General features: G+C 61.2%; 111 protein-coding genes and 1 pseudogene (1 of these 112 only partly in view). 50 read left to right on the forward strand and 62 right to left on the reverse strand.

Annotated elements, in window-relative coordinates; all coding sequences use genetic code 11:
- On the forward strand, window positions 1-1316 hold a 1316-nt coding region (locus tag ASC97_RS30560), incomplete at both ends, for an efflux transporter outer membrane subunit (protein ID WP_156390508.1).
- 168 nt (window positions 1317-1484) lie between these two features.
- On the opposite strand, the gene ASC97_RS30565 is transcribed toward ASC97_RS30560, so the two are convergent.
- A complete protein-coding gene (locus ASC97_RS30565) occupies window positions 1485-1883 on the reverse strand; it encodes a VOC family protein (RefSeq protein WP_057472093.1) in 399 nt (132 codons plus the stop codon).
- Window positions 1884-2116: 233 nt separating this feature from the next.
- Between ASC97_RS30565 and ASC97_RS30570 the strand changes: the two genes are divergently transcribed.
- Window positions 2117-2341: a hypothetical protein gene (locus ASC97_RS30570; protein ID WP_057472094.1), complete on the forward strand. Its 225-nt coding sequence runs from the start codon at window positions 2117-2119 to the stop codon at window positions 2339-2341.
- Here the strand turns inward: ASC97_RS30570 and ASC97_RS30580 are convergent.
- From ASC97_RS30580 to ASC97_RS30590, 3 genes are all read right to left on the reverse strand, one after another.
- On the reverse strand, window positions 2338-3192 hold the full coding sequence (locus ASC97_RS30580; RefSeq protein ID WP_082530235.1) for an aspartyl/asparaginyl beta-hydroxylase domain-containing protein: 855 nt from the start codon (window positions 3190-3192) through the stop codon (window positions 2338-2340). The two genes, ASC97_RS30570 and ASC97_RS30580, sit on opposite strands and share 4 nt — an antisense overlap.
- 181 nt (window positions 3193-3373) lie before the next feature.
- Window positions 3374-3715, reverse strand: coding sequence for an SMR family transporter (locus ASC97_RS30585; protein WP_057472096.1), 342 nt, complete (start codon window positions 3713-3715; stop codon window positions 3374-3376).
- A gap of 27 nt (window positions 3716-3742) precedes the next feature.
- Window positions 3743-4306: a TetR/AcrR family transcriptional regulator gene (locus tag ASC97_RS30590; protein WP_057472097.1), complete on the reverse strand. Its 564-nt coding sequence runs from the start codon at window positions 4304-4306 to the stop codon at window positions 3743-3745.
- A gap of 156 nt (window positions 4307-4462) precedes the next feature.
- Here ASC97_RS30590 and ASC97_RS30595 point away from each other — a divergent pair, with 156 nt between their 5' ends.
- Together ASC97_RS30595 and ASC97_RS30600 are read left to right on the forward strand one after the other, a co-directional pair.
- A complete protein-coding gene (locus ASC97_RS30595) occupies window positions 4463-4852 on the forward strand; it encodes a group II truncated hemoglobin (protein ID WP_057472098.1) in 390 nt (129 codons plus the stop codon).
- 8 nt (window positions 4853-4860) lie between these two features.
- Window positions 4861-5232 (forward strand): DUF423 domain-containing protein, encoded by a 372-nt coding sequence (locus tag ASC97_RS30600; RefSeq protein WP_057472099.1) that lies wholly within the window; start codon window positions 4861-4863, stop codon window positions 5230-5232.
- A 70-nt stretch (window positions 5233-5302) separates the two neighbouring features.
- On the opposite strand, the gene ASC97_RS30605 is transcribed toward ASC97_RS30600, so the two are convergent.
- From ASC97_RS30605 to ASC97_RS30625, 5 genes and pseudogenes are all read right to left on the reverse strand, one after another.
- A complete protein-coding gene (locus tag ASC97_RS30605) occupies window positions 5303-5617 on the reverse strand; it encodes an antibiotic biosynthesis monooxygenase family protein (protein WP_057472100.1) in 315 nt (104 codons plus the stop codon).
- Window positions 5618-5627: 10 nt separating this feature from the next.
- Window positions 5628-5897 carry a hypothetical protein gene (locus ASC97_RS30610; RefSeq protein WP_057472101.1) on the reverse strand — a complete coding sequence of 90 codons (270 nt, stop codon included), beginning with the start codon at window positions 5895-5897 and terminating at the stop codon, window positions 5628-5630.
- Window positions 5894-6301, reverse strand: coding sequence for a DUF2325 domain-containing protein (locus ASC97_RS30615; RefSeq protein WP_037062364.1), 408 nt, complete (start codon window positions 6299-6301; stop codon window positions 5894-5896). The genes ASC97_RS30610 and ASC97_RS30615 overlap by 4 nt, the downstream gene beginning before the upstream one ends.
- A gap of 113 nt (window positions 6302-6414) precedes the next feature.
- Window positions 6415-7676 (reverse strand): annotated as a pseudogene (locus tag ASC97_RS30620) (cell envelope integrity protein TolA).
- A gap of 61 nt (window positions 7677-7737) precedes the next feature.
- Complete coding sequence (locus tag ASC97_RS30625) at window positions 7738-8172, reverse strand: hypothetical protein (RefSeq protein WP_057472102.1); 435 nt, start codon at window positions 8170-8172, stop codon at window positions 7738-7740.
- 141 nt (window positions 8173-8313) lie between these two features.
- On the opposite strand from ASC97_RS30625, the gene hemP reads away from it, so the two are divergent.
- From hemP to ASC97_RS30660, 7 genes are all read left to right on the forward strand, one after another.
- Window positions 8314-8496, forward strand: coding sequence for a hemin uptake protein HemP (gene hemP / locus ASC97_RS30630; protein WP_057472103.1), 183 nt, complete (start codon window positions 8314-8316; stop codon window positions 8494-8496).
- 11 nt (window positions 8497-8507) lie between these two features.
- On the forward strand, window positions 8508-9560 hold the full coding sequence (locus tag ASC97_RS30635) for a hemin-degrading factor (RefSeq protein ID WP_057472104.1): 1053 nt from the start codon (window positions 8508-8510) through the stop codon (window positions 9558-9560).
- A gap of 9 nt (window positions 9561-9569) precedes the next feature.
- Window positions 9570-10493, forward strand: a complete 924-nt coding sequence (locus tag ASC97_RS30640; RefSeq protein ID WP_057472105.1) for a heme/hemin ABC transporter substrate-binding protein — start codon at window positions 9570-9572, stop codon at window positions 10491-10493.
- A gap of 20 nt (window positions 10494-10513) precedes the next feature.
- Window positions 10514-11608: a FecCD family ABC transporter permease gene (locus tag ASC97_RS30645; protein WP_113000942.1), complete on the forward strand. Its 1095-nt coding sequence runs from the start codon at window positions 10514-10516 to the stop codon at window positions 11606-11608.
- A 10-nt stretch (window positions 11609-11618) separates the two neighbouring features.
- Window positions 11619-12410: a heme ABC transporter ATP-binding protein gene (locus tag ASC97_RS30650; RefSeq protein WP_057472107.1), complete on the forward strand. Its 792-nt coding sequence runs from the start codon at window positions 11619-11621 to the stop codon at window positions 12408-12410.
- 142 nt (window positions 12411-12552) lie between these two features.
- Window positions 12553-12903, forward strand: coding sequence for a DUF883 family protein (locus tag ASC97_RS30655; RefSeq protein WP_057472108.1), 351 nt, complete (start codon window positions 12553-12555; stop codon window positions 12901-12903).
- Window positions 12904-12911: 8 nt separating this feature from the next.
- The gene (locus tag ASC97_RS30660) at window positions 12912-13313 is read left to right on the forward strand and encodes a hypothetical protein (RefSeq protein WP_057472109.1); all 402 of its coding nucleotides are present in this window, start codon (window positions 12912-12914) and stop codon (window positions 13311-13313) included.
- 72 nt (window positions 13314-13385) lie between these two features.
- Here ASC97_RS30660 and ASC97_RS30665 read toward each other — a convergent pair whose 3' ends face one another.
- Complete coding sequence (locus ASC97_RS30665; RefSeq protein ID WP_057472110.1) at window positions 13386-13940, reverse strand: RNA polymerase sigma factor; 555 nt, start codon at window positions 13938-13940, stop codon at window positions 13386-13388.
- Window positions 13941-13949: 9 nt separating this feature from the next.
- Entirely contained in the window at window positions 13950-14111 is a 162-nt protein-coding gene (locus tag ASC97_RS30670) for a NepR family anti-sigma factor (protein ID WP_443216797.1), read from the reverse strand.
- Between the two features lie 264 nt (window positions 14112-14375).
- Here ASC97_RS30670 and ASC97_RS30675 point away from each other — a divergent pair, with 264 nt between their 5' ends.
- The 4 genes from ASC97_RS30675 (at window position 14376) to preA (ending at window position 19480) form a co-directional block, all read left to right on the forward strand.
- Window positions 14376-15170 carry a response regulator gene (locus ASC97_RS30675; RefSeq protein WP_057472111.1) on the forward strand — a complete coding sequence of 265 codons (795 nt, stop codon included), beginning with the start codon at window positions 14376-14378 and terminating at the stop codon, window positions 15168-15170.
- Window positions 15171-15368: 198 nt separating this feature from the next.
- Window positions 15369-16385 (forward strand): sensor histidine kinase, encoded by a 1017-nt coding sequence (locus tag ASC97_RS30680; protein ID WP_057472112.1) that lies wholly within the window; start codon window positions 15369-15371, stop codon window positions 16383-16385.
- 404 nt (window positions 16386-16789) lie between these two features.
- Window positions 16790-18151, forward strand: coding sequence for an NAD(P)-dependent oxidoreductase (locus tag ASC97_RS30685; protein ID WP_057472113.1), 1362 nt, complete (start codon window positions 16790-16792; stop codon window positions 18149-18151).
- A 15-nt stretch (window positions 18152-18166) separates the two neighbouring features.
- Window positions 18167-19480: an NAD-dependent dihydropyrimidine dehydrogenase subunit PreA gene (preA, locus tag ASC97_RS30690; RefSeq protein WP_057472114.1), complete on the forward strand. Its 1314-nt coding sequence runs from the start codon at window positions 18167-18169 to the stop codon at window positions 19478-19480.
- A 100-nt stretch (window positions 19481-19580) separates the two neighbouring features.
- Here preA and ftrA read toward each other — a convergent pair whose 3' ends face one another.
- Window positions 19581-20579 carry a transcriptional regulator FtrA gene (ftrA, locus tag ASC97_RS30695; RefSeq protein ID WP_057472115.1) on the reverse strand — a complete coding sequence of 333 codons (999 nt, stop codon included), beginning with the start codon at window positions 20577-20579 and terminating at the stop codon, window positions 19581-19583.
- A gap of 70 nt (window positions 20580-20649) precedes the next feature.
- Here ftrA and ASC97_RS30700 point away from each other — a divergent pair, with 70 nt between their 5' ends.
- The 3 genes from ASC97_RS30700 (at window position 20650) to ASC97_RS30710 (ending at window position 24354) form a co-directional block, all read left to right on the forward strand.
- On the forward strand, window positions 20650-21060 hold the full coding sequence (locus ASC97_RS30700) for a rhodanese-like domain-containing protein (protein ID WP_057472261.1): 411 nt from the start codon (window positions 20650-20652) through the stop codon (window positions 21058-21060).
- 184 nt (window positions 21061-21244) lie between these two features.
- Complete coding sequence (locus ASC97_RS30705) at window positions 21245-21781, forward strand: biliverdin-producing heme oxygenase (protein ID WP_057472116.1); 537 nt, start codon at window positions 21245-21247, stop codon at window positions 21779-21781.
- Window positions 21778-24354, forward strand: coding sequence for an HWE histidine kinase domain-containing protein (locus ASC97_RS30710; RefSeq protein WP_057472117.1), 2577 nt, complete (start codon window positions 21778-21780; stop codon window positions 24352-24354). Before ASC97_RS30705 ends, ASC97_RS30710 begins: the two co-directional genes overlap by 4 nt.
- Here the strand turns inward: ASC97_RS30710 and ASC97_RS30715 are convergent.
- The gene (locus ASC97_RS30715; RefSeq protein WP_057472118.1) at window positions 24349-25005 is read right to left on the reverse strand and encodes a TetR family transcriptional regulator C-terminal domain-containing protein; all 657 of its coding nucleotides are present in this window, start codon (window positions 25003-25005) and stop codon (window positions 24349-24351) included. The genes ASC97_RS30710 and ASC97_RS30715 overlap by 6 nt on opposite strands.
- 303 nt (window positions 25006-25308) lie before the next feature.
- Here ASC97_RS30715 and ASC97_RS30720 point away from each other — a divergent pair, with 303 nt between their 5' ends.
- Both ASC97_RS30720 and hydA read left to right on the forward strand, forming a co-directional pair.
- Window positions 25309-26562, forward strand: a complete 1254-nt coding sequence (locus ASC97_RS30720; protein WP_057472119.1) for a Zn-dependent hydrolase — start codon at window positions 25309-25311, stop codon at window positions 26560-26562.
- Between the two features lie 74 nt (window positions 26563-26636).
- Complete coding sequence (gene hydA / locus ASC97_RS30725) at window positions 26637-28091, forward strand: dihydropyrimidinase (protein WP_057472262.1); 1455 nt, start codon at window positions 26637-26639, stop codon at window positions 28089-28091.
- A gap of 9 nt (window positions 28092-28100) precedes the next feature.
- On the opposite strand, the gene ASC97_RS30730 is transcribed toward hydA, so the two are convergent.
- Window positions 28101-28514, reverse strand: a complete 414-nt coding sequence (locus ASC97_RS30730) for a cupin domain-containing protein (protein ID WP_057472120.1) — start codon at window positions 28512-28514, stop codon at window positions 28101-28103.
- Between the two features lie 95 nt (window positions 28515-28609).
- On the opposite strand from ASC97_RS30730, the gene ASC97_RS30735 reads away from it, so the two are divergent.
- The 7 genes from ASC97_RS30735 to ASC97_RS30765 all read left to right on the forward strand — a co-directional run bounded on the left by ASC97_RS30735 (window position 28610) and on the right by ASC97_RS30765 (window position 38353).
- Window positions 28610-29398, forward strand: a complete 789-nt coding sequence (locus tag ASC97_RS30735) for an ABC transporter ATP-binding protein (RefSeq protein ID WP_057472121.1) — start codon at window positions 28610-28612, stop codon at window positions 29396-29398.
- A 180-nt stretch (window positions 29399-29578) separates the two neighbouring features.
- On the forward strand, window positions 29579-30463 hold the full coding sequence (locus ASC97_RS30740; RefSeq protein WP_057472122.1) for an ABC transporter permease: 885 nt from the start codon (window positions 29579-29581) through the stop codon (window positions 30461-30463).
- Window positions 30460-31587 (forward strand): ABC transporter permease, encoded by a 1128-nt coding sequence (locus ASC97_RS30745; protein WP_057472123.1) that lies wholly within the window; start codon window positions 30460-30462, stop codon window positions 31585-31587. Before ASC97_RS30740 ends, ASC97_RS30745 begins: the two co-directional genes overlap by 4 nt.
- Window positions 31588-31643: 56 nt before the next feature.
- Window positions 31644-32615, forward strand: a complete 972-nt coding sequence (locus tag ASC97_RS30750) for an ABC transporter substrate-binding protein (protein WP_057472124.1) — start codon at window positions 31644-31646, stop codon at window positions 32613-32615.
- Between the two features lie 406 nt (window positions 32616-33021).
- Entirely contained in the window at window positions 33022-34212 is a 1191-nt protein-coding gene (locus tag ASC97_RS30755; RefSeq protein WP_057472125.1) for an efflux RND transporter periplasmic adaptor subunit, read from the forward strand.
- Between the two features lie 11 nt (window positions 34213-34223).
- The gene (locus tag ASC97_RS30760) at window positions 34224-37520 is read left to right on the forward strand and encodes an efflux RND transporter permease subunit (protein ID WP_057472126.1); all 3297 of its coding nucleotides are present in this window, start codon (window positions 34224-34226) and stop codon (window positions 37518-37520) included.
- 149 nt (window positions 37521-37669) lie between these two features.
- On the forward strand, window positions 37670-38353 hold the full coding sequence (locus ASC97_RS30765) for a Crp/Fnr family transcriptional regulator (protein WP_057472127.1): 684 nt from the start codon (window positions 37670-37672) through the stop codon (window positions 38351-38353).
- 13 nt (window positions 38354-38366) lie between these two features.
- Here ASC97_RS30765 and ASC97_RS30770 read toward each other — a convergent pair whose 3' ends face one another.
- The 21 genes from ASC97_RS30770 to urtA all read right to left on the reverse strand — a co-directional run bounded on the left by ASC97_RS30770 (window position 38367) and on the right by urtA (window position 57536).
- Window positions 38367-38972: a histidine phosphatase family protein gene (locus ASC97_RS30770; protein WP_057472128.1), complete on the reverse strand. Its 606-nt coding sequence runs from the start codon at window positions 38970-38972 to the stop codon at window positions 38367-38369.
- On the reverse strand, window positions 38972-40069 hold the full coding sequence (locus tag ASC97_RS30775; RefSeq protein ID WP_057472129.1) for an ABC transporter ATP-binding protein: 1098 nt from the start codon (window positions 40067-40069) through the stop codon (window positions 38972-38974). The genes ASC97_RS30770 and ASC97_RS30775 overlap by 1 nt, the downstream gene beginning before the upstream one ends.
- On the reverse strand, window positions 40066-41811 hold the full coding sequence (locus ASC97_RS30780; RefSeq protein ID WP_057472130.1) for an ABC transporter permease: 1746 nt from the start codon (window positions 41809-41811) through the stop codon (window positions 40066-40068). The genes ASC97_RS30775 and ASC97_RS30780 overlap by 4 nt, the downstream gene beginning before the upstream one ends.
- 54 nt (window positions 41812-41865) lie before the next feature.
- Window positions 41866-42987 carry an extracellular solute-binding protein gene (locus ASC97_RS30785; RefSeq protein ID WP_057472131.1) on the reverse strand — a complete coding sequence of 374 codons (1122 nt, stop codon included), beginning with the start codon at window positions 42985-42987 and terminating at the stop codon, window positions 41866-41868.
- A gap of 29 nt (window positions 42988-43016) precedes the next feature.
- Window positions 43017-43853 carry a MurR/RpiR family transcriptional regulator gene (locus ASC97_RS30790; protein WP_082530237.1) on the reverse strand — a complete coding sequence of 279 codons (837 nt, stop codon included), beginning with the start codon at window positions 43851-43853 and terminating at the stop codon, window positions 43017-43019.
- A gap of 120 nt (window positions 43854-43973) precedes the next feature.
- Window positions 43974-44585 (reverse strand): urease accessory protein UreG, encoded by a 612-nt coding sequence (gene ureG, locus ASC97_RS30795; protein WP_057472132.1) that lies wholly within the window; start codon window positions 44583-44585, stop codon window positions 43974-43976.
- Window positions 44586-44691: 106 nt separating this feature from the next.
- Window positions 44692-45363 (reverse strand): urease accessory protein UreF, encoded by a 672-nt coding sequence (locus ASC97_RS30800; RefSeq protein WP_057472133.1) that lies wholly within the window; start codon window positions 45361-45363, stop codon window positions 44692-44694.
- Between the two features lie 6 nt (window positions 45364-45369).
- Window positions 45370-45855, reverse strand: coding sequence for an urease accessory protein UreE (gene ureE / locus ASC97_RS30805; protein ID WP_057472134.1), 486 nt, complete (start codon window positions 45853-45855; stop codon window positions 45370-45372).
- 79 nt (window positions 45856-45934) lie between these two features.
- Window positions 45935-46792 (reverse strand): GGDEF domain-containing protein, encoded by an 858-nt coding sequence (locus tag ASC97_RS30810; RefSeq protein WP_057472135.1) that lies wholly within the window; start codon window positions 46790-46792, stop codon window positions 45935-45937.
- 342 nt (window positions 46793-47134) lie between these two features.
- Complete coding sequence (gene ureC / locus ASC97_RS30815) at window positions 47135-48844, reverse strand: urease subunit alpha (RefSeq protein WP_057472136.1); 1710 nt, start codon at window positions 48842-48844, stop codon at window positions 47135-47137.
- Window positions 48845-48847: 3 nt separating this feature from the next.
- On the reverse strand, window positions 48848-49471 hold the full coding sequence (locus ASC97_RS30820) for a hypothetical protein (RefSeq protein WP_057472264.1): 624 nt from the start codon (window positions 49469-49471) through the stop codon (window positions 48848-48850).
- 16 nt (window positions 49472-49487) lie between these two features.
- On the reverse strand, window positions 49488-49898 hold the full coding sequence (locus ASC97_RS30825) for a lysozyme inhibitor LprI family protein (RefSeq protein WP_057472137.1): 411 nt from the start codon (window positions 49896-49898) through the stop codon (window positions 49488-49490).
- A gap of 21 nt (window positions 49899-49919) precedes the next feature.
- Window positions 49920-50225 carry an urease subunit beta gene (locus ASC97_RS30830; protein WP_057472138.1) on the reverse strand — a complete coding sequence of 102 codons (306 nt, stop codon included), beginning with the start codon at window positions 50223-50225 and terminating at the stop codon, window positions 49920-49922.
- A gap of 10 nt (window positions 50226-50235) precedes the next feature.
- Window positions 50236-50490, reverse strand: coding sequence for a DUF1272 domain-containing protein (locus tag ASC97_RS30835; protein WP_057472139.1), 255 nt, complete (start codon window positions 50488-50490; stop codon window positions 50236-50238).
- A gap of 7 nt (window positions 50491-50497) precedes the next feature.
- Window positions 50498-50800, reverse strand: coding sequence for an urease subunit gamma (locus ASC97_RS30840; RefSeq protein ID WP_057472140.1), 303 nt, complete (start codon window positions 50798-50800; stop codon window positions 50498-50500).
- 20 nt (window positions 50801-50820) lie between these two features.
- On the reverse strand, window positions 50821-51642 hold the full coding sequence (locus ASC97_RS30845) for an urease accessory protein UreD (RefSeq protein ID WP_057472141.1): 822 nt from the start codon (window positions 51640-51642) through the stop codon (window positions 50821-50823).
- A 168-nt stretch (window positions 51643-51810) separates the two neighbouring features.
- Window positions 51811-52506, reverse strand: coding sequence for an urea ABC transporter ATP-binding subunit UrtE (urtE, locus tag ASC97_RS30850; protein WP_057472142.1), 696 nt, complete (start codon window positions 52504-52506; stop codon window positions 51811-51813).
- 1 nt (window position 52507) lies between these two features.
- A complete protein-coding gene (urtD, locus tag ASC97_RS30855; RefSeq protein ID WP_057472143.1) occupies window positions 52508-53263 on the reverse strand; it encodes an urea ABC transporter ATP-binding protein UrtD in 756 nt (251 codons plus the stop codon).
- Window positions 53264-53268: 5 nt separating this feature from the next.
- Window positions 53269-54432 (reverse strand): urea ABC transporter permease subunit UrtC, encoded by a 1164-nt coding sequence (urtC, locus tag ASC97_RS30860; RefSeq protein WP_057472144.1) that lies wholly within the window; start codon window positions 54430-54432, stop codon window positions 53269-53271.
- A complete protein-coding gene (gene urtB, locus ASC97_RS30865; RefSeq protein ID WP_057472145.1) occupies window positions 54429-56045 on the reverse strand; it encodes an urea ABC transporter permease subunit UrtB in 1617 nt (538 codons plus the stop codon). Before urtB ends, urtC begins: the two co-directional genes overlap by 4 nt.
- A gap of 198 nt (window positions 56046-56243) precedes the next feature.
- Entirely contained in the window at window positions 56244-57536 is a 1293-nt protein-coding gene (gene urtA / locus ASC97_RS30870; RefSeq protein WP_057472146.1) for an urea ABC transporter substrate-binding protein, read from the reverse strand.
- Window positions 57537-57753: 217 nt separating this feature from the next.
- Between urtA and ASC97_RS30875 the strand changes: the two genes are divergently transcribed.
- The 4 genes from ASC97_RS30875 (at window position 57754) to ASC97_RS30890 (ending at window position 63858) form a co-directional block, all read left to right on the forward strand.
- Window positions 57754-61140: a hybrid sensor histidine kinase/response regulator gene (locus ASC97_RS30875; RefSeq protein WP_057472147.1), complete on the forward strand. Its 3387-nt coding sequence runs from the start codon at window positions 57754-57756 to the stop codon at window positions 61138-61140.
- Entirely contained in the window at window positions 61133-62044 is a 912-nt protein-coding gene (locus ASC97_RS30880) for a response regulator transcription factor (protein ID WP_057472148.1), read from the forward strand. Before ASC97_RS30875 ends, ASC97_RS30880 begins: the two co-directional genes overlap by 8 nt.
- 60 nt (window positions 62045-62104) lie before the next feature.
- On the forward strand, window positions 62105-62560 hold the full coding sequence (locus ASC97_RS30885) for a GNAT family N-acetyltransferase (RefSeq protein WP_057472149.1): 456 nt from the start codon (window positions 62105-62107) through the stop codon (window positions 62558-62560).
- A gap of 104 nt (window positions 62561-62664) precedes the next feature.
- Entirely contained in the window at window positions 62665-63858 is a 1194-nt protein-coding gene (locus ASC97_RS30890) for an acyltransferase family protein (protein WP_057472150.1), read from the forward strand.
- Window positions 63859-63879: 21 nt separating this feature from the next.
- Here the strand turns inward: ASC97_RS30890 and ASC97_RS30895 are convergent, their stop codons facing one another.
- From ASC97_RS30895 to ASC97_RS30925, 7 genes are all read right to left on the reverse strand, one after another.
- Window positions 63880-64851: a 2-hydroxyacid dehydrogenase gene (locus ASC97_RS30895; protein ID WP_057472151.1), complete on the reverse strand. Its 972-nt coding sequence runs from the start codon at window positions 64849-64851 to the stop codon at window positions 63880-63882.
- 137 nt (window positions 64852-64988) lie between these two features.
- Window positions 64989-66113 (reverse strand): branched-chain amino acid ABC transporter substrate-binding protein, encoded by a 1125-nt coding sequence (locus ASC97_RS30900; protein ID WP_057472152.1) that lies wholly within the window; start codon window positions 66111-66113, stop codon window positions 64989-64991.
- Between the two features lie 117 nt (window positions 66114-66230).
- Complete coding sequence (locus ASC97_RS30905; protein ID WP_057472153.1) at window positions 66231-66584, reverse strand: DUF6867 family protein; 354 nt, start codon at window positions 66582-66584, stop codon at window positions 66231-66233.
- A gap of 24 nt (window positions 66585-66608) precedes the next feature.
- Entirely contained in the window at window positions 66609-67337 is a 729-nt protein-coding gene (locus ASC97_RS30910; RefSeq protein WP_057472154.1) for an ABC transporter ATP-binding protein, read from the reverse strand.
- A complete protein-coding gene (locus ASC97_RS30915; RefSeq protein WP_443216794.1) occupies window positions 67337-68191 on the reverse strand; it encodes an ABC transporter ATP-binding protein in 855 nt (284 codons plus the stop codon). Before ASC97_RS30915 ends, ASC97_RS30910 begins: the two co-directional genes overlap by 1 nt.
- Window positions 68192-68211: 20 nt before the next feature.
- A complete protein-coding gene (gene livM, locus ASC97_RS30920; protein ID WP_057472156.1) occupies window positions 68212-69603 on the reverse strand; it encodes a high-affinity branched-chain amino acid ABC transporter permease LivM in 1392 nt (463 codons plus the stop codon).
- A 4-nt stretch (window positions 69604-69607) separates the two neighbouring features.
- Window positions 69608-70510, reverse strand: coding sequence for a branched-chain amino acid ABC transporter permease (locus tag ASC97_RS30925; RefSeq protein WP_057472157.1), 903 nt, complete (start codon window positions 70508-70510; stop codon window positions 69608-69610).
- 391 nt (window positions 70511-70901) lie between these two features.
- Here ASC97_RS30925 and cysQ point away from each other — a divergent pair, with 391 nt between their 5' ends.
- Together cysQ and ASC97_RS30935 are read left to right on the forward strand one after the other, a co-directional pair.
- Window positions 70902-71696: a 3'(2'),5'-bisphosphate nucleotidase CysQ gene (gene cysQ / locus ASC97_RS30930; protein WP_057472158.1), complete on the forward strand. Its 795-nt coding sequence runs from the start codon at window positions 70902-70904 to the stop codon at window positions 71694-71696.
- A 125-nt stretch (window positions 71697-71821) separates the two neighbouring features.
- Entirely contained in the window at window positions 71822-72859 is a 1038-nt protein-coding gene (locus ASC97_RS30935) for a DUF2793 domain-containing protein (RefSeq protein ID WP_057472159.1), read from the forward strand.
- Between the two features lie 4 nt (window positions 72860-72863).
- Here the strand turns inward: ASC97_RS30935 and ASC97_RS30940 are convergent, their stop codons facing one another.
- Window positions 72864-73604, reverse strand: coding sequence for a helix-turn-helix transcriptional regulator (locus ASC97_RS30940; RefSeq protein WP_057472160.1), 741 nt, complete (start codon window positions 73602-73604; stop codon window positions 72864-72866).
- Between the two features lie 404 nt (window positions 73605-74008).
- Between ASC97_RS30940 and sciP the strand changes: the two genes are divergently transcribed.
- Window positions 74009-74284 (forward strand): CtrA inhibitor SciP, encoded by a 276-nt coding sequence (sciP, locus tag ASC97_RS30945; RefSeq protein WP_007533628.1) that lies wholly within the window; start codon window positions 74009-74011, stop codon window positions 74282-74284.
- 326 nt (window positions 74285-74610) lie between these two features.
- Window positions 74611-74892 carry a GNAT family N-acetyltransferase gene (locus ASC97_RS30950; protein ID WP_057472161.1) on the forward strand — a complete coding sequence of 94 codons (282 nt, stop codon included), beginning with the start codon at window positions 74611-74613 and terminating at the stop codon, window positions 74890-74892.
- Between the two features lie 111 nt (window positions 74893-75003).
- On the opposite strand, the gene ASC97_RS30955 is transcribed toward ASC97_RS30950, so the two are convergent.
- Window positions 75004-75354 carry a hypothetical protein gene (locus ASC97_RS30955; RefSeq protein WP_057472162.1) on the reverse strand — a complete coding sequence of 117 codons (351 nt, stop codon included), beginning with the start codon at window positions 75352-75354 and terminating at the stop codon, window positions 75004-75006.
- Window positions 75355-75794: 440 nt separating this feature from the next.
- On the opposite strand from ASC97_RS30955, the gene ctrA reads away from it, so the two are divergent.
- Complete coding sequence (gene ctrA, locus ASC97_RS30960) at window positions 75795-76496, forward strand: response regulator transcription factor CtrA (protein ID WP_003542362.1); 702 nt, start codon at window positions 75795-75797, stop codon at window positions 76494-76496.
- Window positions 76497-76626: 130 nt separating this feature from the next.
- Here ctrA and ASC97_RS30965 read toward each other — a convergent pair whose 3' ends face one another.
- Together ASC97_RS30965 and chpT are read right to left on the reverse strand one after the other, a co-directional pair.
- Window positions 76627-76989, reverse strand: a complete 363-nt coding sequence (locus tag ASC97_RS30965; RefSeq protein ID WP_057472265.1) for a response regulator — start codon at window positions 76987-76989, stop codon at window positions 76627-76629.
- Between the two features lie 108 nt (window positions 76990-77097).
- On the reverse strand, window positions 77098-77748 hold the full coding sequence (gene chpT, locus ASC97_RS30970; RefSeq protein ID WP_200959573.1) for a histidine phosphotransferase ChpT: 651 nt from the start codon (window positions 77746-77748) through the stop codon (window positions 77098-77100).
- 187 nt (window positions 77749-77935) lie between these two features.
- Between chpT and ASC97_RS30975 the strand changes: the two genes are divergently transcribed.
- Entirely contained in the window at window positions 77936-78532 is a 597-nt protein-coding gene (locus ASC97_RS30975) for a DUF1134 domain-containing protein (protein WP_057472164.1), read from the forward strand.
- A 118-nt stretch (window positions 78533-78650) separates the two neighbouring features.
- Window positions 78651-79811 carry a hypothetical protein gene (locus tag ASC97_RS30980; protein ID WP_057472165.1) on the forward strand — a complete coding sequence of 387 codons (1161 nt, stop codon included), beginning with the start codon at window positions 78651-78653 and terminating at the stop codon, window positions 79809-79811.
- Between the two features lies 1 nt (window position 79812).
- Here the strand turns inward: ASC97_RS30980 and ASC97_RS30985 are convergent, their stop codons facing one another.
- Complete coding sequence (locus ASC97_RS30985; RefSeq protein ID WP_057472166.1) at window positions 79813-80634, reverse strand: TrmH family RNA methyltransferase; 822 nt, start codon at window positions 80632-80634, stop codon at window positions 79813-79815.
- A 5-nt stretch (window positions 80635-80639) separates the two neighbouring features.
- On the reverse strand, window positions 80640-81029 hold the full coding sequence (locus ASC97_RS30990; protein ID WP_057472167.1) for a hypothetical protein: 390 nt from the start codon (window positions 81027-81029) through the stop codon (window positions 80640-80642).
- A 44-nt stretch (window positions 81030-81073) separates the two neighbouring features.
- Between ASC97_RS30990 and ASC97_RS30995 the strand changes: the two genes are divergently transcribed.
- From ASC97_RS30995 to ASC97_RS31005, 3 genes are all read left to right on the forward strand, one after another.
- Window positions 81074-82099, forward strand: a complete 1026-nt coding sequence (locus tag ASC97_RS30995) for an RluA family pseudouridine synthase (RefSeq protein ID WP_057472168.1) — start codon at window positions 81074-81076, stop codon at window positions 82097-82099.
- Window positions 82100-82269: 170 nt separating this feature from the next.
- Window positions 82270-83178, forward strand: coding sequence for an RNA polymerase sigma factor RpoH (gene rpoH, locus ASC97_RS31000; RefSeq protein ID WP_057472169.1), 909 nt, complete (start codon window positions 82270-82272; stop codon window positions 83176-83178).
- 386 nt (window positions 83179-83564) lie between these two features.
- The gene (locus ASC97_RS31005) at window positions 83565-84203 is read left to right on the forward strand and encodes an arginase family protein (RefSeq protein WP_244481626.1); all 639 of its coding nucleotides are present in this window, start codon (window positions 83565-83567) and stop codon (window positions 84201-84203) included.
- Between the two features lie 84 nt (window positions 84204-84287).
- Here the strand turns inward: ASC97_RS31005 and ASC97_RS31010 are convergent, their stop codons facing one another.
- A complete protein-coding gene (locus ASC97_RS31010; protein ID WP_057472171.1) occupies window positions 84288-86702 on the reverse strand; it encodes a hypothetical protein in 2415 nt (804 codons plus the stop codon).
- 60 nt (window positions 86703-86762) lie between these two features.
- Complete coding sequence (locus tag ASC97_RS31015) at window positions 86763-88058, reverse strand: adenylosuccinate synthase (protein ID WP_057472172.1); 1296 nt, start codon at window positions 88056-88058, stop codon at window positions 86763-86765.
- A gap of 198 nt (window positions 88059-88256) precedes the next feature.
- Here ASC97_RS31015 and ASC97_RS31020 point away from each other — a divergent pair, with 198 nt between their 5' ends.
- The gene (locus tag ASC97_RS31020) at window positions 88257-89174 is read left to right on the forward strand and encodes a DMT family transporter (protein ID WP_057472173.1); all 918 of its coding nucleotides are present in this window, start codon (window positions 88257-88259) and stop codon (window positions 89172-89174) included.
- Here the strand turns inward: ASC97_RS31020 and ASC97_RS31025 are convergent.
- The 4 genes from ASC97_RS31025 to ung all read right to left on the reverse strand — a co-directional run bounded on the left by ASC97_RS31025 (window position 89171) and on the right by ung (window position 92820).
- Complete coding sequence (locus ASC97_RS31025) at window positions 89171-90016, reverse strand: GNAT family N-acetyltransferase (RefSeq protein WP_057472174.1); 846 nt, start codon at window positions 90014-90016, stop codon at window positions 89171-89173. The genes ASC97_RS31020 and ASC97_RS31025 overlap by 4 nt on opposite strands.
- A gap of 406 nt (window positions 90017-90422) precedes the next feature.
- Window positions 90423-91031: an alpha/beta hydrolase gene (locus ASC97_RS31030; protein ID WP_057472175.1), complete on the reverse strand. Its 609-nt coding sequence runs from the start codon at window positions 91029-91031 to the stop codon at window positions 90423-90425.
- A 15-nt stretch (window positions 91032-91046) separates the two neighbouring features.
- A complete protein-coding gene (locus ASC97_RS31035) occupies window positions 91047-91979 on the reverse strand; it encodes a VOC family protein (protein WP_057472176.1) in 933 nt (310 codons plus the stop codon).
- Between the two features lie 139 nt (window positions 91980-92118).
- Window positions 92119-92820, reverse strand: a complete 702-nt coding sequence (gene ung, locus ASC97_RS31040; RefSeq protein WP_057472177.1) for a uracil-DNA glycosylase — start codon at window positions 92818-92820, stop codon at window positions 92119-92121.
- 162 nt (window positions 92821-92982) lie between these two features.
- On the opposite strand from ung, the gene ASC97_RS31045 reads away from it, so the two are divergent.
- From ASC97_RS31045 to ASC97_RS31055, 3 genes are all read left to right on the forward strand, one after another.
- The gene (locus tag ASC97_RS31045; protein WP_057472178.1) at window positions 92983-94419 is read left to right on the forward strand and encodes a phosphomannomutase; all 1437 of its coding nucleotides are present in this window, start codon (window positions 92983-92985) and stop codon (window positions 94417-94419) included.
- Between the two features lie 22 nt (window positions 94420-94441).
- Window positions 94442-95869, forward strand: a complete 1428-nt coding sequence (locus ASC97_RS31050; RefSeq protein ID WP_057472179.1) for a mannose-1-phosphate guanylyltransferase/mannose-6-phosphate isomerase — start codon at window positions 94442-94444, stop codon at window positions 95867-95869.
- Between the two features lie 93 nt (window positions 95870-95962).
- Complete coding sequence (locus ASC97_RS31055; protein ID WP_057472180.1) at window positions 95963-97276, forward strand: UDP-glucose dehydrogenase family protein; 1314 nt, start codon at window positions 95963-95965, stop codon at window positions 97274-97276.
- Window positions 97277-97304: 28 nt separating this feature from the next.
- Here the strand turns inward: ASC97_RS31055 and ASC97_RS31060 are convergent, their stop codons facing one another.
- From ASC97_RS31060 to denD, 3 genes are all read right to left on the reverse strand, one after another.
- Window positions 97305-99065, reverse strand: a complete 1761-nt coding sequence (locus ASC97_RS31060; protein ID WP_057472181.1) for a putative bifunctional diguanylate cyclase/phosphodiesterase — start codon at window positions 99063-99065, stop codon at window positions 97305-97307.
- A 189-nt stretch (window positions 99066-99254) separates the two neighbouring features.
- A complete protein-coding gene (locus ASC97_RS31065; protein WP_057472182.1) occupies window positions 99255-100151 on the reverse strand; it encodes an NAD(P)-dependent oxidoreductase in 897 nt (298 codons plus the stop codon).
- Window positions 100151-101134, reverse strand: a complete 984-nt coding sequence (gene denD / locus ASC97_RS31070; RefSeq protein WP_057472183.1) for a D-erythronate dehydrogenase — start codon at window positions 101132-101134, stop codon at window positions 100151-100153. Before denD ends, ASC97_RS31065 begins: the two co-directional genes overlap by 1 nt.
- 223 nt (window positions 101135-101357) lie before the next feature.
- On the opposite strand from denD, the gene ASC97_RS31075 reads away from it, so the two are divergent.
- Window positions 101358-101762, forward strand: coding sequence for a VOC family protein (locus tag ASC97_RS31075; RefSeq protein ID WP_057472184.1), 405 nt, complete (start codon window positions 101358-101360; stop codon window positions 101760-101762).
- 96 nt (window positions 101763-101858) lie between these two features.
- Here the strand turns inward: ASC97_RS31075 and ASC97_RS31080 are convergent, their stop codons facing one another.
- The 3 genes from ASC97_RS31080 to ASC97_RS31090 form a co-directional block, all read right to left on the reverse strand.
- Entirely contained in the window at window positions 101859-105059 is a 3201-nt protein-coding gene (locus ASC97_RS31080) for an efflux RND transporter permease subunit (RefSeq protein ID WP_057472185.1), read from the reverse strand.
- Window positions 105060-105278: 219 nt separating this feature from the next.
- Window positions 105279-106469, reverse strand: coding sequence for an efflux RND transporter periplasmic adaptor subunit (locus tag ASC97_RS31085; RefSeq protein WP_057472186.1), 1191 nt, complete (start codon window positions 106467-106469; stop codon window positions 105279-105281).
- Between the two features lie 36 nt (window positions 106470-106505).
- Window positions 106506-107327, reverse strand: coding sequence for an alpha/beta hydrolase fold domain-containing protein (locus ASC97_RS31090; RefSeq protein ID WP_057472187.1), 822 nt, complete (start codon window positions 107325-107327; stop codon window positions 106506-106508).
- 167 nt (window positions 107328-107494) lie between these two features.
- Between ASC97_RS31090 and ASC97_RS31095 the strand changes: the two genes are divergently transcribed.
- A complete protein-coding gene (locus ASC97_RS31095) occupies window positions 107495-108406 on the forward strand; it encodes a LysR family transcriptional regulator (protein WP_057472188.1) in 912 nt (303 codons plus the stop codon).
- A 315-nt stretch (window positions 108407-108721) separates the two neighbouring features.
- Here the strand turns inward: ASC97_RS31095 and ASC97_RS31100 are convergent, their stop codons facing one another.
- Window positions 108722-109624, reverse strand: coding sequence for an SDR family oxidoreductase (locus ASC97_RS31100; protein WP_057472189.1), 903 nt, complete (start codon window positions 109622-109624; stop codon window positions 108722-108724).
- 65 nt (window positions 109625-109689) lie between these two features.
- Window positions 109690-110430, reverse strand: coding sequence for an SDR family oxidoreductase (locus ASC97_RS31105; protein ID WP_057472190.1), 741 nt, complete (start codon window positions 110428-110430; stop codon window positions 109690-109692).
- 123 nt (window positions 110431-110553) lie between these two features.
- On the opposite strand from ASC97_RS31105, the gene ASC97_RS31110 reads away from it, so the two are divergent.
- From ASC97_RS31110 to ASC97_RS31120, 3 genes are all read left to right on the forward strand, one after another.
- Complete coding sequence (locus ASC97_RS31110) at window positions 110554-111444, forward strand: LysR family transcriptional regulator (RefSeq protein WP_057472191.1); 891 nt, start codon at window positions 110554-110556, stop codon at window positions 111442-111444.
- A gap of 51 nt (window positions 111445-111495) precedes the next feature.
- A complete protein-coding gene (locus ASC97_RS31115) occupies window positions 111496-111810 on the forward strand; it encodes a hypothetical protein (protein ID WP_057472192.1) in 315 nt (104 codons plus the stop codon).
- Between the two features lie 85 nt (window positions 111811-111895).
- Window positions 111896-112329 carry the 5' portion of a DNA-3-methyladenine glycosylase gene (locus ASC97_RS31120; RefSeq protein WP_057472193.1) on the forward strand. The gene runs 160 nt beyond the window's last position, so 434 of the gene's 594 nt are visible here — the first part of the coding sequence; its start codon is at window positions 111896-111898; its stop codon lies off the right edge, out of view.

Below are 112329 nucleotides of genomic sequence, written 5' to 3' on the forward strand. Positions count from 1 at the left end.
GCGTCTTTGCGGTGCGTTCGTCGGTGAAGTCGGCGACGTTTCGACGGTTGCCTGGTGGACGGCCTATCGCGATCCGCGGCTGAACTCGCTGGTGGGTGAAGGCCTGAGCGAGAACCTGACGATCCAGCAGGCGCTGGAACGCATCAACGCCGCCTCGTCCAACGTGACGGTGGCCGGTGCCGGTGCGCTGCCGAGCCTGTTGGTCGGTGCCAACCAGACGGTCAGCGGCAGCATGGGCGGTCTGCGCACCTCCGTCGGCGCCACCAACACCAGCGGCTCCAACGCCAACGTCTCCTGGCTGCTCGACCTCTTCGGCCAGTACCGCCGTTCCAAGGAAAGCGCCCAGGCCTCGCTCGATGCGGCCTATGCCACCGCCGATGTCGCCAAGCTGGCCTAYATCCAGGATCTGACCAACTCCTACATCGACCTGCGCTTCTTCCAGGAGCGCGTGGCGCTGTCGAAGGCCAACCTCAAGTCGCGCCAGGAAACCTTCGAGCTCACCAAGTTCCAGCTCGACGCCGGCGCCGCCTCGCGCCTCGACGTCGTCCAGGCCGAAGGTCTGGTGCAGTCGACCCAGGCCGAAATCCCCAACCTCGAGACCAGCGTCCGCGTCTCGGCCCACCACATCGCCACCCTGCTCGGCCGGCCGGCCGGCTCGATGGTCAACGAGCTGCTGAGAGGCTCGACCCAGCCGATCTTCCGCGGCGGCATCACCTCCGGCATTCCCGCCGACCTGATCCGCAACCGTCCCGACATCCGCGTCGCCGAGCGCAACCTGGCCGCAGCCACCGCCAATATCGGCGTCGCCATCTCGCAGCTCTACCCGACGATCACCCTGTCGGGCGCCATCTCGCCGTCCTACGTCAAGGCGGCCGGCATCAGCGGCGGCGGCCTGACCAGCTGGTCGTTCGGCCCGACGCTGACGCTGCCGATCTTCGACGGCGGCCGCCTGCGTGCCAATGTCGACATCTCCAAGTCCGATGCCAAGACCCAGTATCTGGCCTGGAAGCAGACCGTGCTGCAGGCCGTCGAAGAGGTCGAGAACGCGCTGTCGGCGGTCCGCCGCGACGCCCTGACGGTGAATGCGCTGCGCGCCCAGGTCAAGACCACCCAGGAAACGCTCGAACTGTCGACCGCCAGCTACAAGGACGGCGCCTCCTCGCTGCTCGACGTGCTCGACGCACAGCGTCAGGTCTCGCTCGCCCAGGCAAGCCTGGCAGCATCCGTCCAGCAGATGGCCAAGGACTTCGTCTCCCTCAACGTCGCCATCGGCGGCGGATACAATCCGGACGGAAGACAGACCGTCGCACCGCCAANACAAGGGAGCGACCCTGCTGATCGCCCTGTCGCTCACGGCGCGCTCGCCCAGGCAAGCCTGGCAGCATCCGTCCAGCAGATGGCCAAGGACTTCGTCTCCCTCAACGTCGCCATCGGCGGCGGATACAATCCGGACGGAAGACAGACCGTCGCACCGCCAACGACGGCTACTCGGGAGAATTGAAGACGGCTTCGATGTGGTGGCCATCGGGGTCTACGACGAATGCGGCGAAGTAATTCGGTCCGTAGTGAGCCCGGAGGCCCGGCTGTCCGTTGTCAATGCCGCCGTGAGCGACGGCAGCCTCGTGAAAGTCGACGACGGCTCGCCGACTTGCCGAGGCGAAGGCGAGATGAAAACCCGGACCGGGCGGGCGCTGTCCTTCCGGACAGAACTTGATCGCAAGTTTGTCACCGCCGCCGGGGCTTCCGTAGCCGATAGCCTGATCGATCTCTCCGGGCCTTATGTCTTCCCAAACACGCACATATCCGAGCGGAGCAAGAGCGGCGTCATAAAATGCCGCCGAGCGCTCGATGTTCGAGACACCAAAAGAGATGTGATGAAGCATGCCTGCCCTCCGTTCCTGCGCGGTCGCGGGGTATCGCCATATAGAAATTATTAAGAAATCTGCCATACATTAGAACGGCTGGAAGTACTAAAATAGTGCATATGCGGCCGCCGTTTCTTTTCGAGGCAACAGCGGCGGTCGCATCTTCACCCCGCCTTGCACATTTACCTTACCGGCTAACCAATACATTAGCATTACCTTGAAAAGGTACGTCGTTATGGCAAGCTTTTGCCATGACAAACATCCGCTCTCCAAGATTTAACGCCGAAGATATGGCCCGGTCGCGGGAATGCGAAAGCGTCTGCGCTGGGGCGCTTACCGATGTTGTCCGCCGCGCTGTAGCGGCGGGATGGCGTGAAGAGGAAATTGCTCTTCACCTGGCAGATGCAGCAGAAAACTACGTGATCTACCTGGCGACAAAACCGAAGTGCCGGCTGAAGGCGGCCAACAACAACTAGTCCTTTTGCGCCTGCGGACGATTTCTGAACGCTTCGGCCTGCGCGTAGAATTTCTTTTCCCACGCCTTGTGGTTATCGAGCCCCTCGCGAATGAACGGCGTAAAAACCGCGAGATTCATCAGCGCCCAGTTGACGAAGCGCGCCGGAAATCTGAGCGGCTTGACGAAGTCCACGAAGAGCACGACGCGCGTCTTTTCGCTATGGTTCCAGGCCTCGTGCTCGTAGGCATCGTCGAAAATCAACGCCTTGCCCTCCTGCCAGTGGCAGATCTGATCCTTGACGCGGATGGCGAGCTTGTTTGCGGGCTCCGGTACGATCATGCCGAGGTGCAGGCGAAGAACGCCGTTGTAGGGACCGCGATGCGCAGGCAGGTGCTTGCCGGGCTCGAAGATCGAGAACATTGCCGTTTTCAGCCCGGGGATAGCCTGTATGGCCTGCCAGGTCTCGGGGCACGCCGCAATGTTCTGCTCCGATTTCACGCCGAAGCCCACGAGGAAGAAAGTCTTCCAGCCGCTGTCCGTGGAGATCGTCTTCACGTCGGTGGAAATGTCCTGGAAGGTCGGCAGCTCGCTCTGACGCACCAGAACGCGGTCCAGCTCGCTGCGAATCTCCGGCCATGCCTTCTCGACCTCTGCCGCCCAGGGGAAGGTTGCCGTGTCATAGACAGGTGGATTTCCGAGGATCGCATATTTGAAATTGAGCCTCTCGGCCCAGGCGACGATGCCCATGAAAAACCGCGTCACCGCGCTCGGGCGATCCATCGGCGCAATGCCGCTGGTCCCGAAAGATTGACCTTCGGGTTTAGGGTCGGAGGTATCGGGGAGAGTCGTATCAGCAGTGCCGTCCGTCATAGGTCTTCCAATATGCGATGCAAACCATCGAATTCACTCAGGATATGGACATTGCAGGCTGTTTCGCAAGTCAGGCCGGTATGAGATGAGGTCAAATGTCGCAATCGGTGCCCGTCTTTCCCGAATGCCTGCCGGAATGCCTGCAGGAACCGGAGCGGCTTAAGGCCAGACAACGGCAAAATCAATGTGAGAGAGATTTCGAGAAGAGGTTGACCACGAGTACGCCGGCAATGATCAGTCCCAGCCCGACGATCGCGGGCGTGTCAAGGCGCTGCTTGAAATAGACGAGACCCACCGCTGATATCAGCACGATCCCGAGAGCGCTCCAGATAGCATAGGCAATCCCGACGGGGATGACCTTCAGCGTCAGCGACAGGCAATAGAAGGCCGCTGCATAGCAGACGACGAGAAGAACGGTCGGCCCGACGCGCGTGAATTGCTGCGAAAGCTGCAGCGCCGTGGTGCCGATCACCTCAAGGACGATCGCGACGAACAGCAACGCATAGACGGCAATCGGAGCCATGGCCGGAATCCTCTGCTTTATCTTGGTTTAGTTGCCGGCCAGGTCGAGAAGCCGCGCAATGAGACTACGGCGTTCCGCGGGTTCGATATCGTGGCTTTCGAGCATGTCGGCGAGCCAGAGCCCGTCTGCTGCAAAGCGAACGATCTGTGCGTCCACCGACGAGTCGGTACCGACATACTCCTCGGCGCGTGTTTGAACCCAGTCGCGCCAGCGCTGGCGAAGGCGCGGCTCGACGAGCAGAGCGATCGTCACCTGTGCCCAGTGGGCAGCCTCTCCCGGGCTGTCCTTCAGGTCCACCACCGCCCGCAGATACGCGCGGGTGAAGCGGCAGTGCGGGACCGGATCATCACGCATCCGCGCGTCGAGATCGGCATCGAACCGTTCAAGCAGGCTCTCGAACAGAGCGTCCAGCAGCGCGTTCTTCGTCGGAAAATGGTGCAGCAATCCACCCTTGCTCACCCCCGATGCGCCGGAGACCGCATCGAGCGTGACGGCGGTCATGCCCTGCTCCATCGTGAGGCGCGCGGCAACCTCCAGCAATTGCTGGCGTACGAGAGCGGGTTGCTTGCGGCGATGGTGCGCTAATGACATACCACCTAAAGATACCGTCCGGACGGTTTTGTCAAGATAAATTGGATGGCACGGACGCCGGGCGAGTGGCGCAAATGCCGCGCAGGCGACCAACGGTTGCTGTTGCGATCCCCATCGCGGCGGTGCATTAAGGGATGGATTTCAGAGGACTGGGTTGTGAGCGAAGAAGTCATCACGCTTTATCAGGCGATCGGCGGCGACGAGACCGTACGCGCGCTGTCGCGCCGCTTCTACGCGTTGATGGACACGCTGCCGGAGGCAAAGCATGTCCGTGCGGTGCATCCGCCGACGCTCGAAGGCAGCGAAGAAAAATTCTATGAGTATCTGACCGGCTATCTCGGCGGTCCGCCGCTTTACACCGACAAGCGCGGCCATCCACGCCTGAGGAGCCGGCATTTCGTTGCCGGGATCGGCCCCGTCGAACGCGACGAGTGGCTGCTGTGCTTCCAAAGGGCATTGGACGAAACCGTCGCCAATGCAAAGCTGCGCGACATCATCTGGCCACCGATCGAGCGGCTTGCCCACCACATGCAGAACAAGGAATAGAACCGGCCATGAGCTTCAACCGACGTTTCGTGCCGCTGTTTTATGCCTTTGCAGGCCTCTTCGGCTTTGCCGGCGTCGCGCTGGCCGCCGCTGCGGCACATGGTGGTGGAGACGCCCACCTCGTCGCTTCGGCTTCGACGATGTGCCTGGTACACGCGCCTGCCCTGCTGGCGCTTGCAATCGGCGCCGAGAGGCTGAAAACGGCCGGGATCGCCGGCTTGCTCATCGGGATCGGCACGCTGTTGTTTTCGGGCGATCTGGTGATGTCCCGCTACGCCGGCCTCGGCCTGTTTCCGATGGCTGCGCCGACCGGCGGCTTTGCGATGATGTTCGGCTGGCTGGCCGTGGCGATCGGCGCATTCTTCCGCGCGCGCACCTGACGCTTAGCCAATCGGGACGCGCCCGAAGCGTGGTAAGTTGCCAGCTCGATCCGGTCGGGATTGCCCTCGGCTAGATACCATCCACGACAGTGTAACCTTCGAAGACGGGCGGGCCCATATACATGGTCTTGCGATCGCCCGCATTGCGATGGGCAGCACGGAAGCTCTCGGACTTGGTCCAGTTCAGGAAATCCTCTTCGCTCTGCCAGACGGTATGCGAGGAAAACAGGGTGTATCCCTCTTCGGCATTGGCCTTGCCACGCAGCAACCGGAATTCCGCAAACCCCGGAACCTCCGACAGGCTGGAGTCGCGATTGCGCCAAACGGCTTCGAAATCGGCCTCGGAGCCTGCGGCGACCTTGAAACGGTTCATCGCAATATACATCGAACGATCCTTACGCCTTGCGTTTGCTGCTGGCGCCGACCGGCGCGAAAGCCACGACATTATTGCCGTTCGCGGCCTCCAGTCCAAGCGGCTTTTCAGGCTGCTCACCCGGCATTCTCGCGTCCCAGACCGGAAAGTCGGCAACGTTGGCATAGTGCTCGCGTTGCTCGGCATGCTTCATCAGCAGATCGTAGAGCTCCGGCACAAGGCCGTCACCGTTCTGTGCGGCCAGCTTGTGCAGGCCGATCATCGTGAACCCGTCAGGGCGCTTTTCACTCATTGGGCGTTGTCTCGTTCGTTCATCGTGTTCAGCGCCCTCTCGAGGCTCGACTTGCTGCCGTTCCTGAGCGGAATGAAGGTCTTGCCGAACTTCTTGCAGCCGGTCTTCACGCGCAGGCAGGCATCATGGCTGATACAGTCGATAGGGCAGAAAACGCAGTCGACCGACGGAAGCACGGTATCGATGCGCGACACCGCCTCGCGCAGCCCGCCGTCGTGATGGATAAGCTCAGCCCCGAAGCTGCTTGCGATCTGGCGAAGATGCGCTACCTGGCAATCCCGGCCGCCTACGTAGAGGAAGCTGCGTCCATCGAGTTTGGACCGCCCCGAAGCCTCCTGAACCGTCTGCACATCCGCGCTGACGCGGATTTCCCGGTTCGAACCCTTCTTCGCCTTGCGAGCCATTGACCACCCGTTCGCTGGTTTATCGTCACACGATTCCTGCGTGTGCAAGCGGCACCTTATTAAACCTGATTTTTATAGTAAAGTATAAAGTTGATTATTTTTATCATATTTTATTATCGCCCGGTGACCTGCACCTCCTGCGTGAAGGTCCAGACCGGCTTGCCCCACTCCACGGGAAGCGGCGGGAACGGCGCAGCCCGGCGAACACCGTCGACAACAGCCTGATCGAGTTCAGGAATGCCGGAGCTCCGGGCGATCGACAAACCGCTGATACCACCGGTGGAGCCTATCGTCAGGCGGATGCGGACATTCATCGAGGCGCTCATGCGCTTGTATTCGGAAGGCACTTTCACGGAGCGACGGATGCGCGACTGCACCTTGCCGGGGTAGTTGGCGACGGCAGCGCTGCCTGCGCCTCCGCGGCTGCCGGCGCTGCGCGAGTTTTGATCCGAAGCGGCTGCTTCGTTGCCGTCAGCCGAGCCCCGCTTGCTGTCATGGTTGTTTTCGCCCTGCGACCCCGAGATGATCTTGGCCTTCTTCGGCGGCTGCTTCTTCTCGACCGGCGTCGGCTTAGGAATAGGCTTCTCCGCCACCGGCTTGGGATCCGGCTCCTGGGTTTTGTCGGGCTCAGGCGCGATTTCGGCTGTCTCGGTCGGTTGAACAGGCGCAATCTCGGCAGGTGGCGCCAGCGCAACAGGAGGCACCTCCGGGGGGATTTCGGCCGGCACTTCGGTCGCCATGGGCTGAACCACCGCGGTTTCCGCCGGTGCTTGCGATGTCAGGATCTCCGGTTCCACCGCCGTGACATTTTCGGGCGAAACGCGCGTCACCTCTTGCGTAGGCGGAACAGCCTCAGCCTGGACCGTCTGCGGCGTCACGCTCTCGGCCGCGATCTCTTCCGGCTGCGGTTCATCCGCCACCTCGCCGGCAGCTGCTTGATCCGCATCGGAATCACCGAGAATGATCACGCTGACGACCTCGCCGGCTTCTTCCACCGGCGCCTGCGGCGTGACGACGAAGCCGACGAGCACGGCCACGAGAAGGGCAGCGTGAAAAATGAGGGAACCGACGCAGGCAAGTGCGACGCCCCGCTTGCCGACGGCGGAATCTGTCGACTGCATCTCGACGTTTTCGTCCATCGCCGGAACAGTTGCCTGGCCGCTGCTGGCAGTGCGCGGATCCTGCGGAAACGAATCGATCTGCGACAGTCGGGTATAGTGAACCACGGACTCTGCGGCGGGCTGGCGAGGCGCATTGCGAAGATCCGACAGTTATGACCCGGATGCATTCCCGGGCTGTTGTCGTTGACGCCAATATCGGCGACCGTCTCGTCAATGAGACTCTGTCTCGATTTGGCTCTTGCTGAAATCACCATCTGCATTTGCCTCGGCCGGTTGAAAACTGCAGCCAATCGGGGATCGTCCCCGGCGCGTCGCTCACCCCTCGAAGGGGACGGAAACCTGGGAACGGGTTACGAGGCCTTTCATGCACTCGCCTGCGGCAGGGCCGTCGCATACCGGCGTATCGTTGATCAGAACGCGCGTGACGCTGTCACAGGTGACGTTCGGCATGTCGAACTGCCGCACGCGCTTCTTGCCCTGTGGCAGATCTCGGAAGTCGAGAACGGTGATGCGGTCGACGGCGTTCTTGTCGTTGAAGAAAGCAAGCTCGAAGGAGATCTTGTTGATCGGCGTGGCCAGCTTGTTGAGCGCCACAAACGTCATCATGCAACCCTTCTGCGAGGGCGCGAGACCGTTGAGTTCTACATCGAGGCTCGATGCCGGCGTCGTGTCCTGGGCAAAGGCCTGGGTGAAACCGGCGATAGCGACGAAAGCACCCGCCAAAAGTGCTGCAACCCTCGTAACCGCCATCTCGCTTCTCCAACAATTCTCTAAAACTTGACTGATCAACTCCGCTATTGCGTGTTTAAAAAATGATGACTATGAAAGTCAAGATAAATGTAGCCAACGGGCATTTGCCCGCATGCATCGAGCGGAACAAGCCAACCGAAAATGATGGTCGAGAAGCCGGAAACATTGGAGCAAGCGCTGCCGAAGCGGAAGACTTCGGCCGAAATTCGGGTTCTGGAGAGCGCCGAGCTTTTCCGCGGCTCCAACGAAATCGCGATTCGTCACGATGGGGCCGTTTATCGCCTGAAGATCACCCGGCAGCGCAAGCTCATACTGAATAAATAAGGGGTTAGAACATGACTGAGAACACCAAGCCGGCTCCGGCCGAGATTCGCGCGTTTCGCGTCGAGAACCCGAAGATGCGCGAGCGCGATATCGCAGCTCAGCTGAAGATTTCCGAGGCAGCGCTGGTCGCAGCCGAGGTCGGCATCAGCGCGACCCGCATCGACGGCAGCGCCCTGAAGCTCCTGGAGCGCGTCGCCGAACTCGGCGAAGTCATGGCGCTTTCGCGCAACGAGAGCGCCGTCCACGAAAAGATCGGCGTCTACGAGAATATCAACGCTGGCCCGCACGCTGCCATCGTTCTCGGCGACAACATCGACCTGCGAATCTTCCCGGGCCGCTGGGCTCATGGCTTTGCAGTGTCCAAGAAGGACGGCGAGCAGGAGCGGCTCAGCCTGCAGTATTTCGACAAGGCCGGTGATGCCGTCCACAAGATCCACCTGCGCCCGACATCGAATGTCGAAGCCTACCACGCTATCGTCCGGGACCTGAAGCTCGACGACCAGTCGCAGGAATTCGTCGCCGAGCAGGCAACAAAGGCGAACGACGAAAACGGCGACGTCAGCCGCGACGAACTGCGCGATCACTGGAGCAGGCTGACCGACACCCACGAATTCTTCGGCATGCTGCGCAAGCTGAAGATCGGCCGCCAGGCTGCCGTTCGCACCGTAGGCGACGACTACGCCTGGAAGCTCGACAACGGCGCCGCAGCCGAGATGATGCACGCATCGGTCAAGGCCGGCCTGCCGATCATGTGTTTCGTCGCCAACAACGGCATCGTGCAGATCCATTCCGGCCCGATCTTCAACGTGCAGCCGATGGGTCCGTGGATCAACGTTCTCGACGAGACCTTCCACCTGCATCTGCGCCAGGATCACATTGCCGAAACATGGGCCGTGCGCAAGCCGACCAAGGACGGTCACGTCACCTCGCTCGAAGCCTATGACGCCAACGGCGAAATGATCATCCAATTCTTCGGCAAACGAAAGGAAGGCTTCGACGAACGCACCGATTGGCGCGACATCGTCGAAAACCTGCCGCGCGCAGCGGCCAGCGTTGCCGCCTAGGGTAAGGAAATGACGATGCGCAAGCATACAAGCCAGACACGGCTCTGGCCAACGGTCGCGCGGAGCCTGCTGGCTCTGCCTCTCGCTGCCTCCCTGTTCAGTGTCGCCGGCAACGCCTTCCCGCCAGCGGCTCAAGCCGCTGACAAAGTCGATACCGCTCGCGTCGTGTCGGTCGGCGGCGACGTCACGGAGATCATCTACGCACTTGGCGAGGAAAGCCATCTCATTGCCCGCGATACCACGAGCATGTTTCCCGAGGCCGCGATGAAGCTGCCTGACGTAGGCTACATGCGCGCGCTTTCGCCCGAGGGAATTCTAGCAATGAATCCGACGGCGATCATTGCCGTCGAGGGTTCCGGCCCGCCGGAAGCCCTGACGGTCCTGAAGAGCGCAAGCGTTCCATTCGAGACCGTACCGAATGCCTATACGCATGACGGTATTCTTGCGAAGATCGAAAAAGTCGGCGCGTTGCTCGGCGTCGAGGACAAGGCAGCGGCCTTGAAGGCAAAGGTTCGAGCCGATCTCGATGCCGCGATCGCCGATGCGGAGAAACGCCCCGAAAGCGAGCGCAAGCGGATCCTGTTCATCCTGAGCATGCAGGGCGGCAAGGTTATGGTTTCCGGAACAGGCACCGCGGCCGATGGCATGATCAGGCTTTCCGGTTCCGTCAACGCGGCTGGCGATTTCCCCGGTTACAAGCCGCTGACGGATGAGGCGATCATCGAGGCCAAGCCGGACGTGATCTTGATGATGAACCGCGGCGACGGCGCGTCGACCAAGAACGACGACCTGATGAAACAGCCGGCGCTTGCCTTGACGCCCGCCGTTCAGAACAAGGCGATCGTCCGCATGGACGGTCTCCATCTGCTCGGCTTCGGCCCTCGTACCGCAAGCGCCGTACGCGAGCTGAACGCGGCGATCTACGGGGGCTGAACGTGGCTCTGCAGGACGTCATGGAACGAGAACGCGCAAGGTTATCGCCGGCAAGGCTTCGCGAGCGGCATATGGCGGGTGACCGCCGGCCGCTGGCGTTGCTGACGATTGCGCTGCTCGCGCTCGGCTCCGTCCTGTCGCTGCTTTTCTCGGTCACGACAGGCGCATCCGATGCATCCTTCCTCGACGTCATTGCCAACGTCGCCGGATCGGCCGATGCGCTGAATGTCCGGGACCGTGTCATCATTTTCGATATCCGCATGCCTCGCGCCATTCTCGGCTTTCTCGTCGGCGGCTCGCTGGCCGTGTCAGGCGCCGTCATGCAAGGTCTCTTCCGAAATCCCCTGGCCGATCCGGGTCTCGTCGGCGTTTCCTCTGGTGCCGGCTTTGGCGCGGTCGTCATGATCGTGCTTGGCGGCACGATCGCGGCACCTCTCTTTGCGCTGCTCGGCATCTACGCTCTCCCGATCGCGGCCTTTGGCGGCGGTCTGCTGACCACGCTCCTTCTCTATCGCATCGCCACCAGCAACGGCCAGACATCGGTTGCGACCATGCTGCTCGCCGGCATTGCACTTGGCTCTCTCGCCGGCGCTCTGACCGGTCTGCTGGTCTACATGGCCAACGATCAGCAGCTCCGCGACCTGACGTTCTGGGGCATGGGTTCGCTTGCCGGGGCCACATGGTCAAAGATCGCGGCGGCCGCTCCGATCATTCTGCTGTCGTTCGCCGTCACCCCGTTCATAGCCCGCGGCCTCAACGCACTCACCCTCGGCGAGGCCGCCGCCTTTCACATGGGTATACCGGTACAGCGGCTGAAAAACATTGCGATCGTCAGCGTTGCGGCTGCGACGGGCGCTTCGGTGGCTGTCAGTGGCGGCATCGGCTTCGTCGGTATCGTCGTACCCCACGTGCTGCGGATGGCAATCGGCCCGGATCATCGGTTCCTGCTGCCGTCGTCCGCCCTCCTCGGCGGCTCGCTGCTTATCTTCGCCGACGTACTTGCACGCACGGTCGTCGCACCCGCGGAGCTGCCGATCGGCATCATCACCGCGGCGGTCGGCGGCCCCTTCTTCCTGTGGATTCTGTTGCGCCAGCGCGGCCGCCTTGCCCTTTGAGTGACATGCAATGATCGAAGTATCCGGCGTTTCAGTCCGTCTGTCGGGCAAGACCATCGTGCAGGATGTCGGCTTCACCGCCGAATCCGGGCGGATGACTGCCATTGCGGGGCCGAACGGCTCCGGCAAGACCACCGTGATGAAGGCAGTGTCCGGCGAGCTTTCCTATGAAGGCGGCATCTTGATCAACGGGCACCACGTGAAGTCGCTTCAGCCCTGGCAACTGGCGGCGGTCCGGGGCGTGCTGCCTCAGGCAAGCGTCATCTCCTTCCCTTTCACCGTCCGCGAAGTCGTGCGCATGGGACTGACATCAGGTCTCAACCGCAATCCCGCGAAGGCGGAACAGTCTGCTGCAAAAGCCCTAGCGTCGGTTGATCTCAGCGGGTACGAGGGGCGCTTCTATCAGCAGCTTTCGGGCGGCGAACAGCAGCGCGTGCAGCTTGCCCGCGTTCTCTGCCAGATCGCGGAGCCGACCACCGAAGGAAAACCGAACTGGCTCCTGCTCGACGAGCCGGTGTCCAGCCTCGACATCAGCCACCAGCTGACCATCATGCGTCTCGCACGCTCGTTCTGCGACAACGGCGGCGGCGTCATCGCCGTAATGCACGATCTGAACCTGACGGCACTCTTCGCTGATCGGATCCTTCTGATGCAGTCCGGGCGGCTGGCGGCCTTCGGGACCATCCACGAGGTCCTGACGGACGATACGATGCAATCCGTGTTCGGTTGTCCGCTTCGCATCAACGCTCTGCCCGCTGACGGCACGCCGTTCGTCCTGGCTCACAGCGCCATGCAAGGCTGAGCAGCGCGGAACTTTTGACCACCGAGGGCGTTAAGCCTTTGATTTGGGTCATTGCCGGGCAATATTCCCCATGCAAGCTTGAGTAGTGATCCTGTGTTGAACCAGGCGACGCGGAGCGGCGTCGTAACAATGGAGAAAACCTGTGGCTTCTTCCTTCCTTCACTCCGTTCGCAGCCGCCGCAACGGCAGCGATACGCTTCACGATATCGAATCGACGATCGAAGAGCAGATTGCGTCGCTACGAGACGAAATCGCCGCGTTGACCCGGGTTGCCGGGAAGAGCTCACGCCGTCAGGGTGAAAAAATACGCGATCAGGCATCGGCGGGCTATGATGAACTGTTGGGCCGAAGCGAGGACTTGCTGCGGGAACTGCAGGACGGATATCTTCGTGGCGCCAACGAGGTGCGTGACACCGTGCGCAGACATCCGATCGCAACCGTAGGCGCGGCCGCGGCCTTCGGGCTCGTCCTCGCCCTCCTTGCCCGCCGTTAGGAGTCTCGATGCTGTTCCCGATCCTCAGCCTCCTGGTAGGCACGAGTGTCCACCGTACCGTTGCGCGGACCAAGCGCAACGGTATTTTCATTGCCATAGCCGTCCTCTTCATACTGACCGCCTATGCCTTGGCGGTCGTGGCGGGCGCTATCTGGCTCGCCGGCATCTATGGCCCCATCGGCGCAGCACTTTTTCTGGCCGCCTGCGCCCTGCTGATCGCCATTATCGTCCTGATCGCAATGACGTTTATCAATGCCCGGGAGGCCCGACGCGCCAGGGAGAGGCGGCAGGCAGTCGAATCTCTTGCCGCCGCCGGCATCGGTCTCGTTCGTGCACAGCCATTGCTCACCGCAGGGATTATCGTCGCGCTGGTTGCCTCCAGTTTGCTTGGATCAAAGAGCAGCGACTGACCCAGCAGTCCCCCAACATAAAAGCCGGCGCCCTCGGGCACCGGCTTTTCCTTTTGCTCTCCTTCCCGATGGTCAGAAGGCGAACGCCTTCGACGTTAGCGGCGAGGATGTCGCGTCCGGTCCGAAATCGGCTTCACCGGAAATCTGGAGCAATTCCTGCAACCGCTGGCGGGCGCGGTTGACGCGGCTCTTGATCGTTCCGACTGCACAGCCGCAAATCTCCGCCGCCTCCTCATAGGAAAAGCCCGATGCGCCAACGAGGATGATCGCCTCGCGTTGATCCGGCGGCAATTGCTCCAGGGCCTTCTTGAAATCCTGAAGATCGAGCGCGCCGTACTGGGACGGGTGCGTCGCCATGGATTCGGTGAAGAGGCCGTCGCTGTCCTGTATCTCGCGCCCGGCCTTGCGCATCTGGCTATAGAGTTCGTTGCGCAGGATTGTGAAGAGCCATGCCTTCATGTTCGTGCCCATCTCGAAGTGATCCTGCTTGGCCCAGGCCTTCATGATGGTATCCTGCACAAGATCATCGGCACGGTCGTGTCGACCGATCAGCGAGATTGCGAAGGCTCGCAAACTCGGCAGGGCCGCAAGAAGCTCGCGCTTGAAGCTTGGTTGCTGCTTTTCCATCGGTCCACCCTACTTGACGACTTTGGCCGAAGCCATCAGCTCGGCCTGATCAAGTTTTTCCAGCAGATCGAGAAAGCGATCGGGGATCGCTTCTTCCTGAACGGCGGCATAGAGAGATCTCAAACGCACCCCGATCTGGCTGTTGGGATCCAAGACATCGCTCGCGCGCATCTCCCGATGGCCGTCCAATTCTTCATTCTTGCGGCTTGTCATTAACTTTTCACTTCTTGCCTGTTGTCATTGGGTGCACCACCGGACTGATAAAACACACATTGTCGCTTACCGATCGTCACGGCCCGCCCTTCATTTGCGTCGACTATCGCCAACAGAATGCGCCTGAGAAAAAAAAGTTCCTGAAATCTAGGAACTTTTTTGCTGCATGCCGCGTTCAAATGCCACTGGAGCCGTTACCGGCCCTGCATACGGGAGCTATCAATGACACTTTCTACTCGAATTGCGCCGCACCTTCCTTACCTGCGCCGCTATTCCCGGGCTCTGACCGGCACACAGACCTCTGGCGACGCCTATGTCGCGGCAGTTTTGGAAGCCATCATTGCGGACATTTCCATTTTCCCGGATACGGCAGATGACCGTGTCGCACTCTACAAACTGTTCACCACATTGTTTGGTTCCGCCACGGTTCAGATTCCAGAACCGTCTTCTCCCTATGCTTGGGAGCAGCGGGCCACGATCAATCTCGGCAAGGTTTCCCCACGCGCCCGCCAGGCCTTCATTCTCGCATCCGTCGAGAATTTCCGGGTCGGAGAGATCGCGGAAATTCTCGCCGCGGACGAACTGGAAGTCACCAAGCTTCTCGACAGCGCATCGCGCGAAATCTCCCGCCAGGTCGCAACGGATATCATGATCATCGAGGACGAGCCGCTGATCGCCATGGATATCGAGCAGATGGTGGAAAGCCTCGGTCATCGCGTTACCGGCATCGCTCGCACGCATGCGGAAGCCGTTGCCCTCTACAACAAGACGAAGCCGAGCATGGTTCTGGCCGACATTCAGCTCGCCGACGGCAGCTCCGGCATTGACGCCGTCAACGACATCCTGAAAACCTCGAGCGTGCCGGTGATCTTCATTACGGCCTTCCCGGAGCGCCTGTTGACGGGCGAACGGCCGGAACCGACCTTCCTCGTCACCAAGCCGTTCAACCCCGATATGGTGAAGGCTCTGATCAGCCAGGCGCTCTTCTTCAACGAAACCACCAAAGCAGCAGCTTGACGCATTCGCACATACGGAACAAAGCGCAATGGAGAGCGTTCCAGTCAATCTGGAGCGCTCCCCGCAATGTTAAGATATTATCCAGCGCTTGCGCCTAGATAGAAACGATCAGCGGGCTTTGCTGCAAGCGGATGTGCTCATCCTCCTGCGGCGTCAAAAGGATCGAAGGAAGGCGGCTGGGTGAATAGGACTGGACCATTGGCCGGCACGACCTTCGCATTGGAAGGCAAAGAGCTGTTGATGGAACGCGCGCTCGCCAGCGCCGGAATTTCGGTTGTCTATCAGGACCCCGATCTCGCCATCGTCTATACCGAAAACCTGCCCCCCCACTTTCAGACGTTCTCGGTTCCAGGCGGCAGCGATGCCGACATGTTCGGCGAGACCCATGGACGAAACCTCGAGACCCTGAAGCAGGCAGTTCTCGAAAGCGGCAGTCCGGCGAGCACCGAGGTCGACATCTCGATCGACGGCGAAATGCGCCACTACGAGATAAAGGTCCAGCGCATTGGCCTCGGCCACCAAGAAGGCCTGCTGTCTGTCATCACGGAGATCACGGAGGCACGGCACCGCGAGAAGGTGTTGAAATCCTTGCTGCGGGAATTGTCGCACCGCTCCAAGAACCTGCTTGCCATCATCCAGGGGATCGCCACCCAGACCGCCCGCAACACGCTTTCGCTCGACAGCTTCCTCGTAAAATTTCGGGGGCGGTTGCAGTCTCTCTCGAACTCCCAGGATCTCATCACGGACTCCAGTTGGCGCGGTGCCTTCCTGTTCGAGCTTACGCAGAAGCAATTCGCCCCCTACTGGCCCGACACCGTCGGACCGCTGCCCGTCACCGGCTTGAACGTGCATCTGACGCCGAACGCCGCTGTGCACGTGGGTCTTGCCTTGCATGAGCTGATTGTAAACTCCGCCACGTTCGGCGCCATCTCCGGTGGCGCTCCTTCGATAACGCTGGATTGTCAGGAAACGGTTCTGTCCGACCGCAAGGCAATTCGTGTTTCGTGGCTCGAAATGCTGCCGAACGGGAACGCCACACACGAATTCATCGAGAACAGCTTCGGCAGGATCGTGCTGGAGCGTGTCGTGCCCTCCTCGGTCAACGGCAAGGCCGACCTCCGGCTGCCCCCGGGCCGCATCGAATACCATTTGCTGATCCCGGACTCCGAGTTCGAAATCCTGAAGCGCGCGCCCCAGCAGGTCGGCGTCCGCTGATCCCGCAAAAGAAAACAGCCAGTGCGAGGGCGGCGCACCGGCTGTCTTCACTCACCGGGAGGGGACCGTGAGTGCGGATCCGAACGGTGTTTTGGGGGCGCGCATTTTGGGTCGATGCGATCACCGTTCGGATATCGCCATAACGGCTCGACACCCGAATGGTTCCGGCACCCGGTCAAAAAGTTGCGCTTTTTTTGAATCTTTTTCTCACAAGCCCCGCAACACCCGCTGATCGCAGTGACCTGCTCCATTCGACGTCAGCAGGCGGACTAAAAAATGCTTTTGTAACAACAAGATACGCTTCCACTCATAGAAACAACGGCCTAAAATTTTACCGTTTGATAAATTTTTTGACCTGAGTTACGCTTCCTTCCTGGCCGTTTACCAATAATGAGGGAACTTCAATGGAACGCCTGGAAACTGGGATCCGTGCCGGCAGGCTTTCGTCCGCCGAATACGAGGATAATTTCTCCGATCTGCATCCGCGCCTCGACAAGCACGAGGCGCTGGTCGCCGCAGACCGCTGTTACTTCTGTTATGACGCGCCATGCATGACGGCCTGTCCCACCTCGATCGATATCCCCCTGTTCATAAGGCAGATATCGACGGGAAATCCGCTCGGATCCGCCAAGACCATTTTCGACCAGAACATTCTGGGCGGTATGTGCGCCCGCGTCTGTCCCACCGAAGATCTGTGCGAGCAGGCATGCGTGCGCAACACGGCCGAAGAGCGTCCCGTCGAGATCGGCCGCCTGCAGCGCTACGCGACCGATGCGGCAATGCAGGCAGGCAGACAGTTCTATAGTCGGGCCGCCTCGACGGCAAAAAAGATCGCAGTCGTAGGCGCTGGTCCGGCCGGCCTTGCTGCAGCACACCGCCTTGCGGTGAAGGGCCATGACGTCGTCATCTACGACGCGAAACCGAAGTCGGGCGGCCTTAACGAATACGGCATCGCCACCTACAAGTCCGTGGACGACTTCGCGCAGAAGGAAGTCGAATATGTTCTCTCGATCGGCGGCATTGAAGTAAAACACGAGCAGCTGCTCGGCCGCGACTTCTCGCTCTCAGACCTGCAGTCCGAATACGACGCCGTCTTCCTCGGTATCGGTCTTGCCGGCGTCAACGCTTTGCGTGTGGAGGGCGAAAGACTGCCGGGCGTAGAGGACGCGGTCGATTTCATTGCCGCCCTTCGCCAGGCGGGAAACAAGGCAAGCATTCCGGTCGGACGCCGCGTGGTCGTTCTCGGCGGCGGCATGACAGCGATCGACGCCGCCGTACAGGCAAAGCTTCTTGGCGCCGACGAGGTGACGATCTGTTATCGCCGCGGCAAGGAGCACATGAACGCCTCTGAATTCGAGCAGGATCTGGCGACGTCGAAGGGCGTCATCATCCGCCACTGGCTGGCCCCTAAATCGGTCCTCTCGCAAGACGGCAAGGTGGCTGCGATCGAGGTCGAATATACGAGGCTGGTCGATGGCCGCCTGACGACGACCGGGGAAACCGGCGTGATCGCCGCAGACCAGGTCTTCAAGGCGATTGGTCAGACGTTCGAAGCCTCCGGCCTCGGAGCGTTGCGCATGGAGTCCGGCCGCATCGCCATCGATGGCGAGGGCCGCACTTCGCTGGAAGGCATATGGGCCGGCGGTGACTGCGTCTTCGGCGGCGATGACCTTACCGTCTCCGCGGTTGCGCAAGGTCGCGATGCCGCCGAATCCATCAACCGCGTGCTTGCTGCCGGTGCGCAGCCGGCCGCAGCCGTCGCGTGAAGAGGAGAATGAACAATGGCTGATCTCCGCAACGACTTCGTCGGCATCAAGTCTCCGAACCCCTTCTGGCTGGCATCCGCGCCGCCGACCGACAAGGCCTACAATGTCGAGCGTGCCTTCAAGGCGGGCTGGGGCGGCGTCGTCTGGAAGACGCTGGGCGAAGAAGGTCCGCCGGTCGTCAACGTCAACGGCCCGCGCTACGGCGCGATCTGGGGCGCCGACCGCCGCCTGCTGGGCTTGAACAACATCGAGCTGATCACCGACCGCGACCTCTATACCAACCTGCGCGAAATGAAGCAGGTGAAGATGAACTGGCCGGACCGCGCCCTCATTGCTTCCATCATGGTGCCCTGTGAGGAAAATGCCTGGAAGGCGATCCTGCCGCTGGTCGAAGAGACCGGCGCCGACGGCATCGAGCTCAACTTCGGCTGTCCTCACGGCATGTCCGAACGCGGCATGGGCGCTGCCGTCGGACAGGTGCCGGAATACATCGAAATGGTCGTGCGCTGGTGCAAGCAATATACGCGCATGCCCGTCATCACCAAGCTGACGCCCAACATCACTGATGTCCGCAAGCCCGCACGCGCCGCCAAGGCGGGCGGCACAGATGCGGTCTCGCTGATCAACACGATCAATTCGATCACCTCTGTCAACCTCGACACGTTCGCGCCTGAGCCCTCGATCGACGGTCGCGGCAGCCATGGCGGCTATTGTGGCCCGGCGGTCAAGCCGATCGCTTTGAACATGGTGGCAGAGATCGCCCGCGATCCGGAGACCTATGGGCTGCCGATTTCGGGTATCGGCGGCATCACCACATGGCGCGACGCAGCCGAGTTCCTGGTGCTCGGCGCAGGCAATGTACAGGTCTGCACCGCCGCCATGACCTACGGCTTCAAGATCGTCCAGGAGATGATCACTGGCCTCTCCGGCTGGATGGATGCCAAGGGCCATCGCAACCTCGACGACATCACGGGCCGCGCAGTCGCGAACGTGTCGGACTGGCAGTACCTCAACCTCAACTACATCGCCAAGGCGACGATCGATCAGGACGCCTGCATCAAGTGCGGTCGCTGCCACATCGCCTGCGAGGATACCTCGCACCAGGCGATTACCCAGTTCGTCAATGGTGTCAGGCACTTCGAGGTGATGGAAGAGGAGTGCGTCGGCTGCAATCTCTGCGTCAACGTCTGTCCGGTCGAGAACTGCATCACCATGGAGCAGCTGCCTGCCGGCGACCTCGACAGGCGCACCGGCAAGATCGTCGACGCCAATTACGCAAACTGGACGACTCACCCGAACAATCCGATGGCCAAGCAGGCCGCGGAATAAGCCGTACACCGGTGCTGCGGGACGGTCTCGCAGCACTGCCCCACCCACCAACACGCGTTATTCACGGCGCCGACGCGCCGTGGCTCCTTCTCAAACATGATCAGCCACCTACGAACGTCTTGCGGTAAGCCCCCGGGCTCGTACCCAGGCGCTTGCGGAAATGATGGCGCATTGTCGCCAGCGTCCCGAAACCGCTGGCCGCGGCGATATCGTCAAGCGATATCGCCAGGTCGTTCTCCAGAAGCCCGCGTGCGTGGCGAAGCCGTTCCTTCAGCAACCATTCGCCGACGCTTGTGCCCGTCGTTGCCTCGAACCGGCGCTGGAAGGTGCGCATGCTCATCCCCGCCCTCTCGGCGAGCAGACTGATCGGCTGGTCCTCGTCCAGCCTTTCCCGCATCCACTCGAGCAAGTACCCGAGCCGTGCGCCCTCGCGCTCCTGCGGCACGGGAGCGCTGATGAACTGCGCCTGCCCGCCCTCGCGATGCGGCGGGACCACCAGCCGGCGGGCAACGCTGTTGGCGGCCTCCGTTCCGAAATCTCCGCGCACCACATGAAGACAGAGATCGATCCCGGCAGCGCTGCCAGCCGCCGTCAGGATACTGCCCTCGTCCATGTAGAGCACACTGGCATCGAGACTGACGTCGGGATAGCGCTGTGCGATCGACGATACGTAGCGCCAATGCGTCGTCGCGCGGCGCCCCTTCAGCAGTCCGGAAGCGGCAAGGACGGCAACACCCGAGCAGAGCGACATGATACGCGCACCGCGTTCATGAGCGGCCTGCAGCGCGCAAGCCAGGGTATCCGGCACCGGCGCGTCGATGGCACGCCAACCGGGAACGACGATCAGGTCGGCCTGGTCGAGAATATCGAGGCCGCTGTCGACCGTCACCGTCAGTCCGCCGGCGGCCCGAAGCGGCCCGGGCTCTATCCCGCAGACCGCAAAGCGATACCAATCCGCGCCCATCTCCGGACGCGGGAGCCCGAAGACCTCATAGGCAATGCCGAATTCGAAGGTGCATAGCCCATCGTAGGCGAGCACTGCGACCACGGGACCGGACAGCGAAGCGGTGTTTGGCACGATATTTACGCCAATCGTCATTATGGCCAATTTCCATCTGGCGTATCATCTTGCATCCTCCACGGCAATTCAAACCGTGAAAGGAAATGCCATGCCAAGTGCCGTCGCCGAAATCCCTGCCGCCTCCCCGGAGGCCACCGCCGCACACTACGCCCGCAAGCTCGCCTTCGAAACCGATTGCTGGGATGTCCACGCATCGTTGTCAGCCGCTCAGGCCGACTTCGTCTTGCTGGACGTACGCTCGCCGACGATGTTTGCCGCCTCGCACATCCCCGGGGCGGTCAACCTGCCGCACGGCAAGATGACCGCCCACCGAATGTCGCAATGGCCGGTGGACACCCTGTTCGTCGTCTATTGCGCCGGCCCGCATTGCAACGGCACCGACAAGGCAGCCCTTCGCCTTGCCAGGCTCGGGCTCTCGGTCAAGGTGATGATCGGTGGAATGACCGGTTGGGCCGACGAGGGTTTTGCATTCGGCGCCGAGGCGACCGCCGCTGCATGATCCAGTCTGCGGCGGACCGTCCGCGTCGGCAAACGCTCGGACCGCCGCCCAAAGTGCCATCCCGATTGAATTTTCGGCCGTCAGCGCGCAAGTTTCTTGACCTTTGCGGTGGAAATGCGAATTTCCTGCCTCATATTTGAAATCCTGCCAGGACTTCGATAGCCGGGATTGGAAATTCAACAGCATGCCACTTCGCAGCGCGCTTCGCGCCCACACCAGCGATTGTCACGCAGCGGTAGACGACATCTTTGGGCGCTTCGATCTGGCCGATCCGATCGCCTATCGCGCGTTTCTTTCGGCGCACGCCAGGATCATTCCCGCAATGGAGATTCGCCTCGAAGAGGCGGGCATAGGATCGCTGTTGCAGGATTGGCCGGCCCGCAGACGCCGTCATCTGCTTTTTGCCGATCTTGCGGACCTTGGTGCGCGCACGCCCCCACCGTTGCCGGCGCCGCCGTTCGAAGGCAGGGCGGCCCTTTGGGGCGCGGCCTATGTTCTCGAGGGTTCGAAGCTGGGGGGTGCCATGCTGGCCAAAAGAGTGCCCGCATCCTTGCCGTCCCGCTACCTGACGCCGCCTGGCCCCAAGGGCGGAGCCAGAAGCTTCATGGAGGCTCTGGATAGCGCAGACACCGAGGAGCCCCGGGCGATCGAAGCTGCCCGGATTGTCTTCGGGCTTTTCCGCAACGCAGCGGAGCTTCAGCTGGAGCTCGCCGTCTCGTGACCGACAAGATTGAAAGGGTCGATCTGACCAACTGCGATCGCGAGCCGATCCATAGGCTGGGGGCCATTCAACCCTTTGGTTTCCTGCTGGTCGTCTCCTCGGACTGGCTGGTCGCGCGCGCCTCCGCCAACCTTGAACAATTCGTTGGCGTATCCCACCGGGAGATCATCGGTCGGCCGGTCTCGCAGATCATCCATTCGAAGACCATGCATGCACTCCGCAACCGTCTGAGCATCATGCGGGGTCCCGATATGGTCGAGAGGCTATTCGGTGTGGCCCTGTCGGAAGACGGGCCGCTTTTCGACATTGCGCTTCATATGAGCGACGATCAGGTCGTCATCGAGGCGGAGCCGTCGCAGGACGGGAGCCAGGGCGGTTCCACCGCGTCGATCCGAAGCATGATGGCGAGGCTCGATCAGGCCGGGACGCTGGAAGCCTTCTTCCGGGAGGGAGCAAGGCAGGCCCGTGCGCTGACAGGCTTCGACCGGGTGATGGTCTACCGGTTTGACGACAGCGGCGCCGGCGAAGTCGTGGCGGAAGCAGCACGCTCCGGTATCGGTTCGTTCCTGGGGCTTCACTATCCGGCCTCGGATATCCCGGTGCAGGCCCGCGCGCTCTACACGCGCAACCTGTTCCGGATCATAGCTGACGTCGATGCCGTCAATGTGCAGGTATTGCCCGACCTCGATGCGCATGGCCGCCCGATCGACCTCTCGATGTCGATCCTGCGGTCGGTATCGCCGATCCATATCGAGTACCTGAAGAACATGGGGGTCGGCGCATCGCTTTCCATTTCGATTGTCATCGATGGGAAGCTATGGGGTCTGTTTGCCTGCCATCACTATTCGCCGCGCCTTCCCTCGAGCGAACGCCGCACCGTCTCGGAACTGTTCGGCCAGATGTTTGCGTCTCGCCTGGAGAGCCGCGAACGGCGGTTGGCACTGGACTTCGAAACGAAGGCCCGGCAGATCGCCGATCGCCTCCTGACCTCCGTCGCGGACAATGCCAGCCTGCTGGACGATCCTTCCTGGCTGATCGAAGCGCTGTCCGATGCAATTCCCGCGGATGGCATCGGGGTCTGGATCGACGGCCGCTCAGCCTTGAGCGGCCTGGCGCCGTCGCAGGAGCAATTTTCGGAGCTCGTCCGGATTTTGAACCGGAATGCGGCCGGTCGCATCTTTGCAACCGACAACATATCGCAGTCCGCGCCCGACGTGTTGCCGAGCGGTACCGTGGCCGGTCTCATCGCAATTCCCATATCCCGGTCGCCGCGCGACTATGTGGTCCTGTTCCGCCAGGAAATCGTCCGCAGCGTCCGCTGGGCGGGCGATCCGCACAAGCCGGTGGAATACGGCCCGAACGGTCCTCGCCTCACACCGCGCAAGAGCTTCGAGACATGGTCGGAACTCGTTCGCGATCGCTCCCATCCATTCTCCGTGGCCGAGCGAGGCGTCGCCGAAACGATCCGCGTGACGCTGATCGAAGTCGTGTTGCGCTTGACCGACAAGGCGAATGCCGCGCGCCAGCAGGCGAATGAGCGGCAGCAACTGCTGATTGCAGAACTGAACCATCGCGTCCGCAACATTCTGAGCCTGATCAGCGGGCTGATCCGCCAGTCGCGCGGCACGACGGACAGCGCGTCCGATTTTATCGGCCATCTGGAAGGTCGCATCCAAGCCCTTGCGCGCGCCCACGACCAGATCACGCGCGATCACTGGGCACCAGCGCCGCTCCGCGCCCTGCTTCAGGCCGAAGTCGCGGCCAATTTCGGCAAGAACCCGACACGCATTGCCATCTCCGGCCCGGAAGTGCTGCTCGCGCCGCAGGCATTCTCGATCGCCGCACTGGTGTTTCACGAACTCGTCACGAATAGCGCAAAGTACGGCAGCCTCGGCGACGACGGCGGCGCCGTCACCGTCGCCTGGCGGAAGGACGAGGAGGGAAATCTCCTCGTCGACTGGCATGAAAGCGGCGGGCCGCCAGTTTCGCAACCGACGCGGCAGGGATTCGGCACGACGATCATCCGCAGATCGATCCCGTATGAGCTTGGCGGAAAGGCGGAGGTTGACTACGACAGACAAGGCTTGCGGGCGCATTTCTGTATCCCCGCAAAGTTTTCGACCTTTGTCGAGGGCGAGGTTTCCACGATTTCCAAGAGACTCCCACAAGCGGCCGGGGACGCAGCCGAACCTGTCCAAGACAAGCCGCTGAACGGTCTCGACCTCCTCCTGCTCGAAGACAATCTGATTATTGCCATGGATGGCGAAGACATCTTTCTTCAGTTGGGCGCACGCAGCGTCACGCTTGCCCCCAATGTGGCGCAGGCGCTGGAGGCTATCGACAGCCACAACTTCGATCTCGGTGTGCTCGATGTCCATCTCGGCGAGGAGACCAGTGTTTCGGTCGCCGAAAAGCTGGCGGCCAATGGAATACCGGTGATTGTCGCCACCGGCTACGGCCAGGAAGTCTCGCAAGCATACGGGACTTTCGCCGCCAACGTGCTGCAGAAGCCCTATACGATCGAAAGCGTCGCAAACGCTCTCAGCCGAATGCTGCCGACCCTCACATCATGAGGTCGGCTGAGAGGGCCTGATCGTCAGGCCGTCGATGAAAAGCTGTTCGAGAAAGCGCGCCGCATCCTCGAACCGTCCTTCGCCCGCCTGTCCCTGCCCGAGGACGGCACGCACCTGGACATCGAAATCCGCGTAATGCTGCGTCGTCGACCAGATCGAGAAGATCAGGTGATAGGGATCGCATTTCGCGATCTTCCCGGCCCTGGCCCAGGCCCGGATGACCTCGGCCTTCTCGTCCACGAGTTGCTTGAGCGGCCCCTTGAGTTCGTCTTCGATATGCGGTGCGCCCTGCAGCACTTCGTTGGCGAAGAGCCGGCTTTCCCGCGGAAAATCGCGCGCCATCTCCAGCTTGCGCCTGATATAGCTGCGGATCTCGCTTTCCGGATTTCCCTCGGCATCGAAGGCGCGCAGCGGCTCCAGCCAGGTGAAAAGCACACGGTCGATCAACGCCCGGTGCATGGCCTCCTTTGTCCGGAAATAATAGAGCAGATTGGGCTTCGACATGCCCGCCACCTCGGCGATCTGGTCGATAGTCGAGCCGCGAAAGCCGCTGACGGAAAACACATCGAGCGCGGCTTCCAGGATTTGCTCTTCCTTCTCTCCCTGAATGCGCGTACGCCGCTGCGTCCTCGCTGCTCTCGGAATTGCCATGTCGCGCTTATTTTCCCTTCAAATTCAACCGCTTCACATAAACTCAAGCAAATTCGACCGACTGCTTAAAAAATAGTCATTTGCTCGCAATTTTGTCTGTATTTTTCCTGATTTTCGTCTTGAGCGTGGCGATGGAAGTTGTAATGTTTACCAATCGGTCAAATTATCTGTCAGATGCAAAACAAAGGCAACTGACGATTTTCCGGCGCTAAACAAAACAAACAAGAGCGCCAGACATTGACCGCGGGAACGAGCGGGCATGCCCTTGCATGGCTGCGAAAAAACAGGTGGGGAATAACGGATATGGTGGCAGCACCAGGCGAGAACATGCGCATCAACGGGGACCGTCTCTGGGACAGCCTCATGGACATGGCAAAGATCGGCCCAGGCATAGCAGGCGGCAACAACCGCCAGACGCTGACCGATGCAGATGCGGAAGGGCGCAGCCTTTTCAAGAGCTGGTGCGAGGCTGCGGGCTTATCGATGGGGGTCGACAAGATCGGCACGATGTTCGCGACGCGGCCCGGAACCGATCCGGACGCGCTGCCCGTCTACGTCGGCTCGCATCTGGATACGCAGCCGACCGGCGGCAAGTACGACGGCGTGCTTGGCGTGCTCGGCGCGCTTGAAGTCGTGCGAACGATGAACGACCTCGGCATCAAGACCAAGCATCCGATCGTCGTCACCAACTGGACCAACGAGGAAGGCGCGCGGTTCGCTCCCGCCATGCTCGCCTCCGGCGTCTTCGCCGGCGTTCACTCGCTGGAATACGCCTATGACCGCAGGGATCCAGAGGGCAAGACCTTCGGCGAGGAGCTGAAGCGCATCGGCTGGGTCGGCGACGAGGAGGTCGGCGCGCGCAAGATGCACGCCTACTTCGAGTACCATATCGAACAGGGCCCGATCCTGGAGGCCGAGGAAAGGCAGATCGGTGTCGTCACCCACTGTCAGGGCCTCTGGTGGCTCGAATTCACGCTGACCGGCAGGGAAGCCCATACGGGTTCAACGCCCATGAACCTCCGCGTCAATGCCGGCTTGGCAATGTCCCGCATCGTCGAAATGGTTCAGGACGTCGCCATGGAAAACCAGCCCGGCGCCGTCGGCGGCGTTGGCCAGGTGTTCTTTTCGCCGAATTCCCGCAACGTGCTTCCGGGCAAGGTCGTCTTCACCGTCGACATCCGCTCGCCTGACAAGGCCAAGCTCGACCGCATGCGCGCGAAGATCGAAGCCGAAGCACCCAGGATTACCGACGCCCTCGGCGTCGGCTGTTCGATCGAGCCGATCGGTCACTTCGAGCCCGTGACATTCGACCCGAAGCTCGTCACGGCCGTTCGCAGCGCCGCAGAGCGGCTCGGTTACAGCCACATGAATATCATCTCCGGCGCCGGCCACGACGCCTGCTGGGCAGCCAAGGTCGCGCCCGCGACGATGGTCATGTGCCCCTGCGTCGGTGGCCTTTCGCACAACGAGGCTGAGGAGATCTCCAAGGAATGGGCCACGGCGGGAGCCGATGTCCTGTTCCACGCGGTCATCGAGACGGCGGAAGTTGTTGTTTGACGGAAGGCGGGATCAATCCCGCCTTCTCTATTTCTGGCGGACGCAGAGCCGCGGCAAAACTCGAGGGAACGATCATGAGCACAGTCATCAAGGGTGGAACAATCGTAACTGCCGACCTGACTTATAAGGCGGACGTGAAGATCGAGGGCGGCAAGATCGTCGAGATCGGCCCGAACCTCTCCGGAAACGAGACGCTCGATGCGTCGGGCTGTTACATCATGCCGGGCGGCATCGATCCACACACCCACCTCGAAATGCCTTTCATGGGCACCTATTCCTCGGACGACTTCGAGAGCGGCACGCGCGCGGCACTGGCCGGCGGCACGACGATGGTGGTCGACTTCGCGCTTCCCTCGCCCGGCCAGTCGCTGCTGGAAGCACTGACGATGTGGGACAACAAATCGACCCGCGCCAACTGCGACTATTCCTTCCACATGGCGATCACCTGGTGGAGCGAGCAGGTCTTCAACGAGATGAAGACCGTTGTTCAGGAAAAAGGCATCAACACCTTCAAGCATTTCATGGCCTACAAGGGCGCGCTGATGGTCAACGACGACGAGATGTTCGCCTCGTTCCAGCGCTGCGCCGAGCTCGGCGCCCTGCCACTGGTCCACGCCGAAAACGGCGACGTCGTTGCCTCCCTGTCAGCTAAACTTCTGGCCGAGGGCAACAACGGCCCGGAGGCCCACGCCTATTCCCGTCCGGCCGAGGTGGAGGGCGAAGCCACCAACCGCGCCATCATGATCGCCGACATGGCGGGCTGCCCGGTCTATATCGTCCATACCTCCTGCGAACAGGCGCATGAAGCGATCCGCCGCGCCCGCCAGAAGGGCATCCGCGCCTACGGCGAGCCGCTGATCCAGCATCTGACGCTCGATGAAAGCGAATACTTCGACAAGGATTGGGACCACGCCGCCCGCCGCGTCATGTCCCCTCCCTTCCGCAACAAGCAGCACCAGGACTCGCTCTGGGCGGGCCTCGCCTCCGGCTCGCTGCAGGTCGTCGCCACCGACCACTGCGCCTTTACGACAGACCAGAAACGCTATGGCGTCGGCGATTTCACCAAGATCCCGAACGGCACCGGCGGCCTTCAGGACCGCATGCCGATGCTCTGGACCCATGGCGTCAACACCGGACGCCTGACGATGAACGAGTTCGTCGCGGTCACCTCAACCAACATCGCCAAGATCCTCAATATCTATCCCCGCAAGGGTGCGATCCTGGTCGGTGCCGATGCCGACCTCGTCGTCTGGGATCCGAAACGTTCGAAGACCATCTCGGCCAAGACACAGCAGTCGGCGATCGATTACAACGTCTTCGAAGGCAAAGAGGTTACCGGTCTGCCGCGCTACACGCTGACGCGCGGAGTGGTCGCCATCGAGGAGGACACGATAAAGACGCGCGAAGGTCATGGCGAGTTCGTCAGGCGGGAGCCGGTCACTGCCGTCAGCAAGGCGTTGTCGACCTGGAAGGAAATCACCGCGCCGCGCAAGGTCGAGCGTTCGGGCATTCCGGCGAGCGGGGTCTGACCGGTGGCTTCAGCCCTGCACCACCGCGTCCAATTCCGGAAGCAGCACGACGCTCTCCTGCTCGTTCGGGTCTGTTCGGGCGATAATCGCCGTGCAGGGCGTGCTGCTGAGATTGGCCGGCAAATGCGGCACGCCTGCGGGTATGTAAAACAGCTCGCCGGCGTGAACGATGACGTGATGCTCGAGCTTGTCGCCGTACCAGGTGTGTGCCTCGCCGGAGAGCATGTAGATCGCCGTTTCGTGCGCCTCGTGCAGATGCGCCTTGGCGCGCACGCCGGGCGGGATCGTCAGGAGGTGCATGCAGATGCCCTTGGCGCCGACCGTCTCGGCAGCGATGCCTTGGAAGTAACTCAGCCCCTGTTTGCCGTCATAGGCGTGGCTCGGGCGGACAATATGACAGGTAGGCTTTGATGTCGCGTCCATCCTCATCCTCCATGGAGCTTGCCGGTTCATCGAAAACCGGTACTCATACTATCACTCAAACCGCCTCGGCGCGGGGAAAACAGGATCCATCAGCATTGACGCAAGCTGCCTCCGTCGTATCCGCCAAGGATCTCTGTCTCACCTATCAGGCCGACGATGCGCCGGTGCATGCGCTGAGCAACGTCAACCTCGATGTGCGCAAGGGCGACTTCGTCTCCTTCATCGGCCCCTCCGGCTGCGGCAAGACGACGTTTCTGCGGGTCATCGCCGATCTTGAGAGGAAGACCTCCGGCGACATCACCGTCAACGGCATGACGCCGGAGGAAGCCCGTAAGGCGCGCGCCTACGGCTATGTCTTCCAGGCGCCCGCTCTCTATCCCTGGCGGACGATCGAAAAGAACATCGCCCTGCCGCTGGAAATCATGAGCTATCCCTCCGCCGACAGGAAAAAGCGGATTGCCGCGGCTCTCGAACTGGTGAACCTCTCCGGCTTCGAAAAGAAATTCCCCTGGCAGCTCTCCGGCGGCATGCAGCAGCGCGCGTCGATCGCCCGCGCCCTGGCCTTCGACGCCGACCTGCTCCTGATGGACGAGCCCTTCGGCGCCCTCGACGAGATCGTCCGCGACCACCTCAACGAAGAGCTCCTGAAGCTCTGGGCGCGCACCGACAAGACGATCTGCTTCGTCACGCACTCGATCCCGGAAGCCGTCTACCTCTCGACCAAGATCGTGGTCATGTCGCCCCGTCCGGGCCGCGTCACCGATATCATCGACTCCACCCTTCCGAAGGAACGCCCCTTGGGCATCCGCGAGACGCCCGAATTCCTCGAAATCGCCCACCGCGTCCGCGAGGGTCTGAGAGCGGGGCACAGCTATGAGCACTAGGTTCGCCAGTCTTCCCGTCTCCCTTGCGGGGAGAAGGTGGCCCGAAGGGTCGGATGAGGGGGCCTTCGCTGCACCCGCGTCCGTCGCTTATCGCTCCGGCCGTTCGCTCCGTTCGTTGCTCACCACCTCATCCGCCCTACGGGCACCTTCTCCCCGCCGGGGAGAAGAGGAGTGCGCCGCATGAAACCGGACACTCTCAAGGACAAGGTCGTCCCCGTCGTCTCGATCCTCTGCATGCTGGTTGTCATCTGGTATATCGCCGCTGTCCTGATGAACGCGTCCTTCCAGCGCGACATGAACGCCCGCGCCAACCAGACGCCGGGAACCGTGGAGTTCATCGAGCAGACTCTCTCGCAGCCCAAGCCGTTGCTCCCTGCCCCGCACCAGGTGGCGCAGAACGTGTTCGAGAACACCTTCCTGCGCAAGCTCTCGAGCAACCGCAGTCTCGTCTACCACAGCGGCGTCACCCTCTCCTCCACGGTCCTCGGCTTCAGCTTCGGCACGCTGCTCGGCATCCTGATTGCCGTCGGCATCGTGCACATCAAGGCGCTCGACCGTAGCCTCATGCCGTGGATCATCACCTCGCAGACCATTCCGATCCTGGCGATTGCCCCGATGGTGATCGTCGTCCTCGGCGCGATCAACATTACCGGCCTCATACCGAAGGCCCTGATCTCGACCTATCTGTCCTTCTTCCCCGTCACAGTGGGCATGGTGAAGGGCCTCCGTTCGCCCGAGGTGATGTTCCTCGACCTGATGCGCACCTATAACGCATCCGCGGCGCAGACCTTCTGGAAGCTGCGCGTGCCGGCCTCCGTTCCCTACCTCTTCACGTCGATGAAGGTTGCGATTGCCGCGAGCCTCGTCGGCGCCATCGTCGGCGAACTGCCGACTGGCGCGGTCGCCGGCATCGGCTCCAAGCTTCTGGCCGGCTCCTACTACAGCCAGACCATCGACATTTGGGCAGCCCTCGTCGCCGGCTCGGTTCTTGCAGCGCTGCTGATTGCTGTCGTCGGGCTGGTTGCCAAAATTGTCGACAAGTCGATGGGCGGGAGACCGGCATGAGGCACATGGATTTTTCCTGGCAGGGGGCGCTTGCCCTTCTCCTCACCGTGTTGGCGCTGGCGACATTGCCGATCCTTGGCGCGGGTGCTCCGCAACCCGTCTCGGAGACGACGGTGGCATTGACGATCGCCTTGATCGTCGCGACGGCGCTTGTCTCTTTCGCCCCGCTCCCGAAGCCTTACGTGGCCGCGACCCTGTTCGTGGGCGCGCATTGGGCAGCCTGGATGCTGCTGTCCGGCATCGCCGGCAACGAGGGGCTCGCGACGAAATCCTTCTTCTGCCTGATGGCCGCCTGCTGGTTGCTGGCCTGGCGCTGCGTCACCGAGCTTTCGGAGATGAAACCCGCGTCAAGCTCCGAGCGGTCGATCTTGCGGCTCCTCATCCCCGCCATCTTCGGCGCATGGATCCTTATCATCTGGGAATCGCTCACCCGGGGTGCCGGCATTCCGTTCGTCCTGTTGCCGCCGCCGAGTGCCATCGGCGCACGCATTGTCGGATCGCTCCCGACTCTGGGAGAGGACGTCAGGCAGACGATCTTCAAGGCCGTGCTCGCCGGCTACGTCATCGGCTGCGCCAGCGGCTTCGTCGTCGCCGTCCTCGCCGACCGCGTCGCCTTCCTGCGCCGGGGCCTGCTTCCGATCGGCAACATGGTTTCCGCGCTGCCGATGATCGGCGTCGCGCCGATCATGGTCATGTGGTTCGGCTTCGACTGGCAGTCGAAGGCAGCGGTCGTTGTCATTATGACGTTCTTCCCGATGCTGGTGAACACCGTCGCCGGCCTCGCGGCATCCGGCACGATGGAGCGCGACCTGATGCAGACCTACGCCTCCAACTATTGGCAGACACTGCTGAAGCTCCGCCTTCCCGCAGCAATGCCCTTCATTTTCAATGCATTGAAGATCAACTCGACGCTGGCGCTGATCGGTGCCATCGTCGCGGAGTTCTTTGGTACGCCGATCGTCGGCATGGGTTTCCGAATTTCCACCGAGATCGGACGCATGAATGTCGACATGGTCTGGGCGGAAATCGCCGTTGCGGCGCTTGCCGGCTCGATCTTCTACGGCGTCGTCGCCCTGGCGGAACGGGCGGTGACTTTCTGGCATCCGTCTATCCGTGGTGGCTAGGCGTCGCTTTATTCCCGCGAATGGGATTGAGGCATAACTTCAGAGGGAACAAGAAAATGAAAAAACTGATTGTTGCAATGATGGCAAGCGCAATGTCGCTTGCGGCAGCCAATGCGATGGCTGCAGACAAAGTGACGCTGCAGCTGAAATGGGTCACCCAGTCACAATTCGCCGGCTACTACGTCGCCAAGGACAAGGGCTACTACGAAGAAGAAGGCCTCGACGTCGACATCAAGCCGGGCGGCCCCGATATCGCTCCCGAACAGGTGATTGCAGGCGGCGGCGCCGACGTGATCGTCGACTGGATGGGTGGCGCGTTGGTGGCGCGCGAAAAAGGCGTTCCGCTCGTCAATATCGCCCAGCCCTATCAGAAGTCCGGCATGGAACTGATCTGCCGCAAGGACGGCCCGATCAAGACCGAAGCCGATTTCAAGGGCCACACGCTCGGCGTCTGGTTCTTCGGCAACGAGTATCCGTTCTTCGCCTGGATGAACAAGCTCGGCCTCAAGACCGAAGGTGGCGCTGATGGCGTGACCGTGCTGAAGCAAAGCTTCGACGTGCAGCCGCTCCTGCAGAAGCAGGCCGACTGCATCTCCGTCATGACCTACAACGAATACTGGCAGGCGATCGATGCCGGCTTCAAGCCTGAAGAACTGACGGTCTTCAACTATACCGCCATGGGCAACGATCTTCTCGAAGACGGCCTCTACGCATCGGAAGAAAAGCTCAAGGACCCGGCCTTCAAGGAAAAGATGGCCAAGTTCGTCAAGGCTTCGATGAAGGGGTGGAAGTACGCTGTCGAGAACCCGGACGAAGCGGCTGGGATCGTCGTCGACGCCGGCGGCCAGGACGAGAACCATCAGAAACGCATGATGGGCGAAGTCGCCAAGTTGATCGGTGACGGCACCGGCAAGCTGGATACGACCCTCTACGATCGCACGGCCAAGGCCCTCCTTGACCAGAAGATCATCAGCAAGGAGCCGACCGGCGCCTGGACGCACGACATCACCGACGCAGCTGCCAAGTAGCCTGCATCGGCTTAAAAAGAGAACGCGCGGAGCTGATCCGCGCGTTTTTCTTTGGCAAAAGAGAAAAATTTCAAGCCCGGGTGTCGCAACACGAGGGGCTCGGACGTCTTTATGACATACGAACCTGATCAACTATCGTAATGCTTGCATAACCTGCCAGTGATTGATTTGCATGCCGATGGTAATTAATGTGAATCTCAGGAGGAATTATTTTCTGCCGGACTTGCGCGATGGACAAAACGATACCACGTACAATCCGATTTTGCCGGACGAGGGACTTCTCAATTATGAGACGGCAAAAGACGCAAAAATAATTCTGAGAATACAAATACTGAAACGGGCCTTTTCGCGAGCTGAGGACAACGCGCGAGTTTGGCTGACCTTGTCAAGGACTGGACGAAGACGCATGGCACGCACGCCGCTCAACATTCTACGCGCCTCCACTGTGCTCCTGGTTGCTTTGGCGGCTTCGGCCGTATTTGCCCAGGAATCACCGGTCGCCAAACCGCAGCAGAATCTGCCCGCTATCGTGGTAACGAAAGCATCCAACCGCACGCTGGTGGACCGCGTCATCGCGACGGGAACGGTAAAGCCGGTCGAGGAGATATACATCCAGCCTCAGGTCGAGGGCCTGTCGATTCGCGCGCTGAACGCCGATGTCGGCGACAAGGTCCGCTCGGGCAGCGCGCTGGCCACGCTCAACGATGACGCTCTCCTGCTCCAGAAGAGCCAGCTGCAGGCCACCAAGGCCAAGAACGAGGCAAGCCTGGCGCAGCTGCGCTCCCAGCTGATCGAAGCGCAGGCCAATGCCGAACAGGCACGGCAGCAGCAGGCCCGCGCCCAGGAGATGGGCAAGAAAGGCACCGTTTCCACGGCGACGGTCGAGCAGGCCGATGCCGCTGCAGCATCCGCAAACGCCCGCGTATCGTCCGCCGAACAGGCAATCCAGGTCGCAATAGCCGATATCAAGGTCACCGACAGCCAGATCGCCGACGCCGACCTCAAGCTTGCAAGGACGGATGTCAAAACACCGGTCGATGGCACGGTTTCCGCCAAGAGCGCCAAGGTTGGCGCCATTGCGTCGGGCACCGGCGAACCGCTCTTCACCATCATCCGCGACGACAAGATCGAACTCGTTGCAGAGGTCGGAGAGACCGACATCGTCAAGATCGAGCCCGGCCAGAAGGCGACGCTATCGCTTTCGGGCAGCCGCGAAAAGCTGTCGGGCTCGGTTCGCCTCGTTTCGCCGACGGTCGATCCTCTGACGCGCCTTGGTCTCGTCCATATCCTCATCGACGACAGCAGCAAGGCGCGCGCCGGCATGTACGGCAGTGCCGAGATCATCGTGCGCACGGCTGAGAACGTCGCACTGCCGCTTTCGGCCGTGCTGACGGGCAATGACGGTTCCTCTGCCCGCAAGGTCGAGGGCAACGTCGTAAAATTCGTCAAGGTCGAGACAGGCATCCAGGATGGCGCCTATGTCGAGATCACCAAAGGACTGACCTCTGGCGAGGAAGTCGTTGCCAAGGCGGGCGCCTACGTCCGCGACGGCGACCGCATCACGCCGGTTCGTGAACAGCCCCCGGCTTCCAACTAAGAGACGGCCCGATGAACTTTTCAGCCTGGTCAATCCGAAATCCCATCGCGCCGCTTCTGGCCTTTGCCCTGCTGCTTTTCGTAGGCATTCAGGCCTTCAACAAGCTGCCGATCACGCGATTCCCGAACATCGACGTTCCGCTCGTCTCGGTCGTGGTGACGCAGAGCGGCGCATCTCCGGCCGAACTCGAAATGCAGGTGACGAAGGAGATCGAAGACGCCGTCGCCAGCATCACCGGCATCGACGAAATCCAGTCGACGGTCACCGACGGCCAGTCGCAGACCGTCATCATGTTCCGCATGGAAGTACCGACGGAACAGGCCGTGCAGGACACCAAGGACGCGATCGACCGTATCCGCGGCGATCTGCCGGCCAATGTCGACGAGCCGATCGTTTCCAAGATCGACGTCGAAGGCCAGGCGATCCAGACCTTCGCGGTCTCATCGCCCGATATGACGCTCGAGGAGCTTTCCTGGTTCGTTGACGACACCGTCAAGCGCGCGCTGCAGGGTCAGACCGGTATCGGTCGCGTCGACCGCTACGGCGGCGCCGACCGCGAGGTGCGCATCGAGCTCAACCCCGACAAGCTCAACGCCTACGGCATCACCGCCGCAAGCGTGAACCAGCAGCTTCGCGGCACCAACGTCGACCTCGGCTCCGGCCGCGGCCAGGTCGCCGGCAGCGAGCAGGCGATCCGCGTGCTCGGCGACGCCCGCAATGTTGCGGAACTGGCCAATACGACGATCGCGCTGCCGAACGGCCGCTTCGTCAAGGTCTCCGACCTCGGCGCCATCAAGGACACCTACGAGGAGCCGAAATCCTTCTCGCGCTTCAACGATACGCCTGTGGTCACCTTCGGCGTATTCCGCTCGAAGGGTGCCAGCGAGGTCAGCGTCGCGGAAACCGTATCGAAGAGCCTCGAAAAGGTGCGGGCCGAGAACCCGAACGTGAACATCGAGCTGATCGATGACTCGGTCTATTTCACCTACGGCAACTACGAAGCAGCCATGCATACGCTGCTCGAGGGCGCCCTGCTCGCCATCGTCGTCGTGTTCCTGTTCCTGCGGAACTGGCGCGCGACGCTGATCTCGGCCGTCGCGTTGCCGCTGTCTGCGATCCCGACGTTCTGGATCATGGATCTGATGGGCTTCTCGCTGAACCTCGTCAGCTTCCTGGCATTGACGCTGGCGACCGGTATTCTCGTCGATGACGCGATCGTCGAGATCGAGAACATTGCCCGCCATATCAAGATGGGCAAGACACCCTACCGCGCCGCCATCGAGGCCGCCGACGAAATCGGTCTCGCGGTTATCGCCACGACGTTCACGATCATCGCCGTCTTCGTGCCGGTGTCGTTCATGCCGGGCATTCCCGGCCAGTACTTCATCCAGTTCGGCCTGACGGTGGCCTTCTCCGTCTTCTTCTCGCTGATGGTCGCCCGCCTCATCACACCGATGATGGCAGCGTATCTCATGAGTCCGGAAGACGGCATCGAGGATCACCACGACAATGACGGCTGGTTCTTCCGCGGCTACACGCGGCTCGTGCGCGCCACGACCAGCCGCTGGTGGACCCGCTACGCTACACTGATTGCTGCAATCGGCTTCCTTATCGGCTCGATGGCGCTGCTTGCGCAGGTGCCGGGCAGCTTCCTGCCGCCAGAAGACGCGTCCCGCATCGTCCTCTCGGTCGAACTGCCGCCGAACGCGACACTCGACGACACCGAGGCGACCACCGACGAAGTCTTCAAGAACGTCGAGGGAATCAATGGCGTCGAAAGCGTCTTCGTGCTCGGCGGCGCATCGCCGAAGGGCGATCTCGAACTGCGGCGTGCAACGGTAACGCTGGCCCTGCAGAAGCTCGATCAGTCTCTTGTAAAGAAGCTTGTGAACGATTTCCTCGGATCGATCCCGGTCATTGGCCCACACCTCCCCAAGGTCGAGGTTCACGGTCGTGTCCGCCCGCAATGGGATATCGAGAAGGAAGTCTTTGCCAAGCTCCGCCACATCCCCGACGTCCGCATCCTGAAGCTCAACGACCGCGGCGAGCGTGACCTTTCGTTCAACTTCCTCTCCAAGAACGAGAAGGATCTGAGCAATGCCGTCGGCATTCTGGAAGGGAAGCTGCGTGCCGACCCGTCGCTGGCAAACGTCAGCGCCGATGGTGCACTGCCCCGTCCGGAACTGCAGGTTCGCCCGCGCAAGGATCAGGCTGCCCGCCTCGGAATCACGCCGCAGCAGATCTCGGAGACCATCCGGGTCGCTACGATCGGCGATATCGACGCAGCGCTTGCCAAGATCAACCTCGACGATCGCCAGATCCCGATCCGCGTGCAGGCTTCGCTCGACATGCGGCGCGATCTTGCCGCTCTCCGGGCGCTGAAGATCCAGACGGCCAGCGGAGGAACCGTTCCGCTCGCGACCGTCGCGGATATCGATTATTCGGAAGGCGTAAGCTCGATCAAGCGCAACAACCGAAACCGTGTCGTCTCGATCGGCTCCGATTTGCCTCAGGGCGTCGCGCTCGACACGGCATCGGCCCGCTTCCGCGATATCGTCAAGGACGCCAACATTCCGCCCACGGTCCAGCTTGTCGAAAGCGGCGACACCAAGGTGCAGAAGGAAATGCAGCAGAGCTTCGTCAATGCCATGTTGATGGGTCTGATGCTGGTGCTGACCGTGCTGGTCCTGCTCTTCAAGGACGTGATCCAGCCCTTCACCATCCTCTTCTCGCTGCCGCTTGCAATCGGTGGCGTGGCCGTCGGCCTGCTGGTCACGAACAACCCGCTCTCGATGCCGGTGCTGATCGGCATCCTCATGCTGATGGGCATCGTCACGAAGAACGCGATCCTGCTTGTCGATTTCGCCATCGAAATGCGCCATCGCGGCATGCAGCGCGTCGAAGCCATGGTGGAGGCTGGGCGCAAGCGTGCCCGCCCGATCATCATGACCTCGATCGCAATGTCGGCGGGTATGCTGCCGTCGGCGCTCGGCGTCGGCGAAGGCGGCTCGTTCCGCGCACCGATGGCGATTGCGGTGATCGGCGGCATCATCGTGTCGACGGTGCTTTCGCTGGTGGTCGTGCCCTCGTTCTTCCTGATCATGGACGACCTGTCCCGCCTCCTCGGCTGGATGTTCGGCCGACTGGTCGGCAAGAAGGATCAGGAAGAACTGCCGCTGTCGCGCGAAGAACTCACGGAGGCCGTCGGCGCCCTCGACGACCGGGTCACCGCCATCGAGAAGCCGGACAGCAAGCGCGGCAAATCCGGCGGCAACGTCGTCCGGCTCCCCCCCTTCGCGGCGGAGTAGCGTTCCAAAGATACAAAGGCCGGGGCCCGCCCCGGCCTTCTCTTTTTCATCAGGAATTGATCGAGATCAAATCCTGAACCCCATTCTCCGGTTATCCTTGCCAATATGTCGCGGGAGGTGGCTCTCGCCGCGCAACCAGGGAGAAACTGATGAACCAAGGTCTGAAATTAAGCAGTTCGCAAAGGGCGGTGCTCGGGGGTGCCTCGATCGCTTCGGGGCTCGACGCCGATGAGCGCGATGCTCTTCTGTCCTGTGCCGTTTCCGTCCGCTATGAGAGCCAGGATATCCTGTTCTACGAAGCCGAGACTGCGCACCACTTCTACTGCGTGCTGAGTGGTTATGTCAGGCTGTACCGGCTGGGCGCCGACGGGCGTGCGGCGGACCTCAGCATCTGCGAACCGGGCGACAGCTTCGGCGAGTGCCTGATCCTGTCCGGCGAAGGCTATAACTACAGCGCACACGCGATGGATCATGCGATCCTCGCACGCTTCGACCTGGCAAAGGTCAGGGAACTGCTTGCCGAGCGACCGCGCATCGCCACCGCCATCATGCGCAGCCTCTCCAGGCATTTGCTGTCGACGCTGGATTGCCTGGCGAGCGACCGCATGCAGACCGCGCCGCAGCGCGTTGCAAACTATCTGCTGACCCATTCGGAGAAGGACGGTGCGGCGGCCTCCCTGCGGCTGCCGTTTCAGAAGAGCCTGCTCGCGCGCAAGCTTGGCCTAGCGCCGGAAGCGCTTTCCCGCGCCTTTTCAGCCCTGCGCACGGTCGGCGTCACCGTTCAGGGCCGTGCCATCGCGATCGACGATGTCGACGCGCTGAGGCATATCTGAAACCGGGCGAGCCTTAGTCCGCGACGGACACATCGGGCGCCACGGAGCCGATATTGTAGCCTTCAAGCTGGGCGGTCGCGGCGTCGGGGGAGGAAAAATACAGGATCGTGGCCGTTCCTGGCGTTACCGGAATGACGCGCGACGGCGGAAGGTCGAGAAACTCGTGGCAGGCCGCCCTGATCACCCCACCATGCACCACCGCCAGCAGATCGCCCTCGGCTTTCGCCAGCCAGTGACGGACTCCATCGGAGATCCTCTTACGAAAGACCCACCATGCTTCGCCCCTGTCCGGGGTGTAGGTGCCCGCGCGCCAGGCTTTGTAGTCTTCGGGTCGCTGCTCGAGCAGTTCGGCCTTTGTCCGGCCCGTCCACTCTCCCATATCGAGCTCCCGCAGCCTCGCATCCGAAGGGGCGTTCGGATGACCGATCAATGCAACAGTCTGACGCGTACGTCCGAGATCGGACGATATGACGTGAGCTGGTGACAGCGCACGGGCATAAGCGCGAAAGCGGCGAGCCTGCTCGATACCGCGTTCCGAGAGTTCGGAATTATCCTGTCCCTGAAGGCGCTGCTGCGCGTTCCAGAGGGTTTCACCGTGACGAAGAAGAATGAGCCGCATCAGTTGATCCTGTGGCCATCGAGAGAAAAAACGGCATCCGGCCGGCGTATGAATGAAAGTGTCACCGGGTCTCCTGGTACCGCAGAATAATGGCCCTGTGCCATGGCAGTGACCCGCAGGCCGTCGATCACGGCCGTCACCATTGTCTGGCCAGCGATCGGCGCGGCCTCGGCAAAGCGGGCAACGACCGAAGGCGCGCCATCGACCTTGCCGACGGCCACATCCTCAGCGCGGTACAAAAGCTGCGCCTCGGCGAGAGCCGGAGCCAGGCTGGCATCGACCATGGTGCTTCCCGCAAAGGCGAAGTGATCCACCTGCCGCCTAACGGGGATCAGGTTGGCCGGCGGTGTTCCGAGAAAGGTTGCGACGAAGGCGGTTTCCGGTGCGCGCAGAAGGTCGGCGGGCCTTCCGAACTGCTCGACGCTGCCGCCGTTAAGAACAGCAACATGGGTCGCCATCGTCATCGCTTCGACCTGATCATGGGTTACGTAGACGGAGGTCGCTTTAGTCGCGCGGTGAATCCGCATCAGTTCGCTGCGCATCTCGATGCGCAGCTTGGCATCGAGGTTGGACAACGGCTCGTCAAAGAGAAGAATACCGGGTCTCGGGGCGATGGTACGGGCAATAGCGACCCGCTGTTGCTGTCCGCCTGAAATCTCAGCGGGATATCGATCGGCGAGCACCTCTATACCAAGCAGAGACAGTACCTCGCGCACGCGGGCGTCGCGTTGCTCCTTCGACCACCTGGCAACTTTCAGCGGCCAGGCGATGTTTCCTGCGACTGTCATATGGGGCCAGAGTGCGTAGCTTTGAAAAACCAGACCCGCATTGCGCGACCCCGCGTCCGCGACAATGCCGCCTGTACCGCTCGATACCGTCTTCCCGACGAAATTGATCTCTCCTTCCGTTGGTGCCTCAAGACCGGCCAGCATCCGCAGAAGGGTCGATTTTCCGCATCCGGACGGTCCCACAAGCACGAGGAAGGCCCCAGTGGGAACAGACAGGTTGATGTCGGATACAGCGGTAAAGGACCCGAAACGCTTGACGAGGTTCTTGATCTGAATAGCTATGTTCACGTCGATCGGCGCGTTGATCATGATTGTTTCCACTTTTGGACGCGGCTCTGAAGAAGCTCCGCGAGAACGGATGCGGCAAGGCATACTACCAGGATGATGAGCGTGATTGCGTTCGCAAACTGCATGAAACCTTCTGCCGCATAGCGATAGGCGACCATGCTGAGCACTGGTGATGTCGAGGTAAAGAGCAGTACGACCAGCGACAGATCCCTGACCATTTTGACGAACACAAGGATGGCGCCCGCACCCAACCCACGAATTGCGAGGGGGAACGTGATGACCGCCAGCCGGCGCAAGGGACCTGCGCCGGTGAGGCGGGCACTTTCCTCGATATCGGCAGAAATCTGGCCGAGAACAGATCGCCCGGACTGAACGGCAAACGGCAGATTATGCGCCGACGCTGCGAGCACCAGCAGAAGGAAGGTGCCATACAGCGAAGGGAGCGGGCCAATGGGCGCTCCGTAGAGTGCGATGTAGGCGGCGGCAAAGGCGATGCTCGGAACAAGCAACGGAGTGAAGGCGAGCTGGCTGAGCACTTTTGCGAGGAGGCTGCCACGTCGCTGTACGATCGTATAGGCAAGCGCCAGCCCCAGAAGCATCGTCGTTATCGCGACAACGATACCAAGCCGGATGGTATTCCAGAGCGCTTCGAGCAGCACAGGGTTACGGAAGATGCCCGCCTGACCTTGCGCGATCTCGCCGCCGCCCTCCCCGATCCAGAAGGACAGGGTCCAGTTCGAAAACAGCGCGCCACTCTGAGGCGCAAAGCTCGATGCACCCAGCACCAGAATTGGCGCAACCGTCGTCATGAAACCTATCGACGCTGCAATGGCGAACAGCGGCCAACGCCACGGGCCAAGTGGAAATCGTTTAGTACGCCCCCCTTTTCCCGTGACGGTAACGAAAGCCTTGCGGCCCGAGACGATCCGGTCGGAAAGCCACAGCAACGTGGCCGAGACGACGATAAGCAGCAGGGCAAGCACAAAGCCGCGTTCCTGCTGACCTGTCTCGATCAGGCCGAACAGGCGTGTCGACAAGGTCTGCATTCGAACCGGCAGGCCGAGCAAAGCCGGAGCTGCAAAGTTCGCGACAGCTCCCGCAAAGGTGAGCGAGGAGGCTGCGACCAGAGCCGGCGCGACAACCGGCAGGATAATACCGAAGAAGATGCGCGATCTCCGTGCACCGGCCATCTGGCCGGCCTCGACCATATCCGCGCCGACTGAACTGAGCGCTGCTGCGATGATGGTGTAGGCCAACGAGTAGTAGTGCGCGATCAGGACGATCATCGCCGGGACGATACCCCAGGCAAGCCAGTCGGGAATAGCAATCCCGTTGGCCTCGAAGAAGCCGACCGAACCACCGAGTCTGGAATTCCGGAACAGCGTCCCCCAGGCAAGGGCGGCGGCGAAACTGGGGATCATGTAAGGCAATGTCCCCACCAACCCCAGCAGACGACGGCCCGGAACGTCGGTCAGTACAACGAGCCAGGCAAGAAAGCCGCCGAGCAGCAGACATCCTGCGGCGACACCGAAGCCGAGCAGCATGGTATTCAGGAGCGGCCGCCACCAGAGGTTCATCGACAGGGGGCTGAAGAGAACCGCCTGCCAGGCAGCGAGACCTTCCGGCGTCAAAGTCGACGTCAGAATGCGAAGCAGCGGCGCAACGACGAGAAGCGTGCAGATCGCGATCAAAATGGCGGGCATGAGGAGGCTGCTTCGGAACAGCCAGCTGCCCGACGGCATGGATATGGATGGGGATGACATTGAAAAACTCCGGGGAGCGCCGACACGCTGTTGATGTCGGGTCGGCGTCCGAGACTACTGCAAGGTGATGATCAGGTCGGCCACGCGATGGCGCGCCATTGCTGTCTTCGCGGGATTGATCGTCCATGCGTCGAGCTCTTCCAGCTTGACGGAGTCGGGGTTGTCGCTGATCGTTTCGCGCGTGGCATAGTCGCCTGGCACATCGAACGGCTTGTATGCCGGTCCGCCCGAGGGACTGTCGTCGCCGAACATGAAGTCGATCAGCAGTCGGGCTGCGGCGGGGTGCGGAGCCTTAGCAGGTATTGCCAGAACGGCGGGGAAGAGAATGCCGTTGGCCGGCTCGACGTCTTTTGCAACTTGGAGCGCCCAACCTTCCTTCTCGTTGTCACGGCGGTCCGAATAGGTTCCGAAGCCCACCGGCGGCTGCTTGGCCTTCACGTCGCCGACCGACTTGTTTAGGACGTCGCTGTTGGGAACCAGAATAAGATCGTTGGCGAACAGGTCTTTGACGAATTGCTCGCCTGCACCCTGAAGGTCGGCATCGACCGCGATATCTTTGCCGAACTGCGCCTTGTATGCCGCAGCCATTTCGCTGGGACGCAGGACGATTTCCGTCAGGAGGTCGAGCAGCTCGCCTCGCAGCGACGGATCGACCATCAGCACCTTGCCCTTCCATTCAGGCATGGTGAGCTGCCAGAGATTGGTCACAGGCGACCCATTGGGAAAGGCTTTCTCGTTGTACATCAGCACTTTGGTCGACAGGCGGTGAGCCAGCAGCGGCGCTTGATACTGACTGGCGATCTCATCGGCGACCCTGGGCGGCACATAGTTCGTAACCGCTCCCTTCGACACGAGCTTTTCCAGCACGACTGGCGTATCGGCAATGTAGAGAACATCGACAGCATGGACACCCGCCTGTTGCTCGGCTTCAAGCCGGGCAATCTGCTTGGTCGAACTCATATCGAGCCCGATGAAATCGATGCCCGGATACTTCTCCTCAAACGCTTTCTCGACCTTGGCAATCCGACTCGACAGCGAAAAGATGGTAACGCTGCCCTCCTTCTGGGCCAGTGGCAGCAATTGCTCCGGCTTGATCGCATCAAGGTCGTTCGCTTGTCCTGCCGCCGGTAGTGCGAACAATCCCGTCACAATGGCAGCCTTGAAAAATTTATGCATAAAATCTCCTCCCATTTTATCCTCCTCCTTCAGTCGAAGTCGTTAAACAGCTCCGACAGATTCTCAAGCCTACCGATGATTTCCCGTTCATGGCGGCCTGCGATAGTAAGTACGATGCCATTCACGATCGCGAATGGGACCGTCGGCGTCTGAAATTCACTCCCCGACCGCCCCCGTGGCGCGGCGAGCATCAACTCCGCCTGCGGATCCATTGTCGGCCCGGCGAGATCCGAAATCAGGACTGTGCGAGCCCCGACGCGCATGGCATGACGAAGCAGCGGCGCGTAGCTCTGCGGCTGCTTGCGGAATGCCAGCGCGACGACCACGTCTCCAGCCTCCATGCTCCCCATTCGCTCCGCGATATCGCGCCCTCGCCCGGTCAATGTGATCGTCGTCATGCCGAAACGGTCGAGGCGACGCTGCAGGAAAGTGGCAACCGAAAGGGCATGCCCCTGGCCGAACACAAACACCCGTCGCCCACCGAAAATCATGTCGGCAGCTTTGTTGATTTCCTCCTGCGAAATCGATCGCGACAATGTTTCGAGCGCGGACATTTCTGCGTGAATAAGATCTGCAAGGAAGGCCCCGTGTTCAACCTTGGATACAGATCGGCGCATCCGGTTCGCGGCGTCCTGGCCTTCGAGTACCTCGCGCTGCAATTGCGACCGCAGGTCCGGAAACCCCTTGAAGCCGAGCTTCTGCGCGAGCCGGGTTGCTCCCGCTTCATGGACCTGCGCACGTTGTGCAAGCTGCGGACCCGATAGGAAAGCAACCTCTGCCCGATTTTCCATGAGCACGGCGATGATCTTCTGATCGGAATCGGTCAGCTTGGATGAATGGGTTTTGATGCGTTCAAGAATCGACATTCACCGTCCTTGCAATTTTCTTTGCAAGGATAGAAATCGCAGCAAGCAAACTTTCTGTCAAGGGCGCGTGCAAAAATCTTTGCCCCGACGCCATTCTTTGCAAGGATCCAATCTGGCGGATCAGAGACCGCCGTGCTCCTTGAGAAAACTCACGATCGAGCCGACGCCATCGCCGCGCTTCATGTCGGAAAACACGAACGGTCGCGCTTGGCGCATGCGCGTCGCATCACGGTCCATGACATCGAGATCAGCCCCGACATAGGGCGCAAGATCTTTCTTGTTGATGACGAGCAGATCCGACTTCGTGATGCCCGGCCCACCCTTGCGGGGGATTTCCTCGCCCTGGCAGACGGAGATCACGTAGATCGTGATATCGGCAAGATCGGGAGAAAAGGTGGCAGCCAGGTTGTCCCCGCCCGACTCGATGAAGACGACGTCGAGATCCGGGATGCGCTCGTTGAGCCCGGCAATCGCCTGCAGGTTGATCGTCGCATCCTCGCGAATGGCGGTATGCGGGCAGCCGCCGGTCTCGACCCCCACGATACGGTCCGACGGCAGCGCCTGCATGCGCATCAGCGCCTCGGCATCCTCCGTCGTATAGATGTCGTTGGTGACGACGGCGACCGAATACTCGTCGCGCATCGCCTTGCAGAGCTTCTCGGTCAGTGCCGTCTTGCCGGAGCCGACCGGCCCCCCGATCCCGACCCGCAAAGGCCCGTTTGCTGATTTCATGTTCTGAACTCCAATCGAAAACGATGATAGCGCGGCGGCCGAAATGCGGCCACCGGCAAATGACGCAGGGCAGCGACGCGACGCCAGCCCTTCCGTACGGACGTCCTCACGATCGGAACAATCGCGTCGACTGGGTCTCGTGACGAAGCGACATGATGTCTGCCTGGATGGTCGCAGAGCCCAGATCGTCCAGTGTCGACGCGGCAGCACGCGGTGCCATCGCTGCGATATGTTCCTCGAGGCCGGCAAGGATTAGCACGCCATCCTTCTGACCTGCGACACCCAGTCGGATGCCGGCCGAAACGGCTTGTGAGACGTAGGCATGAAGGAAGGCGGCGATTGCCCTTTCGGAGGCAACACCATGTGCACCCGCTACGGCGCCGATCGCGACCGGATAGGCAACGGACCGCGGCAGCCGGTCGAACACGGCGTTCGGCCAGGCGCGCGCTGCCGTGAGAAACGCATCTCCGAGCAGCATCGTTTCCTGATGCCGCTCGCGCGAACCGGCAAGCGCCTCGGCAAGTTCGGCGACCGCTACGAGCAAGGAGGCTTCGCGGTGGACGCGGTGACTTTCGGCCAGAAGAACGGCATCGTTCCAGACCGCACCGCGAGAGACCAATTCCATGGCCCAGTTCGCCAAGGATGGCGCATCGTGCACGAGACCGTCATGCACGGCGCGCTCCAGCCCGCCCGAATACGCAAACGAGCCGACGGGGAACGCCGGCGATAGCCACGCCATCAACCGCAGCAAAGCCTGAAGGTCGCCGTTGTCCGTCATGGAAACTCAGTCGTGCGAGTGGCTGTGATGACCATGATCGTGACCGTGCGCCTGGCTGCCGTGCGAATGATACGCGCCGCGTGCAGGCTGGAAAGGCTCGGAGACCTCGGCCACCGTCGCACCCAGTCCCTCCAGCATCGCGCGGATGACGTGGTCGCGCAGGATCAGGATGCGCTCGTCCTCGATCTGCGCTCCGAGATGCCGGTTGCCAAGATGCCAGGCGAGCTCGATCAGATGCACCCGATCCTTCCCCTTGATCTCGAAGAGCTTCTCGTCCGCAGCAACGATTTCGATCAGTTCCCCGTCCTCCAGCAACAACATGTCGCCACTGGCGAAAAGAACGGGCTCCTTGAGGTCGAGCATGACCATGTCGCCGTTTTCGAGATGCAGGAGCTTGCGGCGCAGGTGCCTCAGATCATGCGGCAGAACGACCTTGCCGGTGGGGTTGGAAGACGGCGTGCCGGCTGGAAGATAGGAGGTAACGTGCTGCATGACATGTCCATTTCGATTGAGACCCTGACCATGCAAAATAGGCCTTCGCTATGCAAGCGTCAAAGCATCGCAAACGCCTCTATCCTGCATTCTTCACGACCGTGGCGTAGTCGATCTCGATCGCTTGGGCGCTCTGGCTTTTTTCCGCCAGTTGCCGCCGTCGTTTGTGATGCAGGCCTTCGTCCTCATGCACCACGCGGTTGCGGCCAAGCGCCTTGGCGAGGTAAAGCGCCTTGTCGGCGGCGGAGTAGACGGCTTCCTTGGTCCGGCCTTCGGCGAACTCGGCGATGCCGGCGGAGACCGTAATATTCACCGCACATCCATCGACGACGATCGGCAGTTCGGCGAGCTGTGCGCAGACCAATCGGACTTGCGCGACGCGCTCCTCCTGAAGCGCGCCGACGACGATCGCTCCGAATTCTTCCCCGCCGAGCCGTGCCGCAACAGAACCGTCTCCAAACGACGAGGCGAGCGCGGACGATACGGCAACGATCACCGCATCTCCGCAGGCGTGCCCAAACCGGTCGTTGATGGCCTTGAACCGGTCCACGTCGAAGATCGCAAGACAGGCTCCATCGCGGACATCGTCCAGGGCCTTGGTAAATGCACGTCGGTTAAGAAGCCCGGACAACGTGTCGGTGCGGCTCAATTGCTCAAATTGGGCGCGCGAAACGCTGAGTTGGTGCATGGCGTTGCCGGCCAGCAACGCAAGCGTTCCGGAGACCGTCCAGCCGACCAACCAGGAAAGTGCGACGCCGTAGACGACAGCCTGCGCAAGCGAGACCGGCAGCATGCCCAGCAGATCCAAGAGTGGCAGAAGCACAGCGATTGCAGCCGATGAAAGCATCACCGCAAGAAAGCTCATCTTGAGGGCAAACGTGTAAATCGTACGGCGATTCTGAAAATCGCCAAGCTCTGCCTGGAGTGAAATTTTCATCCGAATCGACCTTCTTGCCCAGCGCCAAGCACATTGATTAGATATCAACCGCTGCCGAGTTCTTAAGTGAATCGCTAAGATTCGAACGAGTTCGGTGAATTGATCTTCAGCGGAAAGATGACTGAAAACGCTACGGTTCCAGAGCGGAATCAAATTCCCAGCACGAAAGCTCAAGTGACTGATTTAAAATGTATTTTCAGAATCAGTTTTTCCTGTTGTTTCATTGCGGACGCACCGCCCCAAGGTGGAACACAATTCCGTGAAATAACAACTTTAAGAGGATTTCGCTGAACGTGGTGTGCGAGGCGAGACTGGCGCATACGCGCCAGCCCCCTGCATCGCCTAAAACAGAAAATACCGCTGCGCCATCGGCAGTACCGTGGCGGGCTCGCAGGTCAGGAGTTCTCCATCGGCGCGGACCTCGTAGGTCTCGGGATCAACCTCGATATGAGGGGTGAGATTGTTGTGGATCATCGACGCCTTGGAGATGCCGCCGCGGGTGTTCTTGACGGCCAGCAGCGTCTTGGCGACGCCGAGCCTCTGCTGCAATCCCGCGTCAAGCGACGCCTGCGAGACGAAGGTAACCGAAGAATTGGTGCGCAGCTTGCCGTAGGCGGCAAACATCGGCCGGTAGTGCATCGGCTGAGGCGTCGGGATCGAAGCATTCGGGTCGCCCATCGGTGCTGCCGCAATCGAGCCGCCGAGCAGGACCATCTCGGGCTTCACGCCGAAAAACGCAGGCGACCAGAGCACGAGGTCGGCCCGCTTGCCCACCTCGATCGAGCCGATCTCATGGCTGAGGCCCTGGGCGATGGCCGGATTGATCGTGTACTTGGCGATGTAGCGGCGCACACGAAAGTTGTCGTTTTCGCCCTTTTCTTCCTTCAGCCGACCGCGCTGACGTTTCATCTTGTCCGCCGTCTGCCAGGTGCGGATCGCCACTTCGCCGACGCGGCCCATGGCCTGGCTGTCGGACGAGATGATCGAGAATGCGCCGATATCGTGCAGGATGTCCTCGGCGGCGATCGTCTCCTTGCGGATGCGGCTTTCGGCGAAGGCGATATCTTCCGGGATCGATGACGACAGGTGATGGCAGACCATGAGCATGTCGAGATGCTCGGCGATGGTGTTGACCGTATAGGGCCGGGTCGGATTGGTGGAAGACGGGATGACGTTCGACTGGCCGCAGATCTTGATGATATCCGGCGCGTGACCGCCACCGGCGCCTTCCGTGTGGAAGGCATGGATCGTGCGGCCCTTGAGCGCGCCGATCGTATCTTCGACGAAGCCGCTCTCGTTCAGCGTATCGGTATGGATCATCACCTGGATATCGTATGCGTCGGCCACCGAAAGGCAGCAGTCGATCGCAGCCGGGGTGGTGCCCCAGTCCTCGTGCAGTTTCAGCGACGAAGCGCCGGCGAGCACCATTTCTTCAAGTGCTGCGGGCAGCGAGGCATTGCCCTTGCCGGCAAGCGCGAGGTTCATCGGAAAGCCATCGAAGCTCTCGATCATCCGCTCGATGTGCCAGGCTCCGGTGCAGGTGGTGGCGAGCGTGCCATGCGCCGGACCCGTGCCGCCGCCCAGCATGCAGGTAACGCCCGACATCAGCGCTTCTTCGATCTGCTGGGGGCAGATGTAGTGGATATGCGCATCCATTCCACCCGCGGTGATAATCTTGCCCTCGCCGGCAATGGCCTCGGTCGATGGCCCGACGATGATGTTGACGCACGGCTGCGTGTCCGGGTTGCCGGCTTTCCCGATCGCAGCGATACGGCCGTCCTTGAGGCCGATATCCGCCTTCACGATACCCGTATGATCGATGATGACCACGTTGGTTATGACGGTATCCACCGCACCTGCCGCCCTCGTCGCCTGGCTCTGCCCCATGCCGTCCCGAATGACCTTGCCGCCTCCGAACTTCACCTCTTCCCCGTAGGTCGTGAAGTCCTTCTCTATCTCGATGAAGAGTTCCGTATCGGCAAGCCGGACCTTGTCGCCGACAGTTGGGCCGAACATGCCGGCATAAGCGGCGCGTGAAATCTTGTAAGGCATATGTCAGGCTCCTTGGGAGGAAGAAAGGGAGGCAACCGCCGGAAACCGCGTAATGCGGCCCGCAGCGACATAACTGTCGACGAGCTGCCTTTCGGCAGCAAAGGGATGCCACTCCCAGCCCGCATGGCCGAAGCCGGCAAGCGAGATGTGAACACCCGGAAATTTGTTCATGACGTCTGCAATCACGATCAGGCCGCTGCTCGGCACGACGTACTGAGCGGGGTCGAACGCCGCCAGCGCAGCGTCGACGCTTTCATGAATCAGTTTGTCAACAACCACATGCGCCTTGCCAGCATCGCCGCAGAAATCATTGAATTGACTCGTATAGTCGTCACAGAAATCGTCGAGCTCCGGATGGGAGGCGGCAAGCGGCGCGCGAAGGGCAGCGAATTTTTCGGGGTCGCGAACGCTCCAGATGGCCGTCGCCGCGCGCACGGCGGGATGCTCGGCCCATTCCGGGGATCCGAGCATCGCCTTGGCTGGGCGCCCTGTATTGCAGACTGCAACGACGTCCGTGCGGCCGGGGCTCGCCGCATACGATCGGCACTCGTTGAACCGGATGACGAAGTCGGCTGCAGCCACCGCGGCAGCTCCCGTCTCCCCGATGTCTCCATTGCCGATGATCATGATAGACTTCGCCACCTCAGTTGCTCATCGCATCTTCGAGCGTTTTCAGCTCTTTGGTTCGCGCATCGGTCACATCGGCGATGCATCCCGCAACCAGCATCGGCTCCATGGTGCCGCCGCGCGCCTGAAACCCCCGCGCCTCGCATTCCGCATCCCGATACGCGATCCAGGCGCGTTGCGCCGTGACCAGTGCCTTCTCGGCGCCCTTCATGTCCCCATCCAGGTCAGCGTCCAAAGCGCCCATGGCGGCACGCGTCTTCTTGTACTGGACGTTCAGTGCCTTGTCGGCCGCGTCCTGACGTGCGCTCTCGCAGAATGTCATGTCGGACTGCGTCGTCGGTTTTTTGCAATCGACCTCCTGCGCGCTCGCGCTGCCGGCAAGAAGCAGCGCACAGATCCCCGCGGCAAAGTGCATTTCAAGGCGCATCGTACCCTCCGGGTATTCTCTTTAGAGCTTGCCCATGACGAGCTGGCGGAAGCCGTAGACCTCGCGCTTGCCGGAGAGCGGAATGAGCGTCACCGAGCGCGTCTGCCCCGGCTCGAAGCGCACCGCGGTCCCGGCGGGAATATCCAGCCGCATGCCGTGTGCCTTCTCGCGGTCGAAGGAGAGACCGGCATTGGTTTCGCCAAAGTGATAGTGGCTGCCAACCTGCACCGGGCGGTCGCCCGTGTTCGACACCTCGAGCGTGATCGTCGGCGCGCCGGCGTTCAATTCGATGTCGCCGCTCGCGGCAATGATTTCGCCTGGGATCATGGTCTTCTCCTCACGCGGCCGTGCGGGGCACACAGCCCTCGGCCTTCAGGACACGTTTCGTCGATGCAGGGTATTTGACAAGCATCGCAGCCGGACGCACGGGCCGGCTCACCAGCTCGCCGCCGCAATTCGGGCAGGTGCCGCGCAGGACGCCATCGGCGCAACCCGCGCAGAACGTGCATTCGAACGTGCACATCATGGCCTCGCGGCTATCGGGTGGCAGGTCCTTGTCGCAGCACTCGCAGTTGGGTCGGAGCTCCAGCATGTCGATCTCAGCGGATGGGTTCGTGCACGGTGACGAGCTTCGTTCCGTCGGGAAACGTCGCCTCGACCTGTACGTCGTGGATCATCTCCGCAATGCCTTCCATCACCTGGTCGCGTCCGACGACGTGGGCACCGGCCTCCATCAACTCGGCGACCGGGCGGCCGTCCCGCGCACCCTCCACGACGAAATCGGAAATGAGCGCGATTGCCTCGGGATAGTTGAGCTTGACGCCACGTTCCAGCCGCCGCCGGGCGACGATAGCCGCCATGGAAATCAACAGCTTGTCTTTTTCTCTCGGTGTGAGGTTCATCGTGCATCCATCTGCTTGAACTATAGATTCCAGACTTTCGGCACAGGCGCCCCGTTGCGCAAGGCGGAAATGATCGGGATCAGGATTTTTCTGAGAGCGAAGCCATCGGAGGCCGCAAGCCGGACGACGAGCTTCCCGTCCCAGGTGCTGGCGCCGCCCATATGGCCGTCGACCAAGGGTCGCACGGTGCCGAGATAGGCCTCTGCCGACGGCCCGATGTAGAGCAGTGTCGCGAACGCAACCTTGCCGCCGAGGATCGCCTGTCCGCCGGCCAGCGCGGAGACCTTTCCCGAAAGGCAAAGGTCTTCTGCGTGGCAGAGCTTGCCTGCATTCCGGATGCGCCAGCGGTCGCGGAACAGACCGGTCTCCACCGCCTCACCCATCGCCTTGCGGCCGAGCAGGACGGCTTCGACCGCGAGGAACTCCGCACCCTCGCCAAGTTCGACATCGAGCCTGCGGAACAGCGACGAGCGGTCGAACAGAATGGTTTCCTGCGGCAGCCAGTCGACGCGCGCATGGGCGCCGACCTTGATCGACGTCGTTACCTCGGCCGTTCCGGTTGACGCCTTGTAGATCTTTTCGCAGGCCTGGGTGGTCACGTCGATGCGCGTGTCGGGGCCGGCGGCGACGCTCCAGTTCATCCGATCGCCGCCCGTCAGGCCGCCGGCAGTATTGATGATGACAGCCTCCATGGAAGCGTCGAACGTATCCGGCAGCCGGATCTTGGCAGCGCCCTCCTGGTAGAGTTCCCGGATGCGCGTGCGTCCGCCAAGCGCGGTCGCAGCCAGATGCCCTCGTCCCTCGGCCCTCTGCGGCCTCGTGGCTGCGGCAGCGTTCGTCATTCCATCCCCTCGCCGTCCCTCCGGTTTGCCCGGCTGTTCTCGTTCAATCCTGCAACCGATTGAAAGCAAGCAATTCTTATGCCGCTCGCAAGAGCAGCCACGCAACCGATCCACGCCGAAACACGCAGACCGATTTGCCTTGAAAAGCGGCAATTGCCGCCCGCGCGATCAGACGGTCAGGTGACGGCGTGCCTCGGGCGTATCCAGCGTCTCGGCCAGTCCCTCGTGCACGATCTCGCCCCGGTCCATGATGTAGACGTAGTCGGCAAGCTCCCGGCAAAAATCGAGATACTGTTCGACCAGCAGGATCGCCATGCCGGTGCTGTCGCGCAGGTAGCGGATCGCCCGGCCGATATCCTTGATGATCGACGGCTGGATGCCCTCCGTCGGCTCGTCGAGGACGAGGATTTTCGGCCGCGTGACCATGGCCCGGCCGATCGCCAGTTGCTGTTGCTGCCCGCCCGAGAGGTCGCCGCCGCGGCGTCCCAGCATGGTTTGCAGCACTGGGAAGAGGCTGAAGATATCGTCGGGAATATTTTTGTCGCGCCGCCCGAGCGGTGCAAATCCCGTCTCCAGGTTTTCCTTGACGGTCAGCAATGGAAAGATCTCCCGGCCCTGGGGCACGTAGCCGATCCCCTGCTTGGCCCTTGCATAGGGCGGCAGGCCGTTGAGCTTCGTATCGTTGAATGCGACGGTCCCGCCGGACAACGGGTGCTGGCCGGTAACGGCGCGCAGAAGAGAACTCTTCCCCACGCCGTTACGCCCCAGCACGCATGTGATCTTGCCCATCTCGGCCGTGATCGAGATGCCGCGAAGCGCCTGGGCGGCGCCGTAGTGCAGGTTTACGTTTTCGACTGTCAGCATCTCAGCGCCCCAAATAGTTTTCGATCACCCTCGGATCGGAGCTCACGAAATCGATAGACCCTTCGGCAAGCACGGACCCTTCCGCAAGGCAGGTCACCTTGACGCCGAGGTCGCGGATGAAGCCCATGTCGTGCTCGACCACGACGACGGAACGCGTCTTGGCGATCTCCTTGAGCAGGATAGCCGTCTCCGAGGTCTCCGCATCCGTCATGCCGGCAACAGGCTCGTCGACGAGAAGCAGCTTCGGCTCCTGGGCAAGCAGCATTCCGATCTCCAGCCACTGCTTCTGGCCGTGTGACAAATTGGCCGCGAGGTCGTCGCGACGCTGCGTGAGTCTGACAGTTTCGAGGATCTCAACGATGCGCTCGCGGTCCGCCGCCGACAACCGGTAGAAAAGCGTCGGAAAAACGCCCCGCTTGCGGTTCAGCGCCAGCTCCAGATTATCCCATACCGTGTGGCTTTCGAAGACCGTCGGCTTCTGGAATTTGCGGCCGATGCCGAGCTGCGCGATGTCGGCCTCGTCAAGCTTTGTCAGATCGGTCTGACCGTTGAAGAACACCTCGCCGGCATCCGGCCGGGTCTTGCCGGTGATGATATCCATCATCGTCGTTTTGCCGGCGCCGTTGGGGCCGATGATGGCGCGCAGTTCGCCCGGCTCGATGACGATCGAGAGCGAATTCAGCGCCTTGAAGCCGTCGAAGGAGACCGAGACGTTGTTGAGGTAGAGCACGCTGTTGGGTTTGACGTCGGGGATCATGGCGCTCACTCCGCAGCCTGGATTTTTGCGTCGATGCCGTCTTCCTGCTTGGCAGGCGAGGCATCGCTGGAGACCGGCTTGCGTTTGCCCATGTACTGGCCGAGCGTGCCGACGATCCCCTTTGGCAGGAATATGGTCACGGCGACGAAGAGGCCGCCAAGCGCAAAGAGCCAGAATTCAGGGAAGAGGCCGGTGAAGATAGACTTGCCGCCATTGACGAGGATGGCACCGATGATCGGCCCGATCAGCGTCGAACGCCCGCCGACGGCGGTCCAGATGACGACTTCGATGGAGTTGGCCGGAGCGAACTCGCCCGGATTGATGATACCGACCTGCGGCACATAGAGAGCGCCGGCAATCCCCGCCATCATCGCCGAGACGACGAAGGTGAAGAGCTTGAAATGCTCGACGCGGTAGCCGAGGAAGCGCGTGCGGCTTTCCGCATCGCGAACGCCGACCAGCACCTTGCCGAACTTCGAGCGCACGATCGCGGAGGCCAGGAGCAGCGAGAGCGCCAGGAAAAGCGCTGTCGCGGAAAACAGGGCGGCGCGCGTACCATCCGCCTGAATGTTGTAGCCGACGATATCCTTGAAATCGGTAAGACCGTTGTTGCCGCCGAATCCCATGTCGTTGCGGAAGAAGGCGAGCAACAGCGCGTAGGTCATCGCCTGCGTGATGATCGAGAGATAGACGCCGTTGACGCGCGAGCGGAACGCGAACCACCCGAACACGAAGGCAAGCAGGCCGGGCACGACAAGCACCATCGCTGCCGCAAACCAGAAGTGGTTGAAGCCGTACCAGAACCAGGGCAGCGCCTTGTAGTTCAGGAACACCATGAAGTCGGGCAGGATCGGATCGCCGTAGCTTCCGCGCGCGCCGATCTGGCGCATCAGATACATCCCCATCGCATAACCGCCGAGCGCGAAGAAGGCGCCGTGGCCGAGCGAGAGGATGCCGCAGAAGCCCCAGACAAGATCGAGCGCCAGCGCCAGCAGCGCGTAGGTCAGGTACTTGCCGAACAGCGACATGATGTAGGTGGGGACGTGCAGCGGGTTGCTCGGGGCCGTCATCAGGTTGAGAACGGGCACCAGCACGGCGATCGCCAGGAGGAGGATGAGTGCAACGACGATCTTGCGATCGAGAGACCGGAGAAGGAAGGCCGTAATCATGCTTCCACCGCCCTTCCTTTGAGTGCGAAGAGCCCGCGCGGCCGCTTCTGGATGAAGAGAATGATGAGAACGAGCACCAGGATCTTGCCAAGCACGGCGCCGGCGAAGGGTTCGAGGAACTTGTTGACGACGCCGAGCGAAAGAGCGCCGACCAGCGTGCCCCAGAGATTGCCGACCCCGCCGAACACCACGACCATGAAGCTGTCGATGATGTAGCTCTGGCCGAGGTTGGGCGAGACGTTGTCGATCTGGGAGAGCGCCACGCCCGCCATCCCGGCAATGCCGGAACCGAGCGCGAAGGTGAAGGCATCGACCCAGCCGGTGCGAATACCCATCGAGGAGGCCATGCGGCGGTTCTGCGTCACGGCGCGCATCTGCAGCCCGAAGGCGGAGCGCTTGAGCAGCATGAGGAGCGTCACGAAGACAGCCATCGAGAAAACGATGATCCACAGACGGTTCCAGGTGATCGACAGACCGCCAAGCTCAAAGGCACCTGACATCCAGCTCGGATTGCGGACCTCGCGGTTTGTCGGCCCGAAGATGGAGCGGACGGCCTGCTGAAGGATCAGCGACACGCCCCAGGTTGCCAGCAGCGTCTCAAGTGGACGACCGTAGAGATAACGGATAACGGAGCGCTCGATCACCAGGCCGACCAGGCCGGTAAACAGGAAGGCGGCGGGAACGGCGAAAGCCAGCGAATAGGTAGCAAGCCCTGGGAAGGTCGAGGTGATGTACTCCTGCACGACATAAGTGGTGTAGGCGCCGATCATCACCATCTCGCCATGCGCCATGTTGATCACGCCCATGACCCCGAAAGTGATGGCGAGGCCGATGGCCGCGAGCAGCAGCACCGAGCCGAGCGAAAGGCCATACCAGACGTTCTGCACCACGTCCCACAGCGCAAGGCTGCGGTTGATCGAATTGATATGCGTCTGGATCTCGCCCTTGAGGTCGTCCGGCGCGGTATCCATGGCCGTCGTCAGGATGGTCAGCGCGTTGCGCCCTCCGCGGGCTGCGATCGTGTCGATGGCTGACTTCTTGTCCTCGGCGCTGACGTCGCTCTTCAGCATCATCACGGCGCGGGCTGCTTCCATTGTGTTCTTGACGTCGGCGTCCTTCTCACCTGCGAGGGCGGAATTCAGCAAATCGAGATTGGCCGGATCGGCATCCCTGAGGAGGCCCTGGGCAGCGGCAAGCCGCGCGCCGCGGTCCGGGCTCAGCAGCGTCAGCTGGCTCATCGCGGAGCTGATGACGCCGCGCAGCGAATTGTTGATCTTGACCTTGGACATGAGGTCGGGATCCACGTCGCTGGCGGCTTCGCCGCTGATCGGATCGGAATAGGTGGGCTCGTCATCAGTACCGCCCTGCAGGAGAACCGGGCCTCCGTCCGGATTGACGTAGAGCTGGCCGTCGCTGAGCAGCTGCAGGATGTGGCTGACCTTGGGATTCTTGGATGCGACAAGCGCCTTGATGGCCGCCTCGCGCTCGGGGAAATCGCCCACGCCAAGAGCATCGATAAGGGGGTGAATGTCTTCCTGTGCTTTAAGGACTGTCGCAAAGGCCGGCATTGCCAGGCAGAGCGTCAGAAGCAAAATCTTGATGGCGCGATACATCGGCTTTCTTGCCTCGGTTATCGTTGGCCTTCCGGCGCAATCGGGAAAAATATGCCTTCAAGTCGGCTTCGATTCCGCAACGTGGGACCGTGCGCCGTCCGAAGCATCAAGGCTGCACTTCGGAGAGATGGAACTTCCGCCCGGACAGGAGGGCCGGACGGAAGCTGATTCAGGCTATCTAAGTGACGGGGTTCGCACTCAGGAGCCCTTGCCGCCGCACTTGCCCGTGGCAACATTGAAGTTGCCGCAGTTCATGGGCTTGCGCCAATCGGAGATCAGATCCTTGGAGTCCGGGAGGTAGTCCGACCATTCGTCGCCGACGACAGCAGGCGTCTGCTGAACGATTTCGAACTGGCCGTCGCCCTGGATTTCACCGATGAGAACCGGCTTGGTGATGTGGTGGTTCGGCATGACCGTCGCATAGCCGCCCGACAGGTTCGGAACGGTGGTGCCGACAATCGTGTCGAGAACCTTGTCCGTGTCCGTCGTACCGGCAGCCTGGACAGCCTTAACCCAGGCGTTGAAGCCGATATAGGCTGCTTCCATGGGGTCGTTGGTCACCCGCTTGTCGTTCTTGGTGTAGGCGTGCCATTCCTTGATGAACTTCTTGTTGGCCGGGCTTTCAACCGACTCGAAGTAGTTCCAGGCGGCGAGGTGGCCGACGAGCGGCTTGGTGTCGAGACCGGCGAGTTCTTCTTCGCCGACGGAGAAGGCGACCACAGGAATGTCGGTTGCCTTGACGCCCTGGTTGCCGAGTTCCTTGTAGAACGGAACGTTGGCGTCACCGTTGATGGTGGAGACGACGGCGGTCTTCTTGCCGGCCGCGCCGAATTCCTTGATCTTGGAAACTTCCGTCTGCCAATCGGAGAAGCCGAAGGGCGTGTAGTTGATGATGATGTCTTCCTTGGGAATACCCTTGGCGATCAGGTAGGCTTCCAGGATCTTGTTGGTGGTGCGCGGATAGACGTAGTCGGTACCCTCGAGCACGAAGCGCTTAACGCCTTCCTTCTCCATCAGGTAGTCGACGGCCGGGATGGCCTGCTGGTTCGGAGCGGCACCGGTGTAGAAGATGTTGCGCGAAGATTCTTCGCCTTCGTACTGAACCGGGTAGAACAGGATCGAGTTCAGCTCTTCGAAAACAGGCAGGACCGACTTGCGCGAGGACGACGTCCAGCAACCGAATACGGCAGCGACCTTGTCCTTTTCGATCAGCTCGCGTGCCTTTTCGGCAAACAGCGGCCAGTCGGATGCCGGGTCGACGACGACGGCCTCGAGCTTCTTGCCGAGAAGGCCGCCCTTCTTGTTCTGCTCGTCGATGAGCATCAGCATGGCGTCTTTCAGCGTCGTTTCGGAAATCGCCATCGTGCCGGACAGCGAATGAAGAACGCCGACCTTGATGGTGTCGTCAGCCGCAACGGCTCCATGGAATGCGGCCGAAGCCGACATGACGGCACCGAGAACGGCGCCTGAAACGTATGATCTCAGATTCATCTGGTTGATCCCCTCTTCTTGTTCGGCAACAGACCGAAAACGGAAGTTAACTGTTGCTTAGGGGACTATCCGGTGCTGCACTGCGAAAGCGTATACGTAATATGACGTAGGAGACGGGGCGAAATGTGCAGTTTTGCGTTGCAGCGCACTCTTAAGAACCGTGCCGATCCATGTTACGAACGTGTCACAAGGGGAACATAGGGGCCAATACACACGCATGGCAGCGCGGCAACGCATCATCCCGGTGAGACGGGAATACAATCGCTGGGTCGCCAACCAGACGCTGGAGGACTACGCGCTCCGTTTCACCGCCAAAAGCGCGCGGCAGTTTTCCTCACAACGCATCTCGCAAACGGCGATCGGCGCCATTTCCTTCCTCGCGCTTGAAGCCATCGGCGGCGCGATCACGCTCTCCTACGGCACGACCAACGCCTTCTTTGCCATCGTCGTCGCCAGCATCGCCATGCTCGCGATCGGCCTGCCGATCAGCCGCTATGCCATCCGCCACGGCGTCGATATCGACCTTCTGACGCGCGGCGCCAGCTTCGGCTACATCGGCTCGACGATTACGTCGCTGATCTATGCCAGCTTCACCTTCATGCTGTTTGCAATCGAAGCGTCGATCATGTCCGGCGCGCTGGAGCTGACGCTCGGCATTCCGCTGTGGATCGGCTATATCATCAGCGCGGTCATGGTCATTCCGCTGGTCACGCACGGCGTTCGGCTGATCAGCCGCTTCCAGCTCCTCACCCAGCCCTTCTGGATCGTCCTCAACGTCCTGCCCTTCATCTTCATCGCCTTTTCGGACTGGGAGAAATTCGACCTCTGGCGCGCCTTCGCCGGCATCCGGCACGCCTCCGGTCCGCCGGGCACGATCGCACCCTTCGACCTCGTCGAGTTCGGCGCCGCCTCCGCCGTCATCCTGGCGCTGATGTCGCAGATCGGTGAACAGGCCGACTTCCTGCGCTTCCTTCCGCCGGAGAAACCGACCAAGTGGCGTCACCGCCTTGCCGTCTTCCTCGCCGGCCCCGGTTGGGTGATCATCGGTGCGCCGAAGCTGCTCGCCGGCTCCTTCCTCGTCGTCCTCACCTTCGCCTCGGGCGTCCCCGTCGACCGCGCGGCCGACCCGGCGCAGATGTACCTGACCGCCTTCGGCTACATGATCCCTTCGCACAATGCCGCCCTGCTGCTGATGGCGGCCTTCGTGGTCATCTCGCAGCTGAAGATCAATGTCATGAACGCCTATGCGGGCTCGCTCGCCTGGTCGAACTTCTTCTCGCGCCTCACCCACAGCCACCCCGGCCGCGTCATCTGGCTGGTCTTCAACGTGGCGATTGCCCTCCTCCTCATGGAACTCGGCATCTACAGGCTGCTCGAAGAAACGCTCGGTATCTTCTCGATCGTCGCCATGGCGTGGCTCTGCACGATCTCGGCCGACCTCTTCATCAACAAGCCGCTCGGCCTTGCTCCTCCAGGCATCGAGTTCAAGCGCGCCCATCTCTACGACATCAACCCCGTCGGCCTCGGTGCGATGACGCTGTCGGCGACGATCGCGCTGATCGCCCATTTCGGCGCCTTCGGCACGGTCGCCGCATCGCTCGCCCCCTATATCACGCTGGTGGTTGCCCTGACCGCCTCGCCGCTGATCGCCTGGGGCACCAAGGGCAGGTTCTATCTGGCCCGCAAGCCGCGCCACAGCTGGAAGAACCTGACGAACATAACCTGTTCTGTCTGCGAGCATCCCTTCGAGCCGGAGGACATGGCATGGTGCCCGGCTTACGCCGCCCCCATTTGTTCGTTGTGTTGTTCGCTCGACAGCCGTTGCCACGACATGTGCAAGCCGAAGGCGCGCTTCAATGCCCAGGTCGGCACGGTGGCAAAGGCGGTGCTGCCGGAATCAGTTATCGAGAAGCTGACCACGCGCCTCGGTCGCTACGGCATCGCCGTGGTGCTCGCGCTGACCGCCGTCGGCGCCATCCTCGCCATGATTGCGCATCAGGTATCCTCCGCTTCCCCCGCGACCGCCGAAGTCGTCAACGGTACGATCCTGATCGTTTTCTTCGTCTTCGCCGTCATCGCCGGCGTGGTGTGCTGGTTCTACGTTCTGGCGCACGACAGCCGCGTCGTGGCCGAGGAAGAATCGTCGCGCCAGAACACGCTTCTGCTGAAGGAAATCGCCGCCCACAAGAAGACCGATGCGGCACTTCAGAACGCAAAGGAAACCGCCGAAGCAGCCAACCGCGCCAAGAGCCGCTACGTCGTCGGCCTCAGCCACGAACTGCGCACGCCATTGAACGCTGTGCTGGGATACGCGCAGATCCTCGAACGCGACGAGACGATCCCCACTCCGCGTCAATCCTCGATCAAGGTCATTCGCCGCAGCGCCGAACATCTCTCCGGCCTGATCGATGGCCTGCTGGATATCTCCAAGATCGAAGCCGGCCGACTGCAGGTCTATTCGAACGAGATCAACATCCAGGATTTTCTCGACCAGGTGGTCGACATGTTCCGGCCACAGGCCCAGGCCAAGGGTCTTGCCTTCAACCATGTACGGGCACCTGCCCTGCCGCAGTTCGTGCGCACCGACGAGAAGCGTCTACGTCAGATCCTCGTCAACCTGCTCTCCAATGCCATCAAGTTCACCGACGAAGGCAGCGTCAGTTTCGAGGTCGGCTATCGCAGCCAGGTTGCCACTTTCACGGTATCGGACACCGGTCGCGGCATCGCCGAGAAAGACTTGAGCCGCATCTACGAACCGTTTCAGCGCGGAGAGGCGGAGAACATACGGCCGATGCCAGGTCTCGGCCTCGGCCTCACCATCACCCAGCTGCTGACCAACACGCTTGGTGGCGAGATCTCCGCGACGAGCGAGAGAGACAAGGGCTCCACGTTCCGCGTCAGGCTGATGCTGTCCGCCGTCCTGCGCGAAATGGCGCCACCGCCCCAGGAAAAGAAGATCGCCAGCTACGACGGTCCTCGGCGAACGATCGTCATCGTCGACGACAACGAGGATCACCGCGAGATGATGCGGGAAATCCTCGCCCCCCTCGACTTCGTCGTGCTGACCGCGGCCGGTGGCACCGACTGCCTGACCTTGATCGAAGGCATCCAGCCCGACCTCTTCCTGGTCGACATATCCATGCCCGGCATGAACGGCTGGCAGCTCGTCTCTCGCCTGCGCGAGGCTGGGCAGGCGTCGCCCATTGTGATGCTGTCGGCAAACATCGGCGATGCCGCTGCCCACAGCGGCAGCGACGACAGCCACAACGACGCGATTGGCAAGCCCGTCGATATCAGGCAGCTGCGCGACAAGCTCGCCTTGCATCTCGGCCTTAAATGGATCTACGCCGAGGCCATGCCCGCGCCGCCCGTCAAGGCGACGCAGCGCCTGCAAAGCCCGGGAGTCGCCCACGTGCAGGAACTGCTGCGGCTGGCCGAGATCGGCTACATCAGGGGCATCGAGGCAAAGCTCGCGGACCTTGCCAAGGTAGAGGCAAATCAGCCATTTACCGAAGAACTTCGCTCCTATGTCGCCGCATTCGATCTCAACGGCTTCATGAACGTCCTGCACCGCTTTGACGAAAAGGTAGAGTCCCTTGGCTGAGCTTCCGCGCGATATCGTTCTGCTGGTGGATGACTCGCCGGATGCACTGGGATTTCTGACCGATGCGTTGGAGCAATCCGGATTCTCCGTACTGATCGCCACCTCCGGCTCGGCCGCGCTCAACATCGTCGAACGCATCACCCCCGACCTGATCCTGCTCGACGCCGTCATGCCGTCGATGGACGGTTTCGAGACCTGCCGCAGGTTGAAGGCAAACGCTGCCATCAGCCAGATACCCGTCATCTTCATGACCGGGCTGACGGAGACAGAGCACGTCGTTCACGCGCTTGAATCCGGCGGGGTCGACTACCTCACGAAACCGATCAACATCGACGAGCTGCGCGCGCGCATCGGCGTCCACCTGAGAAACGCCCGTTCGGCCCAGAGCGCGCGCGTCGCGCTCGATGCCGCCGGTCGCCACCTGCTCGCGGTCAAGGGCGACGGCAACATCCATTGGTCGACGCCGCAGGCTACCCGCCTGGTCAACGCGGCCATGGGCAGCGACGACGGCATGGATACGGTCATCGGTACGATCGCGGGCTGGATGAAGAACCGCACTGCATCCGTGCGGGAAAGCCCCATCTCTGTCGCGCACGGCGGCCAGGATGTGCTCAACCTCGCCTTCCTTGGAACGATCGGGCCGGACGAATACCTCTTCCGCCTGACGGCAAATAACCAGCGCGCCAACGACGAGGTGCTGCGGCAGCGTTTTTCCCTGACCCAACGGGAGTCCGAGGTGCTTCTCTGGATCGCAAAAGGCAAGGCCAACCGTGATATCGGCGAGATTCTGGGCCTCTCGGCCCGCACGGTCAACAAGCACCTCGAGCAGATCTATGTAAAGCTCGGCGTCGAAAACCGCGCGTCGGCGGCGGTAAAGGCAGCGCATGTCCTGCACGAGATGTGATGTCCCGGCCCGTCGGGCGTCGGGTCGCTCAAGCAGAACGATTGACGGAGCGGGTCTCCATTGATCCGCAAGGCGACAGAAAGCGACATCGCGCGCATAGTCGAAATTCGTAGCCGCGTCCGCGAAAACCGGCTCTCGGATCCATCCAGGGTCACGCTCGACGACATCCGCTGGTTCATCGCCAACCCCGGAATATTCGTGTGGGAGCAGGATGGTGATGTTTGCGGATTCGCCGCAGCCGATCCGCGCGACGGCTTCATCTGGGCTCTTTTCGTCGACGACGGTTACACCGGACGCGGTATCGGGCGCAGGCTGCTCGGGCGCGCCTGTTCCACATTAGAGGATGCGGGCTTTGTCCACATGCGGCTGACGACCGATCCTGGAACAAGAGCCGAACGACTGTACCGCAAAGCCGGTTGGCAACTGATCGGCCACAGGGACAGTGAGCTGTTGTTTGAACTGACGATCGAGCAGCCTGCGTCGCATTCAGGACAGCGCCCATCAGACCCTGCTTGAAGTCTCGGACTTTACCGACCTTAGGTAGCCATTCTTAACGCCTCTCCCGTACAAAGGGGACGGCCTGACTAGGGCCTCGGGAGAAACGGACTTTACGGCGGGCGATGAAGGACAGGCTTTACTATGTGGATCGTCTGAGGATCTTCGCCTTCGCGATCCTCCTTGTCTACCACTCGTCGGCCGCGTTTCTGCCCGATATGAAGTGGTTGATCCAGAGCGAAAGGACCAGCGAAACGCTTTCGCTCATCGTTGATTTTCCGCGTGCCTGGAGGCTGGCGCTGCTGTTCTTCGTCTCCGGCATGGGCGTATCGTTTTCGTTCGGCTCCGGTGACGGCATCTCCTTCCTGCGCAAGCGGACGGTTCGCTTGCTCGTTCCGCTGCTGTTCGCGATGGCGGTCATTGTGGTACCGCAGGTTTGGTATGAACGGATGTACGAGAACGGCTATGAAGGATCGCTGATCGATTTCTGGCTCACCCGCTACTTCACCGAGGGCCGCTATCCCAAGGGCAATTTCACCTGGGCGCATATGTGGTTTGTCGCCTATCTGTTTGTCATGTCGGTGGGCTGCTATCCGCTGTTTCGCTATCTGGCGCAGCCCGGAAACAAGCTGGCGATGTGGTTCGAACGCATGTCCAGAACCAACCTCATCTATTTGTTTTTCCTGCTGCCGCTTGTGCTCAACCTGGCACTGTCGCCGCTCTTTCCGCGGTTGACCACTGCACTCTACAACGACGGAGCCTGGTTTGCGGCATGGGCAAGCTGGTTCGGTCTGGGTTTCCTGATCGCCCGCCATCATCGCAGTTTGATAGAGGGCATCATCGCCCGGCGTTACCTCAGCGCAGCAATCGCACTCGCTACGACGGTACTTCTATATCGCTACGCCTGGACGCTTCCGCGCGAGCAATCGATCGGCAGCTACGCCGACGATACGCCGCTTTTCAAGACCGGGATTTTCCTTCTGGCCTGGACGATGATTCTGACGCTTGTGGGCTTTGCCGCAGGCCATTTCAATCAGCCCAGCGGCCGGCTCGCTGCGCTCAATCGCCTGATTTTTCCGCTGTACATCGTCCACCAGACCGTGACGCTCGCGGCGCTCTACTACGTCCTGCCGCTCGAACTGTCCGCTATCGCCAGCTTTTTGATGGTGACAGCCGCGACCGTACTGCTTTCAATTCTGTTCGCCGTCGCGGTGGACTTGCTACCCGGACCATGGCGCCTTCTGTTCGGATTAGCCGACAGCGGCGAGCGGCGACGCGCACCCGCGAGATCGTCAGGTACGATACGCAATCGCGCCTAGCCCTCTCGCGAACGAGGGATCTCAAGCCACGCGATCCGGCGGCTCTCTGCCCTCGAAGAACGCAGCGACGTTGTCCACCACCTTCATGCCCATGGCGGTCCGGGTTTCCTCGGTTGCGCTGCCGAGATGCGGCAGGAGCACCACATTCTCCATGGCCCTCAACTTCTCCGGCACGTGCGGTTCTGCTTCATAGACGTCGAGGCCGGCGCCGCGAATGACACCCTGGTCCAGGGCCGAGATCAACGCCGCCTCATCGACGACGTCGCCGCGCGCGGTATTGATCAGGAAAGCACCTGATTTCATCGTGGCGAATCGCGCCGCGTTCATCAGGTGTCTGTTGTCAGCTCCGCCCGGGCAATGCAGCGATACGAAGTCGGATGCTGCGAGCACATCTTCGACAGCAGGCAGCTGACGGGCGCCATAGCGCGCTGCTTCCGCGGGATCGATTGGCGACCGGTTGTAGAAGACGACATCCATGCCGAAGCCGAAATGGCAGCGCCGGGCGAACGCCTTGCCGATACGGCCGAAGCCGATGATGCCGACCGTCTTGCCGGTGACCTTCGTCCCGATCATATGCATCGGGCACCACCCCTGCCATTGGCCGGCGCGCACCTGCCGCTCGCCCTCCCCACCGCGGCGCGCGACTGAAAGGAGCAGCAGCATGGCGATATCGGCCGTGCAATCGGTCAGCACGCCCGGCGTGTTGGTGACGGCGATGCCCCGCGCCTTCGCCGCTGCGACATCGATGTGATTGTAGCCGACGCCGAAATTGCCAAGAATCATCGCACGGATCGGATCGCCATCGAAGACGGAAGCGGGCAGCTTGTCGGACACGGTCGGCAGAACCGCATCGTAATCCCGCAATGCAGCCGCGATCGCATCGACCGCCATCGGACGATCCTCGTCGTTGAATTGGACATCGAAGCGCTGGGAAAGTGCGGACTCGACCGCGGCGGGCCAGCGCCGGGTCAGGAGAAGCGTCGGGCGGGACATGGCAATTCCGTATCTGTTGGGTGAGCCGGGACGATGCTGCAACTGCAGCTGGCTGGCAAGGGACGTCAAAAGCGATCCCCCGAAAAAAGAAGCCCGGCACAAGTGCCGGGCTTCGATACTGGTCAGAGGCTAGGCTCTTACTTGGCTTCCTGCGGGAAGTAGCTGAACTTGCCGTCCGGGCCCTTCTTCCACTCGTACATGATGTAGCCAGGGATCTTCGGATCGCCCTTTTCGTCGAACGAGATTTCGCCGAGAACGGTCTTGAACGGACCCTTTGCCTTCATCGCGGCAGCGACGGCTTCAGCGTCGGTCGAAGCAGCTGCCTTGGCAGCTTCAGCGATCGTCTGCATCGCAGCGTAGGAATACAGCGTGTAGGCTTCCGGGTTGAAGCCGGCAGCCTTGAACTTGGCAACGAGGTCCTTGTTGTCAGGATTCAGTGTCGGATCGGGGCCGAACGTGTTCAGGGTGCCCTGGACAGCGTCGCCGGCGATCGATGCCAGTTCGTTCGAAACGATACCGTCACCCGAAACGAGCGTAGCCTTCAGGCCCTGGTCGGCAGCCTGGCGGATGATCAGACCGGCTTCGGTGTGCAGACCGCCCCAGTAGATGATCGATACGCCGGCTTCCTTCATCTTTGCGATGAGTGCCGAGAAGTCCTTGTCGCCGGTGTTGATACCTTCGTACATGACTTCGGTGATACCAGCGGCATTCATGGCCTTTTTGGTTTCATCGGCGAGGCCCTGACCGTAAGGGGTCTTGTCGTGAACGACAGCGATCTTGGCATCCTTGAAGTGGTCGGCCAGATACTTGCCGGCGATCGCACCCTGCTGGTCGTCACGACCGCAGGTACGGAACGTGTTCCACAGACCGCGCTCGGTGAACTTGGGGTTCGTAGCAGCCGGGGTGATTTCGAGGATACCGTTTTCGGCGTAGACTTCCGAAGCCGGGATCGAAACGCCCGAGTTGAAGTGGCCGATTACGAACTTGACGCCGTCAGCTGCGAACTTGTTGGCAACCGAGATACCCTGCTTCGGGTCGGAGACGTCGTCGCCGAGCACGATCTTGATCTGCTCGCCGTTGATGCCGCCGGCGGCGTTGATGTCAGCAGCTGCCTGCTCGGCACCCTTCTGGAGCTGAGCACCGAATGCCGCGTTAGGGCCTGTCAGTGGACCGGCAACAGCAACGAGAATGTCGGCCCAAGCGTTGCCGCTGAAGGCGACCATCGCCGTCAGAGCCACTGCCGACAGAAGAGACTTCTTCATTATGTTACTCCCAATTTTTTAGCGGGTTCCGTTCCACGACCCAGCGCAATACCCACTTTACTGCACCGGGAAACTTGTTCCAACTAGGGCCAATCTGTCCCTAGATTCAACCGGCTGTCAATGTTTTGCCTTCCAGGAGAAGGGGGACGTCTTTTCGTACAGCCAGTAGTAGTTATTGACCATCTGGTTGGTCCGGCGATAGCGAAAGCCGGCCGTCGAGAAGATCAATAGAAGAACCACGTCGATGACGTAGTAAAACGCGCTGAGGAAGGGCCCGTCGAAGAGCGCGTGGTGCAGGAACTGCATCGCGACCCCCAGCAGAAGAGTATAGGCGATCACCAGCGGATAGTTGTTCCATCCTTCGGCCGCGGCCCGCCCGGCGCGCCATGCCGTCCAGAATCCAATGAGGACGACGACGAAACGGATGACGCTGCGAACGCCGGTATCGCCTTCAAAGAAAAGTCCCTGCATATCAAAGTCTCCCCTTCGTCATGCTCAATGCCGTCCGCCTTCGAGATAGGCGGCGCGCACTTCCGGATTTGACAGCAACTCCCGCCCGGAACCGCTCATCGTAACCTTGCCGTTGACCATGACATAGGCGCGGTCGGACAGCTTCAGCGCCGCAAAGGCGTTCTGTTCGACGAGGAATACAGTGAGCCCGTCTTCCTTGTTGAGCGTCTTGATCGCCTCGAAGATGCTCTTGACGATCAACGGTGCCAGGCCGAGCGACGGCTCGTCGAGAAGCAGAAGCTTCGGACGTGCCATCAACGCGCGCCCGATCGACAGCATCTGCTGCTCGCCGCCCGAAAGCGTACCGCCGCGCTGCGACTGGCGCTCCTTGAGGCGCGGGAACATCGTGAAGATCTTCTCGACGTCCTCATTGAAATATTTGAGGTTATCGAGACCCGCCCCCATCTGGAGGTTCTCCGTGACGGTCATGCGCGGAAAGATCCGGCGGCCCTCGGGAGACTGCGCAATGCGCAACCTGGCGATCTCGTGCGTCGGCATCCGCGTGATGTCGCGGCCTTCGAAGATGATCGAACCGTTGCGCGCCTGGGGGCTCCCGCAGATCGTCATCATCAGCGTCGACTTGCCGGCGCCGTTGGCACCGATCAGGCTGACGATCTCGCCCTGGTTGACCTCAACGTCGATCCCCGCCAATGCGCGGATGTTGCCGTAGTAGGTTTCAACGCCCTGAACTTTCAGAAGTGGTTGACCGGTCATCAGTTTGAGCCTCCTTCGAGGTTCTCGACGGCCGCAATCACTTGCTCCACTTCCTCGTCTTCGACACCGAGATAGGCCGCGATGACCCTCGGATCATTCTTCACTTGATCGGGCGTGCCGTCCGAAATCTTCTGGCCATATTCGAGCACGACCACATGGTCCGAAATTTCCATGACGACGGACATATCGTGTTCGATCAGCAGGATGGACGTACCGGTGTCGGTCCGGATGTCACGCAGCAACGCGTTCAGCACCGCCGATTCACGCGGGTTGAGACCCGCTGCGGGCTCATCGAGGCAGAGCAGTTCCGGCTCCGTGCACATCGCGCGGGCGATCTCCAGGCGGCGCTGGGCGCCGTAAGGCAGATCGCCGGCCGGATCGTCGGCACGATCGATCAGGTTCGCCTTCTCCAGCCAATGGCGCGCAAGCTCGATCGAGGCCTTCGATTCGGCGCGGTACCGCCCGATGCCGAGCAGGCCGAGGATCGTATAGCCGGACGCCTTCATCAGCTTGTTGTGCTGTGCGACAAGCAGATTTTCGAGAACGGTCAGACCGGAAAACAACCGGATATTCTGGAACGTGCGGGCGACCTTGGCTTCCTTGGTGATCCGAAAATCCGGCAGCCGCTCGAGCAGGAATTCCTTGCCGCTCTTCTGCTGCATCGTGATCATCCCCATCGTCGGCTTGTAGAAGCCTGTGATGCAGTTGAACACGGTTGTCTTGCCGGCGCCGTTCGGTCCGATCAGCGCGGTGATGTCGCCGCGCTTGGCCTCGAACGAAAAGTCGTTGATGGCCATCAGGCCGCCGAACTTCATCGACAGGTGCTCGACCTTGAGCAGGGTATCGCTGGTCATGATGGTTTCCTGGGGGCTCATCAGCCGTGGCCCTCCTTGGTAAAGCTTCCCGAGACGGTCTTTCGCTCCTTGAGGAAGGCCGTGGGCTCACGCGTGCCGACGAAGCCGCGCGGCTTGATCAGCATGACAACGACCATCGCCAGGCCGAAGAGCAGCATGCGGTAGAGTTCCGGCGTGAAGTCCGGCCCGAAGATTGCCTTCAGGAAGTCCATCTCGCGCAACATTTCCGTACCGCCGACCATGACGATGGCAGCGATCGCAATGCCTGTCAGCGAGCCCATGCCGCCAAGAACGACGATCGCAAGGATGACGGCAGATTCCAGGAACACGAAGGATTCCGGGGAGACGAAGCCCTGGCGGGCTGCAAAGAACGAGCCGGCAAAGCCGCCGAACATCGCGCCCGTTGCAAAGGCGGTGAGCTTTGTCGTGACCGTATTGATACCGAGCGAGCGGCAGGCGATCTCGTCTTCGCGAAGCGCCTCCCAGGCACGGCCGATCGGCATGCGACGCAGACGAATGGTGACGTAGGCCGTCAGCATGCAAAGCGCCAGGATCAGATAGAAGAGGAAGATCTTGTAGTAGGCAGACGAAATCGGCAGGTGGAAGAGCTTGGCAAAACCATGCGGCGACGCATCGAAGGGAATGCCGAACAGCGTTGCCTTCGGAATGCTGGAGATGCCGAACGTACCCTTCGTCACGTCAGTCCAGTTGATGATGACGAGGCGGATGATTTCACCGAAAGCCAACGTCACGATCGCCAGGTAGTCGCCACGAAGGCGGAGAACCGGGAAGCCGAGAATGACGCCCCAAAGCGCCGCCAGAATGCCCGAAAGCGGCAGCAGCAGCCAGAAAGACAGGCCGAAATAGCTCGACAGCAGCGCGTAGGAATAGGCTCCCACCGCGTAGAAGGCCACGTAGCCGAGGTCGAGCAGACCTGCGAGACCGACGACGATATTGAGACCCCAGGCGAGCATCACGTAGATCAGGATCTGGATTCCGAAGTTATCGACCCATTTGAGCGACCCTTGAGCACCGACAAGCGCAACGATCACGACAGGATAGAGCACCAGCGCCACCAGCGCGAACTTCAGGAAGTGCTTGTGGAAAAAGCCCTTTTCTGTCGAGATATCCAGCTCGCCGCTGCGTGCCTTCGCCAGCTTGCGCGCATCCAGATGCGGGCGGAGGAAGACCACGACTGCGAACCGGCCGATCGCCGCAACGGCGACGAAGATCGCCAGCAGGCCCCAGCGTTGAACGATAATCAGTTCGTTGCTGATATTCTGATCGGTCTTCAGGCCGACGTAGAGCACGAACATGCCGAACGAGATGACAGCAGCGAACAGAGCTTCTTTAATACCCTTCTGGACAAGTCCGGATGCGGGCTTGCCAGAGGCATTTTCAACATTTGCCATGACGTTAAACCTTCTCGACTTCCGGCCGGCCCAGGATGCCTGTCGGCTTGAAGATCAGCACGAAAGCGAGGATGGCGAAGGTCGCCACATCCTTGTACGCGATGGTGAAATAAGCCGACCACAGAGACTCGATCAGACCGATCATCAGTCCGCCCAGCACGGCGCCCGGCAGTGAGCCGATGCCGCCGAGGACGGCTGCGGTAAACGCCTTCACACCAGGGACGAAGCCGTCGTTGAAATTCACCACGCCATAATACATCAGATACATCGTGCCGGCGACGGCAGCGAGTGCGGCACCCATGATGAAGGTCACCGAAATCGTCTGGTCGACGTTGACGCCGAGGAGCGCCGCCATCTTGCGGTCCTGTTCGGTCGCACGCTGGGCACGCCCGAGAGCCGTATGGTTGACGAGATACCAGAACACCGTCAGCAGAACCGCCGTGATGAGGATGATCACGATCTGCTTCAGCGAAATCGAAATACCGGCGACGTTGTACACGCTGCTGACCATCGGAGGGATCGGCTTGTTGCGCGGGCCCTGCGTCACCTGAATGAAGTTCGACAGCGTGATCGACATGCCGATCGCGGTAATCAGCGGCGCCAGGCGGAAGGAGCCGCGCAGCGGCCGATAAGCGACCCGCTCGATCGTCCAGTTCCACAAGCTCGTCATCAACATCGCGACGAGCAGCATCGCCAGCAGCAGAACAGCGACCGGAAGACCTGCAAAAATCGAGGTGAGAACGAGAAAGACGATAAGGGCAGCAAAACCGCCAATCATGAAAATATCGCCATGGGCGAAATTGATCATGCCGATAATGCCGTAAACCATCGTGTAGCCAATGGCCACAAGCCCATAGATGGATCCAAGAGTCAGCCCGTTAACGAGCTGCTGGACAAAATATTCCATACACCATTTCCCCTGGACACAGAACCGGATCGGCCTGCATCTCTTGTTATTAGAGCCCTTGTTGAGCCCTTATTTACGATTTCATACCGCTTTCAAGCCAAAAGGGAAGTGCAAAATTGCAAAGCTCCAAAGTTCTTTGCCGTTTTGGTAAAAATGACTTTTTAAGGCCCATAAAGTTGCTTTTTTCAACATGAATTGGCGAAAAACGCTGCATTTCACCGCAAAAATCTATTGCAGGCGCGATTGAGATGCCGCAGCGCGAGTACGCGGAGGGCGTCGTGCATCGCTTAGGCGACGGGCGATGCGCGTCGGCGTTGCGCGGATCATGCAATCCCAGATAAACTCGCCTATATAGAGGGAAGCGGATGAAAACGAATCGAACTCGATTGTGATGCTCCATACATTTGAACGCGCCGCCCTCGAAGCGGGCAAAGCCATCATGGAAGTGTTCAAGAGCGGTTGCACCTCTGCGAGGAAAGCCGACAATAGTCCGGTGACGATTGCCGACCAACGTGCAGAGCGGATCATTCTGGGTCATCTCCGACGCGATTTTCCAGACATTCCCATCATCGCGGAAGAGTCCGTTGCCGCCGGTATCGTTCCTGCCATCGGTGCATCGTTCTTGCTCGTCGACCCCCTCGACGGCACGCGTGAGTTCCTCGACCGGCGGCGCGAATTCACGGTCAACATAGCGCTTGTCCGCGACGGCCGTCCCGTCGTCGGGATCGTTTTTGCGCCGGCCCTCGGCGTTGCTTTTTCAGGAGAAGACGGCATTGCCGAAAAGCTGTTCATCAATCGTGATTTCGCCGTCGAGCGGCGGCTGATCATCGGCGTGCGCCCACAGCCCGTCAAGCGGACCGCCTTGGCGAGCCGCTCGCACGACAGCCCGCAAACAGCGCGATTTCTGGCCGAAAATGCCATCTCGGAGTGCACCAATATCGGCTCGTCGCTGAAGTTCTGCCTGTTGGCCGAGGGGGAAGCGGACGTCTATCCCCGCTTTACGCGCACCATGGAATGGGACACGGCAGCGGGCGACGCCGTTCTGCGTGCCGCCGGAGGCTCCACCCTGACGCTCGACGGCAAGCCGCTGACCTACGGCAAGACCAGCCAGACCCATGATTGCGATTTCGCCAATCCGGACTTTATTTCCTGGGGTGGCGCTTCCTCCGTCGCCGAGCGTGCATAGGTTTTTCGAAAAGCGACATCGAATCAGTTCCCACCGGCGCTTTTGATCCCCGTCAGGTTTCCCGCTTTTACGATTTGCGGCGATGCAGCCACGCCGGAGATCCGGCAGTAGAGGGAGCCCATATCGTGTCAGACCAGACCAACAATCTCGCCCTGCCCTACATCCTGCCCTCGCAGGCTCAAAAGCATGTATTCCACAACGACGCGCTTCAACGTCTCGACGCCGTCGTCCAGTTGGCCGTCAAAGGCGAATTGCCGGCACCTCCTGTCACGCCGATCGAGGGGGAATGCTATCTGATCGCTTCCGGCGCGATGGGCGTATGGTCCGGCAAGGCGGGGCTGGTGGCCATGTGGCAGGACGGCGCCTGGCTCCATCTGTCGCCCAAGCTGGGCTGGCGCGCATTCTTTATCGAAACCGGGCAACTGCGTGCCTTTGACGGTGCGGCGTGGAGAAGCATATCGCTGGCGACCGACGGCTCTGTCGCCATGATTGGCATCAACGCCACACCGGATGACGTCAATCGCTTGGCGGTGATGTCGGACGCATCTCTTTTCAGCAATGCCGGCAATGGCCATCAGATCAAACTCAACAAGGCGGCAGCAACCGACGCCGGCACGCTCCTCTTCCAGACGGCTTGGTCCGGACGCGCCGAAATGGGTCTCGCGGGCAGTGACGATTTTTCGATCAAGGTCAGCGGCGACGGCAGCAACTGGCTGCCCGCGCTGAGTATTTCCGCAGACGGCGTCGTCCGCACGCCGGCGCGGCCGCTCGCGCGCGCCTCGCTCGCGGCGGGTATCGCGACGCCTGCCGCCGCAAGCAGAACCGGTTTCGACACCTTTCATGCCCGGCAGGGCGGCTTTGCTCTGGGCGCTGCCGTGCCCTCGGGAACCGGCAACCGATTGCTCGTTCCGGCAACCGGCTTCTATCTCCTGTCCCTGAGCGTCAGCACCTTGACGTCCTCCGGACACGGCACTGCGATCGAGGTGAATGGCGCTACGATCCTGGCAGATGTGAGCGGACCGGCGTCGACAGTCCCCACAAACCAGACCGCCGTCACGGTGGCGCAGCTCAACAGGGGAGACTGGCTCGCGCTCATGCATACCGGCACGGCACAATACGCGCTCGGTGCGGCCAAGACGGAGCTCTCAGCCGTGATGATTTAGGTGCCTAGAGCAGACGAAAACGAAAGGCTCGCGCCACGGCCTGCATCCGGTTGACCGAATCGAGCTTTCGCATCGCGCTTTTCAGGTAGCCCACCACGGTATGCGACGAGAGATCGAGAATAATCGCAATCTCGTCGCTGCTCTTGCCCGCCGCCGACCATCGCAGGCATTCGATCTCGCGGTTGCTGAGGTTCTCCGAGGGTCGGTCGACGGGATTGTGCTGAGCAAAGAGGTCGAGGAATTCCATGGCCCGGTACACCTGGGACATCGTCTCGTTGCGAGGAAAGTCCGGCCGATCGCCGGAAAAAGCGAATATATACTGCCGCAAGTCGGCATCATGCAGCGTAAACGCGAAGGTGTTCTTCAGGCCGTAATCGCGAAAGAGTGATGAAAGGCACTGATTTTCCTGGTTCGCAGCAGTGCTCTCGAAGGGAGACTTGTCGCAGAAGACTGGCATGATCGTGCGCTTCAACCCGCTGACGAGATTGCAGCAATAGAACAGATCGACCTCGTCGTAGAGCGTTATGAGTTCCTGCGGCCAGTTGCTCGCAAGACAGTTGGCGACGAAGCCGTTACGGTCTCCCCGCGGAAACTCCGCAACCAGATAGTAGGCGAAGCCCGAGTCCTTCGCCATTTCGCCGATCCGCTCGTCGAGGAAGGCCTCCCGCACCGCCGTGCCGGCATCTGAACGCGAAAAAACAGCATCCCCTACGCCGTCAGCGACGGCGCGCACTTGCTTCTTCATCGAGTCTATCCCTTGGCGGCCGGCTTCGGCTCGAATTTCTCGCCCGACAGCCTTCGGCGGCTCTCAGGAGACCGGAAAAGCAAACCGCGCCCGTATCGACAGGATACGAAGCGAAGGAGTCTTGATCATTCCGGGCATGAGGAGAAGAACGGAGACGAGGTCTTGCGCTTACATCTGTGTTGCAGCGCTTATAAGATGACGAATGTCAAATTCACAATGTCTAATGCGCATGGCTCCCATGCATTCATGTCAAATTTACCTAACGGAATCCCGCCCGGCACAGCACGGATGCTCCGTGGCGGGTCGTCTAAACTTATTATCAAAGTCTTACTAAGCGCTTAGGCAATTTTTAAATGTGACAAGCTAGAGTGGCTCCCGTGGTCTTGAGTTGTGTAGAGAGTCCAATGACCGAAATGATACGTCCCCGAGTAAAATATGTCATCGGCCCCGATGGCAGCCCGCTGACGATTGCGGATTTGCCGCCGCCGAATACCCGGCGCTGGGTAATTCGGCGCAAGGCAGAGGTTGTCGCGGCTGTTCGCGGTGGCTTGTTGAGCTTGGAAGAAGCTTGCGAACGTTACACGCTGACAGTCGAGGAATTCTTGTCCTGGCAGTCCTCCATCAACAGTCACGGCCTTGCCGGCTTGCGCACGACGCGCATCCAGCAATATCGCCATTGATCAGTTTTCAAATGCAATTGTTATTGTCTCGGGCCGGTATGCACTCCTCAGGGATCGTGACATCGGCCCGAAATTATTGATTGAATGACAGTTATTTAACCGTCGCCGGCGCGACGGCATCGAAGCTTCAGCTCGGCCCAAGTCCATCAGAGACCACTCGGACAAGGGCTGTGCGAGCAACGGTGATACGACGCGCGGCGGGCTCAAAGCAGCCCTCGCCCGCGCGAACGGCATTCCATCGAACAGTGCGTTTACGTCAGCTGTCTTGGCGCGGTCTCCGCTCCATGCCACCCTCCGGATCGATCGAACCTGAGAGGGAAAACACGATGAATATCGAGAACGAAGAAAACGCATCCGGCGGCCGCTATGTTGCCGAGCTCGACGGCCATCAGGCCGAAATGACCTATTCCCGCACATCGCCGAAACTCATCATCATCGACCACACCGGCGTTCCTGATGCATTGCGCGGCAAGGGCGTTGGCCAGGCGCTCGCACTTCACGCGGTGGAGGAAGCCAGAAAAGGGGGCTGGAAGATCTTTCCGCTTTGCCCCTTTTTCAAAGCGCAATCGCAGCGCCACGCCGAATGGGGCGACGTCGTCAACATCTGAAGGCCGCAACGCGAACGCCAAAAGCCATGTATGACGGGCAGCGAGCCCACCATGCATGGCTTTTATCAGGCGACACCGCCCCGGACGCCCTTGGGCGTCCGTCGCGGTGCACTAGGCTCGTGCCCGGATCGCTCCGTCACGCTCTTCGAGCGCAGCGGCACGTGCATATTCCGCCTGCATCTCTTCGAGCGCCTGCTCCAGCGCTTCTTCCTGCATCTTCAGTTCCTTGATGGAGACCTGAAGATTATCCGCGCGCTGGCGTGCAGCCTTTGCGAAGGTCGGATAGGCGAAGTGATTCGGGTCGGAAATGCCGGATTTCTTTTCCTCGACGACGATCTGACTCTCCAGATCCTTCGCCATCCGCTCGAATTCGGACATCATCATCTGCAATTGCTGCAATTGACGACCTTTTTCGTTCACCTGAAACTCCTTCAGACGAACTAGGCTCTCACGCGACTTCATACGCATTACTCCAGTGATGCGAGACCCCGGCTCCACTTGAAACCGCCCCTGCGTGCCGCTTTCAAACGGCTTGCCCAAAAAATTTCCGTCGGTGTTAACAAAAACCTACCGCTGGTAACCTTTCGTTTACGGGCATCGTTAATGATAGTCCCGATGATTTAAGGGTCGGTAAACATCACTACGCGATTTCCGGCACCTGCTCATTGGTGAGTCGAATGAATCGCTTACCAGTCGTTCTTAATGTAAAAGTTGAGAAGTCGGCTTTGCGGATTCTCGTTGGAAAACAGCGAAATGGACAAATTATTTAATAAATTCGTTACCTCTTGCCAGAGTGAATCAGAATTTGTTAACCATTTCGTGGCAGCTTCCAAATCACGCAGTGACATTTCTGTATCGCGTAGGGGCCAGACCACCTTTCGGCGGCGGTAAAGGGGATAAGAATGCGGGTACTACTCATCGAAGACGATAGCGCGACAGCGCAGAGCATCGAATTGATGCTTAAGTCTGAAAGTTTTAATGTTTACACCACCGATCTTGGTGAAGAAGGCGTCGACCTCGGGAAGTTGTATGATTACGACATCATCCTTCTCGATTTGAACCTTCCCGACATGTCCGGATATGAAGTCCTGCGTACTCTCCGCCTGTCCAAGGTCAAGACACCCATCCTGATCCTGTCGGGTATGGCCGGTATCGAAGACAAGGTGCGCGGCCTCGGCTTCGGCGCCGACGACTACATGACCAAGCCGTTCCACAAGGACGAACTGGTTGCACGCATCCATGCGATCGTCCGCCGTTCCAAGGGTCACGCCCAATCGGTCATCATGACCGGCGAACTGATCGTCAACCTCGACGCCAAGACCGTCGAAGTCGGTGGCCAGCGCGTTCACCTCACGGGTAAGGAATATCAGATGCTGGAGCTTCTTTCGCTCCGCAAGGGTACGACCCTCACCAAGGAAATGTTCCTGAACCACCTCTATGGCGGCATGGACGAGCCGGAACTGAAGATCATCGACGTGTTTATCTGCAAGCTGCGCAAGAAGCTTGCAAATGCTGCCGGTGGCGCGAACTACATCGAAACCGTCTGGGGCCGCGGCTATGTCCTGCGCGAGCCGGATGGTGCCGAGTACGCCGAGACCGCCTGACGCTGCATCCCCTTTACGACAGGAAATCCCGCCCTTCCGGCGGGATTTTTTGCATGTGGCATCCGGCGAAAAAGCCGCCCTGTGGAGCGGCCGGTGGTTTAGGGTGCGTCTCGGGGGATGTGAAACGGGGCTACGCGGCAATGGCGCGATTGCCGAACACGGCCGTCAGGATCTTCCGGTCGAACGGCTTCAGCAGGAAATCCGTGGCCCCTGCCCGCTTGCCCATCATCAGCTTCTTGAGATCTGCCTCGACAACGCAGTAGTAGATCTTGACCTCTTTCCCGCCTTCCATCGTACGGATGGTGGAGATCAGGTCGAGCGCGCCTTCCATGCCGGAATCGACAATCAGATAATCAGGCATTTCAGTCCCGCAACGGGACAGGGCTTCGCTGACATTTGAGGCTTCGCTGACCAGGAAATCGAGCTCGGACAGGATACGCTTTCCGACCTTGCGGACGACGTCCGACGCGTCAGTGATCATGAACCTCTGCATGCCTGCTCCTTGGCCCAGCTTCTCTCCGGCGGGCATCTCGCCCTCAAGGATAGAAAGATTAGGCTAAGGAATTGTTACCTCGACGATGGATGGGCGCGCCCGCCGCACTCAGGCGGCGATCACATCAGCGGTAAAGACAATCTCTTCAGCCGTTGCGCTGTGGCCGAGCTGCATCCCGCATTCGTCAGCGAGAAGAACGGTATAGTAAGGCTGGATGGAGTGCGCATCGATTGCTTCTTCGATCTCGCCCGAGGAGATTTCCACGAATTTCGGCGGCAGGCGCATCATCTTGCCCTTGGCGACGATCTTGAACTTGGCGTCGACCTCCGGATTTTCCAGTGTGATATCAAGCACTCCGCCGCGCGGGATAGACGAATAGGCGACGAGGAACAGATTGAGCAGGAGTTTCACGCGGTTCTTCGCGATGATCGCCCGCGGGCCGGTCCAGGTGACCTCGGTCTTCTTCTCGGCGGCTGCAAAATCCTTTGCCGCACGCTCGGCCTCGCCGGTGTCGATCGAGGCGCCGACCGATCCGGACGCGCCGAAGGCGAGCCGTGCAAACTTCAGACGCACGGAAGCGTTCAGCGCACTTGTGCGAATAAGATCCATCGCATCCGCGTCGGCGCCACCCTCGTCGAGCAGTTCCAGGCCGTTGTTGATCGCACCGACCGGCGAAATGACGTCATGGCAAACGCGGCTGCAAAGAAGCGCGGCCAGGTCGGGGCCAGTCAGGGTAAGGTTTGGGTTCTTCGACATCATCGTCTCCAGAGGGCGGTCTCATTCCGCTGCACATGTTGCTTCATCGAGGTTGCACGAAGTTTGCGCGCGTGATTGGCGGCCATAATGACACCATATTTGGTAAACCGATTGTTAAGACCATCCGCGCAAAATGCATGAACCGCCGGAAACGGACTAAAGTACCGACCATGATGAACGGATGACACCCATGCGCCCCTCAATCCTCGGAAGATTTCCCGCCTTTTGCCGACTGCTCGTCGCCTTGACGCTCTCGCCCCTGATGCTCGCCGCAACGCAGGCATCGGCACAGCAGGCCAACAACGACCAGTACACGGCACAGGAAATCGTCGACGCCGGACACTCGTTCTTCGGCTCGACCAGCGGCGGCCTTGCCAAGGTCATCGAAACAGCCTTCCAGAAATACGGGCTGCCGAATGGCTACATTCTCGGACAGGAAGGCTCTGGAGCCTTCATAGCCGGTCTGACCTACGGCGAGGGCCAGCTGAACACCAAGAACGCCGGCGAGCATCCGCTCTACTGGCAGGGTCCTTCCCTCGGCATCGACTACGGCGGCCAGGGCACACGCGTGATGATGCTCGTCTACGACCTGCCCTCGACCGACGCGATCTACGCCCGTTTCGGCGGCGTCAGTGGCCAGGCGTTCGTGATTGCCGGCTTTGGCATGACATTGCTCAAGAACAACAACGTGCTTGTGGTGCCGATCCGCACCGGTGTCGGCGCCCGCCTCGGCCTCAATGTCGGATACCTCAAGGTAACGCCGAACCCGACCTGGAACCCCTTCTGACGCTCGCGCGATGGCAGGGCATCCCCGTCATCGACCTTTCGGCCACTTGCTCTATGCGCGCCATCCGCTTAATCATTGGTTTTGACGCAAATCAACTTCTGGAAGCAGTGGCCTCGCCGTGATCGAATACGCTCTCTTGTTCGGATTGGGCTTCCTGGCCGCGGCGTTCCTCGCGTTTTTGATATCGCCTGCCGTTCACCGTCGCATTGTCTGGCATACCGAGAACCGGATGCGGGCGACCATGCCGCTCAGCCCGCAGGAAGTCCGGGCGCAGAAGGACATGGCGCGCGCGCTCTATGCCGCGGAAAACGCCCGCACCACGCAGGACCTGATGCGGGAGCGCGAAAAATCGCTGTCGCTGCAATTGAAGCATGATTCGATCGCCCGCGACGCCGGCCACTTCGCATCCGAGGTCGGCGCGCTCCAGGCCCAGATCGGCGACATGAGCGTCGAAGCCGCTGAACTGCGCTCCCACCTGCGCAAGGACGAAAACTACATCAGCCAACTGAAGACCAGTCTCCATATCGTCGAGCAGGCGAGCGCCGCCAAGGAAGGCGAACTGGATGCACTACGTACGCGTCTCAACAGGCTGGCCGAGCAGACCGACAGCCTGAAGATCGATATGGCCACCCGTGAGACCGAAATTGAAAGCCTGAATTTCAAATCGAACGCATTGCGCGTCGAACGCGACAACCTGCGCCAGGACGTGAACCTGTTGCAGAAGCGCGCCAAGGATGCCGAGCAGAAGCTGACGCAGCAGGAGCATGCGGTCCTGCGCCTCGAGGACAAGGCCCGGCGGGACGCGACGGCGCTGTCCGACAACGCCGCACTTCTCAGCCGCCGGCAACAGGAAATTTCCAAGCTCAAGGACCAGGTCAAGGCGGCGAACGCAGATCTGCGCAAGGCAAACCGCTCGCTCCGCGGTGCCGGACTCGCCGCTGTGGTACCGGAAGTCGCGTCGGAGAAGCGGGCAACCGACAACACGCCGGGCTCCGAACTCGACACCGCTGCCATTGCTGCCCGTCTGGCCGAAGAGGTCCGCGCGCGAAGCGCCGCCGTATCCGAGAGGCTCCTGAACGCGAAGACAAATTCGACCGGCGACGGCGCAATACGGGAAGAGATTGCCACGATCGCCGCCAGCATGGTGGCGTTGACCGCAATCAACGAGGGGCCGTCATCGCCTATTCGCGATTTGTTGCCTGACGGAACGGTGACGCAGGAAGGCGAGCGCATCGACCTCGCACAGCGCGCGGCAACGATCCTTTCTGAGCCCGGTTGAGCTAGACTAGCTTCGCGGCAGAGGACATGGCGAAAAGCGCGATGCCGGTCGCCGTCGCGACATTGAGGCTGTCGAGACCCGGCGATTGCGGAATGCGAGCGCTGCGGAACTGCGAGAGTACCGCCTCCGGCAGCCCCTCTCCCTCGGTACCGACGACCAGTGCCATACGATCGGACGCCGGTATGGAACGGATATCGGTCTCCCCGCGCGGCGACAGTGTCCAGATCGCGAAGTCGTGCTCAGCAAGCCGCGTCAGGATATCGACCGCATCGCCACCGCGCTGATAGGGTACGCTGAGGACGGAACCGACCGAAACGCGAAGCGCTTTGCGGTAGAGCGGATCGCACGACGTCTCATCGAGAATGATGGCATCCGCCTTGAAAGCCGCGGCGTTGCGAAACATCGAGCCGGCATTGTCGTGGTTTGAAATGCCGCAGCCGACCAGAACCAGCGCGCGATCCGGCAAGCGGTCGACGATATCGCCGGCCGCCACCTCGCGCCGGCCGAGTGCCAGCACGCCGCGGTGCAGGTGGAACCCGACGATGCGATCGAGCACCTCCGCCTCCGCGACGTAGACCGGGACATGATCCGGCAATCTCTCGAGGATCTCGCAAACGCCATCGACGCGGTTTCGAAGCAGTAAAACCTTCTCGGCGACAAAGTCGCCGTTCCCGCGATGCGCTTCTGCAAGCATCCGCAGGACGACCGTGCCTTCGGCAATGAAGCGGCTCTGCCGGCCGGTCAGATCGCGTTCGCGAATATCGCGAAACTCCGCGATGCGCGGATCGTCGGCGCTTTCGATCGCGATGAGGCCGGAACGCATGCCGCTCAGCCGCCGTGGATCGTCACGTCGGCGACGGTACGCCCGGCCTTGATGTCGAACACCAGAACCTTCATCACGCCATCGAAGGTCTTGCCGTAGAACATGATCTGGCCGCCGGACAGAGCGGTGGATTCGATGACGAACCCAAGCGGCAGGCTGGCAGTCGTCGATACAGGCGCGTCCGAAGGCACGCCCGGGGCCGCAACGGCTGTCGCCGGTTCCTTCGCCGGGGCACGCATCGTCTTGTAGACAACGGCGCCGAAGACCGCCATAAGGCTCACGAACATGATGGCGCCCGAGACGATCTGCAGGCGGATCATCTTGCGCCGGACACTTTCCATCGCCGGATCGAGGGGCTTTTCTTCCTGATCGTCTTCTGGCTGGATATTCGTCATCTGTGGCGTCCCATTTCTATGAAATACTTCGGAGAAGAAGCGTCGTGAACGACCCCTTTAAACAAGCATCCGGCATTATGAAAGTCCTGACGGCCGATGAGCATGCCGAAGGCCGTCTCGACGCGTGGATGACGGCACAGCTTGGCGAGGAATTCTCCCGCAGTCGTATCAAGGTGCTGATCAAAGAGGGACAGGTCTCGTCCAAGGGGGCGGTTGTTGCCGATCCGCAGAAGAAGGTCCGCCCGGGCGACACGTTCGAGATCAATCTGCCGGAGCCTGAGGACCCGACTCCGAAGGGCGAGAACATTCCGCTCGACATCCTCTACGAAGACGACGATCTCGTCGTCATCTCCAAGCCGTCCGGCATGGTCGTGCACCCGGCAGCCGGCAATTGGAACGGCACGCTGGTCAATGCGCTTATCTATCATTGCGGCGATACGCTCTCGGGCATTGGCGGCGTTCGCCGTCCGGGCATCGTGCACCGGCTGGACAAGGACACGACAGGCGTCATGGTGGTTGCCAAGAACGATGTCGCGCACCGCCACCTGTCGCAGCAATTTGCCGACCATGGCCGCACCATGCCGCTGGAACGGGCCTACCAGGCCATCGTCTGGGGTCGCCCGCGTTCGCTGACCGGCACCGTGAATGCGCCGCTCGGCCGCGACACCGGCGACCGCACGCGACGGGCCGTCAAACGCCCCGGCACGCAGGATGCCGACGAGGCGATCACACACTACGAGGTTCTCGAACGCTTCCACGAAAAGCCGGACGCGACGTCGCTTGCCTCGCTTGTGGAATGCCACCTGGAAACCGGCCGTACCCATCAGATTCGCGTCCACATGGCACATATCGGCCATCCGCTCCTCGGCGATACGGTCTATGGCGCACATTTCAAGACCAAGGCCAACCTCTTGCCAGATGCGGCAAAGAAAACCGTGAACGGCTTTCGCAGGCAGGCGCTGCATGCCTATATGCTGCAGTTCGAGCACCCCCGGACCGGAGAAGTCATGCACTTCGAAGTGCCGTTGCCGGACGATATGGTGGAGCTGGTCGAGATGTTGCGCGCCTAGAAGGGTAACGCCTTCGTGAAGCTGCGCGGTATCTTGAACCGCTGTTCTGCCATACTTATCTGTACATTGACCTAGTGCGGGCTTGGATAAAGCCGCATGTCCCGGTTCGCCTTTAAAAACGCGGGGACGCGTTCGATCGGGGACCGGAATTCAGATAGGAGGGTGCAATCATGGCCCGGAGTAGTTTGCCGTCCATTACAGCCGGTGAGGCTGGTCTTAATCGATATCTCGACGAAATCCGCAAGTTCCCGATGCTGGAACCGCAGGAAGAATATATGCTCGCCAAGCGCTATTCGGAGCATGGCGACCGCGAAGCCGCGCACAAGCTCGTCACCAGCCATCTGCGCCTCGTGGCGAAGATTGCCATGGGTTATCGCGGCTACGGCCTGCCGATCGGCGAAGTGGTATCCGAAGGCAACGTCGGCCTGATGCAGGCCGTCAAGAAGTTCGATCCCGAACGCGGTTTCCGTCTTGCCACCTATGCGATGTGGTGGATCAAGGCCTCGATCCAGGAATACATCCTGCGCTCGTGGTCGCTTGTAAAGATGGGCACGACCGCAAACCAGAAACGGCTTTTCTTCAACCTGCGCCGTCTGAAGGGCCGAATCCAGGCCATCGATGAAGGCGACCTGAAGCCTGAGCACGTTACGGAGATCGCAACGAAGCTGAGAGTTTCCGAGGAGGAAGTCGTTTCGATGAACCGCCGCCTGTCGGGCGACGCTTCGTTGAACGCACCGATCAAGGCCGCCGAAGGCGATGCCGGCCAATGGCAGGATTGGCTTGTCGATGACCACGAGAGCCAGGAAGCCGTCCTGATCGAACAGGACGAACTCGACACGCGCCGCCGCATGCTGGCAAAAGCAATGAGCGTGCTCAACGACCGCGAGCGTCGTATCTTCGAGGCCCGCCGCCTCTCGGAGGATCCGGTAACGCTGGAAGACCTGTCGACGGAGTTCGATATCAGCCGCGAGCGCGTCCGCCAGATCGAGGTTCGCGCCTTCGAGAAGGTACAGGATGCCGTGCGCAAGGAAGCGCTCGAGCGGGCAAAAGCAGTTCGCGTGGTCGAAGCGACCGCCTGACGTCTTGCTCGTCACCGATAATAAAGGGCTTGGGTCTCCGGACCCCAGCTCCTAGTCTAAATCTGGAATTGATTTGATGCTGAACCACTTGCAACGCAGACGTTGCAGGTGGTTTTTCCTTGCCGGAGATATCTTCGTAGAGCACGCTGCAAACTCAACTGTCGCAGGATGCCCATTTCGCGACAAAAACGCCGAAGGAGGCGGCTCTGGAAAAGACGATTCTAACCGTATTCCAGGGACGCGCAGGCGATCACAACGATCTCGCCATACCGGGCGCGGCAACCGTAGCGTCGGCTCTCGCCGGTCAACTCGGCCTAGGCGTTCAAGTCATAGGCACGCCTGAACCGGCACTGAATACCCATTGGCAGCAGGAACTGGATGCAGCCATGCCAGCGTTGCAGGCAATGTCGAGACACTACGAGACCATTTTCGAGCAAGGCGCGCGCCCTCTCACGGTGCTGACCCGTTGCGCTGTCGCCCTCGCAACATTGCCGATCGTCGCCGGTTACCGACCTGACGCATGTGTCGTGTGGCTGGACGCCCATGCCGACATGAACACCCCGGACACCTCAACCTCTGGCTATCTCGGCGGCATGGCGATTTCCGGTGCGGCCGGCCTGTGGGATTCGGGCCTGGGAGCCGGGCTTGCCCTGAAAAATGTGGTCCTGGTTGGTGCGCGCGACGTCGATCCCGCCGAGCACACGCTGATCGACTCTGGCGGCATTCAGATCGTTCGACCGCAAGCGGACATTGGTACGGCAATGATCGACACCATTGCCGGGCGACCCGTCTACGTTCACCTTGATTGTGACGTGCTCAACCCCGGCATCGTGCCATCGGACTATCAAGTCGAGGGCGGCTTGACGTTGTCCGGCTTGCAGGACGTTCTGGGGTGTCTTGCACAGAGTGAACTCCTCGGCGTTGAGATTGCCGAGTTTCAAAATGCATGGGAGATCGGCGGCCATCCGGTCTCGCCGGAAGGGTTTCTTGGAGCAATCGGACCCCTTGTAGAGCGATTTAGGTGAGCACGGATTGGTACACCAACGAATATTCGCGACAGCCAGTGGCGGGTCCTCGGACCCGCCACTTTTGCTTGCTGTTTGAACGGCCTACTGGCTCGTCGAAACGTCGCCGGAAGCGGCCCATTCCTTGATCGCGGCGGCGAACGCCTCCCCGCCTGTCGTTCCCTTCTGCATGGTCAGCAGCGCCCGGCGTCCATTGCGGTAGGTAATCGGAACGTCGATCCAGTCGCGGGTTGCAAGAAGGTCCAGATTGGCCTTGCGGGCATCCGGATAGTCGTTGAGAGCGATCATGTGGAAGTCGTCGGTAATCTTCGCCGGAACCGCGATCAATGCATCGCCACGGTCCTGCTCGGTTCGCTTCATCGAAATGCGCTGAACGCTGTCGATCGCACCACCCTCGAAATTCGGGGGCAGTGAGAATACGACCTCGACGATGTGGCTTGCCGGCAATGACGGGTCCGAGTTCCGCTTGAAGTTAAGCTGAGCCGTCAGGTTGCGCTCGGGAACCGTGACCATACCCTGAACCACGGCCTGCTGCTTTCCGTCCGGCCCTGCCTCATGCTGTAGGCTCCAGACAACCGAACCCTGGATCGCCGTCGGTGAACTCTGTCCGATGCGTTCTTCATAGAGGAACAGCTTTTCGCTGGAGCCGACCGGTGTCGCGGCCGGCGTGGCCGTCCCAGGCGCCACCGTGTCCGGCGCTGTAGCGGCAGCCGGCGCTGTGGCGGGCGTCGTCGCAGTAGGCGCCGCGTCCGACGCGACGTTCTGCTCGGCAACCGATTTTCCTTCGGCGGTCTGGGCATTTGCAACGACAGCCGGGCCGTTATCGACTTCCGAGCCATCGGCAAGCAGCCGCTGGGTGAACTTGCTGTTTGCGGCGGAGCCGTCGTTCAGGGATGCCACTTCCTTCTGACCCTCGGCAGGCTTTGTTGCATTTGCCGGGTCACCGGCCTGCGACGCAGCCGGATCGGACTTTGCCGGTGCTTGCGGTTCGGTCTTGGCGGTCTGGGACGGAGCAGCGCTGACGAGGCCCTTGACCATGTCGACCAACGCACCCTGGTTTGTCCATGCCGCATACGCGCCACCGCCAACGACGCCCAGCGCAAGTAGGACGCCGAAAATCGAACCGAGGCCGAAGCGACGACGCTTCGGTTCCATGCGGAAATTCTTGCCCTGGAACTTGGATGCGATAGCGCTGTCGACATCGGCGGACGACCCGTCGTCGTCTTCCGCGACAACGCCGCGATTGTCGTATCCCCGCAGCTGCGTCGCCTCTTGCCAGGCATCGTTGCTGGCGGCTGCTGCGAGCTCAGCCTTCGGGCTCGGCGTGCCATGGACCTCGGAGAACAGGTCACTGTCGTCGAAACGTGCGTGGACCGAAACCTTCCTCTCGCTATCAATCGGAGGCAGATCGTCGAACGCCGCGGCCTCCCACGAGAAGCCTTCGTTGGCGGCGGGCATCTTCGCAGGCTCCGGCGGATTCTCGATCCCGGAAATCACGTCTTCGAATGCGCGCGCCGCATCGTTTGCAGGTGCAGCCTGCTCCGTTTCGGAGAACTGCCGCAACTCCTCGAGGGCCCAGTCCGTCGCCGCAATCTTGCTGGCGGGCTCGGGCACTGTTTCGGCCGGCTCCGACCAAACCGGGTCGAAATGGCCGGCACCATCTGCATGCAGCGGCTCGTCGCGACTATGCTCGACAAACTCCTTCGGCGCCTGCTCGAATGCATAGACAGGCTCGACGAGACGATTGCTGAGGTCGAAATCGCGCGCCACCGGCTGGGCAACAGGCTGGGCTTTTTCCACCGGTTCCTCGGCGGCTTCAACCGGCTCGAAATAGGGTTCGGCCACAGGCTCCGGAGACAGGTCGTGGAGACGCTCGTCGCGTGGAGCCTCGTCGTGGTGCGGCACCTGCCATGGCGCGACCGGCTCGGGATCGACGTGTGCCACAGGCTCAGGCGCCGTCCATGGCTCGTCCTGCTGCGCCGGAGGCTCCGCCGGAGCTTCTGCCTGCACATCGTGATAGGGCGTCGGCTCCTGATCCTGGTCAGGCTCCTGGTAGGCCGCGGGCTCCTGGTATGGCTCAGGCTCCTCGTAGACAGCTGGTTCGACTTGGGCCGCCTCAGCCGCTACCGGCTCCTCGTGGGCCTGCGGTTCGTGGGCCGGCTCTTCCACCGTGCTCTCGACCGCCAAAGGCTCAGCGGCTGCAGATTGCTGCTCGGCCACATCGTGGGCCTCAGACGCCGTATCGGCGGCGGCCTCCTCGATCGGCGCCCCGTCCGCGGACGGCAGCGCCAGGGCATGCTCGGACTCGACTTCGCGAATTGCGGCTTCAAGCTTTTCAAGCTGCCGTTGCAGCATCGCTTCCGGCGGACGCGGTTTCATATTCTCGAGCTGCCGCTGAACAGCACCGCGAGCACGCTCGTAGACCTTCACCCGCATCTCGGGAGTGTTGTCGGTCAGGCCGTCAACCGCCCGCCGGATAACTGCGATAAAATCCGCCATTAGTACTTTCTCTAAGAGTGTGGTTCGGCAGCCGAACCACACAAATAATGACCCCCGACCTTAGTCCTCAAACGGATCGGTCACAAGTATCGTGTCGTCTCGCTCAGGACTTGTAGACAGGAGAGCGACGGGTGCCCCGATCAACTCCTCGACCTGGCGCACATACTTGATCGCCTGCGCCGGCAGATCGGCCCAGCTGCGCGCGCCAACTGTCGATTCCTTCCAGCCTTCAAGCGTGATGTAGATGGGTTCCACGCGTGCCTGCGCACCCTGGCTCGCCGGCAGATAGTCGATCTCCTCGCCGTCGAGGCGATAGCCGACGCAAATCTTAAGCTCGTCCAGGCCGTCAAGAACGTCGAGCTTGGTCAGTGCGATGCCGGTGATGCCCGAGGTGCGCACGGTCTGCCGCACGAGAACGGAATCGAACCAGCCGCAACGACGCGGGCGGCCGGTGTTGACCCCGACTTCGCGCCCGACGGTCGAAAGGTGCTTCCCGACCGCGTCGTTCAGCTCGCAGGGGAACGGACCTTCTCCGACGCGCGTCGTGTAGGCCTTGGTGATGCCGAGAACATATCCGATTGCCGTCGGCCCGAGACCGGAGCCCGCGGCCGCCTGTCCGGCAACCGTGTTCGACGACGTCACGAAAGGATAGGTGCCGTGGTCGTTGTCGAGAAGCGCGCCCTGGGCACCCTCGAACAGAATGCGCGCGCCGGCCTTGCGCTGTTCGTCAAGCAGGCGCCAGACGTGGTCGATGTAGGGCAGGATCTGGTCGGCCACGGCAAGCAGTTCTGCTTCCAGCGCATCGCCTGAAATCTCCTCGAGGCCCATGCCGCGGCGCAGCGCGTTGTGGTGCGTCAGCAGACGCTCGATCTTCATGCGCAGCGTGTCCGGCTCGGCAAGGTCGATGACGCGAATCGCGCGACGTCCGACCTTGTCCTCGTAGGCAGGGCCGATGCCGCGGCGCGTTGTGCCGATTTTAGTGCCGCTGTTGGACGCGGCATCTTCGCGGAGCGCGTCGAGGTCACGGTGCAGGGAGAGGATGAGCGGCGCGTTCTCAGCAATACGCAACACGTCCGGCGTCACGGTAACGCCCTGGCCGCGCAGCTTCTCGACTTCGGCCACGAAATGATGCGGGTCGACGACGACGCCGTTGCCGATGACGCTGAGCTTGCCGCGCACGAGGCCGGAAGGCAGAAGTGCAAGCTTGTAGCTCACTCCGTCGATCACCAGCGTATGGCCGGCATTGTGCCCGCCCTGATAGCGCACGATCACATCGGCACGTTCTGAAAGCCAGTCGACAATCTTGCCCTTGCCTTCATCACCCCATTGCGAACCGACCACGACTACGTTCGTCATTCACGTCTTCCTGTTAAAGGCGGATCTACCGCACCCTGCTCAAACCCGCGCATCTATAAAACTTTGTTTTTGGGAAAGCGACCCTGTATTGCCGCCTGAATCGGCTTTTTACGTGACAAATCAGCTTGGCACTGGCTATTTGCCCGATCATATGAAGAGGTCTTGCGCCCTTCCCGCGCACGTAGGAAAGAATCGGCCGTGCAGTTTACCGCCTATATTTGTCTCGTCGTCGCAGCGCTTTGCTGGGGCGGCAACGCAGTCGCCGGAAAACTTGCCCTCGGACATATCAGCCCGATGATGCTGACCTCTCTGCGCTGGTTTCTGGCAACGGCCATCATTGCCGCACTGTCCGTCCCGCAACTGAAGCGCGATTGGCCGGTCGTCCGGAAAAACCTGCCCCTGCTCTTCTTTTACGGCATTATTGGCTACACGCTCTTCAATGCCATGCTCTACTCCGCGGTAAAGTATACGACGGCGATCAATGTCGCAATCGAGCAGGCCGGCATTCCAATGCTGATCTTCCTGCTCAATTTCGTCTTCTTTCGTACCGGCATTTCGTTCGCCCAGATTGCCGGTTTCGCGCTCACGCTTTTCGGCGTCGCACTGACAGCCGCCCACGGCGACCTCGCGACCCTGCTGCAGCTCGGCCTCAATCGCGGCGACGGCCTGATGCTGATCGCCGTCGCTGCCTATTCAGTTTACACGATTTTCCTGCGCTGGAAGCCGCCGCTCGATTGGCGAACGCTGATGGCCGTGCCCTCGCTCGGCGCCATGCTGTCGGCGATTCCGCTGCTGGTCTGGGAGAGTTCGCAAGGCGCGGCTCGGATGCCCGATCAACGAGGCTGGCTCATCGCCGTCTACACGGCAATCTTCGCCTCCCTGCTGGCGCAGGTCCTTTACATCAAGGGCGTGGAATCGATTGGTGCCAACAGGGCCGGGCTATTCATCAACCTCGTACCTGTTTTCGGCACGCTGCTTTCGGTTGCCCTGCTCGGCGAACAACTCCAGACATTTCATATCATAGCGCTCGTTCTGGCACTCGGCGGCATCGCCATTGCCGAAAGAGGCCGGCCGAAGAGCGCCGTGCCGACTTCGCCGGCATCCGCCATGGATTAGCCGAGTTCCAGCGTCGTCACACCGAAAACGCTCTTTAGCGGCATCGATGGCGCTGTCCCACGATACATGCGGGCCGTTTCGAAAACAGGCTCCAGCCCCATGCCTGAAGCCAGAGCGACGGCTTCCTTGTTCTCGCTTGGGATGTCGATGAACACCTGGGCACCCTTGGCCTCCGGCGCCAGCTCCGCGAGCAGCGCTGCGGCGCTGTCGGCATCCGCCGCAAAGAGCGGGCCAATTTTGTAACCTTCGTAACAACGGCGGATTGTCCCGTAACCGCGAATTTTGCCGTTCTTGCGCACGACAGCGGTGCGGCGGTGCTTGCGCGCGGAACACCAGGAGGCCACGAAGGCCGGTCGCGGAGCGGGAAAGACGGTCGCGTCATAGCGCAGCAGCCCGTCGACCTTGTCGGATACCGAATGCGCGATCAGCGTCGATTGCGGCACCGACGAAATCACGCCGCCGTAGCGAACCGTCTTGTAAGCCTCTTCGAAGCCAACCTTTCGGTAGTTGTCCTGCTGCGCAGGGACGCCGTCGAGACCGATGCTGCGCCCTTCGGCGGAAGCGATACCGGCATCCCAGATCGCCTTGCCATATCCCTTGCCGCGAAAATCGGGGTGAACCATGTAGAGGCCGAGGAAGGCAAATGCGTCCCCGTATTTGACGACGGAAATGGACCCGACCGGCACCTCGCCAAGTGCGCCGACGAAAAAGCCCGAAGGATCGGCGTCGTAGAAGGCAAGTGAATCGTCCAGGCCCGGATTCCATCCCTCCTGACGCGCCCATTCGAGCACTAGCTCCAACTCACCGGGCCGTATCGGGCGAACGGCAAACTCCGAATTCATGCAACCTTCCCAATCAGGTCCACCGCAAGTGCGCACAGGCGGCATATTAGAGAATATTAAATCGGCCGCTAGGCACAACAGAACGAAGAAACATGTTCATGGCTGAAGCGATCTGCATCGATCGTCATGAGGTGCGAGACGGGAAGTCTTCGCAACAGAATCATCATGGAACAACGAAACTCCAATCTCAAGACAATTACTTAAGACAACATGAACCGGACGGCAGTCGGAAGAATTCGCTCGCGACGTTTCTGGGCCGGGCGAGCATCCACAGTCTCGCAACGTGAATTGAAAGTAAGTTGCGGCACGGTTGAGCGAGATACGAATATCTGTCTTGGCTCCAGCCCGGAGCAGGCTGCCGGGCACACGGACAGCCTTCGAAGGCTGTCCGGCGCACGACGTCGTCTTAGCGGTAGGGCTCGAAAAGAACGCCGACCGCATCGATTTCGTTCGGCCGTATGTCGTGGCCGCCGCTGTGCCACTCCGTCACGACCGAAGCCTTCTGGCTTTCGAAATAGTCGGCCAGAGCCCGCGTTACTCCCGGGGGGCTTATCGGGTCGCGCTCGCCGGCGGTGATCAGCACCTTTCGATTGGCGAGCGCAGGATTTGCCTTGGGCCGAAAGGGAATTAGCGGATGCATCAACGCCGAAGCGTCGAACAGCCCTTTTTCGATCAGCACATTGGCAAGGATGTTGGCACCGTTCGAAAAGCCAAGTCCCAGTATCGCGGACGCGCGATGCTCCGCGGCGAGGTTCTCGACGAAACCGGCCATCTTGCCGGTCGCACGCCCAAGATCGACCATGTCGTAGACCCCCTCGCCCGTTCGCTTGAAGAAGCGTGCCGCCCCGAATTCGAAGACATCGCCGCGCGGCGAGACGATCGTCGCGTCCGGCAGCAGTCGTCTTGCGAAATCGAAGAACTGGTTTTCATCGCCGCCCGTGCCATGCAAGGCAAATAGTATCGGCTTTCCCGGTGCACCGGCATGCAGCCGGTGCACGTAGCTGTTATCAGTCATGACAATCTCCCCGTCTTAGCCTTCGAGCGGCTGCAGATGCTGTTCGATCAACGCGCGCAAATGCTGGTGCTGCTCCGGCAACTTCAACGCTTCTCCGAGATGCGCCGTATCCTCGTCCCTGTTGAAACCGGGCTCGTTGGTGGCGACCTCGAACAGCACGCCGCCCGGCGTACGGAAATAGATCGCCCAGAAATAGTCGCGATCGATGACGGGGGTGACCTGGTAACCCTTGTCCATCAGTGCCTTCCGGACCTCGAGCTGCTTTTCGCGGTTTTCGACCGCAAAGGCGACGTGATGGACGGAGCCGGCACCGGGCAACGCCCGCGAAATGTTCGGCATCGTCTCCAGGTCCACGAGATGCGCGCCGTTGCCGCCTGGGATGATCAGCCGCTTTACGCCGTCACGCTCCTCCTGCAGTTCATAGCCCATGAACTTCAAAAGCTCGGACGTCGCCCCGTCGTCGCGCAGGCGCATGGCGACAGAGTGGAACCCGCGGATTGCATGATCCTCGCCGATGCCGCCATGCGTCCACGGCAGGCGGCTGTCATCCTTGACTTCGACCAGCGCAAAGCCGTCGCCGTCCGGACCGGCAAAGTTCAGGCGTTTCTCGCCGAAGGTTTCATCGGTCTTCAGACCGCCTGCATTCAGCTTGGCGAGACGATCGCTCCAGAAGCCGATCGATCCTTCGGGGATCGAGAACACCGTCGTTCCGACCTCTCCCGTGCCCGGACGGCCCTGTGCCATCTGGGGGAACGGAAAATAGGTCATGATCGTTCCCGGCGCACCGGTCTCGTCTCCGTAGTAGAGGTGATAGACGTCGGGTGCATCGAAATTGACGGTCTTCTTGACACGCCGAAGACCGAGCGCATTGGTGAAGAACTGATTGTTTGTGCGGGCGTCCCCAGCCATCGACGTGACGTGGTGCAGACCCTTGATTTGATCGATCATGTGAGACCCCTTTCTGACCCGCCTCGCGGGCTTTCGATGGGTCATAGATGAGCCTTAACCGCCAATTGGAATAGCCCCATCGGCCAGAACGCATTGTCTCCTTTTAGTAAACGATGCATCGGCATCGTTCAGAAGATTTTCATTCCGCCTGGGGATCGGCCGGCAGTTGCCAATCGATCGGCGGACGGCCATGGGACATCAGGTAAGCATTCGCCTGCGAAAAGTGACGGCAACCGAGAAATCCGTTGTGTGCGGAAAGCGGCGACGGATGGGCGGCCTTCAGAACGAGATGGCGCGAGGTATCCACAAAAGCTGCTTTGCGTTGTGCATAGGCGCCCCACAGCATGAACACCACGGCCTCGCATTCTTCGTTCACCCTGCGGATAACGGCATCGGTGAATGTCTCCCATCCCTTTCCCTGATGCGACGCAGCCTGCGCCTCTTCCACGGTCAGGACGCTGTTGAGCAGCAGAACGCCCTGCCCGGCCCAGTGTTCCAGAAATCCGTGGCGAGCGGGCGGGATGCCGAGATCGGCTTGCATCTCCTTGTAGATATTGACCAGCGAGGGCGGAATCCGGACGCCGGGACGCACGCTGAAGCAAAGACCGTGCGCCTGCCCCGGCCCGTGGTAGGGATCCTGTCCGAGAATGACCACCTTGACGTCCGCAAGCGGCGTCAGGTTCAGGGCGCGAAAATACTCCGACCCCTTGGGAAATATCCTTTTGCCGCTCGCCTTCTGCGCCGTCAGAAATGCCTTGAGCGTCTGCATGTAAGGATTTTCGAACTCCGCTGCGAGCGCGCTCCTCCAGCTCTCTTCCAGCGCTATGGTCTGTTCATTCATGCAATTGCCTCCACCGGCGCCCCGCTGTACGAGCTTTCGACTTGCTTCGAAAAGGGAATTGGCAGACATTTTATTGGTCGTCAGCCGTCAAAATTTAGAAACTTTGTGCAGATTGCTTTCAAAACACTGACGAATTCAAGCGCATACGAGGGCTTATTCAGGATGAAATTTGGGACAAGCGGGCTTCGCGGCCTTTCTGAGGACCTGAAGGGCCGTGCCTCTGCGCTCTATGCGACTGCCTTCGGCCGCTATCTCCTGGACAGCGGCCGGGCCAATTCCGGCGACACGATACTGATCGGTCGCGACTTTCGCGATTCAAGCCCGCAGATTGCCGTCAACTGCGTCGACGCGTTGAGCGAACTGGGTTTCTTCGTTGTCGACTGCGGGACGCCGCCGACACCGGCGCTGGCTCTGTACGGCCAGCAGGAAAACGCCGCCTGCCTGATGGTCACGGGCTCGCATATTCCCGCCGACAGGAACGGCATCAAATTCTATCGGCCCGATGGCGAAATAGACAAGCACGACGAAGCCGCAATTACTGCCGCTGCCGCGGCTCTGGACCGCTCCGGTTTCGTCTTCACGCCGCGCAACGGCCACGCCGAGGATCGGTCCGCGCAATGCCTCGCGCTCTTTTCGGATCGCAACGCGCAATTGCTGGACAAGGGAGCGCTCGCCGGGCTCAAAGTCGGCGTCTACCAGCACAGCACCGTGGCGCGAGATCTGCTGGTGGATCTGCTCGCGCACTTCGGCGCCAACGTCATTTCCTTCGCCCGTTCGGAAAACTTCATCCCGGTCGATACCGAGGCTGTCTCCGAGGAAACGATATCGCTCCTCAAGGCGGCGGCCGAGGAATACGGCCTCGACGCGATCGTTTCTGCCGATGGCGACGGAGATCGCCCCCTTGTTACCGATGAGACCGGCCTGCCGCTGCGCGGCGACGTGCTGGGGCTCATCGCCGCCAACTTTCTCGGTGCGAAATTCGTCGTGACGCCGGTCACGTCGAATTCCGGCATCGAGACGGCCGGAGACTTCACTGTAATCCGGACCCGTGTCGGCTCTCCCTTCGTCATATCGGGCATGCAGGAGGCGTCCGCTGCCGGCCGCAATGGCGTTGCCGGCTTCGAGGCGAATGGCGGCGTGCTGACGGCCAGCATTTTTTCCGTCAACGGTCGGAACCTGCGCGCACTCCCGACCCGCGATTGCTTTTTGCCGATCCTCGCGACCCTGTCGCTCGCAGCGTCGAGCAGACAGCCGCTGTCGGCGGTCGCTTCGGCCTGCCGCCTGCCTTTTGCGGCAGCCGACAGGATCGAGAACTTCCCCGTCGAAACAAGTGCTCGTCTGATGGCCCATCTGCGCGCAGGGTTCGACAATCTTGCCGCGTTTCTGCAGCCGATAGGCGAAGTCGGCGGCGTCAGCGACATCGACGGGCTGCGGGTGACGCTCCGCGATCGGAGGATCGTCCATTTCCGCCCCTCCGGAAACGCCCCGGAGATGCGCTGCTACGTCGAAGCACAGACCGAGACGGAGGCGGCCGATTTGCTGGCCGCCGGGCTCGGCCGCATCCGCCAGTGGGCCGACGCAAACCGATTGACGGCATAAAACCATTCAAGGACACGCACACATGACGCAAAAGATCGTCCCAGTGATTATGGCAGGTGGCAAGGGCACGCGACTCTGGCCGTTGTCACGCGCAGCAGCGCCGAAGCAGTTCATCCGCTTCATTGGCGACCGAACGCTCTTCCAGGAAACGCTGGAGCGGGTCTCCGACCCGGCGCTCTATGCGGCACCCGTCGTGCTGACCAACGAGGAATTCCGCTTCCTCGTGGCCGAGCAGGCACGTGAGCTCGACCTGGCTCTCTCGGCGATCCTTCTCGAACCGATGGCGCGCAACACCGCTGCCGCGGTCGCTGCTGCCGCCACGCTGGTGCGCGATCGTTTCGGCGAAGACACGATCATGCACGTGCTGGGTTCCGACTACGAAATCGTCGCGGACGGCTCCTATTTCGACGCCGTGCGGACTGCCGCTGCCGCCGCCGCGGATGGCAAGCTGGTCACGTTCGGCATCAAGCCGACCGAGCCCGCAACCGGCTACGGCTACATCGAAGGCGGCGAAACGCTGCCGAGCGGAGCGCAGACGGTCAAACGGTTCATCGAGAAGCCCCCGCTTGCCACCGCGGAAGAAATGCTGGCGGCCGGAGGGTTCTACTGGAACTCGGGCATGTTCATGTTCACCGCCTCGCGCCTCCTCGGCGAAATGGTCAGCTACGCGCCCGCCGTCCTCAAGGCAGCAAGCGAAGCGGTCCGCCTAAGCGCAACGGACCTCGACTTCATCCGGCTTGACAAAGCCGCATTTGCGGAAAGTCCCAACATTTCCATCGACTATGCGATCATGGAGAAGACCAGCAACGCTGCCGTCGTTCCCTCGCCGTTCAAGTGGTCTGACCTCGGCAGCTGGGACTCCGTCTGGAAGAGCGGCAGCCGCGACCCCCAGGGCAATGTCGCAGCCGCCAACACGACCCTCGTCAACACGAAGAATTCGCTTGTCATGACGCACGGCGTTCACCTTGCGGTGCAGGGGATGGAGGACGTCGCCGTCGTCGCCAGCGAGGACGCAGTCTACGTGGGTCGGCTGCAGGACAGCCAGGAGGTCGGTGCCATCGTCAAGATGCTCGCCTCGATGCCGGCCACCTCGAGGCTGACGGAGACACACCCCACCTCCTACCGCCCGTGGGGCGGCTATACCTCCATCCTCAACGGTGACCGCTTCCAGGTGAAGCGGATCTTCGTGACCCCGGGCAAGAAACTCTCCCTGCAGAAGCACCATCACCGCTCGGAGCACTGGATTGTCGTCAGGGGAACCGCGGAGGTGACGATCGGCGAAACCGTCCAGATGCTACGCGAAAACGAATCGGTCTATATCCCGCTCGGCGAGGTTCACCGGCTGGCCAACCCCGGCAAGATCCTGCTCGAACTGATCGAAGTCCAGACCGGCTCCTACCTCGGCGAAGACGACATCATTCGCATCGTCGACGAGTTCGGACGCAACTGAGCGCCTTTGTCTTGAACTTATAAAGTTAGGCCTGTAACACCATAGTGATCCCGCCGTTCGGCGGGCCGCGATCGCTGTCCCAGGGATAACTCCATGCGTATTGTGATGATTGGCTCGGGCTATGTCGGCCTTGTCTCCGGTGCATGCCTCGCCGATTTCGGCCACCATGTGACCTGTGTCGACAAGTCGGCCGCCAAGATCGATGCGCTCGAAGCCGGCGAAGTGCCGATCTTCGAACCTGGCCTGAAGACGATCATCGCCCACAACAGAAGCGCCGGGCGGCTTGATTTCTCGAAGGATCTCGCGGCGCCGGTCGCCGCGGCCGACGTGGTGTTCATCGCCGTCGGCACGCCGTCGCGCCGTGGCGACGGCCATGCGGATCTGACCTATGTCTATGCGGCAGCTCGCGAAATTGCCGCAGCGGTAAGCGGCTTTACCGTGGTTGTCACCAAGTCCACGGTTCCCGTCGGCACCGGCGACGAACTCGAACGCATCTTCCGCGAGGAGTTCCCCGACAAGGATATCGAGGTCGTCTCCAATCCGGAATTCCTGCGTGAAGGTGCTGCGATCACCGACTTCAAACGACCCGACCGCATTGTCCTCGGCACCGAGGAGGCGCGTGCCGTCGAGATCATGCGGGAGGTCTATCGTCCGCTCTATCTGAACGAGGCGCCTCTCTATTTCTGCGAGCGCCGCACATCGGAACTGATCAAATACGCCGCCAATGCCTTCCTCGCCATGAAGATCACCTTCATCAACGAGATCGCCGACCTCTGCGAGCAGATCGGCGCCGACGTACAGAAGGTCGCCAAGGGCATCGGCATGGACAAGCGCATCGGCGACAAGTTCCTGCATGCCGGCCCGGGCTATGGCGGCTCCTGCTTTCCGAAGGACACGCTGGCGCTCGTCAAGACCGCGCAGGATTTCGATAGCCCGGTCCGCCTGATCGAGACGACCGTGGCGATCAACGACAACCGCAAGCGCGCCATGGGCCGCAAGGTCATCGCCGCCTGCGGCGGCACCGTGCGTGGCAAGAAGATCGCCATCCTCGGCCTGACCTTCAAGCCGAACACCGACGACATGCGCGACGCCCCGTCGATCACCATCATCCAGGCGCTGCTCGACGGCGGGGCTGCCGTCCATGTCTACGATCCCGAGGGCATGGATGATGCGAAGGACGTGCTGGGACCTGTCACCTACGGCAAGGATCCCTATGAGATTGCCGAAGGCGCCGACGCCGTCGTGCTGGTCACCGAGTGGGACGAGTTCCGCGCGCTTGATTTCAAACGCCTGAAGAAGCTGGTACGAAAGCCGATCCTCGTCGACTTGCGTAATATCTATCCGATCGCGGAAGTCGTCAGGCATGGTTTCAGCTACTTCGCGGTCGGCAAGAAGAGCGGAAAGTAAACGCGGCTGCATAGCGGCTCGCCGCAGGCTAACCGGCAACCGGTGAGACGAATATTCCATCGATCTCCGATGCAGGCACCGGACGCCCGAGGGCAAAGCCCTGCAGGGTTTCGCAACCGAGCTTGGCAAGCGTCGTGGCATGACCCTCGGTTTCGACTCCTTCGGCAATGACGCTGACACCCAGGGCCTTGGCAATTTCGATGATCGACTTGACGACCCGGCGTTGCTCGTCGGAGGTGTCGATCTCGTCGACAAGCTGCCGGTCGATCTTGAGCCGCGTCGGCCGCAACCGCACAAGCCCGATCAGGGAGGCATGGCCCGAGCCGAAATCGTCGATCTCGATCTCGATCCCCATCTGCTTGATCTGCTCGACGCTCTGAAGCATTTCGTCGTCGCAATCGTCGAGAAAGATCGTCTCGATGAGTTCGAAGACAATGGCGCTCTGCGGTATATCGAGGCTCAGCAGATCCTCCATGAGGTGAGGGTCGTAAAGCCGCTGGCCGGAGATATTGACGGCGATCCGCGGCACCGGCACGCCGCGACCTTCCCAATCGCGTCGGTCCTTGAGGACCCGCCTCAGGATCGCAGCATCGATATCGGCCGAGAGACCGTACTCGTCCGCGACCTTCAGGAAATCGCCAGGCACGAGGAGGCCCCGTTCAGCATGCTGCCATCGAACAAGCGCCTCCAGGCCGACGATCGCGCGCGTACGGGCATCGAGCTGCACCTGATAGAACGGAACAAACTCTCCGCCCTCCAGCGCAAGCTTCAGCTCTTCGCCAATCTGGCGTTTGGCCATCAACTCGTCCTTCAGCTGTTGCGTGAAGAACTGTATGCGATCGCGTCCGGCGGCCTTGGCGTGATAGAGCGCGATATCGGATTCGGCCAGCAGATTGGCGTCGCTTCGGTCCGCGGACCAGGAAATCCCGATGGATGCCCCGGACTGCAGCAGGTCGGCGCCGAAGCGGATTTTCTTGCGCAGGCGCCGCTGCACGTCGCGCGCGATCTGCTGCAGCACATCCACGCCGGTGAAATTGACCAGGATGATGACGAATTCGTCGCCTCCGATGCGGGCCGCGATGCTGCCTTTTGGAAGTCCCGCCTCGATCCGCAGGGCGGCCGCGCGCAGCACGGCGTCGCCGGCCGAATGACCATATCCGTCGTTGATCTGCTTGAACTCATCGAGATCGAGGTGCAGCACGGCGAGCGTCGACACCGTCGGATCCTCGGCTAGCTGCGCCAGCCGCTTGTCGAAAAGCCGCCGGTTCGGCAGGCCGGTCAGATAGTCGTGCTCGGCGGCGTACTCGATACGGGCGGCACTCTGCTCCAGTGCGAGTGCACGCGCCTCGGCCACGGCTCTCTGGCGTGCCGCCTCGGCATTGAGACGGACATCGGCCGTCACATCCCATTCTGCACCGATGAAGGAAGGCGCTCCCTCCTCGCTGACATAGAAATGCGCGCGCGACCGGATATATCGAACATCGCCGTCGGGCCAAACGATGCGGAACTCGGAGTTGTATTGGCCGCGACTGGCTACGGCATCGTCGAACTCGCGCTCGGCACGCTCGCGGTCGTCGGGGTGAATGGCATTGGTCCAGACCGACGTTGCAACAAGCCCGCTCTTGCGTCCGGTTTGGTAGAGGCGGTGCATCTGCCCGTCCCACGAGATTTCGTGTTTCTCCAGATCGTGTTGCCACACACCGATTTGCGAAGCGTCGAGCGCAAGCTCAAGACGCCGCAACAGATCCTGGAATTCCCGCTCGGATCGTGTGGAATCGTTAGGGACCAAAGCCGTCTAAGCCTCATGCAGCTTCAAAGCAACAGACCTCCACATGCCTGGAGGAAGCGTTCGATACACGCCGACCAATCGTTCCGCGAGAGTTTAGTGACAACCCTCCAAAAATCCATCAATGATTGTGCCGTGCCTCATCATCATTTCTGATTATCCGATCCACAGCCTCGCTGGATCGTCAGCCGCTCACGTCTGCTTTCGCGATCGGCCGTTCTTCTCTTCAAGATGCAGCAGCAATCCGCTGTGATCAATCTCCGCTCCGCCGCCTTCGACGAAGGCGGCAAATTCCGCGCGAACGTCTTCGGTGAGCGGCAAGCTCAACGATAGTCGTTGGGCTTCGGCGAGAATGTTGTTCAGGTCTTTCAACTGCAGTTTCGATGGACCTGCATGACCGAAGTTGCGTTCAACCATCCGCTGGCCGTGAATGTCGAGAATCCGGCTCTCTGCGAAACCACCGCGAATTGCCCGGCGAAATGCCTCTCGCGAGCCTCCGCCTGCCTCGACCAGCATCATGGCTTCGGCTATGGCACCGATCGTCACGGCGACGATCTGCTGATTTCCCAGCTTGGCAAGTTGACCGCTGCCGCTAGGCCCGACATGAGTGACGCGACCGAGCGGCACGAAGACGTCTGTCAGCTCCTCGACAACAGCCGCTTCCCCGCCAGCCATGATCGCGAGCGTTCCGGCCGCCGCCCCGACGACACCGCCTGAGACCGGCGCATCCAGATGCCGGATGCCGAGTTTCGCCAGCCTTGCTGCATGCTCGCGCGCAGCTTCCGGTGCGATCGAACTCGAATCGATCACCACGGCTCCCGCTTCAAGGGCCGGAGCGACACCTTGCGAAAACAGGACATCCCCCACAGCATTGCCGTCGCTCAGCATGAGGAACACGACGGACGCTCCCTTCACCGCCTCTGCGGCCGTATCCGCGACGATCGCTCCATCCTCAAGAAGCGCCTCGGCCTTGGTCCTGTCGCGATTCCACACCGTGACGGCGAACCCGGCATGCAGCAGCCGACGGGTCATCGGCGCTCCCATCAGCCCGGTGCCCAGAAACGCGATGCGGTGTACCATGTCGCTCATCAGAGATTGCCTTCCATTTCGTCTTCGATATGCGTCCGGATGATATCGTCAAACGACGCATCGGCGACGAACCCCAGTTCCTTCGCTCGCCGCGCATCGAATGCCTGCGGCCACCCCGCGACGATATTCATGACCAGTTGGTCGGGCTCGTGGCGGATCAGCCTGACGGCATCGTCGCCGGCAATGCGGCGCAGCGCCTCGATCTGTTCCGCCACCGTGGCACTGACTCCAGGCATCGTCAGATTTCGCCGCGAGCCGAGCGGCTCGAGATCGATGCCGGCGGCATGGATCAGGAAGCCGACGGCAGAGCGGGGCGAAGCGTGCCAGTGCCGGACCGTATCCGGCACCGGCAGGATCGCCGGCTGCCCGGCAAGCGGTTCGCGCAGTATGCCCGAGAAGAAGCCGGACGCGGCTTTGTTCGGCTTGCCGGGGCGGATGCAGATCGTCGGCAGTCGAATGCCGATACCATCGATGAACCCGCGGCGGGTATAGTCGGCGAGCAGGAGCTCGCCCATCGCCTTCTGCGTGCCGTAGCTCGTCAGCGGGGTCAGGTTGAAATCGTCCGGGATCACCTCGGGGAATGGCGAACCAAAGACCGCGATGGACGACGTGAAGACCACGCACGGCCGGTAACCATCCTCAAGGTGGGCAAGACGGATTGCCTCGAACAGCAGACGCGTCCCGTCGAGGTTGATGCCGTAGCCCTTTTCGAAATCCAGCTCCGCCTCGCCCGAAACGATAGCGGCAAGATGGAAAATCACATCAGGCCTTGGTTTGACGATCCGCGCCGCCTGACCGGGGCTCGAGATATCGGCAGCACTCGTATCGACGCGGCCGCCGAAGCCTTGCGGCACGGCGGGTTCGATCACGTCGACGAGTGAAAGACGGGAAACCGGCCGCCCGGCAAGCTGGCCATCGGACACCAGCCGCGCCGTCAACTTGCGTCCGATCATGCCGGCAGCGCCGACGATCGCGATATGCATTGAACGCCTCCATCAACCGATACCCCGAACGACTCCCTCCGCCCGATGTACGTCAATCAAGACTAGCTGGAGGATCGGCGCATGAAAACAGAAAAGGCGGAAGAGCAAGGTGTTTGTCGCGCAAGCTCGATTTTGCGATGGTCACTTCGGGGCACGATGCCGACGCCCGCGAACAGGCTGGTGTGAAACGGGTGGAGACCGAGCGAGTGGGAGAGAAGGATCAATGATTGGCTACACGATGGTTGGAACAAAGGACCTTGAGCGGTCGGTGCGCTTTTACGATCCGCTGTTTGCCGAGATGGGATTGGACAAATGTTGGCGTGATGATCAATCTGCCTCTTGGGGCAACGACGCTGATGAAAGCGTTCCGCGGTTTTTCACGGGTTTCCCTTTTGACAAAAACGCTGCCACCGTTGGTAACGGCGCGATGACGGCTTTTCTGGTCGGCGATGCGGCAAAGATCGATCGGCTGTATGCCATTGCCCTCCGAGAAGGCGGCACGACCGAGGGAGAACCGGGATTTCGGCCCCAGTACGGAGATGGATTCTACGGAGCCTATGTCCGCGATCCCGATGGCAACAAGCTGGCCTTTGTTTGCTATCGAGCTGAAAAAACGCAGGGTCTTTAGAGCTTCGTGACTAGATCGGACCGACTCTTAGCGTATTCCACATGCGAGTGAAGGCGGAGCAGTGCCCCGCCTTCTGCGTTGTCTGGACGATGGACTCTACTCGGCAGCCAGTCGTATCACCTCTGCCCCACCCTCTTCATGATGCTCCTCCTTGTGCTGCACCAGCGGACGGTTGCCCGTCAGCTTGCGCACCAGGACGTAAAAGACCGGCGTCATGAAGATGCCGAAGAAGGTGACGCCGATCATGCCCGAGAACACCGCGACGCCCATGGCCGCGCGCATCTCGGCACCGGCGCCGGTCGAGGTGACCAGAGGCACGACGCCCATGATGAAGGCCATCGAGGTCATCAGGATCGGACGCAGGCGCAGCCGGCTTGCCTCGATCGCCGCCTTGACGGGCGTCCGTCCCTCGAACTCCAGCTCGCGGGCGAATTCCACGATCAGGATCGCGTTCTTCGCCGAGAGGCCGACAAGGACGATGAGGCCGATCTGCGTGAAGATGTTGTTGTCTCCACCGGTGAGCCAGACGCCCGTCAGGGCGGCCAGAACACCCATCGGCACGATCATGATGATCGCCAGCGGCAGCGTCAGGCTTTCATACTGGGCGGCAAGCACGAGATAGACCAGCAGCAGCGCCAGCGGGAAGACGAGCAGGCCCGAGCTTCCGGCAAGGATCTGCTGATAGGTCAGATCCGTCCACTCGTAGCCGATGCCCTTCGGCAGCGTCTCGTCGGCGATCCTCTCGATCGCTGCCTGCGCCTGGCCCGACGAGAAGCCCGGTGCCGGACCGCCGTTGATATCGGCGGCCAGGAAGCCGTTGTAGCGGTTCGTGCGCTCCGGCCCGGTGGTGGCGTTGACTTTCAGCAGTGCCGAAAGCGGGATCATCTGGCCCGACGCCGAACGAACCTTCAACTGGCCGATATCGTCCGCGCTGGCGCGGAACTTGGCATCGGCCTGCACGCGGACGCTGTAGGTGCGGCCGAAGGCGTTGAAGTCGTTGACATAGAGCGAACCGAGATAGATCTGCAGCGTTTCGAAGACGTCGGTCACCGATACGCCGAGCTGTTCTGCCTTGGCGCGATCAAGGTCCGCATAGAGCTGCGGCACGTTGATCTGGTAGCTTGAGAAGAGCCCTGCCAGTTCGGGTGCCTGATAGGCCTTGGCAAGGAATGCCTTGTTGGCCTCGTCAAGCGCCTGGTAGCCGAGACCGGCCCGATCCTCGAGCTGCAGCTTGAAGCCGCCGGTCGTGCCGAGACCCTGGACGGGCGGCGGCGGGAACATGGCGATGAAAGCATCCTGGATCGCACCGAACTTCTGGTTCAGCTGCATGGCAATTGCCCCACCCGAGAGATCGGGTGTCCTGCGCTCCTCGAAGGGCTTCAGGCTGACGAAAACGATACCCGCGTTCGAGCTGTTGGTGAAACCGTTGATCGAGAGACCCGGGAAGGCAATCGCATGCTCGACGCCGGGCTGCTGCAGGGCGATGTCGCTCATGCGCTTGATGACGTCTTCGGTGCGGTCCAGGCTCGCGGCGTCCGGCAGCTGTGCGAAGCCGATCAGATACTGCTTGTCCTGTGCCGGAACGAAGCCGCCGGGCACGGCGTTGAAGAGGCCGTAGGTCGCTCCGGCCAGCGCGAGGTAGATCACCATGACGATGCTCTTCCTCGACAACAGACCGCCGACGCCCCTGCCATACGCGTTCGAACCGGCGCTGAAGGCACGGTTGAAGCCACGGAAGAACCAGCCGAAGACGAAGTCCATGCCCCGCGTCAGCCAATCCTTCGGCGCATGGTGGTCCTTCAGCAGAAGGGCTGCCAGTGCCGGGGACAATGTCAGCGAGTTGATGGCCGAGATGACGGTCGAGATCGCGATCGTCAGCGCGAACTGGCGATAGAACTGACCCGACAGGCCGGTGATGAAGGCCAGCGGCACGAAGACCGCCACCAGCACCAGCGCGATCGCGACGATCGGCCCGGACACTTCCTTCATGGCGCGATAGGTCGCCTCGCGTGGACTGAGCCCGTTTTCGATATTGCGTTCGACGTTCTCGACGACGACGATCGCATCGTCCACCACGATACCAATCGCAAGCACGAGACCGAAGAGGCTGAGTGCGTTGATCGAGAAGCCGAAGACATACATGACTGCGAACGTACCGATGATCGATACAGGAACCGCAATCAGCGGAATGATCGACGCACGCCATGTCTGCAGGAAGAGAATGACGACGATGACGACGAGTGCGATCGCCTCCAGCAGCGTGTCCACGACCTTCTCGATCGACGCGCGCACGAACTTCGTCGTATCGTAGACGATCTCGTACTTCACGCCCTCGGGCATTGCCAGCTGCAGCTCGTTCATGGTCTTGACGACCTCGTCCGAGATGGTGATGGCGTTGGAGCCGGGAGCCTGGAAGACCGGGATGGCGACCGCCGCCTTGCTGTCGAGCAGCGAGCGTAGCGAGTAATCGGCGGCACCCAGCTCGACGCGCGCGACGTCGCGCAGGCGGGTGATCTCGCCGTTCGTGCCGCTCTTGACGATGATGTTGCCGAACTCTTCTGGGGTCTGCAGACGGCCTTGCGCGTTGACGTTCAGCTGGACGTCGATACCGGGCAGGCTTGGCGACGCCCCGATGGTCCCGGCAGCGGCCTGAACGTTCTGCTGGCGGATGGCGTTGGTGATGTCGCTGGCGGCAAGGCCATGCTCGGCCGCCTTCTGCGGATCGATCCAGACGCGCATCGAATAATCGCCCGAACCGAAGATCTGCACCTGGCCGACGCCCTGGATGCGTGCAAGCCGGTCCTTGACGTTCAACACGCCGTAGTTGCGCAGGTAGGTGATGTCGTAGCGGTTGTCAGGCGAGGTCAGGTTCACGACCATCATCAGATCAGGCGAACTCTTGACCGTGGTGACGCCGATGCTCTTCACTTCTTCCGGCAGGCGGGGTTCAGCCTGCGAGACGCGGTTCTGGACGAGCTGCTGCGCTTGGTCAGGGTCCGTGCCGAGCTTGAAGGTGACGGTCAGCGTCATCACGCCGTCCGATGTCGCCTGGCTGGACATGTAGAGCATGCCCTCGACGCCGTTGATCTGCTCTTCGAGCGGCGTGGCGACGGTTTCGGCGATCACCTTCGGGTTGGCGCCGGGATAGGTGGCGCGCACGACGATCGACGGCGGGACGACTTCCGGATACTCGGAAATCGGCAGCGCTCGCAGGCCGATGAGGCCGGCGACCACGATCAGGACCGATAGAACCCCGGCGAATACCGGGCGGTCGACAAAGAATCTCGAGATGTTCATTTCAAAGCCCTCTCCGGGATGAAACTGGATGCAACGGCCCTCTCCGGCGGTTGGGAATGCCGCCGGTGGGGTAGTATGATGTCTAAAGGCCCTCTCTGGCTGCCGGCCTTCGCCCCACAAGGGGGAGAAAATCCGTGGCACCGCCTTGTCCGATTTTGGAACGGTGCGGCAGCTAAACCCCTCCCCCTTGTTGGGAGGGGTTGGGGAGGGGTCTTGTGCTTACTGAGCGGTCGCGACCTTCTCTTCCATCTGCGGCGCCACGACAGCACCGGGACGAATGCGCTGCAGGCCGTTGACGACGATCCTGTCGCCAACCGCAAGGCCGCTTTCCACAACGCGCTCACCTTCGGCAGCGATGCCGAGCTGGACCGGCCGGTAGCTCACCTTGTTTTCCGCATCGACGACGAAGACGAACTTCTTGTCCTGGTCGGTGCCGATGGCGCGCTCGCTGATCAGGACCTTGTTCTCGGCCTTCGGCTGGCCCATGCGGACGCGGACGAACTGGCCGGGGATAAGCTTGCCGCCCGGATTGTCGAACACGGCGCGAACGCCGATCGTGCCGCTTGCGGCATCGACCTGGTTGTCGATCAGCTGCAGCTTGCCCTTGATGGGCGTACCCTGATCGGCAAGCGTGCCGACCTCGACGGGGACCTGCTCGATGGCAGGCACTGCGCCGTCGCCAGCGGGTAGCTGCGCAAGCGCCTTGGCGACCATCTCCTCGCTGGCATTGAAGCTGGCGTAGATCGGATCGACGGAGACGAGCGTCGTCAGTGCCGGCGAGGTTGACCCTGCGGCGACGAGGTTGCCGACCGTGATCTCGAACTTGCCGACGCGTCCGGCGACCGGCGCGCGGACTTCGGTATAGCCGAGTTCGAGCTGAGCAGAATGAAGGGCGGCCTGCGCAGTGCGAAGACCCGCCTGCGCTTCCGTAAATGCATTCTGGCGCTGGTCCATGTCGCTTTGCGAAATGGTCTTGTTTTCGGAAAGCCTGCGGCCGCGCTCAAGCTCTATCTGCGAAAGATTGACCTTGGCTTCGGCAGAGGCCACCTGCCCTTCCGCCTGCGAGACGGCGGCCTGGTATGGCGCGGGATCGATGGTGAAGAGCAGATCGCCCGCCTTTACCAGCGCACCCTCGCGGAAGTGAACCGACTGGACGGCGCCGGCAACCCGCGAGCGGACCTGCACGCGGTCGACGGCTTCAAGCCGGCCCGAGAATTGTTCCCAGTTGGTGACGTCGCGGCTGGCGACGACGGCAACCGTGACCGGCACAGCGGGAGCCTGTGCGGGTGCGGAAGCGGCCGTGGCGGTCGCGCTCATCGGCAGTTCGAAAAAGATGGCTGCGGCCGAAACGGACGCAGCAAGGCCCAAGCCGGCGCCCACAAGGGCCCAGCGCTTCTTACTGGACGTCATTGGTACTCTCCTTACGGCCCTCACGGCCGGAAATGATCAGTTCGTCTTCGATGCAATGGGTTGAATGCTGAGGGTCTTCACGAAACTTCCGAACTCGCGGCTGATGCTGTCCTGCCAGGTGGAAGTCTCTTCGGACGTCCCGCCATAAATCGATGGCCAGCCTGTCCCGGCGGGAAGGACGTGCTGGCGAACTCCGACGCCTGCCTGCTTGAGGCGATCGGCATAACCGAGCGTCTCGTCGTAGAGCGGATCGTCTTCAGCTGTAAAAAACAGTGCGGGCGCAACGCCCGAAATACGCGAACAAAGGCACGGCGCCGCGTAGGGGTGGCAGCCGCCGCCGCTGAGGTAGTGGCTCCAGCCTTCGGCCCAGCGTTGACGCATGCCGATGCCGTCGGCCTTGCGGATTGACGACGTTCCCATGAACGGATCGAGCAACGGCGAAATCAGGATCTGTCCGTCGAGCGCCTCGGCATAGTGATCTCGTGCCTTGAGGGCGACGCCGGCGGCGATGTTGCCACCCGCTTCCTCACCAGCGACGAGAAGCAGAGAATTGCGATCGCCCAGACCCGACGCCCGCTTGTTCGCCATGTAGGAAAACAGCGAGTAGCCGACTTCGAGCGGCTTCGGAAAAACGTTGCCGAGCGGTGCGTTGTAGTCGGGAACGACGACGATGGAGCCGGCTCGCGCCATGCTCTCGGCAACAGCGCTGTCCTTGATGCCGGATTGCAGGAATGCGCCCCCGTGAAAGAACAGCACGATCGGCGAACCCTTGCCGTATTCGGCGCCCTGATAGACGCGCGCGGAAACGGGGCCAGTGGCCACCTTCTCCAGCAACATGTCCTTCACCTGCACCGTCATCGTCGCGGCCTTCGCTTCACCGGAGTAACGTATTGCTCGTCGTCACGACTTGCAATTTCTGAAAAAAAGATATTGTTATTCCAGTCTCGGAATAAGAAGCGTCATCGCGATTACACTGTTCCGAATTTCGAACAATACCGCAGTGCAACCTTATCAGGTGATTTCCGATGGACCAGCTCTCGGCAATGCGCGCCTTCATTCGCGTCGTGGAGACAGGCAATTTCACACGGGCCGCCGACACGCTCGCCATGCCCAAGGCGACGGTGACCAATCTCATCCAGGGGCTTGAAGCGCATCTGCACACCAAGCTCCTCAATCGCACGACCCGACGCGTCATGGTGACGACAGACGGCGCACTCTACTACGAACGAGCGGCGCAGATCGTGTCCGAACTCGAGGAACTGGACGGAAGCCTGACGAACTCGCAGGGCCTGCCGAGCGGACGCCTGCGCGTCGAGATGGCGGGCGCCTTTGCGGACTGGATCGTCGTGCCCGCGCTCTGCGACTTCTACCAGAAGTATCCGGATATCCGCATCGATCTCGGCGTCGGAGACCGAACGGTCGACTACCTCGCGGAGAACGTCGACTGCGCGTTGCGCGCCGGCACGCCGGCCGACCAGTCGCTGATCGCGAGACGCGTCTCGGAAGTCGATCTAATCACTTGCGCGTCGCCCCTCTATGTCGAGAAATTCGGCAAACCCCAGCGGCCCGAGGATCTCGAAAACGATCATTATTCGGTCAGCTATTTTCGCGCCCAGACAAACCGGACCCTCCCGTTCGAGTTCCGCAAGGACAACGAACAGCTGGAAATCAGCCCGCGATACATGGTATCCGTCAACGACAGCAGGACCTTCGTGACCGCAGCAATGACCGGCCTCGGTATCGCGCAACTGCCCCGCTTCATGATCCGCGAGGCGTTGGCCAAGGGAGAACTGGTGCAGGTGCTGCCGGAATGGAACCGCGAACCGCTCGCGCTCTACATCGTCTATCCGCCCAACCGACACCTCAGCAACAAGGTGCGTGTCTTCGTGGACTGGCTGGTCAAATTGCTGGTGGAAGCCAAGCTGAACGAGACCTGACAGAAGTGCGGCCCGGAAGGGAGTTCCTTCGACGGGCCGCAACTGTCTGATTTTTATTTCATTCTTACATTCTCTGCCGCGCCACCAGGGGAAATGGCCCAGCAGGTATTTGAGGCTGGAGATCCGGGATTGGAGGCGTCCCGGCTGCCCCTACCCCACTAATATAGACAATACGAATACAAATGTAAGTGCTCATTCTGCCGAACGATCATTCGCGAAATTGAAACAATGCCTGCGGGTGCGCCGGTTTTGTATTGGCCGGAGCAAGTCGAGGGCCAGCTTTCGATCCCGAAACCTGACCCTGATCTTATGATTTCAGCCGATAGCGGATGGCTTTAGCAGATCCTGCAGACCGATATTGCGGAACATTTCGGCCCGGACGCGGTCGGCAACACCATTGACGATTTCGGCACCGTCCTGCGAGGGATCCACATGAACGCGGAAGGGGCGCGTGCCGAACGGCATGGCGACGACGTCGACGATGGCAACTGCGACCGTGCCTGCATCGGCATCCGCTGGCTCCAGGGCGGCCAGGCCCTGCAATGCCCGCTCCGGCACACCCTTGTATGGACCCTCGTTGTATTCGGCGGCCCGCACCGTGTCCGCAGGCGACCCGGAATGGGCGAAGTGATTGGTGCCCTTGGTAAAGGCGCCCGGAACGACGATCGACGTCTCGATACCCCACCGGGTGAGCTCGGCGGCGTAGGAAACGGCCAGCGAATCCATCGCTGCCTTGGCGGCGAAGTAGGGCGAGAGATATGGAGGCGTGCCGCCGCGGGTGCTGGACGAGGAAACCCAGACGACGAGGCCCTTCCCTTGCTTGCGCAGGTAGGGGAGCGCAGCTCGGTTCACACGCTGGGTGGAGAGCACGTTGATGTCGAAGAGTTCGGCAAACTGTTCCGGCGTGAAGGCTTCGGCCGGACCAAACGACATATGGCCGGCATTGTGTATGACGACGTCGAGGCGCCCGGCGTCGGCGACGATCTTGGCGATGCCTGCTTCGACGGAGGCGTCGGAGGCGACATCGAGTTCGACCGAGCGCAGGTCGACGCCGTTTTCCTTGGCGAACGCTGCGGCATCCGCCACCGCCTTGGCGTTGCGGCCTTCCGTGGCGCGTATGCCGGCGTAAACCGTATGGCCTTCCTTGGCGAGGGCGCGGGCGGTGAGAGCACCGAAGCCGCTGGATGCACCGGTTATGACGATGACTTGCTTGCTCATTGTCCTGTTCCTTCCTCGAGATGTGTTGATGGAGCGTTGGGGTCGGCGGCTCGCCGCCCGGCCACTCAGACCATGCCGCCGTTGGCGCGCAGCACCTGGCCGTTGATCCAGGAGCCGTCGGGGCCGGCGAGGAAGGAGACCGATGCGGCAATATCCTCGGGTGTTCCCAGGCGTTCGAGCGGGTTCATCTTCGCCATGCGGGCGACGAGTTCGTCGGACTTGCCGTTCAGGAAAAGATCGGTGGCCGTCGGGCCAGGTGCGATGGCGTTGACGGTGATTTTGCGACCGCGCATTTCCTTCGACATGATCGCCGTCATGGTTTCGACGGCGGCCTTGGTGGCGGCATAGACGCCGTAGGTTTCAAGCTTTGCGCCGACCACGGAGGTCGAGAAGTTGACGATCCGGCCGCCGTCGCGCAGGCGTTTGCCGGCTTCGCGCAGCGTGTTGAACGTGCCCTTCAGGTTGACGCCGATCTGCCGGTCGAAGTTGGCGTCGTCGGCCTCGGCGATCGAGGACAGCATCATGATACCGGCATTGTTGACGAGGACGTCGATTCCGCCGAAGGCCGCTTCCGCTGCATCGAACATGTGGCGAACCGCTTCGGCGTCGCTCACGTCCGCCTTGGCCGTCAGTGCCTTGCCGCCGTTCTGTTCGATTTTCGCCGCCAACTGCTCAGCCGGAGCAGCATTGCCGGAGTAATTGACGACCACGGTGAATCCGTCCTTGGCGAGACGCTCTGCGATCGCTGCGCCGATGCCTCTGGAAGCGCCGGTAACCAGTGCGACTTTGTTTCCTGATGTAGCCATTGTCTTTCTCCTTCAGTCGTTTGCGCCGCAGCGCGTTTTCGATGAGCAGAAGATGACGCTTTCAATCCTGCGGATAATCATCCATTATTCGGCATCACTATCCGGGGATCGCGAACAACCGAGATGGACAGATTCGATGCCATGCGGGTATTCTCCCGTGTCGTGGAACGCCGCAGTTTTACCGCCGCCGCCGAAGACACCGGCCTGCCGCGCTCCACCGTCACCGATGCCGTCAAGCAGCTGGAAGCCCGCCTCGGCGTCCGCCTGCTGCAGCGGACAACGCGCCATGTGAGCCCGACACTCGACGGAGAAGCCTACTACCAACGCTGCCTGACGATCCTCTCCGATATCGAGGATGCCGAAGGCGCATTTGCAGGCGCCAAGCCGAAGGGCATGTTGCGGGTCGATGTGCACGGTACGCTCGCCCGGCATTTCGTGCTGCCCAGCCTACCATCTTTCCTGGAGACCTATCCAGACATCGAATTCTACATGAGCGAGGGCGACCGGCTGGTGGATCTCGTCCGCGAAGGCATCGACTGCGTGCTGCGCGTCGGCACCCCGCAGGATAGCGACATGGTGGCCCGGCGCGTTGCAATGCTCGAGGAAGTGACGCTGGTCTCGCCGGGCTATATCGAGAGATACGGGATGCCGGAGCATCCCGAAAAGCTGGAGGGGCACCGCATGGTCGGTTTCCGTTCGACGGCGACCGGCGGGATTCTCCCGCTCGAATTCATCGTCGACGGCGCCGTCCGCAACGCCGTGCTGCCTGCCGTCGTCACCGTGAATGCCGCCGAGAGCTTCATCTCGGCCGCGCGGCTCGGCCTCGGCATGATCCAGGTGCCGCGCTATCATGCAGAAAGGGATCTGGCATCCGGCGCGCTCGTTCACGTCCTGCCGGATTTCCCGCTCACCGAGACGCCGGTCTCTCTGCTTTATCCCCGCAACAGGCAGCTCTCGCCGCGCGTGCGCGTTTTCAACGATTGGCTGGTGAAGGTCTTTGCTCGACAATCCTAGCAAAAAGCGCTTCACTTCCCGCCATTGTCGGAAGAACCGGGAGACGTGTCCATGGCCATCACAGATGTCACAGTGCACCCAAAGGACGGCGGCTTCGTTGTTGCCTTCGGCGATCAGTCAGGCAACGGCATAGCAGTCACTCTCTACGCCGCAGCCTCTCCAGGGCTGACAAGCGACAACGCCATAACGCGCGCCAGGGCGCTGCTTGCGACAGCCCTGCAGAGCTCGCAGACGGATGGCCCGCGCGGCAAGGATCCGGCCCTTCTGGAAGAAGAGCTGGAGGAAGGCCTCGAAGATACATTTCCGGCAAGCGATCCGGTCTCGGTGACCGGGTCGACCATCGCTCACTCCAAACCCGGCCATTGACCGCGGCCAGTTGCCGGAATCCCGCGGTTCCCAATCGTATCGGCTGCGGTCGCGGCAGAACATCGTGCCAAAATCAGAAGGACAAATGACGCAAGCGCTTGGTGCAAACGGCACCGCCCCCCTCACCGGCCACGAGCTTCAGAGCTTCTTCGAGCGCGACGCCATCGCCGTGGCGCGGGAGCTGCTCGCCTGTCGTCTCTTCGTCGGCAATGCCGGAGGCCGCATCGTCGAGACAGAGGCGTATTTCCCGGATGATGAAGCCTCTCATGCCTTTCGTGGCCCGACGCGGCGCAACGGCGCCATGTTCGGCCGCCCCGGCAACGTCTACATCTACCGCATCTACGGGATGCATTGGTGCTTGAATTTCGTCTGCACTCCAGGCTCGGCGGTCCTCATTCGCGCGGTGGAACCGGAGGTCGGTCTTGCCGAAATGATCGCGCGCCGCGGCACCGACGTGCCGGCGCAGCTTTGCAGCGGCCCGGGCAAACTCTGCCAGGCGCTCGGTATCGACATCGCTCT

The organism is Rhizobium sp. Root1203 (genome assembly GCF_001424945.1).
Taxonomy (GTDB): Bacteria; Pseudomonadota; Alphaproteobacteria; order Rhizobiales; family Rhizobiaceae; genus Rhizobium.

Excerpts from the sequence above, each read along its gene's own strand:
- ASC97_RS30875 (WP_057472147.1), top strand. The coding sequence starts at position 57,754 with ATGGCAGCGCGGCAACGCATCATCCCGGTGAGACGGGAATACAATCGC.
- ASC97_RS30700 (WP_057472261.1), top strand. The coding sequence starts at position 20,650 with ATGCCAAGTGCCGTCGCCGAAATCCCTGCCGCCTCCCCGGAGGCCACC.
- ureG (WP_057472132.1), bottom strand. The coding sequence starts at position 44,585 with ATGAAATCAGCAAACGGGCCTTTGCGGGTCGGGATCGGGGGGCCGGTC.
- ASC97_RS30810 (WP_057472135.1), bottom strand. The coding sequence starts at position 46,792 with ATGAAAATTTCACTCCAGGCAGAGCTTGGCGATTTTCAGAATCGCCGT.
- ASC97_RS30835 (WP_057472139.1), bottom strand. The coding sequence starts at position 50,490 with ATGCTGGAGCTCCGACCCAACTGCGAGTGCTGCGACAAGGACCTGCCA.
- ASC97_RS31050 (WP_057472179.1), top strand. The coding sequence starts at position 94,442 with ATGACGCAAAAGATCGTCCCAGTGATTATGGCAGGTGGCAAGGGCACG.
- ASC97_RS30950 (WP_057472161.1), top strand. The coding sequence starts at position 74,611 with ATGAATATCGAGAACGAAGAAAACGCATCCGGCGGCCGCTATGTTGCC.
- ASC97_RS31085 (WP_057472186.1), bottom strand. The coding sequence starts at position 106,469 with ATGACGTCCAGTAAGAAGCGCTGGGCCCTTGTGGGCGCCGGCTTGGGC.
- ung (WP_057472177.1), bottom strand. The coding sequence starts at position 92,820 with ATGAATGAACAGACCATAGCGCTGGAAGAGAGCTGGAGGAGCGCGCTC.
- ftrA (WP_057472115.1), bottom strand. The coding sequence starts at position 20,579 with ATGACGATTGGCGTAAATATCGTGCCAAACACCGCTTCGCTGTCCGGT.
- ASC97_RS30670 (WP_443216797.1), bottom strand. The coding sequence starts at position 14,111 with ATGCGCGCGAGCGATGTCTTGGATCCCAACAGCCAGATCGGGGTGCGT.
- ASC97_RS30900 (WP_057472152.1), bottom strand. The coding sequence starts at position 66,113 with ATGAAGAAGTCTCTTCTGTCGGCAGTGGCTCTGACGGCGATGGTCGCC.
- ASC97_RS30740 (WP_057472122.1), top strand. The coding sequence starts at position 29,579 with ATGAAACCGGACACTCTCAAGGACAAGGTCGTCCCCGTCGTCTCGATC.
- hydA (WP_057472262.1), top strand. The coding sequence starts at position 26,637 with ATGAGCACAGTCATCAAGGGTGGAACAATCGTAACTGCCGACCTGACT.
- ASC97_RS31110 (WP_057472191.1), top strand. The coding sequence starts at position 110,554 with ATGGACAGATTCGATGCCATGCGGGTATTCTCCCGTGTCGTGGAACGC.
- ASC97_RS30975 (WP_057472164.1), top strand. The coding sequence starts at position 77,936 with ATGCGCCCCTCAATCCTCGGAAGATTTCCCGCCTTTTGCCGACTGCTC.
- ASC97_RS30650 (WP_057472107.1), top strand. The coding sequence starts at position 11,619 with ATGATCGAAGTATCCGGCGTTTCAGTCCGTCTGTCGGGCAAGACCATC.
- urtA (WP_057472146.1), bottom strand. The coding sequence starts at position 57,536 with ATGAATCTGAGATCATACGTTTCAGGCGCCGTTCTCGGTGCCGTCATG.
- ASC97_RS31090 (WP_057472187.1), bottom strand. The coding sequence starts at position 107,327 with ATGACGGTGCAGGTGAAGGACATGTTGCTGGAGAAGGTGGCCACTGGC.
- ASC97_RS30985 (WP_057472166.1), bottom strand. The coding sequence starts at position 80,634 with ATGCGTTCCGGCCTCATCGCGATCGAAAGCGCCGACGATCCGCGCATC.
- ASC97_RS30825 (WP_057472137.1), bottom strand. The coding sequence starts at position 49,898 with ATGCGCCTTGAAATGCACTTTGCCGCGGGGATCTGTGCGCTGCTTCTT.
- ASC97_RS30675 (WP_057472111.1), top strand. The coding sequence starts at position 14,376 with ATGACACTTTCTACTCGAATTGCGCCGCACCTTCCTTACCTGCGCCGC.
- ASC97_RS31065 (WP_057472182.1), bottom strand. The coding sequence starts at position 100,151 with ATGAGCGACATGGTACACCGCATCGCGTTTCTGGGCACCGGGCTGATG.
- ASC97_RS30635 (WP_057472104.1), top strand. The coding sequence starts at position 8,508 with ATGACTGAGAACACCAAGCCGGCTCCGGCCGAGATTCGCGCGTTTCGC.
- ASC97_RS30615 (WP_037062364.1), bottom strand. The coding sequence starts at position 6,301 with ATGGCTCGCAAGGCGAAGAAGGGTTCGAACCGGGAAATCCGCGTCAGC.
- ASC97_RS30685 (WP_057472113.1), top strand. The coding sequence starts at position 16,790 with ATGGAACGCCTGGAAACTGGGATCCGTGCCGGCAGGCTTTCGTCCGCC.
- ASC97_RS30720 (WP_057472119.1), top strand. The coding sequence starts at position 25,309 with ATGGTGGCAGCACCAGGCGAGAACATGCGCATCAACGGGGACCGTCTC.
- ASC97_RS30665 (WP_057472110.1), bottom strand. The coding sequence starts at position 13,940 with ATGGAAAAGCAGCAACCAAGCTTCAAGCGCGAGCTTCTTGCGGCCCTG.
- urtB (WP_057472145.1), bottom strand. The coding sequence starts at position 56,045 with ATGTATCGCGCCATCAAGATTTTGCTTCTGACGCTCTGCCTGGCAATG.
- ASC97_RS30905 (WP_057472153.1), bottom strand. The coding sequence starts at position 66,584 with ATGCAGGGACTTTTCTTTGAAGGCGATACCGGCGTTCGCAGCGTCATC.
- ASC97_RS30715 (WP_057472118.1), bottom strand. The coding sequence starts at position 25,005 with ATGGCAATTCCGAGAGCAGCGAGGACGCAGCGGCGTACGCGCATTCAG.
- ASC97_RS30830 (WP_057472138.1), bottom strand. The coding sequence starts at position 50,225 with ATGATCCCAGGCGAAATCATTGCCGCGAGCGGCGACATCGAATTGAAC.
- ASC97_RS30915 (WP_443216794.1), bottom strand. The coding sequence starts at position 68,191 with ATGACCAGCGATACCCTGCTCAAGGTCGAGCACCTGTCGATGAAGTTC.
- urtC (WP_057472144.1), bottom strand. The coding sequence starts at position 54,432 with ATGATTACGGCCTTCCTTCTCCGGTCTCTCGATCGCAAGATCGTCGTT.
- ASC97_RS30965 (WP_057472265.1), bottom strand. The coding sequence starts at position 76,989 with ATGCAGAGGTTCATGATCACTGACGCGTCGGACGTCGTCCGCAAGGTC.
- urtD (WP_057472143.1), bottom strand. The coding sequence starts at position 53,263 with ATGATCCCCGACGTCAAACCCAACAGCGTGCTCTACCTCAACAACGTC.
- ASC97_RS31095 (WP_057472188.1), top strand. The coding sequence starts at position 107,495 with ATGGACCAGCTCTCGGCAATGCGCGCCTTCATTCGCGTCGTGGAGACA.
- denD (WP_057472183.1), bottom strand. The coding sequence starts at position 101,134 with ATGCATATCGCGATCGTCGGCGCTGCCGGCATGATCGGACGCAAGTTG.
- ASC97_RS31055 (WP_057472180.1), top strand. The coding sequence starts at position 95,963 with ATGCGTATTGTGATGATTGGCTCGGGCTATGTCGGCCTTGTCTCCGGT.
- ureE (WP_057472134.1), bottom strand. The coding sequence starts at position 45,855 with ATGCAGCACGTTACCTCCTATCTTCCAGCCGGCACGCCGTCTTCCAAC.
- ASC97_RS31115 (WP_057472192.1), top strand. The coding sequence starts at position 111,496 with ATGGCCATCACAGATGTCACAGTGCACCCAAAGGACGGCGGCTTCGTT.
- ASC97_RS30790 (WP_082530237.1), bottom strand. The coding sequence starts at position 43,853 with ATGTCGATTCTTGAACGCATCAAAACCCATTCATCCAAGCTGACCGAT.
- ASC97_RS30800 (WP_057472133.1), bottom strand. The coding sequence starts at position 45,363 with ATGACGGACAACGGCGACCTTCAGGCTTTGCTGCGGTTGATGGCGTGG.
- ASC97_RS30845 (WP_057472141.1), bottom strand. The coding sequence starts at position 51,642 with ATGACGAACGCTGCCGCAGCCACGAGGCCGCAGAGGGCCGAGGGACGA.
- livM (WP_057472156.1), bottom strand. The coding sequence starts at position 69,603 with ATGGCAAATGTTGAAAATGCCTCTGGCAAGCCCGCATCCGGACTTGTC.
- ASC97_RS30775 (WP_057472129.1), bottom strand. The coding sequence starts at position 40,069 with ATGATCAACGCGCCGATCGACGTGAACATAGCTATTCAGATCAAGAAC.
- ASC97_RS31075 (WP_057472184.1), top strand. The coding sequence starts at position 101,358 with ATGATTGGCTACACGATGGTTGGAACAAAGGACCTTGAGCGGTCGGTG.
- ASC97_RS30955 (WP_057472162.1), bottom strand. The coding sequence starts at position 75,354 with ATGAAGTCGCGTGAGAGCCTAGTTCGTCTGAAGGAGTTTCAGGTGAAC.
- ASC97_RS30705 (WP_057472116.1), top strand. The coding sequence starts at position 21,245 with ATGCCACTTCGCAGCGCGCTTCGCGCCCACACCAGCGATTGTCACGCA.
- ASC97_RS30910 (WP_057472154.1), bottom strand. The coding sequence starts at position 67,337 with ATGACCGGTCAACCACTTCTGAAAGTTCAGGGCGTTGAAACCTACTAC.
- ctrA (WP_003542362.1), top strand. The coding sequence starts at position 75,795 with ATGCGGGTACTACTCATCGAAGACGATAGCGCGACAGCGCAGAGCATC.
- ASC97_RS30890 (WP_057472150.1), top strand. The coding sequence starts at position 62,665 with ATGAAGGACAGGCTTTACTATGTGGATCGTCTGAGGATCTTCGCCTTC.
- ASC97_RS30605 (WP_057472100.1), bottom strand. The coding sequence starts at position 5,617 with ATGTATATTGCGATGAACCGTTTCAAGGTCGCCGCAGGCTCCGAGGCC.
- ASC97_RS30745 (WP_057472123.1), top strand. The coding sequence starts at position 30,460 with ATGAGGCACATGGATTTTTCCTGGCAGGGGGCGCTTGCCCTTCTCCTC.
- ASC97_RS31005 (WP_244481626.1), top strand. The coding sequence starts at position 83,565 with ATGCCAGCGTTGCAGGCAATGTCGAGACACTACGAGACCATTTTCGAG.
- rpoH (WP_057472169.1), top strand. The coding sequence starts at position 82,270 with ATGGCCCGGAGTAGTTTGCCGTCCATTACAGCCGGTGAGGCTGGTCTT.
- ASC97_RS31100 (WP_057472189.1), bottom strand. The coding sequence starts at position 109,624 with ATGAGCAAGCAAGTCATCGTCATAACCGGTGCATCCAGCGGCTTCGGT.
- ASC97_RS31025 (WP_057472174.1), bottom strand. The coding sequence starts at position 90,016 with ATGAATTCGGAGTTTGCCGTTCGCCCGATACGGCCCGGTGAGTTGGAG.
- ASC97_RS30940 (WP_057472160.1), bottom strand. The coding sequence starts at position 73,604 with ATGAAGAAGCAAGTGCGCGCCGTCGCTGACGGCGTAGGGGATGCTGTT.
- ASC97_RS30990 (WP_057472167.1), bottom strand. The coding sequence starts at position 81,029 with ATGACGAATATCCAGCCAGAAGACGATCAGGAAGAAAAGCCCCTCGAT.
- sciP (WP_007533628.1), top strand. The coding sequence starts at position 74,009 with ATGACCGAAATGATACGTCCCCGAGTAAAATATGTCATCGGCCCCGAT.
- ASC97_RS30925 (WP_057472157.1), bottom strand. The coding sequence starts at position 70,510 with ATGGAATATTTTGTCCAGCAGCTCGTTAACGGGCTGACTCTTGGATCC.
- ASC97_RS30730 (WP_057472120.1), bottom strand. The coding sequence starts at position 28,514 with ATGGACGCGACATCAAAGCCTACCTGTCATATTGTCCGCCCGAGCCAC.
- chpT (WP_200959573.1), bottom strand. The coding sequence starts at position 77,748 with ATGATGTCGAAGAACCCAAACCTTACCCTGACTGGCCCCGACCTGGCC.
- ASC97_RS31015 (WP_057472172.1), bottom strand. The coding sequence starts at position 88,058 with ATGACGAACGTAGTCGTGGTCGGTTCGCAATGGGGTGATGAAGGCAAG.
- ASC97_RS30610 (WP_057472101.1), bottom strand. The coding sequence starts at position 5,897 with ATGAGTGAAAAGCGCCCTGACGGGTTCACGATGATCGGCCTGCACAAG.
- urtE (WP_057472142.1), bottom strand. The coding sequence starts at position 52,506 with ATGCTGACAGTCGAAAACGTAAACCTGCACTACGGCGCCGCCCAGGCG.
- ASC97_RS30780 (WP_057472130.1), bottom strand. The coding sequence starts at position 41,811 with ATGTCATCCCCATCCATATCCATGCCGTCGGGCAGCTGGCTGTTCCGA.
- ASC97_RS30755 (WP_057472125.1), top strand. The coding sequence starts at position 33,022 with ATGGCACGCACGCCGCTCAACATTCTACGCGCCTCCACTGTGCTCCTG.
- ASC97_RS30840 (WP_057472140.1), bottom strand. The coding sequence starts at position 50,800 with ATGAACCTCACACCGAGAGAAAAAGACAAGCTGTTGATTTCCATGGCG.
- hemP (WP_057472103.1), top strand. The coding sequence starts at position 8,314 with ATGATGGTCGAGAAGCCGGAAACATTGGAGCAAGCGCTGCCGAAGCGG.
- ASC97_RS30660 (WP_057472109.1), top strand. The coding sequence starts at position 12,912 with ATGCTGTTCCCGATCCTCAGCCTCCTGGTAGGCACGAGTGTCCACCGT.
- ASC97_RS30750 (WP_057472124.1), top strand. The coding sequence starts at position 31,644 with ATGAAAAAACTGATTGTTGCAATGATGGCAAGCGCAATGTCGCTTGCG.
- ASC97_RS30820 (WP_057472264.1), bottom strand. The coding sequence starts at position 49,471 with ATGATCATCGGCAATGGAGACATCGGGGAGACGGGAGCTGCCGCGGTG.
- ASC97_RS30565 (WP_057472093.1), bottom strand. The coding sequence starts at position 1,883 with ATGCTTCATCACATCTCTTTTGGTGTCTCGAACATCGAGCGCTCGGCG.
- ASC97_RS30580 (WP_082530235.1), bottom strand. The coding sequence starts at position 3,192 with ATGACGGACGGCACTGCTGATACGACTCTCCCCGATACCTCCGACCCT.
- cysQ (WP_057472158.1), top strand. The coding sequence starts at position 70,902 with ATGCTCCATACATTTGAACGCGCCGCCCTCGAAGCGGGCAAAGCCATC.
- ASC97_RS30760 (WP_057472126.1), top strand. The coding sequence starts at position 34,224 with ATGAACTTTTCAGCCTGGTCAATCCGAAATCCCATCGCGCCGCTTCTG.
- ASC97_RS30645 (WP_113000942.1), top strand. The coding sequence starts at position 10,514 with ATGGAACGAGAACGCGCAAGGTTATCGCCGGCAAGGCTTCGCGAGCGG.
- ASC97_RS31045 (WP_057472178.1), top strand. The coding sequence starts at position 92,983 with ATGAAATTTGGGACAAGCGGGCTTCGCGGCCTTTCTGAGGACCTGAAG.
- ASC97_RS30640 (WP_057472105.1), top strand. The coding sequence starts at position 9,570 with ATGACGATGCGCAAGCATACAAGCCAGACACGGCTCTGGCCAACGGTC.
- ASC97_RS30785 (WP_057472131.1), bottom strand. The coding sequence starts at position 42,987 with ATGCATAAATTTTTCAAGGCTGCCATTGTGACGGGATTGTTCGCACTA.
- ASC97_RS31035 (WP_057472176.1), bottom strand. The coding sequence starts at position 91,979 with ATGATCGATCAAATCAAGGGTCTGCACCACGTCACGTCGATGGCTGGG.
- ASC97_RS30765 (WP_057472127.1), top strand. The coding sequence starts at position 37,670 with ATGAACCAAGGTCTGAAATTAAGCAGTTCGCAAAGGGCGGTGCTCGGG.
- ASC97_RS31080 (WP_057472185.1), bottom strand. The coding sequence starts at position 105,059 with ATGAACATCTCGAGATTCTTTGTCGACCGCCCGGTATTCGCCGGGGTT.
- ASC97_RS30590 (WP_057472097.1), bottom strand. The coding sequence starts at position 4,306 with ATGTCATTAGCGCACCATCGCCGCAAGCAACCCGCTCTCGTACGCCAG.
- ASC97_RS30570 (WP_057472094.1), top strand. The coding sequence starts at position 2,117 with ATGACAAACATCCGCTCTCCAAGATTTAACGCCGAAGATATGGCCCGG.
- ASC97_RS31105 (WP_057472190.1), bottom strand. The coding sequence starts at position 110,430 with ATGGCTACATCAGGAAACAAAGTCGCACTGGTTACCGGCGCTTCCAGA.
- preA (WP_057472114.1), top strand. The coding sequence starts at position 18,167 with ATGGCTGATCTCCGCAACGACTTCGTCGGCATCAAGTCTCCGAACCCC.
- ureC (WP_057472136.1), bottom strand. The coding sequence starts at position 48,844 with ATGCCTTACAAGATTTCACGCGCCGCTTATGCCGGCATGTTCGGCCCA.
- ASC97_RS30895 (WP_057472151.1), bottom strand. The coding sequence starts at position 64,851 with ATGTCCCGCCCGACGCTTCTCCTGACCCGGCGCTGGCCCGCCGCGGTC.
- ASC97_RS30625 (WP_057472102.1), bottom strand. The coding sequence starts at position 8,172 with ATGGCGGTTACGAGGGTTGCAGCACTTTTGGCGGGTGCTTTCGTCGCT.
- ASC97_RS31010 (WP_057472171.1), bottom strand. The coding sequence starts at position 86,702 with ATGGCGGATTTTATCGCAGTTATCCGGCGGGCGGTTGACGGCCTGACC.
- ASC97_RS30600 (WP_057472099.1), top strand. The coding sequence starts at position 4,861 with ATGAGCTTCAACCGACGTTTCGTGCCGCTGTTTTATGCCTTTGCAGGC.
- ASC97_RS31030 (WP_057472175.1), bottom strand. The coding sequence starts at position 91,031 with ATGACTGATAACAGCTACGTGCACCGGCTGCATGCCGGTGCACCGGGA.
- ASC97_RS30770 (WP_057472128.1), bottom strand. The coding sequence starts at position 38,972 with ATGCGGCTCATTCTTCTTCGTCACGGTGAAACCCTCTGGAACGCGCAG.
- ASC97_RS30585 (WP_057472096.1), bottom strand. The coding sequence starts at position 3,715 with ATGGCTCCGATTGCCGTCTATGCGTTGCTGTTCGTCGCGATCGTCCTT.